At 72.7% G+C, this 113729-nt stretch carries 103 protein-coding genes, 2 tRNA genes and 3 pseudogenes (2 of these 108 only partly in view); 65 read left to right on the top strand and 43 right to left on the bottom strand.

The genetic code is table 11. The features are described 5' to 3' along the window. Nucleotides 1-254: the 5' portion of a Fur family transcriptional regulator gene (locus tag ACNAVT_RS02555; protein ID WP_416292394.1), read on the bottom strand. 175 nt of this gene lie to the left of the window's left edge; the window shows 254 of its 429 coding nt (coding positions 1-254); the start codon lies at nucleotides 252-254; the stop codon falls past the left edge of the window. Between the two features lie 172 nt (nucleotides 255-426). Between ACNAVT_RS02555 and ACNAVT_RS02550 the strand changes: the two genes are divergently transcribed. Beyond that, complete coding sequence (locus ACNAVT_RS02550; protein ID WP_416292392.1) at nucleotides 427-909, top strand: DUF2231 domain-containing protein; 483 nt, start codon at nucleotides 427-429, stop codon at nucleotides 907-909. 10 nt (nucleotides 910-919) lie between these two features. Here the strand turns inward: ACNAVT_RS02550 and ACNAVT_RS02545 are convergent, their stop codons facing one another. Then, complete coding sequence (locus ACNAVT_RS02545) at nucleotides 920-1489, bottom strand: hypothetical protein (protein ID WP_416292390.1); 570 nt, start codon at nucleotides 1487-1489, stop codon at nucleotides 920-922. Between the two features lie 107 nt (nucleotides 1490-1596). Between ACNAVT_RS02545 and ACNAVT_RS02540 the strand changes: the two genes are divergently transcribed. Further along, nucleotides 1597-1770, top strand: coding sequence for a hypothetical protein (locus ACNAVT_RS02540; protein WP_416292871.1), 174 nt, complete (start codon nucleotides 1597-1599; stop codon nucleotides 1768-1770). A gap of 85 nt (nucleotides 1771-1855) precedes the next feature. On the opposite strand, the gene ACNAVT_RS02535 is transcribed toward ACNAVT_RS02540, so the two are convergent. From ACNAVT_RS02535 to ACNAVT_RS02525, 3 genes are all read right to left on the bottom strand, one after another. Continuing rightward, nucleotides 1856-2353, bottom strand: a complete 498-nt coding sequence (locus tag ACNAVT_RS02535) for a flagellar biosynthesis protein FlgA (protein ID WP_416292388.1) — start codon at nucleotides 2351-2353, stop codon at nucleotides 1856-1858. Nucleotides 2354-2615: 262 nt separating this feature from the next. Then, the gene (locus tag ACNAVT_RS02530; protein WP_416292387.1) at nucleotides 2616-2972 is read right to left on the bottom strand and encodes an FmdB family zinc ribbon protein; all 357 of its coding nucleotides are present in this window, start codon (nucleotides 2970-2972) and stop codon (nucleotides 2616-2618) included. 76 nt (nucleotides 2973-3048) lie between these two features. Next, nucleotides 3049-3678 (bottom strand): 5-formyltetrahydrofolate cyclo-ligase, encoded by a 630-nt coding sequence (locus ACNAVT_RS02525; RefSeq protein ID WP_416292386.1) that lies wholly within the window; start codon nucleotides 3676-3678, stop codon nucleotides 3049-3051. Between the two features lie 82 nt (nucleotides 3679-3760). Between ACNAVT_RS02525 and ACNAVT_RS02520 the strand changes: the two genes are divergently transcribed. From ACNAVT_RS02520 to ACNAVT_RS02480, 9 genes are all read left to right on the top strand, one after another. After that, on the top strand, nucleotides 3761-6013 hold the full coding sequence (locus ACNAVT_RS02520; RefSeq protein ID WP_416292385.1) for a diguanylate cyclase: 2253 nt from the start codon (nucleotides 3761-3763) through the stop codon (nucleotides 6011-6013). A 9-nt stretch (nucleotides 6014-6022) separates the two neighbouring features. After that, nucleotides 6023-7018: a UTP--glucose-1-phosphate uridylyltransferase gene (locus tag ACNAVT_RS02515; RefSeq protein WP_416292383.1), complete on the top strand. Its 996-nt coding sequence runs from the start codon at nucleotides 6023-6025 to the stop codon at nucleotides 7016-7018. Continuing rightward, nucleotides 7015-8328, top strand: coding sequence for a gephyrin-like molybdotransferase Glp (gene glp / locus ACNAVT_RS02510; protein WP_416292381.1), 1314 nt, complete (start codon nucleotides 7015-7017; stop codon nucleotides 8326-8328). The genes ACNAVT_RS02515 and glp overlap by 4 nt, the downstream gene beginning before the upstream one ends. An 88-nt stretch (nucleotides 8329-8416) precedes the next feature. Beyond that, complete coding sequence (locus ACNAVT_RS02505) at nucleotides 8417-9025, top strand: GNAT family N-acetyltransferase (RefSeq protein ID WP_416292844.1); 609 nt, start codon at nucleotides 8417-8419, stop codon at nucleotides 9023-9025. Nucleotides 9026-9201: 176 nt separating this feature from the next. After that, the gene (locus ACNAVT_RS02500) at nucleotides 9202-9996 is read left to right on the top strand and encodes a hypothetical protein (protein WP_416292379.1); all 795 of its coding nucleotides are present in this window, start codon (nucleotides 9202-9204) and stop codon (nucleotides 9994-9996) included. 112 nt (nucleotides 9997-10108) lie between these two features. Then, the gene (locus ACNAVT_RS02495) at nucleotides 10109-10675 is read left to right on the top strand and encodes a dihydrofolate reductase family protein (RefSeq protein ID WP_416292377.1); all 567 of its coding nucleotides are present in this window, start codon (nucleotides 10109-10111) and stop codon (nucleotides 10673-10675) included. Between the two features lie 166 nt (nucleotides 10676-10841). Then, nucleotides 10842-10915, top strand: a tRNA-Ala gene (locus tag ACNAVT_RS02490). A gap of 225 nt (nucleotides 10916-11140) precedes the next feature. Beyond that, nucleotides 11141-11638, top strand: coding sequence for a SigE family RNA polymerase sigma factor (locus ACNAVT_RS02485; RefSeq protein ID WP_416292375.1), 498 nt, complete (start codon nucleotides 11141-11143; stop codon nucleotides 11636-11638). Continuing rightward, nucleotides 11635-12681, top strand: coding sequence for a hypothetical protein (locus ACNAVT_RS02480; protein WP_416292373.1), 1047 nt, complete (start codon nucleotides 11635-11637; stop codon nucleotides 12679-12681). Before ACNAVT_RS02485 ends, ACNAVT_RS02480 begins: the two co-directional genes overlap by 4 nt. A 92-nt stretch (nucleotides 12682-12773) precedes the next feature. On the opposite strand, the gene ACNAVT_RS02475 is transcribed toward ACNAVT_RS02480, so the two are convergent. Then, the gene (locus ACNAVT_RS02475; protein ID WP_416292372.1) at nucleotides 12774-12968 is read right to left on the bottom strand and encodes a general stress protein CsbD; all 195 of its coding nucleotides are present in this window, start codon (nucleotides 12966-12968) and stop codon (nucleotides 12774-12776) included. A gap of 159 nt (nucleotides 12969-13127) precedes the next feature. Then, on the bottom strand, nucleotides 13128-14039 hold the full coding sequence (locus ACNAVT_RS02470; protein ID WP_416292371.1) for a LysR family transcriptional regulator: 912 nt from the start codon (nucleotides 14037-14039) through the stop codon (nucleotides 13128-13130). A gap of 71 nt (nucleotides 14040-14110) precedes the next feature. On the opposite strand from ACNAVT_RS02470, the gene ACNAVT_RS02465 reads away from it, so the two are divergent. Beyond that, nucleotides 14111-15280, top strand: a complete 1170-nt coding sequence (locus ACNAVT_RS02465; protein WP_416292370.1) for a TDT family transporter — start codon at nucleotides 14111-14113, stop codon at nucleotides 15278-15280. A gap of 26 nt (nucleotides 15281-15306) precedes the next feature. Here the strand turns inward: ACNAVT_RS02465 and ACNAVT_RS02460 are convergent, their stop codons facing one another. Beyond that, nucleotides 15307-16197: a hypothetical protein gene (locus ACNAVT_RS02460; RefSeq protein WP_416292368.1), complete on the bottom strand. Its 891-nt coding sequence runs from the start codon at nucleotides 16195-16197 to the stop codon at nucleotides 15307-15309. A gap of 277 nt (nucleotides 16198-16474) precedes the next feature. Between ACNAVT_RS02460 and ACNAVT_RS02455 the strand changes: the two genes are divergently transcribed. Beyond that, the gene (locus tag ACNAVT_RS02455; protein WP_416292367.1) at nucleotides 16475-16744 is read left to right on the top strand and encodes a hypothetical protein; all 270 of its coding nucleotides are present in this window, start codon (nucleotides 16475-16477) and stop codon (nucleotides 16742-16744) included. Nucleotides 16745-16796: 52 nt separating this feature from the next. Here ACNAVT_RS02455 and ACNAVT_RS02450 read toward each other — a convergent pair whose 3' ends face one another. The 3 genes from ACNAVT_RS02450 to ACNAVT_RS02440 form a co-directional block, all read right to left on the bottom strand. Further along, nucleotides 16797-17582, bottom strand: coding sequence for a peptidase (locus ACNAVT_RS02450; RefSeq protein WP_416292365.1), 786 nt, complete (start codon nucleotides 17580-17582; stop codon nucleotides 16797-16799). A gap of 2 nt (nucleotides 17583-17584) precedes the next feature. Then, nucleotides 17585-18856, bottom strand: coding sequence for a VWA domain-containing protein (locus tag ACNAVT_RS02445; protein WP_416292363.1), 1272 nt, complete (start codon nucleotides 18854-18856; stop codon nucleotides 17585-17587). A gap of 436 nt (nucleotides 18857-19292) precedes the next feature. Further along, entirely contained in the window at nucleotides 19293-21002 is a 1710-nt protein-coding gene (locus ACNAVT_RS02440; protein ID WP_416292362.1) for a dolichyl-phosphate-mannose--protein mannosyltransferase, read from the bottom strand. A gap of 92 nt (nucleotides 21003-21094) precedes the next feature. Between ACNAVT_RS02440 and rsmI the strand changes: the two genes are divergently transcribed. After that, nucleotides 21095-21934 carry a 16S rRNA (cytidine(1402)-2'-O)-methyltransferase gene (gene rsmI / locus ACNAVT_RS02435; RefSeq protein WP_416292842.1) on the top strand — a complete coding sequence of 280 codons (840 nt, stop codon included), beginning with the start codon at nucleotides 21095-21097 and terminating at the stop codon, nucleotides 21932-21934. A gap of 74 nt (nucleotides 21935-22008) precedes the next feature. Further along, nucleotides 22009-23811 (top strand): methionine--tRNA ligase, encoded by a 1803-nt coding sequence (gene metG / locus ACNAVT_RS02430; RefSeq protein ID WP_416292360.1) that lies wholly within the window; start codon nucleotides 22009-22011, stop codon nucleotides 23809-23811. A gap of 49 nt (nucleotides 23812-23860) precedes the next feature. Here the strand turns inward: metG and ACNAVT_RS02425 are convergent, their stop codons facing one another. Both ACNAVT_RS02425 and ACNAVT_RS02420 read right to left on the bottom strand, forming a co-directional pair. Next, complete coding sequence (locus ACNAVT_RS02425) at nucleotides 23861-24718, bottom strand: alpha/beta fold hydrolase (RefSeq protein WP_416292358.1); 858 nt, start codon at nucleotides 24716-24718, stop codon at nucleotides 23861-23863. Between the two features lie 61 nt (nucleotides 24719-24779). Further along, entirely contained in the window at nucleotides 24780-26003 is a 1224-nt protein-coding gene (locus ACNAVT_RS02420; protein ID WP_416292357.1) for a hypothetical protein, read from the bottom strand. 82 nt (nucleotides 26004-26085) lie between these two features. On the opposite strand from ACNAVT_RS02420, the gene ACNAVT_RS02415 reads away from it, so the two are divergent. From ACNAVT_RS02415 to ACNAVT_RS02390, 6 genes are all read left to right on the top strand, one after another. Continuing rightward, a complete protein-coding gene (locus tag ACNAVT_RS02415) occupies nucleotides 26086-26985 on the top strand; it encodes a TatD family hydrolase (RefSeq protein WP_416292840.1) in 900 nt (299 codons plus the stop codon). 82 nt (nucleotides 26986-27067) lie between these two features. Further along, nucleotides 27068-27937 (top strand): 16S rRNA (adenine(1518)-N(6)/adenine(1519)-N(6))-dimethyltransferase RsmA, encoded by an 870-nt coding sequence (rsmA, locus tag ACNAVT_RS02410; protein WP_416292356.1) that lies wholly within the window; start codon nucleotides 27068-27070, stop codon nucleotides 27935-27937. A gap of 85 nt (nucleotides 27938-28022) precedes the next feature. Then, the gene (locus ACNAVT_RS02405; RefSeq protein ID WP_416292354.1) at nucleotides 28023-28976 is read left to right on the top strand and encodes a 4-(cytidine 5'-diphospho)-2-C-methyl-D-erythritol kinase; all 954 of its coding nucleotides are present in this window, start codon (nucleotides 28023-28025) and stop codon (nucleotides 28974-28976) included. 184 nt (nucleotides 28977-29160) lie between these two features. After that, complete coding sequence (locus tag ACNAVT_RS02400; RefSeq protein WP_416292352.1) at nucleotides 29161-30960, top strand: ABC-F family ATP-binding cassette domain-containing protein; 1800 nt, start codon at nucleotides 29161-29163, stop codon at nucleotides 30958-30960. A gap of 94 nt (nucleotides 30961-31054) precedes the next feature. Then, the gene (locus ACNAVT_RS02395) at nucleotides 31055-31510 is read left to right on the top strand and encodes a DUF4383 domain-containing protein (protein WP_416292350.1); all 456 of its coding nucleotides are present in this window, start codon (nucleotides 31055-31057) and stop codon (nucleotides 31508-31510) included. A gap of 113 nt (nucleotides 31511-31623) precedes the next feature. Beyond that, nucleotides 31624-32097, top strand: a complete 474-nt coding sequence (locus ACNAVT_RS02390; protein ID WP_416292838.1) for a DUF4383 domain-containing protein — start codon at nucleotides 31624-31626, stop codon at nucleotides 32095-32097. 18 nt (nucleotides 32098-32115) lie between these two features. Here the strand turns inward: ACNAVT_RS02390 and ACNAVT_RS02385 are convergent, their stop codons facing one another. Both ACNAVT_RS02385 and ACNAVT_RS02380 read right to left on the bottom strand, forming a co-directional pair. After that, a complete protein-coding gene (locus ACNAVT_RS02385) occupies nucleotides 32116-32802 on the bottom strand; it encodes a TetR family transcriptional regulator (RefSeq protein ID WP_416292348.1) in 687 nt (228 codons plus the stop codon). Between the two features lie 159 nt (nucleotides 32803-32961). After that, entirely contained in the window at nucleotides 32962-33936 is a 975-nt protein-coding gene (locus tag ACNAVT_RS02380; RefSeq protein WP_416292346.1) for an acyl-CoA desaturase, read from the bottom strand. Between the two features lie 124 nt (nucleotides 33937-34060). Between ACNAVT_RS02380 and ACNAVT_RS02375 the strand changes: the two genes are divergently transcribed. The 9 genes and pseudogenes from ACNAVT_RS02375 to ACNAVT_RS02335 all read left to right on the top strand — a co-directional run bounded on the left by ACNAVT_RS02375 (nucleotide 34061) and on the right by ACNAVT_RS02335 (nucleotide 42496). Next, entirely contained in the window at nucleotides 34061-34801 is a 741-nt protein-coding gene (locus ACNAVT_RS02375; RefSeq protein ID WP_416292345.1) for a resolvase, read from the top strand. 47 nt (nucleotides 34802-34848) lie between these two features. Beyond that, nucleotides 34849-34919 (top strand) — tRNA-Gln (locus tag ACNAVT_RS02370). A gap of 73 nt (nucleotides 34920-34992) precedes the next feature. Further along, nucleotides 34993-36519 (top strand): annotated as a pseudogene (gene glmU, locus ACNAVT_RS02365) (bifunctional UDP-N-acetylglucosamine diphosphorylase/glucosamine-1-phosphate N-acetyltransferase GlmU). Between the two features lie 52 nt (nucleotides 36520-36571). Then, nucleotides 36572-37552, top strand: coding sequence for a ribose-phosphate diphosphokinase (locus tag ACNAVT_RS02360; protein WP_416292343.1), 981 nt, complete (start codon nucleotides 36572-36574; stop codon nucleotides 37550-37552). Between the two features lie 296 nt (nucleotides 37553-37848). Next, on the top strand, nucleotides 37849-38553 hold the full coding sequence (locus tag ACNAVT_RS02355) for a 50S ribosomal protein L25/general stress protein Ctc (RefSeq protein ID WP_416292342.1): 705 nt from the start codon (nucleotides 37849-37851) through the stop codon (nucleotides 38551-38553). A 104-nt stretch (nucleotides 38554-38657) separates the two neighbouring features. Beyond that, nucleotides 38658-39248, top strand: coding sequence for an aminoacyl-tRNA hydrolase (gene pth / locus ACNAVT_RS02350; protein ID WP_416292340.1), 591 nt, complete (start codon nucleotides 38658-38660; stop codon nucleotides 39246-39248). Between the two features lie 99 nt (nucleotides 39249-39347). Further along, nucleotides 39348-40181, top strand: a complete 834-nt coding sequence (locus ACNAVT_RS02345) for a 3'(2'),5'-bisphosphate nucleotidase CysQ (protein ID WP_416292339.1) — start codon at nucleotides 39348-39350, stop codon at nucleotides 40179-40181. An 81-nt stretch (nucleotides 40182-40262) separates the two neighbouring features. Next, nucleotides 40263-41174, top strand: a complete 912-nt coding sequence (cysD, locus tag ACNAVT_RS02340) for a sulfate adenylyltransferase subunit CysD (protein ID WP_416292338.1) — start codon at nucleotides 40263-40265, stop codon at nucleotides 41172-41174. Further along, nucleotides 41174-42496: a sulfate adenylyltransferase subunit 1 gene (locus ACNAVT_RS02335; protein WP_416292336.1), complete on the top strand. Its 1323-nt coding sequence runs from the start codon at nucleotides 41174-41176 to the stop codon at nucleotides 42494-42496. Before cysD ends, ACNAVT_RS02335 begins: the two co-directional genes overlap by 1 nt. A gap of 86 nt (nucleotides 42497-42582) precedes the next feature. On the opposite strand, the gene galK is transcribed toward ACNAVT_RS02335, so the two are convergent. Together galK and galE are read right to left on the bottom strand one after the other, a co-directional pair. Further along, nucleotides 42583-43776, bottom strand: coding sequence for a galactokinase (gene galK / locus ACNAVT_RS02330; protein WP_416292334.1), 1194 nt, complete (start codon nucleotides 43774-43776; stop codon nucleotides 42583-42585). Next, on the bottom strand, nucleotides 43773-44756 hold the full coding sequence (gene galE, locus ACNAVT_RS02325; RefSeq protein ID WP_416292332.1) for a UDP-glucose 4-epimerase GalE: 984 nt from the start codon (nucleotides 44754-44756) through the stop codon (nucleotides 43773-43775). Before galE ends, galK begins: the two co-directional genes overlap by 4 nt. 175 nt (nucleotides 44757-44931) lie before the next feature. Between galE and ACNAVT_RS02320 the strand changes: the two genes are divergently transcribed. The 6 genes from ACNAVT_RS02320 to ACNAVT_RS02295 all read left to right on the top strand — a co-directional run bounded on the left by ACNAVT_RS02320 (nucleotide 44932) and on the right by ACNAVT_RS02295 (nucleotide 49530). Further along, nucleotides 44932-45957, top strand: coding sequence for a hemolysin family protein (locus tag ACNAVT_RS02320; protein ID WP_416292330.1), 1026 nt, complete (start codon nucleotides 44932-44934; stop codon nucleotides 45955-45957). A 33-nt stretch (nucleotides 45958-45990) separates the two neighbouring features. Continuing rightward, nucleotides 45991-47016, top strand: coding sequence for a tryptophan--tRNA ligase (gene trpS / locus ACNAVT_RS02315; protein WP_416292328.1), 1026 nt, complete (start codon nucleotides 45991-45993; stop codon nucleotides 47014-47016). Nucleotides 47017-47078: 62 nt separating this feature from the next. Next, nucleotides 47079-47624 carry a 2'-5' RNA ligase family protein gene (locus ACNAVT_RS02310; protein WP_416292326.1) on the top strand — a complete coding sequence of 182 codons (546 nt, stop codon included), beginning with the start codon at nucleotides 47079-47081 and terminating at the stop codon, nucleotides 47622-47624. 61 nt (nucleotides 47625-47685) lie between these two features. Further along, nucleotides 47686-48621, top strand: coding sequence for a YihY/virulence factor BrkB family protein (locus tag ACNAVT_RS02305; protein ID WP_416292324.1), 936 nt, complete (start codon nucleotides 47686-47688; stop codon nucleotides 48619-48621). Beyond that, nucleotides 48618-48992 (top strand): GntR family transcriptional regulator, encoded by a 375-nt coding sequence (locus ACNAVT_RS02300; protein WP_416292323.1) that lies wholly within the window; start codon nucleotides 48618-48620, stop codon nucleotides 48990-48992. The genes ACNAVT_RS02305 and ACNAVT_RS02300 overlap by 4 nt, the downstream gene beginning before the upstream one ends. Nucleotides 48993-49086: 94 nt before the next feature. Next, nucleotides 49087-49530 (top strand): hypothetical protein, encoded by a 444-nt coding sequence (locus ACNAVT_RS02295; RefSeq protein ID WP_416292322.1) that lies wholly within the window; start codon nucleotides 49087-49089, stop codon nucleotides 49528-49530. Between the two features lie 158 nt (nucleotides 49531-49688). Here ACNAVT_RS02295 and ACNAVT_RS02290 read toward each other — a convergent pair whose 3' ends face one another. Further along, on the bottom strand, nucleotides 49689-51320 hold the full coding sequence (locus ACNAVT_RS02290) for a glycoside hydrolase family 13 protein (protein ID WP_416292320.1): 1632 nt from the start codon (nucleotides 51318-51320) through the stop codon (nucleotides 49689-49691). A 221-nt stretch (nucleotides 51321-51541) separates the two neighbouring features. Then, the gene (locus tag ACNAVT_RS02285) at nucleotides 51542-52621 is read right to left on the bottom strand and encodes a LacI family DNA-binding transcriptional regulator (protein ID WP_416292318.1); all 1080 of its coding nucleotides are present in this window, start codon (nucleotides 52619-52621) and stop codon (nucleotides 51542-51544) included. 197 nt (nucleotides 52622-52818) lie between these two features. Between ACNAVT_RS02285 and ACNAVT_RS02280 the strand changes: the two genes are divergently transcribed. The 12 genes from ACNAVT_RS02280 to ACNAVT_RS02225 all read left to right on the top strand — a co-directional run bounded on the left by ACNAVT_RS02280 (nucleotide 52819) and on the right by ACNAVT_RS02225 (nucleotide 67636). Further along, complete coding sequence (locus ACNAVT_RS02280) at nucleotides 52819-54075, top strand: sugar ABC transporter substrate-binding protein (protein WP_416292317.1); 1257 nt, start codon at nucleotides 52819-52821, stop codon at nucleotides 54073-54075. Next, nucleotides 54075-55715: an ABC transporter permease subunit gene (locus tag ACNAVT_RS02275; RefSeq protein ID WP_416292315.1), complete on the top strand. Its 1641-nt coding sequence runs from the start codon at nucleotides 54075-54077 to the stop codon at nucleotides 55713-55715. Before ACNAVT_RS02280 ends, ACNAVT_RS02275 begins: the two co-directional genes overlap by 1 nt. Continuing rightward, complete coding sequence (locus ACNAVT_RS02270; protein WP_416292313.1) at nucleotides 55712-56611, top strand: sugar ABC transporter permease; 900 nt, start codon at nucleotides 55712-55714, stop codon at nucleotides 56609-56611. The genes ACNAVT_RS02275 and ACNAVT_RS02270 overlap by 4 nt, the downstream gene beginning before the upstream one ends. After that, nucleotides 56608-58437: a glycoside hydrolase family 13 protein gene (locus ACNAVT_RS02265; RefSeq protein ID WP_416292311.1), complete on the top strand. Its 1830-nt coding sequence runs from the start codon at nucleotides 56608-56610 to the stop codon at nucleotides 58435-58437. The genes ACNAVT_RS02270 and ACNAVT_RS02265 overlap by 4 nt, the downstream gene beginning before the upstream one ends. Before the next feature lie 154 nt (nucleotides 58438-58591). Further along, nucleotides 58592-58933 carry a hypothetical protein gene (locus ACNAVT_RS02260; RefSeq protein WP_416292309.1) on the top strand — a complete coding sequence of 114 codons (342 nt, stop codon included), beginning with the start codon at nucleotides 58592-58594 and terminating at the stop codon, nucleotides 58931-58933. A gap of 277 nt (nucleotides 58934-59210) precedes the next feature. Next, the gene (locus ACNAVT_RS02255) at nucleotides 59211-60284 is read left to right on the top strand and encodes a BMP family lipoprotein (RefSeq protein WP_416292836.1); all 1074 of its coding nucleotides are present in this window, start codon (nucleotides 59211-59213) and stop codon (nucleotides 60282-60284) included. Nucleotides 60285-60490: 206 nt separating this feature from the next. Then, entirely contained in the window at nucleotides 60491-62044 is a 1554-nt protein-coding gene (locus ACNAVT_RS02250; RefSeq protein WP_416292834.1) for an ABC transporter ATP-binding protein, read from the top strand. Next, nucleotides 62041-63390 carry an ABC transporter permease gene (locus ACNAVT_RS02245; RefSeq protein ID WP_416292307.1) on the top strand — a complete coding sequence of 450 codons (1350 nt, stop codon included), beginning with the start codon at nucleotides 62041-62043 and terminating at the stop codon, nucleotides 63388-63390. The genes ACNAVT_RS02250 and ACNAVT_RS02245 overlap by 4 nt, the downstream gene beginning before the upstream one ends. 3 nt (nucleotides 63391-63393) lie before the next feature. Then, the gene (locus tag ACNAVT_RS02240) at nucleotides 63394-64674 is read left to right on the top strand and encodes an ABC transporter permease (protein ID WP_416292305.1); all 1281 of its coding nucleotides are present in this window, start codon (nucleotides 63394-63396) and stop codon (nucleotides 64672-64674) included. 133 nt (nucleotides 64675-64807) lie between these two features. Beyond that, on the top strand, nucleotides 64808-65509 hold the full coding sequence (locus tag ACNAVT_RS02235) for a cytidine deaminase (RefSeq protein WP_416292303.1): 702 nt from the start codon (nucleotides 64808-64810) through the stop codon (nucleotides 65507-65509). A gap of 58 nt (nucleotides 65510-65567) precedes the next feature. Continuing rightward, entirely contained in the window at nucleotides 65568-66848 is a 1281-nt protein-coding gene (locus tag ACNAVT_RS02230; RefSeq protein ID WP_416292302.1) for a thymidine phosphorylase, read from the top strand. Nucleotides 66849-66955: 107 nt separating this feature from the next. Next, nucleotides 66956-67636, top strand: a complete 681-nt coding sequence (locus ACNAVT_RS02225; RefSeq protein ID WP_416292300.1) for a DUF4272 domain-containing protein — start codon at nucleotides 66956-66958, stop codon at nucleotides 67634-67636. Between the two features lie 2 nt (nucleotides 67637-67638). On the opposite strand, the gene ACNAVT_RS02220 is transcribed toward ACNAVT_RS02225, so the two are convergent. Continuing rightward, nucleotides 67639-68508 (bottom strand): putative RNA methyltransferase, encoded by an 870-nt coding sequence (locus ACNAVT_RS02220; protein ID WP_416292299.1) that lies wholly within the window; start codon nucleotides 68506-68508, stop codon nucleotides 67639-67641. A 1-nt stretch (nucleotide 68509) separates the two neighbouring features. Then, nucleotides 68510-68992, bottom strand: a complete 483-nt coding sequence (locus ACNAVT_RS02215; RefSeq protein ID WP_416292297.1) for a MarR family winged helix-turn-helix transcriptional regulator — start codon at nucleotides 68990-68992, stop codon at nucleotides 68510-68512. Between the two features lie 119 nt (nucleotides 68993-69111). Here ACNAVT_RS02215 and ACNAVT_RS02210 point away from each other — a divergent pair, with 119 nt between their 5' ends. Continuing rightward, on the top strand, nucleotides 69112-69525 hold the full coding sequence (locus tag ACNAVT_RS02210; protein WP_416292295.1) for a PPOX class F420-dependent oxidoreductase: 414 nt from the start codon (nucleotides 69112-69114) through the stop codon (nucleotides 69523-69525). A gap of 51 nt (nucleotides 69526-69576) precedes the next feature. Further along, nucleotides 69577-70653, top strand: coding sequence for an adenosine deaminase (locus ACNAVT_RS02205; protein ID WP_416292293.1), 1077 nt, complete (start codon nucleotides 69577-69579; stop codon nucleotides 70651-70653). On the opposite strand, the gene ACNAVT_RS02200 is transcribed toward ACNAVT_RS02205, so the two are convergent. Beyond that, on the bottom strand, nucleotides 70654-71262 hold the full coding sequence (locus ACNAVT_RS02200; protein WP_416292291.1) for a uridine kinase family protein: 609 nt from the start codon (nucleotides 71260-71262) through the stop codon (nucleotides 70654-70656). 193 nt (nucleotides 71263-71455) lie between these two features. Here ACNAVT_RS02200 and ACNAVT_RS02195 point away from each other — a divergent pair, with 193 nt between their 5' ends. The 4 genes from ACNAVT_RS02195 to ACNAVT_RS02180 all read left to right on the top strand — a co-directional run bounded on the left by ACNAVT_RS02195 (nucleotide 71456) and on the right by ACNAVT_RS02180 (nucleotide 76427). Next, nucleotides 71456-74953 (top strand): nitrate- and nitrite sensing domain-containing protein, encoded by a 3498-nt coding sequence (locus tag ACNAVT_RS02195; protein WP_416292290.1) that lies wholly within the window; start codon nucleotides 71456-71458, stop codon nucleotides 74951-74953. Continuing rightward, on the top strand, nucleotides 74950-75354 hold the full coding sequence (locus tag ACNAVT_RS02190) for a roadblock/LC7 domain-containing protein (RefSeq protein WP_132186590.1): 405 nt from the start codon (nucleotides 74950-74952) through the stop codon (nucleotides 75352-75354). The genes ACNAVT_RS02195 and ACNAVT_RS02190 overlap by 4 nt, the downstream gene beginning before the upstream one ends. Nucleotides 75355-75454: 100 nt before the next feature. Next, nucleotides 75455-75832, top strand: coding sequence for a DUF742 domain-containing protein (locus ACNAVT_RS02185; RefSeq protein ID WP_046567086.1), 378 nt, complete (start codon nucleotides 75455-75457; stop codon nucleotides 75830-75832). 1 nt (nucleotide 75833) lies between these two features. Next, nucleotides 75834-76427, top strand: coding sequence for a GTP-binding protein (locus ACNAVT_RS02180; RefSeq protein WP_416292288.1), 594 nt, complete (start codon nucleotides 75834-75836; stop codon nucleotides 76425-76427). Between the two features lie 118 nt (nucleotides 76428-76545). Here the strand turns inward: ACNAVT_RS02180 and ACNAVT_RS02175 are convergent, their stop codons facing one another. The 4 genes and pseudogenes from ACNAVT_RS02175 to ACNAVT_RS02160 all read right to left on the bottom strand — a co-directional run bounded on the left by ACNAVT_RS02175 (nucleotide 76546) and on the right by ACNAVT_RS02160 (nucleotide 81255). Next, the gene (locus tag ACNAVT_RS02175; protein WP_416292286.1) at nucleotides 76546-77772 is read right to left on the bottom strand and encodes an ABC transporter substrate-binding protein; all 1227 of its coding nucleotides are present in this window, start codon (nucleotides 77770-77772) and stop codon (nucleotides 76546-76548) included. Between the two features lie 133 nt (nucleotides 77773-77905). Continuing rightward, nucleotides 77906-79201 (bottom strand): annotated as a pseudogene (locus ACNAVT_RS02170) (transposase); the annotation flags it as partial. 47 nt (nucleotides 79202-79248) lie between these two features. After that, nucleotides 79249-80239 (bottom strand): annotated as a pseudogene (locus tag ACNAVT_RS02165) (transposase); the annotation flags it as partial. 23 nt (nucleotides 80240-80262) lie between these two features. Further along, nucleotides 80263-81255 carry a DNA primase gene (locus ACNAVT_RS02160; protein ID WP_416292285.1) on the bottom strand — a complete coding sequence of 331 codons (993 nt, stop codon included), beginning with the start codon at nucleotides 81253-81255 and terminating at the stop codon, nucleotides 80263-80265. Nucleotides 81256-81372: 117 nt separating this feature from the next. On the opposite strand from ACNAVT_RS02160, the gene ACNAVT_RS02155 reads away from it, so the two are divergent. Next, on the top strand, nucleotides 81373-81714 hold the full coding sequence (locus tag ACNAVT_RS02155; protein ID WP_416292283.1) for a PadR family transcriptional regulator: 342 nt from the start codon (nucleotides 81373-81375) through the stop codon (nucleotides 81712-81714). Nucleotides 81715-81773: 59 nt separating this feature from the next. Here the strand turns inward: ACNAVT_RS02155 and ACNAVT_RS02150 are convergent, their stop codons facing one another. From ACNAVT_RS02150 to deoC, 10 genes are all read right to left on the bottom strand, one after another. Then, complete coding sequence (locus ACNAVT_RS02150; protein ID WP_416292281.1) at nucleotides 81774-82445, bottom strand: permease prefix domain 1-containing protein; 672 nt, start codon at nucleotides 82443-82445, stop codon at nucleotides 81774-81776. A gap of 61 nt (nucleotides 82446-82506) precedes the next feature. Beyond that, nucleotides 82507-84438 carry a thiol reductant ABC exporter subunit CydC gene (cydC, locus tag ACNAVT_RS02145; RefSeq protein ID WP_416292279.1) on the bottom strand — a complete coding sequence of 644 codons (1932 nt, stop codon included), beginning with the start codon at nucleotides 84436-84438 and terminating at the stop codon, nucleotides 82507-82509. Beyond that, a complete protein-coding gene (gene cydD, locus ACNAVT_RS02140; protein WP_416292277.1) occupies nucleotides 84435-86129 on the bottom strand; it encodes a thiol reductant ABC exporter subunit CydD in 1695 nt (564 codons plus the stop codon). The genes cydC and cydD overlap by 4 nt, the downstream gene beginning before the upstream one ends. Further along, nucleotides 86126-87133: a cytochrome d ubiquinol oxidase subunit II gene (locus ACNAVT_RS02135; protein WP_416292275.1), complete on the bottom strand. Its 1008-nt coding sequence runs from the start codon at nucleotides 87131-87133 to the stop codon at nucleotides 86126-86128. The genes cydD and ACNAVT_RS02135 overlap by 4 nt, the downstream gene beginning before the upstream one ends. Before the next feature lie 10 nt (nucleotides 87134-87143). Continuing rightward, nucleotides 87144-88391 (bottom strand): cytochrome ubiquinol oxidase subunit I, encoded by a 1248-nt coding sequence (locus ACNAVT_RS02130; RefSeq protein WP_416292273.1) that lies wholly within the window; start codon nucleotides 88389-88391, stop codon nucleotides 87144-87146. A 95-nt stretch (nucleotides 88392-88486) separates the two neighbouring features. Next, nucleotides 88487-89392 (bottom strand): M56 family metallopeptidase, encoded by a 906-nt coding sequence (locus ACNAVT_RS02125; protein ID WP_416292271.1) that lies wholly within the window; start codon nucleotides 89390-89392, stop codon nucleotides 88487-88489. Between the two features lie 10 nt (nucleotides 89393-89402). Next, entirely contained in the window at nucleotides 89403-89834 is a 432-nt protein-coding gene (locus tag ACNAVT_RS02120) for a BlaI/MecI/CopY family transcriptional regulator (protein WP_416292269.1), read from the bottom strand. A gap of 297 nt (nucleotides 89835-90131) precedes the next feature. Beyond that, on the bottom strand, nucleotides 90132-90956 hold the full coding sequence (locus ACNAVT_RS02115) for an aldehyde dehydrogenase family protein (protein ID WP_416292267.1): 825 nt from the start codon (nucleotides 90954-90956) through the stop codon (nucleotides 90132-90134). Then, nucleotides 90949-92379 (bottom strand): aldehyde dehydrogenase family protein, encoded by a 1431-nt coding sequence (locus ACNAVT_RS02110; protein ID WP_416292832.1) that lies wholly within the window; start codon nucleotides 92377-92379, stop codon nucleotides 90949-90951. The genes ACNAVT_RS02115 and ACNAVT_RS02110 overlap by 8 nt, the downstream gene beginning before the upstream one ends. A 6-nt stretch (nucleotides 92380-92385) precedes the next feature. Beyond that, nucleotides 92386-93345 carry a deoxyribose-phosphate aldolase gene (gene deoC, locus ACNAVT_RS02105; RefSeq protein ID WP_416292265.1) on the bottom strand — a complete coding sequence of 320 codons (960 nt, stop codon included), beginning with the start codon at nucleotides 93343-93345 and terminating at the stop codon, nucleotides 92386-92388. 135 nt (nucleotides 93346-93480) lie between these two features. Between deoC and upp the strand changes: the two genes are divergently transcribed. Further along, complete coding sequence (gene upp / locus ACNAVT_RS02100) at nucleotides 93481-94113, top strand: uracil phosphoribosyltransferase (protein ID WP_416292263.1); 633 nt, start codon at nucleotides 93481-93483, stop codon at nucleotides 94111-94113. Nucleotides 94114-94284: 171 nt separating this feature from the next. After that, complete coding sequence (locus ACNAVT_RS02095; protein ID WP_416292261.1) at nucleotides 94285-94965, top strand: GOLPH3/VPS74 family protein; 681 nt, start codon at nucleotides 94285-94287, stop codon at nucleotides 94963-94965. A gap of 77 nt (nucleotides 94966-95042) precedes the next feature. On the opposite strand, the gene ACNAVT_RS02090 is transcribed toward ACNAVT_RS02095, so the two are convergent. After that, entirely contained in the window at nucleotides 95043-96710 is a 1668-nt protein-coding gene (locus ACNAVT_RS02090) for a phospho-sugar mutase (protein WP_416292259.1), read from the bottom strand. 49 nt (nucleotides 96711-96759) lie between these two features. Next, nucleotides 96760-98865, bottom strand: a complete 2106-nt coding sequence (locus ACNAVT_RS02085) for a serine/threonine-protein kinase (RefSeq protein ID WP_416292257.1) — start codon at nucleotides 98863-98865, stop codon at nucleotides 96760-96762. A 207-nt stretch (nucleotides 98866-99072) separates the two neighbouring features. On the opposite strand from ACNAVT_RS02085, the gene ACNAVT_RS02080 reads away from it, so the two are divergent. After that, nucleotides 99073-100656, top strand: coding sequence for an acyl-CoA mutase large subunit family protein (locus tag ACNAVT_RS02080; RefSeq protein WP_416292256.1), 1584 nt, complete (start codon nucleotides 99073-99075; stop codon nucleotides 100654-100656). Between the two features lie 651 nt (nucleotides 100657-101307). Beyond that, nucleotides 101308-102567 carry an amidohydrolase gene (locus ACNAVT_RS02075; RefSeq protein ID WP_416292254.1) on the top strand — a complete coding sequence of 420 codons (1260 nt, stop codon included), beginning with the start codon at nucleotides 101308-101310 and terminating at the stop codon, nucleotides 102565-102567. On the opposite strand, the gene ACNAVT_RS02070 is transcribed toward ACNAVT_RS02075, so the two are convergent. Then, complete coding sequence (locus ACNAVT_RS02070) at nucleotides 102524-103528, bottom strand: DUF4349 domain-containing protein (protein WP_416292252.1); 1005 nt, start codon at nucleotides 103526-103528, stop codon at nucleotides 102524-102526. The genes ACNAVT_RS02075 and ACNAVT_RS02070 overlap by 44 nt on opposite strands. Before the next feature lie 121 nt (nucleotides 103529-103649). On the opposite strand from ACNAVT_RS02070, the gene ACNAVT_RS02065 reads away from it, so the two are divergent. The 4 genes from ACNAVT_RS02065 to ACNAVT_RS02050 are packed head-to-tail and all read left to right on the top strand — an operon-like array spanning nucleotide 103650 to nucleotide 107015. Then, the gene (locus tag ACNAVT_RS02065) at nucleotides 103650-104282 is read left to right on the top strand and encodes an MBL fold metallo-hydrolase (RefSeq protein ID WP_416292250.1); all 633 of its coding nucleotides are present in this window, start codon (nucleotides 103650-103652) and stop codon (nucleotides 104280-104282) included. A 5-nt stretch (nucleotides 104283-104287) separates the two neighbouring features. Continuing rightward, complete coding sequence (locus ACNAVT_RS02060; RefSeq protein ID WP_416292248.1) at nucleotides 104288-105226, top strand: hypothetical protein; 939 nt, start codon at nucleotides 104288-104290, stop codon at nucleotides 105224-105226. A gap of 43 nt (nucleotides 105227-105269) precedes the next feature. Continuing rightward, nucleotides 105270-106010 carry an SCO6745 family protein gene (locus ACNAVT_RS02055; RefSeq protein ID WP_416292247.1) on the top strand — a complete coding sequence of 247 codons (741 nt, stop codon included), beginning with the start codon at nucleotides 105270-105272 and terminating at the stop codon, nucleotides 106008-106010. Nucleotides 106011-106052: 42 nt separating this feature from the next. Beyond that, nucleotides 106053-107015, top strand: a complete 963-nt coding sequence (locus ACNAVT_RS02050; protein WP_416292245.1) for a GNAT family N-acetyltransferase — start codon at nucleotides 106053-106055, stop codon at nucleotides 107013-107015. A 72-nt stretch (nucleotides 107016-107087) separates the two neighbouring features. On the opposite strand, the gene ACNAVT_RS02045 is transcribed toward ACNAVT_RS02050, so the two are convergent. Next, nucleotides 107088-107543, bottom strand: a complete 456-nt coding sequence (locus tag ACNAVT_RS02045; RefSeq protein WP_416292243.1) for a gamma-glutamylcyclotransferase — start codon at nucleotides 107541-107543, stop codon at nucleotides 107088-107090. A gap of 106 nt (nucleotides 107544-107649) precedes the next feature. Between ACNAVT_RS02045 and ACNAVT_RS02040 the strand changes: the two genes are divergently transcribed. Beyond that, complete coding sequence (locus ACNAVT_RS02040; RefSeq protein WP_416292242.1) at nucleotides 107650-109053, top strand: NAD(P)H-quinone dehydrogenase; 1404 nt, start codon at nucleotides 107650-107652, stop codon at nucleotides 109051-109053. Here the strand turns inward: ACNAVT_RS02040 and ACNAVT_RS02035 are convergent. Then, nucleotides 109031-109729: a DUF998 domain-containing protein gene (locus tag ACNAVT_RS02035; protein WP_416292241.1), complete on the bottom strand. Its 699-nt coding sequence runs from the start codon at nucleotides 109727-109729 to the stop codon at nucleotides 109031-109033. The genes ACNAVT_RS02040 and ACNAVT_RS02035 overlap by 23 nt on opposite strands. Before the next feature lie 113 nt (nucleotides 109730-109842). Beyond that, on the bottom strand, nucleotides 109843-110469 hold the full coding sequence (locus tag ACNAVT_RS02030; RefSeq protein ID WP_416292239.1) for a DedA family protein: 627 nt from the start codon (nucleotides 110467-110469) through the stop codon (nucleotides 109843-109845). 506 nt (nucleotides 110470-110975) lie between these two features. Here ACNAVT_RS02030 and thrS point away from each other — a divergent pair. Beyond that, nucleotides 110976-112193, top strand: a complete 1218-nt coding sequence (gene thrS, locus ACNAVT_RS02025; RefSeq protein WP_416292238.1) for a threonine--tRNA ligase — start codon at nucleotides 110976-110978, stop codon at nucleotides 112191-112193. A gap of 115 nt (nucleotides 112194-112308) precedes the next feature. Here thrS and ACNAVT_RS02020 read toward each other — a convergent pair whose 3' ends face one another. After that, on the bottom strand, nucleotides 112309-113729 hold the 3' portion of the coding sequence (locus ACNAVT_RS02020) for an ABC transporter ATP-binding protein (protein WP_416292830.1). 547 nt of this gene lie beyond the right edge of the window; only the last 1421 of its 1968 coding nucleotides appear in the window; the start codon falls outside the window, past its right edge; the stop codon is at nucleotides 112309-112311.

Raw genomic sequence — 113729 nt, 5'->3', positions numbered from 1 at the left:
TTGTCCCCGGCGCGTGCCTCGTACCGGGCGGGACTGCCGGCGGGCTCGATGCGGCGGGACAGCCCGGCCCGGGAGAGCGCGCCGAGCACGTCGTACACGGCCTGGGTGGAGACCGAGTCGAGCCGCTCCCGGACCCGACGGGTGATCTCGTCGACCTCCAGGTGGCCGCCGGCGGCGAGCACGTCCAGCACGGCGAGCCGCGGTCGGGTGACCCGCAGGCCCCTCGACCGGAGCAGTTCCTCGCCACTGGACATGACCTAATGACAGCACGGGCCTGCGGAGGCGACAAGCGCGCGGGAACCGGGGTGGCCGGGGCCACAGGGTGAACCGCGTCCCTGGCGTGGACGTGTATCGGTGTGACGACGGGCGATGACAAGTCCCGTCGTAGGCTGACGGCGCGGTTCCGTCCACTCGTTGGAGGTGTCGGTGTTCCTGGAAGTCAACGGCCTGCCGCTGCACGCCCTGGTCGTGCACGCCGTCGTGGTGCTGGTGCCGCTCCTGGCGCTGATCTCCGTCGCGTACGGGGTGTTCCCCCGGTGGCGGTCGCGGCTCGACTGGGCGGTCGCGGGCCTCGCCGTGGTGACTCCGATCGCCACCTTCGTGGCAAAGGAGTCCGGCGAGGCGTTCGAGGAGCTCCAGCGGACGCGGGGGATCGGTGGCGAGTTTCTCAGGAAGATCGAGGAGCACGCCGAGTACGCCGACACCCTGTTCTGGTTCACCATCGGGTTGGCGGTGGCGGCGCTCCTGCTCCTCCTGCTGACCAGTGGCCTTGCCCGGGTACGCAGCCTGCCTCGCTGGCTGACGCCGGTGCTGGCCGGGATGGTGGTCGTCCTCGCGGTCTTCGCGCTGGTGTACGTCTACCTGACCGGCGACAGCGGTGCGCAGCTGGTGTGGAGCGGCCAGGTCTGACACCGTCGCGTCAGAAGATCACTCGTGAGCAGAGCAGGCACATCAGGATCACCAGCACCACTCCCGCGACCGCCCCGATCCCGTAGGTGAGCCGCTGGGCCTGTTGCTCCGCCTGGTCCATGGCGGCCATGTCCTGCCCGGGCAGCGGTCGGGGTGGCGCGGGCTGCACGTGCACCGGCGGGCGCCAGCCGGGAGGGGGAGGGGTGGTCGGCGGCGGACCGGAATAGCCGCTGGTCGGGACGGTGCTCCCGGGCCAGCCACCGGCACCGGGCCGAGGCTGGCCGTCCCCGGCCGGGTTCCTCTCCGCGCCCGGGCCCGGGCGGGCCCACGGGCTCTCCGCCTGGCCCGCCTCCGACCAGGGCCGGTGCGACTGCCCGGCACCCGACCAGGGGTCGTCCTCGGGTTGGCCCCCACCGGATGCCGAGCTCTCGTGTTGGCCGGCGGCCGCCGTCAAGTTGCTGCCCTGACCAGGACCTGCCGCCGAGCCGCCGGGCTGGTCGTCGTCGCCCCCCGCCGGTTGGCCCGGCGTCGGGCGCCGCCAGAACTCGTCCTCGGGGCTGCCATCGCTCGGCGTCGTCACGCCGTCCGACGCTACCAACGACCCGGCCGGTCGGCCCGCCGGACGCGGTGGGCGAGCCGGTGTCGGGCGATCGTGTCGTTTCCCCGGCGCCGGTATCCTTGCTGCTCGTGAACGATCCCGGCATGGGTGGCGTGAGCGGCGACGACCGCGTGGTCGACCTCAGCGACGACTTCGTGGTGCTGCCCGAGCAGACCACCGACGACACCGACCATGGCTGGGGCGAGCGGCCCGGCGGCAACGACGACTGGCTGCTGGCCGAGCGCCCGCCGCACTGGGACTGACCGACCACGCGGCGACGCGGGGCCGCTCGGCCGGTTGGCGGCGCAGGGGCCGTCGCCTCGGCCACTCGTAGGCCGGAACGGCGGGTCAGCCGCGTACCACCACCGCGAATCGACTGCCCTCGGGCGCGCCCACGGCCCGTTGCGCCTGCTCGGGCCGGAGCGCCAGGTAGAGCGCGGAGGAACCGTCGGCCGCTCCGGCGCCCACCACGTCGAGCACCAGCGCCCGCGGGGCGAGCAGTGTCGCCTCCCCGGCCGCCCCACCCGCCGGGATGACCAGCAGGTCCACCCGGGCGCCCGGGCGGAGCACCGCGAGGGCGGCCGGCTCAGCCAGCCGGACCGGTACGCCGACCGACCCGCTGGGCAGCGGCAGCGCACCGCTCGGGTCGCCGTCGCCCTGGGGCGGGGGACTCGCCGTCGGGGCGGGGCCGGCAGGGGCCGAACCGGGCGGGCATCCCGTGGGAGCCTGCAGGACGGCGGCGGCCAAACCGAGCAGCATCGCGACCAGCACCACCCGGAGCAGCGTCCCGCCCCGGGGCACGCCGCGCCAGCGCGCCGGCCGCAGTGATCCTTCGCCCGCCACCACCCACGCCCTCCTGCCCGCACGACCCGATGGACGCCGGCAGCCTAGAAACGTGGAGCCCCCCGGCGCCGACCGCGAAGGGCGCCCTGTGGATAACCCACCCGCCTGTGGACAACCCCCACACCCCGCCCCCTTCTGCTAGCCGCGCCCACCCCCCAACCGGGCCGGCGGCCTGATACACGGAAAGAGTGGCCATCCATGCCGGATTGGCCACTCTTCCGGGGAATCTGCGCGGATCTTGCGCGGTGCGTGGTGCGGGAGGTTGTCAGGAGGTGGTGGAGGTGCTGGCGGCCGGGGTCTTGGTCGGCGAGGTGGACGAGCCGTTGGTCGACCCGGTCGACCCGGACGACGAGCTCGACGAGCCGGAGGACGACTCGGACTTCGCCGGCTTGCTCGTGGTGCTCGCTGCCGCCTCGGACCCGGACGAGCGCGAGTCGGTGCGGTAGAAGCCGGAGCCCTTGAACACGATGCCGACCGAGTTGAAGAGCTTGCGCAGCCGTCCCTCACACGCGGGGCACTCGGTCAGCGGCTCGTCGGCGAACGACTGGACCGCCTCGAGCTGGTGGCCGCACGCGGTGCAGGCGTACTGGTACGTGGGCACGTTCTCCTCCGGATCTGGCACGGCCGGTTGGCACTCGACGGATTCGAGTGCCAATGGTGCGTCATGGAACCCGGGTTCGTCCAGCGGAAGTGTGCCGTCAGACAACCGGTTCCCGAGCCAGCGTACGCAGGCCGCCGGCGGGGGTGATCACGGCGCGCACCGGCCGGTCGTGCGGCTGAGCGGGCACCACCTCGACCAGCTCCCCGTCGTGCAGCAGGGCCACCGTCAGCGCCGCCGAGGGCACCCTGGCCAGCGCCCGGTCGTACGAGCCGCCGCCCCGGCCCAGCCGCCGCCCCCGGTGGTCCACGGCCAGGGCCGGGACGATCACCACCTCGGCCGTGGCCACGGCGAAACGCCCCAGCCGGGGTCCGGTCGGCTCCCGCAGCCCCCGCCCGGCCGCTCGCAGCGACGCCGCGTCGGTGTAGGCGGCCCAGTCCAGGTCCAGGTCGTCGGCGAGCACCGGCAGCAGCAGCTCCGCCTCGGGCGCGAGCGCCGCGCGCAGCACCGCCGGCAGGTCGCTCCCGCCCGGTTCCGAGCCGACCGGCACGTACCCGGTCATCCGGGCCGGGCGGAGCCGGCGTACCAGGGAGACCAGCTCGGCCTGGACCCGCGCCGCCGCCTCCGCCCGCGCGCCAGCGGGCAGCGACCGACGGCGGGCGAGCAGCGTGACCCGCAGGTCGTGCTTCGCCTCATGTGCGACATCCGCTCCATCAGAAAATTCCGGCACGCAACACTCCTGACGCAACGCTTGCCTCTCCGTCGCTCTGTGTCAGCATCGCAACAACGGCGCGGAACTTCCGGGGGGAAGCTTGACGCTACGCGGGCGGTTGACGGTGGCCTTCCTCGCGGTGGTGCTCGGTCCCGTCCTGCTCGGTGCCTACTTCGTCGGTTCCATGATGACGGCCGCCGACCGTGGCCGGTCCACCGAGCGGCTGGGCCTGGCCGCGGCCGGGGTGCGTACCTCGGTGGACGCCCTGTGCCAGCAGCTGCGCGCGGCGGCCGACGCGGTCGCGCTGGTCACCGACCCCGCCGCCCGGCCCCGCGCGGCCGACCAGGTGGTGGGTCGCGGCCTGGCCGCCGCCGTGCTGATCACCGACGCCGCCGGCCGGACCAGCTACGTCACCCCGCGCGGCCCGGACGGACCCTGGCAGGACTGCGCCGGCGATACGCCGGTCGCTGGCCCGGTCCGCGCGCTCGCCGCCCGGGTCCAGCTCCGCGACGCCGCCGGCACCGACCTGGGCACGGTCGTCGCCGCGCAGCCCGTCGACCCGGCCTTCGTCGCGCGGCTTGCCGCGGTGACCGGCGTCGCGGTCACCCTCCTGAGCGACGCCGCCGGCACCGGCCCGGTCACGCACACCACCGAGACCCGGGAGGTACGCGAAGCGGTGCTGGGCGCCGCCCGCACGGTCGACGGGGACCGGGTCACCGAGACCGCCGACGGTCGGTACGTCCGCCGGCTCGGCCCGTCCCCGGGGCAGCCGCTGCCGCTGGTCCTCTCGGTCCCGGGCGAGCGCCCACCGGGCCTGTACGCCACCCTGGTGGGCGCGGTGCTGCTCGCCGCGGCGCTGGCGGTGCTGGCCGCCTGGCGGCTGGCCCGGGTGACCACCCGGCCCCTGGTGGAGCTGGCCGGCGCGGTGGACCGGGTGGCGCACGGCGACCTGTCCGTCCGGGTGCCGATCCGCAGCCAGGACGAGATCGGCCGGCTGGCCAGCGCGTTCAACCGGATGACCGCGGAGACCGGCAGCTACGTGGCCGCCCTGACCAGCAGCCGTGACCAGTTGCGCGGCCACCTGGCGGTGCTCGGCGACACCCTGGCCAGCACCCACGACCTGCAACGGATCCTGCGGGTGATCCTGCACAGCGCGCTCGCCGCGACCGGCGCGCGGGCCGGCGCGGTGCTGTTGCTCGACGGCGACGGCGTGCTCGTCGGCCGGTGCGTCGAAGGGCTGGACGGGCGCTGGCCCACCGAGGACCGGTCCGACCCGGCGACGCTGCGGGTGCCGGCCGGCACCGGGGTGGTCGGCACGGTGGTCGCCACCGGGGAGCCGCTGCGCGGCCGATGGGAGCCGGCGGACACCCCGACCGGGGAACCGACCTGCGAGACGTACGTCGCGGTGCCGTTCGCCGCGCCCGGGGCGGCGGAGCTGGGCGGGCGCCTCGGCCCGGACCGGCCGGGCCACCCGCCGGCCGACCTCGACAACTCCAGCTCGGCGCGTCTAGCGCCGCGCCGCGACCTGGAGCCGTCGCCCGACAACTCCGCGCTCGGTGTGCTGGCCCTCTACGACCGGCTCGGCGCGGACGAGTTCGACGACGACGACCTGGCCACTCTGCGAACCTTCGCCGGGCACGCGGCGGTGGCGGTGGAGAACGTCCGGGTGCACGAGGAGGCGCAGCGGCTGTCCCTGACCGATCCGCTGACCGGGCTGTGGAACTACCGCTACCTGCGCGAGTCGATCCGGCGGGAGGTGGAGCGGGCGAACCGGTTCGGTCGGATGCTCAGCGTCCTCGCTCTCGACCTGGACCGGTTCAAGGACGTCAACGACACCTGGGGGCACGCCGCCGGGGACGCCGTGCTCGTCGAGTTCGCCCGCCGGGTGCGCGGCGAGATCCGTGAGGTGGACCTGGCGTTCCGGCAGGGCGGCGAGGAGTTCATGGTGCTGTTGCCGGAGACCGACGCCCGGGGCGCGGCCATCGTCGCGGAGCGGCTCGGCGCGGTGGTCCGGGACCACCCGGTGCCGGTGGAGGGGCACACGGGCGGACCGGTCCGGCTGAAGGTCACCGTATCCATCGGCGTCGCCGTCTATCCCGACCACGCCGCCACCGGCCAGCAGGTGCTCGACGCCGCCGACGACGCCCTCTACGCCGCCAAGGCCGCCGGCCGGGACGGCTACCGCCTGGCCCGGGCGCCCGACTCGGCACCGGCCCAGGAGGTCCCGGTGGCGGCCGCCGCGGTCAGCCCGCCCGACGGACTGCCCCGGGCCGGCGTCGCGGACCCCGCGGGACCGGGTCAGGGCGGCGCGTCTTCCGGTCCTCAGCCGCCGCGACAGAGCCGTGGCCGATAGTCTCGCGACATGTCGGAGCACTCAGCGAACCCCTCAGCGACCGCCGCGACCGGTCGTTCCCGCGCGGTCAAGGCTGTCATCCCGGCCGCCGGCCTGGCCACCCGGTTCCTGCCGGCCACCAAGGCGGTCCCGAAGGAGCTGCTGCCGGTCGTCGACCGGCCGGTGCTGCAGTACATCGTCGAGGAGGCCGCCCAGGCCGGCCTCACCGACGTGCTGCTGATCACCGGGCGCGGCAAGACCTCGATGGTGGACCACTTCGACCGCCGACCCGACCTGGAGGCCCGGCTCGAGAACAAGCCCGAGATGCTGGAGGCGGTGCGCCGCCCGAGCGAGCTGGCCGAGATTTACACCTGCCGGCAGCCCGAGCAGCTCGGCCTCGGTCACGCCATCGGGTACGCCGAGTCGCACGTCGGCGACCAGCCCTTCGCGGTGCTGCTCGGCGACGAGTTCGTCAAGATGGACGAACCGCTGCTGCCGGCCATGCTGGAACTGCAGGCCCGCACCGGCGGCGTCGTGCTGGCGTTCTTCGAGGTCGACCCGGCCGACACGAAGCGGTACGGCATCGCCTCCGTCGAGCCGGCGGAGCCGGAGTTCAACGACATCGCCGACATCGTCAAGGTCACCGGCATGGTGGAGAAGCCGAAGCCGGAGGACGCCCCGAGCAACCTCGCTGTCCTCGGCCGGTACGTGCTCCCGGGGCGGATCTTCGACGCGATCCGGCGGACCGAGCCTGGCAGCGGCGGGGAGATCCAGCTGACCGACGCGATGGAGCTGCTGCGTACCGAGGGGGTGCCGGTGCACGCCATCGTCTACCGGGGCACCCGCTATGACACCGGGATGCCGCTCGGCTATCTCCAGACGGTCGTCCAGATCGCCGCCGAGCGGGAGGACCTGGGCGCCGAGTTCCGCAAGTGGCTGGCCGAGTTCGTCAACCGGGGCGACGAGACGGTCACCTCGGCGATCCTGGACGGGGTGCGCAACGCGTCGGGCGGTTCCAATACATGACCGCGACGGCCGACGCCGAGGCGGCCGCGAACGAGTTGACGCCGCTCGCTGACTACCTGGGCAGCGTGCTGCGCAGGTTACGCGCGCTGCCTCCGCTCGACCTCGACCTCACCCAGGCCTACGGCAACGTTCTCGCCGAGGACGTCGTCGCGCCGCACTCGTACCCCGCCTTCGACCAGGCGGCGGTGGACGGGTACGCCGCACGCTGGGAGGACATCTCGGGAGGGAGCCGGGGGCCGGGATACGTGCCGGCCCCCTCCGGCACGCCCGGCGGCCGCAGCATCCGACTGAACGTGGTCGGCGACCTGGGCGCGGCGAGCTGGCGGCCGGTGCGGCTCACCCCCGGCTCCTGCTTCTCCGTGGCGGCCGGGGCGCCGCTGCCCATCGCCGCCGACGTGGTGGTCCCGGTGGAGTGGACCGACCAGGGCATGGCCGCGGTGGAGATCTTTCAGGCCCCCAAGCGGGGGTACGGTGTCCGGCGCGCCGGTGAGGAGCTGCCCGCCGGCACCCTGCTCGCCCGCGCCGGCGCGTACGTCTCGCCCGCCCTGGTCGCCGTCTTCGCCGCCACCGGCATCGGGCACGTGGTGGTTCGGCCCAGTCCGCGGGTGGTCATCGTGGCCACCGGCGACGAGCTGGTCGACGTCGGCCGGGGCAGCCAGCCCGGCCAGGTGGTGGACACCAACTCGCACGCGCTGACCGCCGCGGCGGCCGAGGCGGGGGCGCTCGCGTACCGGGTGGGGATCTGCGACGACGACCCGGAGGCGCTGCGCGGGCTGCTGGAGGACCAGACGCTGCGCGCCGACCTGATCATCACCACCGGCGGCACCGGCACCGGACCCGGTGACATGGTCCGGCGGATCCTGTCCCGCCGGGAGGGCGGCCGGGCCGGGCCGGTGACCTTCACCGAGGTCGCCCTCTATCCCGGAACGGCGCTCGGATTCGGTACCGTCGGCGCCGAGGAGGTGCCGGTGGTGTGTCTACCCGGTGAGCCCGGCGCGGCGCTGATCGGCTTCGAGGTGCTGGCCCGCCCGGCGATCGCACTGCTGGCCGGTGCCGAGCCGGTGTTCCGGCCGAGCGTCCGGGCGCACCTGCTGGAGACGGTGTCGTCCCCGGGCGGGCTGCGCGAGTTCCGCCCCGCGCACGTGGCCGAGCGGCGCGGCGGCGGATACACCGTCCAGCCGCTGGCCGGCGGGCCGTTCACCCTCTCCGGTCTGGCCGAGGCGAACGGACTGCTGGTCCTCGGCGAGCGGGTCACCACCGCCGCCGCCGGCTCCACGGTGGACGTCCTGCTGCTGGACCGGCGTCGGTGAACGCGGGGAGCGAGCCGGCGAGCCCCACCACCGCGTGCGGAAGGCAGGCTCGGTGAGTTGGTTCCGACGGCCACCCGGCTGGCCGGCGGTGCTGGTGGACGGTCCGGTGGTGCTGCGGCCGTACCGGCGCTCCGACGCGGCCGCCTGGTCGGAGATCCGGCGCGCCAACCGCGCCTGGCTGTCCCCTTGGGAGTCCCACCTGCCGGGGACCTGGGACGAGATGAACTCGCCGACCGCGTTCCGCTTCGTCCACGCCGACCAGCGCCGCTCGGCGCGGACCGGGGACGGAATGCCGTTCGCCGTCTGCCTGCGGGAGGGCGGGCAGGAACGGCTGGTCGGGCATCTCAACGTCGGCAGCATCGTCCGCCGGGCGTTCTGCTCCGGGTACGTCGGCTACTGGGTGGACTCCCGGGTGGCGGGTCACGGCGTGATCCCCACCGCGGTCGCGTTGGCCGTGGACCACGCGTTCGGCCCGGGTGGGCTGCACCGGATCGAGGTCAACATCCGGCCGGAGAATCAGCCGTCGCGGCGGGTGGTGGAGAAGCTGGGCTTCCGCGAGGAGGCGTACCACGTCCGCTACATGCACATCGACGGTACCTGGCGGGACCACATCGGATACGCGATGACCAGCGAGGAAGTGGCCGCCGAGGGCGGGCTGCTGGCCCGCTGGCACCGCGTACGTGACGGCCGCGGGTGAAGCGTCCCACCCGCCGCGCCCGGCGCGGCGTGCGGTCAACCCGGTCGGCGGCCCGTAACCTCAAGTAACTGCAAGCTGTGGCAAGCGCTGTGGCCCGCATGATCTGCGCCGTAACCGACGGATGACGGAACAAGTTGCGGCGGGGCGGCGCTGGCCCGAATTCGGTGACGGGAGGGGTGAGGGTGCCGACCTCGGTGCTCCTCGCCGTCCTCGCCGCCGCCGGCCTGCTCGCCCTCGCGCCGGCGTTGGTTCGTCGGTACGACGCCACCGAGCGGCTGGTGGCGGAGCGGGCGCAGTCGACGGCGCGGGTGCTCCAGCGCCGCCGTCGGCGGCGTACCGTGCCCGGGCGGCGGCCAATCCACCCACCCCGCTCCCTTGTCGTCACGTTCAGTGAAGATGCCGATACGAAGGGCCTGGCTCGGCCGACCTCCGCGCCGCCCGCCGCCCGCCGGTCCGGTCGGCTCCGGTCCGTGCCGCCCGCCCCGGCCAGGTCCCGCCGGCGGCACCCGCCGCAGCGCCGCCACCACACCCCGGCGATCTACCGCCGGCGCCGGGTGCTGGCCGCGCTGCTGCTGCTCAACTTCGTCGAGCTGATCGGCGTGGTGCTGGTCGGCCCCGGGTTCTGGATCAGCGTCTCGGTGACCGGCACCCTGCTCGTGGCGTACGTCATACACCTGCGGCAACGGGCCCTGGCCGAGCGCCGGCGGCGCCGCGCGGAGGCCCGCGAGGCGGCCTGGCTGGCCGCCCGCCAGGCCGAGGTGCGCCGCGAGCAGGCCCGGCGCGCCGCGGCCCGGCGGGAGGCGCAGCGGCGGCTGGCCGCCCAGCGCGAGGCGGTCCGCCGTACGGCGATGGGGCTGGACCGGCCGGCGAACCTGCCGGCCGCGGCCAGCGGCGGTTCGGTGTCCTACCGTCGGGCGGGCGGCCTGCGCGGTCGCGCCTACGAGGCTGGCCGCGGTTCGCACAGCGCCTGAATGCCGCTGAAAAAATCTTGGACCCACGTTGTCGAATCCGGTGAGTGTCGTTCGACGGGTTGGTGAGGGCCGGCGCAGGGCCGGCCGCGACTGACGCACCGGGGAGCCCATCATGGCCAAGATCGTGTCGAACTTCTTCATCTCGCTGGACGGTGTCGTGGAGCGGCCCGACCAGTGGCACTTCCCCTACTTCGACGAGGACATGGGTGCCGCCGTCGGGCGCGGGGTGGAGGCGGCGACGGCCTTCCTGATGGGCCGTAACCAGTACCAGGAGTGGGCGGAGTACTGGCCGAACCACAGCGGGGGCGAGGACGGCGACTTCGCGTCGTTCATCAACTCGGTGCCGAAGTACGTGCTGTCCAACACGCTCACCGAGGCGACCTGGCAGAACACGACGCTGCTCTCCGGCGGGTCGGAGCAGGTCGCGGCGCGGCTGCGGGAGATCAAGGAGCAGGCCGACGGGGAGATTGCCATGTCGGGCAGCGCCACCACGGTCCGGTGGCTGCTGGCCAACGGGCTGCTGGACGAGCTGCGGCTGCTGGTCCACCCGATCGCCGTCGGGCGCGGTCAGCGGCTGTTCGAGGACACCGCCACCTACCCGTTGCACCTGACGAGCCACGAGACTTTCAAGAGCGGCGTCCTGAACCTCACCTACGCCCCCGAGCGCGGGCGCCCCTAACGGCCCTTTGGTGATCTTGGTAGGTTTGCGCCCCTCTGGGGGCGTTTTCCTATCAAGATCTCCTCATCCGGTGGGGTGGTTCGCGCCGAGGTCCCGTGACCTGTTAGCCTTGTCGCCGGCCCGCCCGGTGCAAGCCGGGTGGGACCGACGCTGGTACGCCAGCGGAGGGGCTGTGGCGCAGACCGGTAGCGCACCTCGTTCGCATCGAGGGGGTCAGGGGTTCAAATCCCCTCAGCTCCACCCAGTTCAAAGGCCGTCTCCGCCAGTCGGAGACGGCCTTGTTCGTCCTTACCCTTCGTCGGGCAGGGCCGGCGTCACGTCGAGTTCGACCAGTTGCCCGATGAAGCCCAGCCGCGCCACCCCAGTGCGGACCACCGGGCACGAGGAGTCGTTCGCGGTCGGTCATGCAACCTTTCTCGCTCACAGCCGGTACTACCTCGTGACCGACTGGAGAAGGGCGGGCACGTGATCACACCGGAGGGCTTCGACGACTTCGTCGTGAGTCGCTCACCGCGGCTGCTGCGCACCGCGTACCTGCTGACCCGCGACTGGGCGTCGGCCGAGGACCTGCTGCAGACCGCGCTGGCGCGGGCCTGGGAGGCGTGGCGGCGCATCGACGGCGACCCGGAGCCGTACGTGCGGCGGATCATCGTCAACGCGTACGCCTCGTCGTGGCGGCGCCGGTGGCGGGGCGAGCTACCCACGGCCGACCTTCCCGAGGTGGCCGTCGAGGCTGACCCGCACATCGGCCTCGACGACCGGGACCGGCTGTGGCGGGCGTTGGGTCGGCTGCCCCGCCGGCAGCGCGCCGTGCTCGTGCTGCGCTATTTCGAGGATCTCTCTGAGGCCGAGATCGCCGACGTCCTCGGCTGTTCGATCGGCACTGTCAAGAGCCAGGCCAGCCGGGCCGTGGCCAAGCTCCGCCTCGACGAGACGCTGGCGCCGGAAGGGATGCTGCGATGAATCTGACCGATCTCAAGCAGGTGCTCGACGAGCGTTCCGACGGCTCGGCGGAGCACGTCATGCACCACGCGCGGTTGCAGGGCGTACGCACCAGGGTGGTCGCGCGGCGGCGCCGCCGGATCGCGACCTGGGCCACCTGCGCGGTGGTGGCCCTGGCCGGCATCGCCGCGGCCGCCGTCGTGCCCGGGCTCCGCGCGGACGTCACGCCCACCCCGGCCGACACCCCGTCGCCGGTACGCACCATCGAAGGGTTCCCGGAGTACGCCAACGGCGCGCGTGTCGTGGCCGCGAAGTCCGCCGCGCTGCCGGAGCGCCGCATCGAGCTGACCATCGTGCCGAGCACTCTCGATCTCGTCTTCTTCTCCCGCTGCGACGGCAGCGGAGCGACGATCCAACTTCAGAAGAAGCTGAGCGTCAACGGCCATGATCTCCTGTCGGGTAGCTGCCATGGCACCAGCCGACCGGCGGGCTGGGACGGGCTGGACGTCGCGGTCGGCCGGCCCGCCACCTTCGTCATGACGATCACCGGTGCCCAGCGGTTCGACGAGACGGGCGACGCCCAGGTGTCGATCCCGGACACCGGCAGCTTCGGGCTCGCGATCGGTGAGCGGATCCCGTTCGAGCAGTACCCGCTGCCACCCCGGCCGTCCGGAACCCTCGGCCCGCTGGACCAGGGCCTCCCGGCCGGCTGCACCGAGGCGCTGTGCCCGGGCACCCTGATCATCCGATCGGATCCGGCCGACCCGGCGCGCCCCGTGCGACGGACCCTGCCGTGGAAGACGCTCGACTCGATCGACATGGTCGCCCAGACGCCCGGACTGCTCCACTTCCGGGTCAACGGGGTGGAGGTCACGACCGGCGAGTGGTGGGACTACGCGATGGGCGGCTACGGCATGTACGGCGACAAGGACGGCGGCTGGAAGCGCGAGTTCGGCCTCGACCTGCGCCCGGGCGACCCAGCGACCATCGAGATCGTGCCCGAGCACCTCACCGGGGCCTGGCAGGTCGTCTTGTCCTCAGACGGAGCGCGCGAGGGCAAGTGACCCTCAGCTCCACTCCGGTCGAAAGGCCGTTCTCGGTGACGGGGACGGCCTTTCGACGTCGAACCGTAGCGACCCGGACGCACGGGCCGGGTTCAGCTGGTGAAGTCGTCCCTCGCGTCCCGAGCGTCCTCCTGGACGTGCTCGCCGGGCTGCTTGCCCCGGATCTCATCCCGTCGCGCCACCCGTTCCGCTTCCGACCGCTCGTCCCGGGTCATGTCGCCCATTCGCGCCCGGGCCGCGCCAGCCACCCGCTCGACCCTGTCCTTCGCCCGCTCGGTGTAGCTCATGTCGGCTCCCTGTTGTTGTGGCGAACCGGGGGGCCGTCGACCCCCTCCTGCCCTGCGTCCCCGCTCGCGCGTGGGCGGAAACCCCGATCAGCTCCCGATCTGGGCACCGCGTACAGCGGCCCCGAGACGTCGGGATGGTGGTCCACGCCGCCCAGACGGCTACCGGGGGCGGCGGGCGATCGCGTAAAGGTCGCGGGCGGGGCCGGTGAGCTGCCGGCCGACCGGCCAGGCGACGCGTAGCTGGCGGTGCAGCGCTAGACCAGTGACGGGTACGGCGGTCAGGGTGCCGGCCGCGAGTTCGGTGCTGACCGCCAGTGAGCTGAGGACAGCGGGGCCACTACCTGCCGCGACAGCGTGCTTGATGGCCGTGGTCGAGGACAGTTGGAGCAGCGGGGCGGCGAGTGCGTCGATGTCGTGCGCACGCAGGGCGCTCTCCAGGGCGCGGCGGGTGCCCGAGCCCGCCTCGCGGGACACCAGTGGCGTGGCGGCGAGCTCAGCGGGGGCGATGCCGCGTCGGCGGCGCGCCCACGGGTGGGCGGGGGCGACGACGACGGTGAGCCGGTCTGCGGCGACGGCGTCCGCGTCCAGGCCGGGCGGCAGGTCGGGGCCCTCTACGAAGCCGAGGTCAGCGTTGCCGGCGAGGAGCCGGGCGGCGACCTCCGCGGAGTTGGCGGCCTGCAGGGTGACGATCAGGTCGGGCTGCCGGGCGCGCAGCGCCACGAGCCAGGCCGGCAGCAGATATTCAGCGATGGTCTGGCTGGCGGCGACGGCGAGCCGGCTCTCGTGCGAGATGCGCAGCGCCTGGACGGCGGCGGCAAGAGAGTCGGCGGCGTCCACCACGCCCCGGGCCCAGTCGGCGATCAACGCCCCGGTGGGGGTGAGCACGGAGCCGCGCGGGGTGCGCTGCAGCAGGGTGAGGCCGAGTCGGCGTTCCAGGTGCCGGAGCCGGGCGCTGGCCGCCGGCTGGGAGATGCGGTGTTCGGCCGCGGCCTGCCCGATGCTGCCGAGGCGGGCGACGGACAGCAGCAGGTCGAAGCTGGTCAGGTCGGTCACCTGCGGCGGCAGAGGCATAAGGGCAGGTTATGGCTCCGTACGGAATCGCTGCCTACCGGGCCGGCCCGGGCGGCTCGACAGTTGGTCGCATGAACACCCTGCCCCATCCGCCCACCCGCCCTCCCCGCCAGCCCGACGTCGTCGGGCGGCCCGCGCCGCTGTCGGCGCTGGCGCATCCGCGCGACGTGTTCGCGCACCTGGGGCCGAACTGGTTCGCCTCGGTGATGGGCACCGGCATCGTGGCCACCGCAGCCGCCGGCCTGCCGCTGCACCTGCCGGGCCTGCGGTTCGCGGCCACCGTCGTCTGGGTCGCGGCGGCGCTGCTGCTGCTGGCGCTCGTCGCCGCGTGGGCGGTGCATCTGCGCCGGCACCGGACCACCGCGTTCGGACACGCGGCCGATCCGGTCATGGCGCAGTTCTGGGGCGCGCCGCCGATGGCGCTCATGACCGTGGGCGGCGGTGCGCTGCTGCTGGGCGGTGCTCTGATCGGCGAACCGGCTGCCGTCGCGGTCGACCTCGTGCTGTGGAGCGCCGGGACGGGGCTCGGCCTGCTGACCGCGGTGGCGATCCCGTACCTGATGATGACCCGGCACCGGATCGGGTCGGATGCCGCGTTCGGCGGCTGGTTGATGCCGGTGGTGCCGCCGATGGTCTCGGCCGCCAACGGGGCGCTGCTCGTGCCGCACCTGCCGGCCGGGCAGGCCCGCCTCGACATGGTCATCGCCTGCTACGCGATGTTCGGCGTCAGCCTGCTCGCCACCCTGATCATCCTGCCGCAGCTCTGGTCCCGGCTGGTCGTGCACCGGGTCGGCGCCGCGCGGATGGTCCCCACGCTGTGGATCGTGCTGGGACCGCTGGGCCAGTCGATCACCGCCGGGCACCTGCTCGGCCGGGCTGCCGATGGTGTCCTGCCCGATCCGTACGCGGCCGGTGCGCAGCTGCTCGCCGTGCTCTACGGCGTACCGGCAATGGGTTTCGCCCTGTTCTGGCTGGCCCTGGCGGCTGCGATCACCATCAGCACCGCGCGCGCCGGGCTGCCGTTCTCGCTCACCTGGTGGAGCTTCACCTTCCCCGTCGGCACCCTGGTCACCGGCGTCACCGGCCTGGCCGCCCGGACCGGCTCGGCCATGCTGACCACCCTCGCAGTGCTGCTGTACGTGTTGCTGCTCGCCGCCTGGGCGGCGGTTGCGGCCCGCACCGTCCGCGGCGCCTGGCACGGACAGCTCTTCCTCCCACCCGCCGTGGCGACTGCCAGGTGAGGTCGGTTGCGATTTCCCCGCCGCGCTCAGCGCCACTTCAGTCTGGCTAGTTCCCGCTTGAACTCTCTCAGCGTGAAGGCGCCGCCCTCCGCCGGCATCAGCAGCAGGGAGTAGGTCACCTCGCCGGCCTCCCACCACACCGACCAGGAACCGCGTGCGCTGGTGGTGACGGTGCCCTGCCGCGAGCCGATCGGGATGGTGGCGACAGTGGGCGGAAGGTCGGCCCCGGCGGTGGGTTGCGCGGTGAGGCGCATCGAGGAACCGGCGGGGCCGTTGTAGCCCTGATACCAGTGCTGGTCAGTCGCCGCCCAGTGGGACGGGTGCGGGCTCCACCGGCCGCCCGCGAGCAGGTCAGGCAGGTCACGTTCGAAGTAGGTCGGAGGCGGCTGCGAGGCGGCGGCGTCGCGCAGCACCCGGTCGCCGAGCGGGTTCCGCAGCGGCACGACGAGCGGCACGGCGCTACCGCTGGTGGTGCAGTCGGACGCATCCACGATGCGGGCCTGCACCGCGATGACCACGTGAGCACCGTCCTGTTCGGTGACTGTGGCCTGCGGCTGCGAGAGCTCCTTGCACGGTTCGTCGCCTGTCCCGGCGTACACCGTGACGGCGGTGCCGTCACGGGCGACCATTGTGGACAGCCACGGCAGCGGGGCGGCCAGGTCCGGTGGTGCCGGTGCCGCGGCGGGGCCTCGGGGCACTGCGGCGGCGCCTCGGGGCACTGCGGCGGCGCCTCGGGCCGCCTCGTCGGTGGTGCGTCGCGCGAGGACGAAGCCGCCGACGAGCGCCAGGGCGACGACGGCCGCGACGGTGATCCGTCGATGACGGGATGCGCGGTGCGGCGGGGCCGGAGGCTGCCCGGGCGGTGCCTCGTCGGCGTCCTCGACCATCCGGTGGCGGAGCCCGTCGTCGACCGTCATCGCTGCCTTTGCCTTCGTCTGCGGGGACGCGTAGGGGTGGATGGTACGGGAGTCCGGCCGTGACGGGGGTGTCCCTTGGCGGGGACGGCTCGCGGGCGAGGGACCGCGGCGGGCTCATGGTGAGCTGGGATTTTCCCGCCGGCGGAGAACGCCACGGCGGCCATGGACGGTGAACGTACCGCAACGACGTAACGCCGGAGCGTTCCGGGGCGCTGTTGGGACGTTCTGGGGAGGAAGCGTCCAGAAGTGGAAACGTCCATATCGAGAGGATCAGCCGATGACGCCTGGTGGGAAGGCGCGGGGATCACAGCCGGACGAACACGCGCCGGTGACCCCCGACTGGACCTGCGGCTCCTGCGGCGACGACTGGCCATGTGCCGTCAAGCGCACCAGGTTGTTGGCCGAGTTTCAGGTGGACCGCGCCTCGTTGACCGTCTACCTGGGCTCGTGCCTGGCCGCCGCCACCCAGGACCTGCGCGCCGCGCCAGTGGCGTCGCTGCAGGACCGGTTCATCGGTTGGGTGCCGCGGGCCCCGCGGATCATCTGACCGTCGCATCCGGTGACCGCCGCTCGGATTCGCGGCGGTCACCGGATGCGGCTCAGGGGCGGCGGGGCCGCCGGGTGAGGGCGAACCCGACCACACCCGCGACGGCGGCGAGCACGCCGCCGGCGGTGGTCCAGACCCAGCGCGAGCCGGGCTCCGGGAGCCAGCCGGTGAGGCTGCTCTCCTCCTCGGCGACCGGTTCGGGCGTCGGCTCGGCGGTGAGCACCGTCCCGGCCCGGGTGTTCGGCACCAGCGACGCCTCCAGCTTCCCGTCGTCGCCGGAAGCGCCGCCCTCGCCGTCCACGCTGACGAGCAGATCAACGTCGACAGGCAGGCCCAGGTCCGGTTCGGGCAGGTCGGTCACCGAGAGCCGCACGTAGTAGGTGCCGGGCAGCGGGTCACCGGACCACGGCTCGGCCCACGGCCGGACCCGGCGCAGCGTGCAGCCCAGCGTGACGCTGGTCGCCGCCGCGTCGGCGGTCGGCGTCTGCGCCCCGGCCGTGCAGGCCTGCCGGCGGCGCAGCCCGTCGAAGACGTCGACGGTCCAGGTGGACGCGCCGGTGCGGCCCTTCGGGAAGGAAACCGTCGCGGTGACCTCGTGGGTCTGCCCGGACTCCGCCGGGAACGACCAGTAGAGGTGGTCGCCGGTCGACGCGCCCACCCGGACGGGCTGGCCTGCGGTGATGGCGGTAGCGGTCAGGAACGAGGTGCCGGCCTTGGTGACGGTGGTCGCGCCCGGGGAGGGCGTCGGCGTGGCGGAGGCGACGGCCGGGGTAGCGGCCGGGGCGAGGGCCAGGCCGACGGCGGACAGCGCCGCCGCGGACCGGATCAGCGTACGCATCGTCAGTTCTCCCTCCAGGTGGCGACCCACCAGCGGGTGAGCAGTCCGGCGACCAGCCCGGTGACCAGCCCGGCCAGGGTGAGCAGGAGCAGCAGGGCCCAGCCGCGGCCGAGGTCCGGCCCGTCCGGGGCGGGGGACGCGGCGACCACGTCGACGGCCAGCTCCACCGGCATGCCGGGGGTGGCCTCGGTGCCGGGGCGGGGTGCGAACGAGTTGCTGACCACCAGGCACACCGTCTGCGCGGTCTGCGCGCCGGTCGGGGACGGGGTGGGGGTGTCCTCGGCTGCCGACCAGCGCAGGCCGGCGGAGACCACGTCGGTACGCCCGCTGCCGGCGTCGACGCCGCGGACCAGTTCCCGCCCGTCCGGGGCGGTGGCCCTCAGCAGTACGCCGTAGTCGGGGTTGACCGGCCGGTCCAGCGCCATGCTGACCGAGGCGCGCAGCTCCTGCCCGGGGCGCACCGGCACCCGGTACCAGCGGTGCTCGGAGAACGCCTCCCGGTCGGTGTAGACGCCGGGGCCGAGCAGCGGCGCGTTGCCGCACTCGGCCGACCCGCCGACCACGGTCGGGTTGGCGGTGTACGTGTCCCGGGCCCGGTCCACGAGCTGCTTGATCCGGCCGGTCAGTTCGTCGGCGCTCTGCGCCGCCGTGTACGTGCCGCCGGTCGCGCTGGCGATACACAGCAGCTGCCGGCGTACCTTCTCGTCGGGAGCGAGACCGAGGGTGTCGACGACCAGCCTGGTGCCCTGAGCGGCCAGCTCCCGGGCCACCTCGCAGGGGTCGGGCGGGGCACAGGTGTCCTCGCCGTCGGTGATCAGCACGATCCGGCGGGCGGTGCTGCCGGTGCCGAGGTCCTGCGCGGCGGAGCGGAGCGCCAGCCCGACCGGGGTGAAGCCGGTCGGGCGGAGCGTGGCCACGGCCGCCTTGGCCTGCGTACGGTCCACCGGGCCGACCGGCACGATCTGCTGGGTGTCCAGGCAGCCCTGCTTCTTGTCCTTGCCCCGATAGGTGGCCCCGAGCACCCGGATGCCGAGCTGAGTCTCGTCCGGCAGCGCGTCGACGACCTCGTTGAACGCCTGCTGCGCGACGGAGATTCGGCTGCGTCCGTCGATGTCACGGGCTCGCATCGAGCCACTCACATCGAGGACCAGCTCGACCTTGGGCGGCTCGGCGGGAGTTTCGGGGTCGTCGGCCCTGGCGGGCGCCGGACCGATCAGCACGGTCGTCGTCAGCAGTCCGAGAAGGACGGCCGCCGATCTTCTCTTGTTGATCACCGCGCGAAGTGTAGTGAGGTCCACTTCGGATGATCATCCGGGTGGCGCCACGTCGTATCAGCTGCCCGCTGACGCGCTTCCACGTTGTCACGATGCGAATATTTCATCATTCGAATATCGCACTATGTGTGCGATAACTCCTCGAACGCTGCGAAATCTAGTGCTGATCATCGCGGTCGGAGGTCGGACGGAAGCCCCGCCGCGGGCGCGGAACGAAGCCGTACGACCCTCATGACGTCCGCGGGGCATGACGGTGCGCCAGCTGTCACGGGTGAATCATCCTCGGCGGGGCGCACTGATCGGGAATCTGACCGGAGGCGACCAGTTGTGCGGGTGGTCCGGGGTGGTTAAGCTTCTTCTGCGCGCCCCAATCGCCCGCTTCCCCCGTGGCAGGCGATCGGGGCGCGTCTTTTTGCGCGCCCAGGGGCGTCCTCGGTCAGATCCAGCGACCGTCCAACCACATTCGGGCGGACCAGTCCGCGTAGGTCATCAGCCGGCCCACGAAGATCGGGTAGAAGTAGGCGAAGCAGAGGGCGACCAGCAGCACGTACGCGCCCGCGATGATCCCGCCCACCAGCCGGCGGTCGGCGACGTCCTGCTCGCCTGGTGGCGCTGCCGTGGCCGGGGCGGAGGCCGGGGCCGGCGACGCTATCGCGCCGAGCACGTAGGTCACCGCCAGCACCAGGAACGGCAGCGCCGGGGCCGTGTAGAAGGAGAACATCGTCCGCTTGTCGAGGGCGAACCAGAACCAGGGCAGCAGGCCGGCGGCCACGGTGAGCAGGATCGCCCCGGCCCGCCAGTCCCGCCGGGCCAGCCCGAGCCAGGCCAGTGCCGCCAGCGCCGGCAGGAACGACCACCACAGCAGCGGGGTGCCCAGCAGGAGGATCTCCGAGGCGCAGCTCGGCGCGCCGCAGCCGCCGTCACCGGACCAGTAGAAGGCGACCGGCCGGCCGAGCAGCAGCCACTGCCACGGCCAGGACTGGTACTTGTGCGGGTCGTCGAGCTGGGTGTGGAAGCCGTACGCCGCCTTGTGGTATTCCCACAGATTGATCAGCGGCCCGATGACCGAGCTGTCGCTCAGCCCCGCGTTCGGGTAGCGGCTGCTGGGCAGGCGGTAGTAGCCGTCGTCGCTGAGCAGCCAGCCCGACCAGGTGGCGAGGTAGGTCCCGACCATCAGCACCCCGGCCAGCAGCAGCCAGGGCAGCTCGTCGAGCAGGGCGTCCCGCCAGGGGTGGCGGACGCCGGCCGACCGGCGGACGCCGACCTCCCAGAGAATCACCAGCAGCGCGAAGGCCGGTATGAAGTACAGGCCGCTCCACTTCACCGCGCAGGCGCAGCCGAGCAGCACCCCGGCGAGCAGCCGCCACCACGGCCAGTCCCGCCAGGTCGACGGCGGCCGGCCGGCCCGCCCCGGCAGCGACGGATCGAGCCCTGCCTCCAGCGCCCGGGCCCAGCGGCACCGTCGGGCGTCCCGGTCGAGCACCAGTGCGCCGAACGCGGCCAGCACGAACAGCAGCAGGAAGATGTCGAGCAGCGCGGTGCGGGAGAGCACCAGGTGGAAGCCGTCCAGGGCGAGCAGCAGCCCGGCCGCGCAGCCCAGGGTGGTGGAGCGGAACATCCGCCGACCGATCCGGACCAGCAGCAGCACCGACAGGGTGCCGGCCACGGCCGCCGCGAACCGCCAGCCGAACTCCGGGGCGGTGGTCATCAGGTGCCCCGGTACGGAGATGTTCGTCTCCGCGTCCTGGTAGCCGAAGGCCCACTCGCCGAGCCCGATCAGCCACTTGCCCAGCGGCGGGTGCACCACGTACGACGGGCCGTTGTCCTTGAAGTTCCACTCGACGCCCCGGTCGATCAGCCCGTACGCGTCCTTGGCGTAGTAGGTCTCATCGAAGATCTTGCCGGCGGGGCTGCTCAGCCCGACGAACCGTAGGATCGCCGCGATCACCACGACCACCGCGGTGGCCAGCCAGGCGTGCCCGTCGAGGCGGGCGTCGACGGTGGCGAGCCGCCGCCGGACGACGGCCGGAATTACGCCGCTCGTCGCGGCCCCGGCGGCCTGCTCGGTGGTGGGCCCGTCGGCGGAGGTCGGGTCCGCCCCGGCCTGGTCCGCGCTCGCGCTCTGTGCAGTCGACGCACTCGTCACCCGGCGATCGTAGGCTGCGAAGGTGCCCGGTGGCGCCCGTCGTCTCCGAGATTGGTATGGCCGTCGATGAAGGAGCGCACTCCGTGGGTGAAATGTCCGAGGTGGGACGGCTCGTGTTGCTCGGCGCGCCGCTGGGCAACCCGGCCGACGCCTCGACCCGGTTCCGCGAGGTGCTCGCCACCGCCGACGTGGTCGCCGCCGAGGACACCCGGCGGCTCACCCGGCTGGCCCGCGACCTCGACGTGACCGTGCCCGGCCGGATCGTCTCCTACTTCGAGGGGAACGAGGAGCGGCGTACCCCCGAACTGGTCGAGGTGCTCGCCGCCGGCTACACGATCGCACTGGTCACCGACGGTGGCATGCCCAGCGTCTCCGACCCCGGTTACCGGCTGGTCCGGGCCGCCATCGACGCCGGCTTCCCGGTCACCGCGGCCCCCGGGCCGAGCGCGGTGACCACCGCGCTGGCGCTCTCCGGGCTGCCCTGCGACCGGTTCTGCTTCGAGGGCTTCCTGCCCCGCACGCCCGCCGGCCGCCGGTCCCGGCTGCGGGCCCTCGCCGCCGAGGAGCGCACGCTGGTCCTCTTCGAGGCGCCGCACCGGATCGCCGGCGCGCTGGCCGACCTGGCCGACGCCTTCGGCCCGGATCGGCCCGCCGCGCTCTGCCGGGAGCTGACCAAGACGTACGAGGAGGTGGTCCGCCGGCCGCTGGGCGAGCTGGCCGAGTGGGCCGCGGCGGGCGATCCCCGCGGCGAGATCACCCTGGTCGTGGCGGGCGCGCCGCCGGCCGCGGCGGCCCGGCCGGACGACGACACGCTGCGCGCCGCGGTCGCCGAGCGGGAGGCGGCCGGGCTGTCCCGGCGCGACGCGATCACCGAGGTCGCCACCGGGTACGGGCTCCGCCGCCGAGAGGTCTACACGATCGTGCACAGCTGAAAGACGGGGTCGGGTGGTGGGACGCGCCCTATTGGTTCGCGGGCGCCCGGCGGCAATCATTAGGCTTGCTGCTCATGAGTCACGTTCTCGCCGCGGTCGCCTGGCCCTACGCCAACGGCCCGCGCCACATCGGCCACGTATCCGGATTCGGCGTTCCCTCCGACGTCTTCGCCCGGTACATGCGTATGGCCGGTCACGACGTGCTCATGGTCTCCGGCACCGACGAGCACGGCACCCCGATCCAGGTGCAGGCCGACGCGGAGGGCGTCACCCCGCGCGAGCTGGCCGACCGGTACAACCGCGTGATCGCCGAGGACCTGCAGGCGTTGGGGCTGTCGTACGACCTCTTCACCCGGACCACCACCCGTAACCACTACGCGGTGGTGCAGGAGCTGTTCATCGGGCTGCACCGCAACGGCTACATCGTCCCGAAGGTCACCACCGGGGCGATCTCCCCGTCCACCGGCCGTACCCTGCCCGACCGCTACATCGAGGGCACCTGCCCGATCTGCGGCTACGACAGCGCCCGCGGCGACCAGTGCGACAACTGCGGCAACCAGCTCGACCCGATCGACCTGATCAACCCCAAGTCGAAGATCAACGGGGAGACCCCGGAGTTCGTCGAGACCGAGCACTTCTTCCTGGACCTGCCGGCCGTGGCCGACGCGCTGCGGCAGTGGCTGGACACCCGGGAGGGCTGGCGTCCCAACGTGCTCCGGTTCTCGAAGAACCTGCTGGACGACCTTCAGCCCCGGGCCATCACCCGGGACCTGGAGTGGGGCGTGCCGATCCCGCTGGACGGCTGGCGCGACCGGACCGACAAGCGGATCTACGTCTGGTTCGACGCGGTGATCGGCTACCTGTCCGCCTCCATCGAGTGGGCCCGCCGTACCGGTGACCCGGAGGCCTGGCGGAAGTGGTGGTCCGCGGACGCCGAGGGCAAGGACGCCCGCGGCTACTACTTCATGGGCAAGGACAACATCGTCTTCCACTCGGTGATCTGGCCGGCGCTGCTCGACGGCTACTCCGGGGAGGGCTCCCGCGACGGCGAGCCGGGCGAGCTGGGCCGGCTCAACCTGCCCACCGAGGTGGTCTCCAGCGAATACCTGACCATGGAGGGGCGCAAGTTCTCCTCGTCCCGCAAGGTGGTCATCTACGTCCGGGACTTCCTGGCGCGCTACGACGCCGACGCGCTGCGCTACTTCATCGCCGTGGCCGGGCCGGAGAGCAACGACACGGACTTCACCTGGGCCGAGTTCCTCCGCCGCAACAACGACGAGCTGGTCGCCGGCTGGGGCAACCTGGTCAACCGGTCCATCTCGATGGCGGCGAAGAACTTCGGCGCGATCCCGCCGGTGGACCCGGCCGGGCTCACCGAGGCCGACCATGCGCTGCTCGCCACCGCGAAGGCCGGCTTCGCCACGGTCGGCGACCTGATCGCCAGGCACCGGCAGAAGCAGGCCATCGGCGAGGCGATGCGGGTGGTCGCCGAGGCCAACAAGTACCTGTCGGAGCAGGCGCCCTGGAAGCTCAAGGGCGAGGACGACAAGCCGCGGATGGGCACCATCCTGCACGTCGCCCTGCAGGTGGTCAGCGACGCCAACACGCTGCTCACCCCGTTCCTGCCGCACTCCGCGCAGAAGATCCACGAGCTGCTCGGCGGCACCGGCGTGCACGCGCCGATGCCGGTGATCGAGGAGGTCGAGGATCTCGACGGCGGGCCCGCGTACCCGGTGCTCACCGGCGACTACACGGTCGGCGCGCGCTGGGAGTCCGTACCCCTGGCGGTGGGCCGGCCGCTCGCGGCGCCGAAGCCGGTGTTCCGCAAGCTCGACCCGTCGATCGTCGACGAGGAGCTGGCCCGGCTGGCCGGCTGACCGGACGCGGGCGCCACGGCCCCGGGCACTCCCCGGGGCCGCGCCGCCGTCACCGTGTCGCGCGCGCCATCTGCGGCGCGCCGATGAACTCCATGATCGCCTGGTTGATCTCGTCGGCGTGGGTCCACGGGATGCCGTGCGGTGCGCCCTTCAAGGTGATCAGCTTCGCGTTGGGCAGCATCGGCGCCAACCGCTGCCCGGTCACCGGGTAGGGCAGCACCGCGTCCTTGTCACCCTGCACGATCAGCACGGGTACGTCGATCCGGCTCAGGTCGCCCCGGAAGTCGGTCAGCCAGGCGTCGACGCAGTCGTGGGTGCCCTTGGCCGACGCCCGGGTGCCGATCTCCCAGTGCGCCCGGAACGCCTCCTCGCTGACCAGCCTGCCCTTGTTCTCGTCCCAGTTGAAGAAGCTCTGGCAGAACTGGGTCAGGTAGGCGAAGCGGTCGTTGCGGATCGCCTGCTGGAAGCCCTGGAAGAGGCCCATCTCGACGCCCTCCGGGTTGTCCGGCGTCTTCAGCAGGAACGGCGCCAGCGGGGAGAGCAGGATCGCCCGGTCCACCCGGTTCGACCCGTACGAGCCCAGGTAGCGGGTCACCTCGCCGGTGCCCATGGAGTGCCCGATCAGGATCGCGTTGCGCAGGTCCAGCTCGGTCATCAGCACGTCCAGGTCGGCCGCGAAGGTGTCGTAGTCGTACCCCATGGCCGGTTGGGCGGAGGAGCCGAAGCCGCGTCGGTCGTACGTGATCGTCCGATATCCGGCGTTCAGCAGCGCGATGGTCTCCTTCTCCCACGTCGCGCCGTTGAACGGGAAGCCGTGGATGAGCACCACCGGCTGCCCGGAGCCGTGGTCCTCGTAGTACAGGTCGATGGGCGCGGAATTCTCCGTGCCGACGGTGACGAAGGGCATGTCGGGTCTCCTGAGCTGGGGTGCCATGTCGGACCCCGGCGGATTCCCGTGCCGTCTCCGGTTATGCCCTCGGATACGGCAGGTCCACCACCTGGTCGTCGGTCACCTCGGTGCCCGGCGCCCAGGCCTCGTAGACGCCCCGCTCGTGGCACTGCGCCCCGGTCGTCGCCACCGCGTCCGGGCCCGGCCGCCGCAACCGCAGCCGCAGCCAGCCCGACTCCTCCCGCAGCACCAGGCAGGGCACCCCGCGCCAGGTGGCGTGGCGCAGCCGTCGGGCCGCCGCCTCCACCGGGTACCGGGCCGCCCGGGTCATCGCCAGCACCCGGAACCCGCCGGGCAGGTCGGCCACCGCCTCGTACTCGCTGTCGCCGTAGGTGCCGACGAGGTGGGTGGAGCGGGGCGCGTCGCCGGTCGGCATGTATTCCTGGTCGGGGGAGAGCCCGGGGACCGCCGCCAGCAGGTGCCGCCACTGCGGGCCGACCATCCGCAGCCAGCCCCGCTGCTCGGCCTGGTAGGTGTAGAGCACCACCTCCGCCCCGTCCGCCGGGTAGGCGACCAGCGCGGCGTTCGCCGGCATCGGCAGGTCGGCGAAGTCCCGGGTGATGAACTCCGGGATGAGCTGGGCGTTGCTCGGCACGAACCCGGTACCCAGCACCGGAGGCCCGAGCCGGTCCCGGGGCGGCAGCGCGACGAGCCCCTGGTGCGCCGGACCGACCGGCACCTCGTAGTCGGCCGGGTCGATGGCCCGCCAGCGCAGCGCGAACGCCACGTCCCCGCCCTCGCCGTCGCCGCGCAGCACCGCCATCCCAGGGGGCGTACGCAGGTGCGCCACGTCGTGTTCCCGGTAGCAGAAACCGTGCGGCAACCAACCCCGCACGTAGCCGGCGAGCTGGCGGGCCGACAGCACCTTCACCATCCGGGTGCCCGAGCGGATCACCGCCGAGGCGCGCACCGCGGCGAGCGTCGGGTCCCCGGCCGCGGCCGGCTGCTGACTGAGCTGGTGCAGGTACGACCAGCCGCGTTCCCGGTGCACCGGCATCAGCAGCGGCGCGTCCGCCTCATCGGTCGGCGGCGCCCCGCCGTGCACCGCGCTCACCTCGGTGACGTGCACGAACTTCCGCCACGGGTGCGCCAAGCCCGGCCGGGGCGTCCACTCGAAGCCGGGCACCTCGTCGGCGCTGAACAACTCGTAGGCCGCGCCCCGGGCGATCTCTTCCGCCGGGTGGACCCGGCCGTCGTACGTCACGTGCAGCCCGGTCCCGCTGGCCTGAGGGGTGACGGTCACGATCCGCACGGTAACCGCCACAGATGTTGAGGGCGTGAACAATCGGTGGCGGTCCGGAAACGCCGGCCGCCGGCGGTGTGTGATGCTGGCCGCGATGACCGAGCAGACCGAAACCCGCAAGCAGCGGGCCGCCCGCCGGGCCGGGGAGTTCCCGCCCGCCCCCGAGGCGCTGCCCGTCCCCGTGCTGGACAGCCACACCCACCTCGACATCACCGTCAGCGAGGCCGGGGTACCCGGCGGCGGACCCGCCGACGACCCGGTCGCCGCGGCGATCGCGGTGGCCGCCGGCGTCGGCGTCGACCGGCTGGTCCAGGTCGGCGTGGACGTCGAGTCGTCCCGCTGGGGCGCCGACGTGGCCGAGCGCTACGGCGCGGTGCTGGCCACCGTGGCGCTGCACCCGAACGAGGCGCCCCGCCTGGCCGACCTGGACGAAGCGCTGCGCGAGATCGAGGCGCTCGCCGCCAGGGACCGGGTCCGCGGGGTCGGCGAGACCGGGATGGACTTCTTCCGCACCGGCGACGAGGGGCGGGCCGCGCAGGAGCAGAGCTTCCGGGCGCACATCGCCATCGCCAAGCGGTACGGCAAGGCGCTGGTCATCCACGACCGGGACGCCCACGCCGACGTGCTGCGCATCCTCGACGACGAGGGCTCGCCCGACACCGTCGTCATGCACTGCTTCTCCGGCGACGCCGACTTCGCCCGCGAGTGTGTACGCCGGGGCTACCTGCTCAGCTTCGCCGGCACGGTCACCTTCGGCAGCGCCGGGGCGCTGCGCGAGGCCGCCACCGTCACCCCGGTCGACCAGCTGCTGGTGGAGACCGACGCCCCGTACCTGACCCCGATGCCGCACCGGGGACGGCCGAACGCGTCGTACCTGATTCCGCTGACGGTCCGGTCCCTGGCCGAGACCACCGGCACCGACCTCGACACCCTCTGCGCCGCGATCTCCGCCACCGGCGACCGTGCCTTCGGCCCGTGGTGAGAGCAGGGATCCCTGCTGGGCGTCTCCGGCGGGGGAAGGGGCCCCTCCTGCCGGGCAGGGCGAGGCGAATACGCTACGGGGCGTGACCGGTCTCCTCGGCCCGGCGGAGATCCGGGAGCTTGCCGCGCGCCTCGGCGTAACGCCGACCAAGAAGCTCGGCCAGAACTTCGTGCACGACCCGAACACCGTCCGCCGGATCGTCACCACCGCCGGGCTCGCCCCGGACGACGTGGCGTTGGAGGTCGGCCCCGGGCTCGGCTCGCTCACCCTGGCGCTGCTCCCGGTCGCCGCGCACGTGCATGTCGTGGAGATCGACCCGGCGCTGGCCGCCGCGCTGCCGGAGACCGCAGCCCGGTTCGCCGGCCCGGACGCCGCCCGGCTCACCGTGCACCCCGCCGACGCGCTGCGGGTCACCGCCGCCGACCTGGGTGAACCCGCCCCCACCGCGCTCGTGGCGAACTTGCCCTACAACGTCGCCGTGCCGGTGGTGCTGCACCTCCTCGCCGAGCTGCCCACCCTGCGGCACGGTCTGGTGATGGTGCAGAAGGAGGTCGCCGACCGGCTCGTCGCCGGTCCCGGCTCGAAGGTGTACGGCATCCCCTCGGTCAAGCTCGCCTGGTACGCCCGGGCCCGGGCCGCCGGCAAGGTGCCACCCAACGTGTTCTGGCCGGTGCCCAACGTCGACTCCGGGCTGGTCGCGTTCACCCGGCGTGAGCCGCCCCGCGCCGGCGTCCGGCGGGAGGCGGTCTTCGCCGTGGTCGACGCGGCGTTCGCGCAGCGCCGCAAGACCCTGCGCGCGGCCCTGGCCGGCTGGGCCGGCGGCGCCGACCGGGCCGCCGAGGCGCTCACCGCCGCCGGCGTCGATCCGGGTGCCCGCGGCGAGTCGCTGACCGTGGAGCAGTTCGCCGCCATCGCCGCGTCGGCCCCGGCCGTCTCCACCGCGGACCAGTAGGCTGGGCGCCGTTGCCCGACCCCGCCGAGGAGCTGATCGTGGAGAAGCCGTTCGACATCCGCCTGCGCCCGGGGGGAATCGCCCCGTGACCGAGGCTTGGCGACCGGACGACGAGGACCAGCAGCGGCGCGGGGCCAGCGGGCCGGTCAAGGTCCGGGTGCCCGCCAAGGTCAACCTGCACCTCGGGGTGGGACCGCTGCGCCGGGACGGATTCCACGAGCTGAACACCGTCTACCACGCGATCTCCATCTACGACGAGCTGACCGCCCGCCGCGGCGACACGCTCACCCTCACGATGGAGGGCGAGGGCGCCGGTGAGCTGGCGCTCGACGACTCCAACCTGGTGATCCGGGCCGCCCACGCCCTCGCCGGGTACGCCGGCGTCCTGCCGCACGCCCGGCTGCACCTGCGTAAGCAGATCCCGCTCGCCGGCGGGCTGGCCGGCGGCAGCGCCGACGCGGCCGCCGCGCTGGTGGCCTGCGACGCGCTCTGGGGCACCGGACTGTCCCGGGAACAGCTGGCCGGCATCGCCGCCGACCTCGGCTCCGACGTGCCGTTCCTGATCCATGGCGGCACGGCCCTCGGCACCGGCCGCGGCGAGGCGGTCAGCCCGGTGCTGGCCCGCCCCACCTCCTGGCACTGGGTGGTGGCGGTCGCCGACGGCGGCCTGTCCACCCCGGCGGCCTACCGGGAGCTGGACCGGCTCCGCGACGCCGGCAGCGCGGGGGCACCGCTGGGCAGCACCGACGCGCTGCTCACCGCGCTGCGCCAGCGCGACCCGCGGGTGCTCGCCGCCGTCCTCGGCAACGACCTCCAGGCCGCCGCGTTGGCCATGCGCCCGGCGCTGGCCGACACGCTCAAGGCGGGGGAGGCGGCCGGCGCGCTCGCCGGCATCGTCTCCGGCTCCGGCCCGACCTGCGCCTTCCTCGCCACCGACGAGGCGCACGCCGGGCGGATCGCCGCCGAACTGGAGGCCGTCGGGGTGTGCCGGGAGGCCCGCGTCGCCCACGGCCCGGTCGCCGGCGCCCGCATCGTCTGACCGGGCCGGCCGGCCTCCCGCCCGCCTGCGGGACGCCGGATGGAACAACCCGGCGGCGCAAGCCGTTGACCGTCACCGGGGGCGGACGCCTGCCGGCGTGCCGGAGACTCCGCGTACCCTGAGGGGCCAGGCGTCCCGAGTTGCCCGCCGGCACCGGGACGCCTTGATCATGAAAGGTGGGTAAGTGGCCAACATCGTCAACCTGGACCGGGTGTCCAAGGGGTACGGCGCTGCCGGGCCGCTGCTCACCGACGTCTCGCTCGGCCTCGACGACGCCGACCGGGTCGGTGTGGTCGGCCTCAACGGCGCCGGCAAGTCCACCCTGCTGCGGCTGCTCACCCGCACCGAGGACCCCGACGACGGCCGGGTCACCCACCGCCGCGACCTGCGCGTGTCCTGGCTGCCGCAGAGTCTGAACCTCGCCCCCGAGGCCACCGTCCGCGACGTCGTGCTCGGCACCGCCTGGCTCGGCGAGAGCATGGGCGCCGAGCACGAGTGGGCCGGTGACGCCGGCGTACGGGCCATCCTCGACGGCCTCGGCATGCCACACCTCGGCCTCGACGCGCCCGTCGGCCCGATGTCCGGCGGTGAGCGCCGCCGCGTCGCGCTCGCCGCGCTGCTGGTCCGCGACGCCGACCTGCTCATCCTCGACGAGCCCACCAACCACCTCGACGTCGGCGGCGTCGACTGGCTGGCCCGGCACCTGGTCACCCGCAAGGGCGCGCTCGTCGTGGTCACCCACGACCGCTGGTTCCTCGACGCCGTCTGCACCACCACCTGGGAGGTCGCCGACCAGGCCGTCCGGGCGTACGAGGGCGGCTTCGCCGCCTGGATCCTCGCCCGGGCGGAGCGGCAGCGGGTCGCCGCCGCCACCGAGGCCCGCCGGCAGAACCTGCTCCGCAAGGAGATCGCCTGGCTGCGCCGCGGCGCGCCCGCGCGTACCTCCAAGCCGAAGTTCCGTATCGAGGCGGCCAACGCGCTCATCGCCGACGTCCCGCCGCCGCGCGACACGATGTCGCTGCAGCGGCTCGCCACCGCCCGGCTCGGCAAGCAGGTGTACGACCTGGAGCAGGTCACCCTGCACGCCGGCCCGAAGGAGATCCTGCAGGGGGTCACCTGGCAGGTCGGTCCCGGGGACCGGGTCGCCATCCTCGGGCGCAACGGCGCCGGCAAGACCACCCTGCTGCGCATGCTCGCCGGGATCACCCGCCCCGATGGTGGGCGGTTCACCACCGGACAGACCGTGCGGCCCGCGTTCCTGTCCCAGGAACTCGCCGAGCTCCCCGGCCACCTGCGCGTCCTGGAGGCCGTCGAGGAGGTGGCCCGGCGCGTCCAGTTCGGCGACCGGGAGATCAGCGCGGCCCAGCTCGCCGAGATCTTCGGCTTCGACGACCGGCGGCTCTGGACCCCGGTCAGCGACCTCTCCGGCGGGGAGCGCCGCCGGCTCCAGATGCTCCGGCTGCTCGCCGGCGAGCCCAACGTGCTCCTCTTCGACGAGCCCACCAACGACCTGGACACCGACACCCTCGCCGCGCTGGAGGACCTGCTCGACTCCTGGCCCGGCACGATCGTGGTGGCCAGTCACGACCGGTACCTGATCGAGCGGGTCGCCGACGTGGCGTACGGGATGTTCGGCGACGGGCGGCTGGTGCACCTGCCCGGCGGGGTCGACGAGTATCTGGCCCGGGCCGCCGCAGGCGGGGGCCCGGCCCCGGCCGACCTCACCCCGGCCGCGACCGCCCCGGGCCGCGAGGGCATGTCGGCCGCCGAGGTACGCACCGCGAAGAAGGAACTCGGCAAGCTGGAACGGCAGGTCGCCAAGCTGGAGCAGAAGGAGGCCGACCTGCTCGACCAGCTCGCCGCGCACGCCACCGACTACGCCAAGGTCGCCGAGCTGGACGCCCAGCTGAAGGAGCTGCGGGCCGAACGGGAACGCACCGAGGAGGCCTGGCTGACCCTCGCCGCGGAGCTGCCGGAGAGCTGACCTCGGCACAGGGAGGGGGGTGTGCGGCGCCACAAACCGGCGTACGGGACAATCGCAGGCGACCCCCCATCCGAACGGTCTTGGAGACGCAGAGATGTCCCACACCCCCGTCAACCACCCCGCGCGGCCGATCTACCGGGCGATCGGCGGGCTCGTTGGTCTGTACTTCGTCCTCTTCGGCGTGTTCGGAGTCATCGCGAGCATCGGCAACGACGTCCTCGCCCAGGACGACACCAAGGTCCTCGGCCAGGGCACCAACCTCGGCTTCTCGCTGCTCTCGATCGTGTTCGGGGCCGTGATCCTGCTCGGCTTCGCGATCGGCCGCAACGTCGACGTCGCCATCAACCAGTGGCTCGCCTACGTGCTGATGGTCCTCGGCCTGGCCGGCCTGGCGTTCCTTCGGACCGACGCCAACATCTTCAACTTCTCGATGATGACCGTCATCGTGGTCCTGGTCCTGGGCCTGGTGCTCCTGATGACCGGCATGTACGGCAAGGTCGGCACCACCGAGGAGCAGGAGAGCTGGCAGAAGGCGCGGCTGGTGCTCTGACCGCAGCCCTACCCGAAGGCCCGGCGCGAGCCGGGCCTTCGGCGTTTCCGGGACGGATTCGGGCAGCATGGGGGACAATCTCCACGAAAGGGCCATTTGTCTGGAGGGGGCCCATCGTGCATCTCCCGGTGAACCATCCCGCACGACCGTTCTACCGGGTCCTCGCCGGGCTCATCGGGGTCTACATCCTGGCGTTCGGGGTCTACGGGGTCGTCCTCACCTGGGACACCGGGCTATTCGGCCGGGGCAATGACTGGTCGCTCGGACTCCGGACCAACCTGGCCTTCTCCATCGTCTCGGTCATCTTCGGCGCGTTCCTGCTGATCGGAGCGTCCCGCCGCAGCAACCTCGGCCACTACATGAACCTGACCGCCGGGGTGGTCTTCCTGTTCACCGCCCTGCTCATGATGTCCCTGCTCCAGACGACGGCGAACTTCCTCAACTTCTCGATGTCCACCGTCATCGTCTCGCTGATCTTCGGGCTGGTCCTGCTCGGTACCGGCCTCTACGACAAGGTCGGTCCGCCGGAACACGCCGAGGTGGAGCATGAACGCCGCCGCCACCCGGTCGCCGAGCGCCATCGTTGACCGCCGGCTGCCGGCCGCTCAACCCGGCTTGCGGGACGTGATCAGGCCCGGCTTCGGCTCCAGGTGCGACAGGCCGTTCCAGGCCAGGTTCACCAGGTGGGCCGCGACCGTCTCCTTCCGCGGCCGGCGCACCTCCAGCCACCAGCGCCCGGTCAACGCCACCATCCCCACCAGCGCCTGCGAGTAGAGCTCCGCCAGCTTCGGGTCGTACCCCCGGCTGGAGAACTCCGCGCCCAGGATGTGCTCCACCTGGTGCGCCACGTCGTTCATCACGCTGCTGAAGTTGCCCGTCGCCGACATCAGCGGCGACTCCCGGACCAGCACCCGGAAGCCGCTGGTCTCCTCCTCGATGTACGTCAGCAGCGTCAACGCCGCCTGCTCCAGCAACTCCCGCGGATGCCCCGCGGTCAGCGCGGTGGTGATCCGGTCCAACAGCGAGCGGACCTCGCGGTCCACCACCACCGCGTACAGCCCCTCCTTGCCGCCGAAGTGCTCGTACACCACCGGCTTGGAGACCTTGGCCCGGGCGGCCACCTCCTCGATCGAGGTGGCGTCGAAACCCCGCTCGGCGAAGATCTGCCGGGCGATCGAGATCAGCTGCTCGCGGCGCTGCGCGGCGGACATCCGTACCCGGGAAGACGGCTTCGACGCCGGGACGGCCCGCCGCCTGGCGGTGCTGGTGTCGCTGCCGGAAACCTCGGTCATCTCGTCACCTCGCCGGCGCTCGGTAACGCCCTGCCGTGGGATCTGCCTGCTCATCGGTCGGCCCTGCCCTCCCGCGGCCCGGCCGGGTCGCCGGGCCGACGGCGCTGAAGCTCGGTCACCCGGCCATCCTGCCAGGCAACCGCACCGGCGATCGACCGGTTACCGCCGCGTCGCGCGCCCCCGGGCCCGCCCCGGTCCCACCAGCCTCGCGGTGATCCGCTCCGGTTTCGGCCACCGGACCGCCCACACCGCCCCGGTCTTCTCCAGCAGCCAGATCACCCGCGCCGACGGATCGAGCTGCCCCCGCAGCACCCCGTGCCGCGCGCTGGTCGGGTCGGCGTGGTGCAGGTTGTGCCAGCTCTCCCCGAACGACAGCAGCGCCAGTGGCCAGAAGTTCGCGGCCCGGTCACCCTGGCGTACCGCGAACGGACGCTCGCCGTAGACGTGGCAGACCGAGTTGATCGCCCAGGTGACGTGGTGCAACAGCGCGATCCGGACCAGTCCGCCCCAGAAGAGCGCGGTCAGCGCGCCCTGCCACGACCAGGTCAGCAGCCCGCCCATCGCCGTCGGTCCGAGCAGCGAGACCACCACCAGCTGCGGGAACAGCCGGTCGACCCGGCGGGTGGCGGGATCGGCGAGCAGGTCCGGGGCGAACCGCTCGCGGTTGGTCAGCTCCCGGTTGAACAGCCAGCCGATGTGTGCGTGGAACAGGCCGCGGGTCAGCCCCGGGACGCTCTCCCCGAACCGCCACGGCGAGTGCGGGTCGCCCTCCAGGTCCGAGAAGGCGTGGTGCCGGCGGTGGTCGGCCACCCACTGGATGACCTCGCCCTGCACCGCGAACGAGCCGGCCACCGCGAGCGCCGCCCGCAGCCACGGCTTCGCCTTGAACGAGCCGTGGGTGAAGTACCGGTGGTAGCCGACGGTGACGCCGAGCCCGGAGAGCAGATACCAGAAGGTGGCCACGAGGACGTCGCTCCAACCCAGCCAGCCGCCCCAGGCCAAGGGGATGGCGGCGACCAGAGCGAGAAACGGGACGACCACGAAGGCCCAGAGGGCGATCAGGATGCCCCGGGACTGGTGGCCTTCGGTCAGCGGCTTGGGCCCGGTGTCCGGGCCGGTCAGGGCGGTCGACATGGCACCTCCCAGGAAAAGGGGTTACGCCTACGTCACCGTAACCAGCAGGGGGCCGGGCCGTATCGGACAGTTGGGATCGTGAATGACCCGAGGGGTTGTCGTACGCCCGTTCTAACCTGCCGGGGTGGCCGATCACGAGGCTGAGCCGCCCGAGGTGCGTCCGTACCGGGGATGGAAGCCGGAGTTGTACGAGAAGGCACTCGCCCTCCGGCGGGAGGGCCACCCGGTGGGTGAGATCGCTGGGCAGCTGCGGGTGTCGAAGTCGACTGCGTATCTCTGGACCCGGCATATCCCGCTTGACCCCGAGGTGGTGCGCCAGCGGCGCCGAGCGAGCTCGCAAGCCAGGACCGACGCCCAGTGGAGCGCCCATCGAGAGGCGCGCGACGCGGCCCGGGCAGACACGGTGGCGGCCGCCGCCAAGTGGGTGCGTGCGTTGGGCTACCGGGAACTGGTGTTGGTCGGCGCAGCCCTGTACTGGTGTGAGGGAGCTAAGGCGAAGCCCTGGCGTCCGCACGATTGCCGGATCAAGTTCATCAACAGTGATCCGCTGCTGGTGACGATCTTTCTGCGGTTCCTCGACGCGCTCGGGGTGCCCGCGGCCGACCGGCGGTTCCGGGTGAGCATCCACGAAACGGCTGATGCGTCGGCGGCGGTGCGGTGGTGGGCCGACCTGGTGGGCGTGCCGCCTGACGAGTTTCAGCGCACGACCCTGAAGAAGCATCGGCCGACGACCGTGCGGAAGAACGTCGGCACCGACTACCGCGGCTGCCTGATCGTCTGTGTCGTCGGGTCGAGTCGGGTCTACTGGAGGATCGAGGGGATCATGAAGGGAATGGCCGATGAGGATCAAACCGGCGACCGGTAAGGTGTAGGCAGCCGCCGAACGGGTTCGGTTTTGCCCGTTTTCGACCGTCCCGGGTCGTCTAATGGCAGGACGTCAGGTTTTGGTCCTGATTATAGGGGTTCGAATCCTCTCCCGGGAGCTTCTGCTGTTTGGCCGCGCCCGCGTGGTTAGCATGGCCGCGAGACTGTCGCCGTCCCGACGGGAGCCACGTCGTGTCCCAGCCCCGCCTCCGCACCGTTGTCGTGCTCGCCGCCGGTGAGGGCAAGCGGATGAAGTCGTCCCTGCCCAAGGTGCTGCATCCGCTGCTCGGTCGTACGCTTCTCGGGCACGTCCTCGCCGCGGCCGACCCGCTCGGCGTGGACCGCACGGTAGTGGTGGTCGGGCACGGCGCCGACCAGGTCGGGGCGCACCTGGCCGAGATCGCCCCGGCGGCAACCCCGGTGCTGCAGGAGCGGCAGCTCGGCACCGGGCACGCGGTCCGGATCGCGCTGGACGCGGTGCCGGAGGTCACCGGCACGGTGGTGGTGATCAACGGAGACGTGCCGCTGCTGCGGCCGGAGACCCTGCGGGCCCTGGTCGAGGCGCACGAGGAGGCGGGTGCGGCGGCGACCGTGCTCGGCGCCGAGGTGCCCGACCCGACCGGCCTGGGCCGGATCGTGCGGGACGCCGAGGGCCGGCTTGAGCAGATCGTCGAGGAGCGCGACGCCACCTCGGAGCAGCGCGCGCTGCGGGAGATCAACGCCGGCATCTACGCGTTCGACGTGGCGCGGCTGCGGGAGGCGCTGAGCAAGCTCTCCACCGACAACGACCAGGGCGAGGAGTACCTGACCGACGTCTTCGGCCTGCTGCGGGACGCGGGGGAGCCGGTGGCGGTGCACTGCGCCGCCGATCACGTGGAGACGCTGGGCTGCAACGACCGGGTCGAGCTGGCCGGGCTGCGTCGACTGCTGCGGGACCGGGTGAACGAGGGCTGGATGCGGACCGGGGTGAGCATCCTCGACCCGCACACCGCCTGGATCGACGTGACGGCGACCGTCGGACGGGACGCGGTGATCGACCAGAACACCCAGCTCCAGGGCACCACGGTGGTCGGCGCTGGTGCGGTGGTCGGCCCGGACACGACGCTGATCGACACCACGGTCGGCGAGGGCGCCAGCGTGGTGCGCAGTCACGCGGTGGGCGCGGAGGTCGGTCCGCAGGCCAGCGTGGGGCCGTACGCGTACCTGCGGCCGGAGTCGCGGTTGGCCCGCAAGGCGAAGGTCGGCACGTTCGTGGAGACCAAGAAGGTCACGATCGGCGAGGGCTCGAAGGTGCCGCACCTGTCGTACGTCGGGGACGCGACGATCGGCGAGCACAGCAACATCGGCGCGGCGTCGGTCTTCGTCAACTACGACGGCGTGCGAAAGCACCACACGACGATCGGCAGCCACGCGCGTACCGGGGCGGACAACATGTTCGTGGCGCCGGTGCGGGTGGGCGACGGCGCGTACACGGCGGCGGGGTCGGTGATCATCGCGGACGTGCCGCCGGGCGCGATGGCGGTGGCTCGGGGCCAGCAGCGCAACGTGGACGGCTGGGTGCTGCGTAAGCGGGCTGGTACGGCGGCCGCCGAGGCGGCGCAGCGGGCCCGTGAGGATGCGTCGCACGGGGCCGACGCCGCAAGTGAAGGTGACTGAATCCACGAGGGTGCCGAGACCGTGGGCGGGCCGGTGAACGCGGGGGATACTGCAACCGAATAGTCCCCGGCTCCACCGCCGCCGGGAACCTCCGACAAACGGGAGCAGACGGGCCATGGGCAGCATCGTCGCCGAAAACCGCAAGAGCCTGATGCTCTTCTCCGGACGTGGCTTTCCGGAGCTGGCCAAGGAGATCGGTGAGGTGCTCGGCGTCGCGCCGACGCCCTCCGACTCGTACGAGTTCGCCAACGGTGAGCTCTTCGTACGGTTCAAGGACTCGGTCCGCGGTTCGGACGCCTTCGTGGTGCAGTCCGTGACGCACGGGGTCAACACCTGGGTCATGGAGACCCTGATCATGGTCGACGCGTTGAAGCGCGGTTCGGCCAAGCGGATCACCGTGGTACTGCCGTACTACCCGTACTCCCGGCAGGACAAGAAGCACCGGGGGCGGGAGCCGATCTCGGCGCGGCTGGTGGCCGACATGCTGAAGACGGCGGGCGCGAACCGGATCCTCACGGTCGACCTGCACACCGCGCAGATCCAGGGCTTCTTCGACGGGCCGGTGGACCACCTGTTCGCGATGGACGTGCTCGCCGAGTACGTGGAGCACAAGTACGCGGGCCGCCCGATGACGGTGGTGGCGCCGGACTCGGGCCGGGTGCGGGTGGCGGAGCGCTGGACGGACCGGCTGGGTGGCTGCCCGCTGGCCTTCATCCACAAAACCCGGGACCCGCTGAAGCCGAATCAGGTGGTGGCGAACCGGGTGGTCGGTGAGGTGGAGGGCCGGGTCTGCCTGATCGTCGACGACATGATCGACACCGGTGGCACGATCACCAAGGCCGCCGACATCCTGAAGGAGTCCGGCGCGGCGGAGATCGTGGTCGCGTCCACCCACGCGTTGCTGTCGGACCCGGCGACCGAGCGGCTGAAGAACAGCCCGATCAGCGAGGTCGTGGTGACCAACACGCTGCCGCTGCCGCCGGAGAAGCAGCTCGACAAGATCACCGTGCTGTCGATCGCGCCGCTGCTGGCCCGGGCGATCCGGGAGGTCTTCGACGACGGTTCGGTGACCACCCTCTTCGGCGGCCTGAGCTGAGGCACCGCTCCCACCGCCGGCGGTCGTCCCAGGCGGCCGCCGGCGGTGGGAGATTGGCCTGCGGGCCGGCTGCGACCGGATCCGGGGACTGCCGGAAGTCGCGGAATTCGCTCGGGTAGACTGGTGCGGTTGCCACGGCGAGGGTGCCCGGCGGGCCGCTGAAATAGCACCGCACGGAGGCGCCGTCATCGACGCGGTGCTCCGGGCAGTCGAGCATGACACATGAGCCCCAGCGAGCCCCTCGCCCAGCACCGCAAGACGACAAGCCGCCGCAGCGAAGCATCAGGAGTTTCCCCGTGTCCGAGGTAAAGATCAGCGCCGAGCCCCGTACCGAGTTCGGCAAGGGTGGTGCCCGTCGTACCCGCCGGGCCGGCAAGGTGCCCGCCGTGCTGTACGGCCACGGCGAGAAGCCCAAGCACATCGCGCTTCCGGCGCGGGAGTTCGCCGCCGCGATCCGTAAGGGCGGTGCGAACCAGCTCTTCGCGATCGAGGTCAGCGACGGCACCCAGGTGCTGGCGCTGCCGAAGGCGATCCAGCGTGACCCGATCAAGGACACCTTCGAGCACGTCGACCTGCTGCTGGTCCGCCGTGGCGAGAAGGTCACCGTCGAGGTCCCGGTCGAGCTGACCGGTGAGGCCGCGAAGGACACCCTGATCGTGCACGACCACGACACCCTCTCGGTGACCGCCGACGCCACCAAGGTGCCGGACCACCTGGAGGCCTCGATCGAGGGTGCCGAGCCGGGCGTCCAGGTCACCGCCGCCGACGTCGAGCTGCCGGCCGGTGTCGAGCTGGCCGCGGACCCGGAGCTGCCGGTCGCCACGGTGACCGCCGCCCCGACCGCCGAGCAGCTCGAGGCCACCCTCCCCGAGGTCGAGGTGGCCGAGGAGGAGATCGAGGCCGGGGTGGGCGAGGAGACCGAGTCCTCCGAGGGCGCCGAGGCCGGCGTTCCGGCCGCCGCTGGCGGCGAGGAGAGCGCCGAGGCGAAGACCGAGGCCTGATCGGTCCGCAGGCTGTGCGACAGGCGTCCCCGGGTTTCCGGGGGCGCCTGTCGGCGTGTTGGGGGCGATCGCTTGGTGGCCGGAGTTGACGGAAGGGGCGTGGCGTGACGGACGAGGCGGGGCCGTGGCTGGTGGTCGGCCTGGGCAACCCCGGCCGGGAGTACGCGGGTAACCGGCACAACGTCGGCTTCCTGGTGGCCGACCTGCTGGCCGGTCGCGTCGGGGCCCGGTTCGGGCGGCACCGGCGCGCGGTGGCGGAGGTCGCCGAGGGGCGGCTCGGGTTCGGCGGTCCGAAGCTGGTGCTGGTGAAGCCGTTGACGTACATGAACCTCTCCGGCGGACCGGTGGCCGGGCTGGCCCAGTTCCACAAGATTCCGCCGGATCGGGTGATCGCGGTGCACGACGAGCTGGACATCCCGTACGGGCAGCTGCGGGTGAAGTGCGGCGGCGGCGAGGGCGGCCACAACGGCCTGCGCTCGATGTCCAAGTCGCTGGGCACGAAGGACTACGTGCGGGTGCGGTTCGGCATCGGCCGGCCGCCGGGCCGGCAGGATCCGGCGGACTACGTGTTGTCCGACTTCTCCTCGGTGGAGCGCAAGGAGTTGGAGTTCCTGGTGGACCGGGCGGCGGACGTGGCGGAGTCGGTGGTCACCCGTGGGGTGGAGCCGACGCAGAACCTCTACCACGGCGGGTGAGTTTCGGGTGGGGCATGCCGGTTCCGCCTGGTCCGGCCGGTAGTCTGCGCCTTTCTGACGTGGCGGGTGCCGGTGACGGCGGGCGACGGGAGCGGAACCATGGGCAGTCCTCCGATGATCGATGGCGCGTTCGCCCGGTGGTTGGCGGCGCGGGCGGGTCAGGCGCTGATGAACCTGCGTGCGGAGATGGGCTTCGCGGATCCGGGGGCGTTGAAGTCGGCCGGGGACAAGGTCTCGCACGACCTGATCCGTACCGAGCTGGCGAAGTGGCGGCCGGCCGATGCGGTGCTGTCGGAGGAGGACGAGGGCTCCCGGTTGGCCTGGACGGCCGAGGTGAGTTCCGATGCGGTGTCCCGGCTGACCGCCGACCGGGTGTGGATCATCGACCCGCTGGACGGCACCCGGGAGTTCTCCGAGGACGGCCGGTCGGACTGGGCGGTGCACGTGGCGCTCTGGGCGCGGAACGCGCCGACGCCGCACGGCCTGGTCGCGGGTGCGGTGGGGCTGCCGGCGCAGCACCGGGTGCTGGGCACCGACTACCCGCCGGCGTATCCCCCGATGACGTTGGAGGCGGCGACGTCGGGCGGCACGCGGATCATCCGGTTGGCGGCGAGTCGTAGTCGTCCGCCCGTTTTCCTGACCGATCTGGCGGAGGACGTCGGCGCTCATCTGGTGCCGATGGGCTCCGCGGGCGCGAAGATCGCCGCTGTGGTCACCGGTGAGGTTGACGCGTACATCCACGCCGGCGGTCAGTACGAGTGGGACTCGGCCGCTCCGATCGCTGTGGCGACGGCCACCGGGCTGCACGCTTCCCGGATCGACGGTTCTGCGCTGAAATACAACGAGGCTGACCCCCGCCTGCCTGACCTGCTGGTGTGCCGCAAGGATCTCGCCAGCCGGTTGCTTGCAGCGTTGCAGCGGCATTCCGGGTAGCCTGAGCGTTCTTCTTCAGAAGTCCGACCGGAAAGGTCTGGAATCCCCGATGAGCGGATCCGAGCGAATCGAGTTCGTGTCATGACGTCCCCCGCCGCGTACCAGGTCTCCCACCTCGACGCGCTGGAGGCGGAGAGCATCTTCGTGATGCGCGAGGTCGTCGCCGAGATGGAGCGTCCCGTGCTGCTCTTCTCCGGCGGCAAGGACTCGATCGTGATGCTCCGGTTGGCCCAGAAGGCCTTCGCTCCGGCCAACATCCCCTTCCCGGTGATGCACGTCGACACCGGGCACAACTTCCCCGAGGTGCTGGAATACCGGGACCAGCGGGTCGCCGAGCTGAACCTGCAGCTCATCGTGGCCAGCGTGCCGGAGGCCCTGGCCAAGGGGCTGGTCCGCGAGTCGGCGGACGGGATGCGCAACCGGATCCAGACGCCGGTGCTGCTCGACGCGGTGGAGAAGCACCGCTTCGACGCGCTCTTCGGCGGTGCCCGGCGGGACGAGGAGAAGGCCCGGGCCAAGGAGCGGGTGTTCAGCTTCCGCGACGAGTTCGGCCAGTGGGACCCGAAGAACCAGCGCCCGGAGCTGTGGGCGCTCTACAACGGCCGGCACCACCCGGGCGAGTCGATCCGGGTCTTCCCGCTGTCCAACTGGACCGAGCTGGACGTCTGGCACTACATCGCCCGGGAGCGGATCCCGCTGCCGTCGATCTACTACGCGCACGAGCGCGAGGTGATCGAGCGGGACGGCATGCTGTACGCGGTCAACGAGTTCTTCCGGGCGCGCGCCGGTGAGCAGCCGGTCAAGGCTCAGGTGCGGTACCGGACCGTGGGCGACGCCTCCTGCACCGCGGCGGTCCGCTCGGAGGCCGACACCGTGGAGAAGGTGATCGAGGAGGTGGCCGCCACCCGGATCACCGAGCGCGGCGCGACCCGCGGCGACGACCGGGTCAGCGAGGCCGCGATGGAGGACCGTAAGCGGGAGGGCTACTTCTGATGAGCGCTGAGACGTTGGCACCGGACGCGACCGATGCCCGGGCCGCCGCCGGGCCGGAGGCCCGGCCGATGGACCTGCTGCGGTTCGCCACCGCCGGCAGCGTCGACGACGGCAAGTCGACCCTGATCGGCCGGCTGCTGTACGACACGAAGTCGCTCTTCACCGACCAGCTCGCCGCCGTCGAGGCGGTCAGCGCGGCCCGGGGTGACGAGTACACCAACCTGGCGCTGCTCACCGACGGCCTGCGGGCCGAGCGGGAGCAGGGCATCACCATCGACGTGGCCTACCGCTACTTCGCCACGCCGCGGCGGAAGTTCATCATCGCCGACACCCCGGGGCACATCCAGTACACCCGGAACATGGTCACCGGCGCCTCCACCGCCGACCTGGCGCTGATCCTGGTGGACGCCCGCAAGGGCCTGGTGGAGCAGTCCCGCCGGCACGCGTTCCTCTGCTCGCTGCTGCGGGTGCCGCACCTGGTCCTCTGTGTGAACAAGATGGACCTGGTCGACTGGTCGCAGGAGGTGTTCGAGCGGATCGCCGACGAGTTCACCGCGTTCGCCGCGAAGCTCGACGTGCCGGACCTGACCGTGGTGCCGATCTCCGCGCTCAAGGGCGACAACATCGTCGTCCGCTCGGAGCACATGCCCTGGTACGAGGGCCCGTCGCTGCTGCACCACCTGGAGCGGGTGCACATCGCCTCCGACCGCAACCTGGTCGACGTACGCTTCCCGGTGCAGTACGTGATCCGGCCGCAGTCCACCACCGTCACCGACTACCGCGGCTACGCGGGTCAGGTGGCCTCCGGGGTGCTCAAGCCCGGCGACGAGGTGATGGTGCTGCCGTCGGGCTTCACCAGCCGGGTCGCCTCGGTGGAGACGGCCGACGGCCCGGTGGACGAGGCGTTCCCGCCGATGTCGGTGACGGTCCGGCTGACCGACGAGATCGACATCTCGCGCGGCGACATGATCTGCCGGCCGAACAACGCCCCGGCGGTCGCCCAGGACATCGAGGCGATGGTCTGCTGGATGGACGAGACCCGCCCGCTGCAGGTCGGCGGCAAGTACGCCATCAAGCACACCACCCGTTCGGCACGGGCGATCGTGCGTGGGTTGCACTACCGGCTGGACATCAACTCGCTGCACCGGGACGAGGCGCCCGGCGAGCTGAAGCTCAACGAGATCGGTCGGGTCCGGCTGCGGACCACGATCCCGCTGCTCGCCGACGAGTACCGCCGCAACCGCACCACCGGCGGCTTCGTCATCATCGACGAGGCCACCAACCGTACGGTGGGCGCCGGCATGATCGTCGAGGCCGGCTGACGGTTTCTCAGAGCGCAGATTCACGGAAAGGGTGGCCATCCGAGCGCGGGTGGCCACCCTTTCCGTGAACGAGGGCGGGTGGCGGGTCAGTCCACGCGGTGTGCGCCGCCGGCCGGGAGGACGGTGCGGGTGCCGGGGGCGGTGAAGCGGCGCTCGGCGTACGCGGCGGCCACGGCGGCCGCCACGGTGTCGGCGGCGGACGCCTCGACCAGGGCGAGCACGCAGCCGCCGAAGCCGCCGCCGGTCATCCGCGCGCCGTACGCCCCGGCGGCCAGAGCCGCCTCGACCGCGGTGTCGATCTCCGCCACGGTGATCTCGAAGTCGTCGCGCATCGAGGCGTGCGAGGCGGTCAGCAGCGGGCCGACGTCGCGTACCCGGCCGGCACGGAGCAGCGCGACGCTGTCGAGCACCCGCTGGTTCTCGGTGACCACGTGCCGGACCCGCCGCCGGGTCTCGTCGTCGTCGAGGCGGGCGAGCGCGGCGTCGAGGCCGTCGGCCGGGACGTCCCGCAGCGCCGGTATGCCGAGCTGCGACGCGGCCCGCTCGCAGGACCTGCGGCGGGAGGCGTACTCGCCGTCGATGTGCCGGTGCGGGGCCCGGCTGTCGATCACCAGCATGGCCAGCCCGGCGGCGGACAGGTCGAACGGGATGTGCTCGACCTGCTCGGTGCGGCAGTCGAGGAAGAGGGCGTGCCCCGGGCGGGCGCGGATCACCGCGGACTGGTCCATGATCCCGGTGGGCGCGCCGACGTAGCCGTTCTCGGCGCGTTGGGCGAGCCGGGGCCACCGGTCGGCGGGCAGGTCCAGCCCGCTCAGGTCGACCAGGGCGGTGAGCACCGCCGCCTCGATGGCCGCCGACGAGGAGAGCCCGGAGCCGACCGGCACGTCGGAGGCGACGGAGAGTCGGGCTCCGGCGACGGCGTGCCCGGCGGCGCGCAGCGCCCAGACCACCCCGGCCACGTAGGCGGCCCAGCCGGTGACCCGACCGGGCTCGTCGGCGTCGGCCGGACCGAACTCGACCGGGTCGTCGGAGAGCTCCGAGCAGACCGTCCAGCGTTCGTCGTCCCGCGGCGCGGCGGCGACCACCGTACGCAGTGGCAGCGCGAAGGGGAGCACGAAGCCGTCGTTGTAGTCGGTGTGCTCGCCGATCAGGTTGACCCGACCGGGAGCCGCCCAGCGGCCCGCCGGCTCTGCGGCGTACCGCTGGCGGAAGCGGGCGCCGGCGCGGGCGGCGACGTCGCCCGGCGGCGCGGTGGAGGTCGTGGCGGCGGCGGTGGTCACCGCGGCCCCAGCAGGTGCGCCCGGTAGAAGGCCCAGGCGTCGCCGACCATGTGGTGCAGGGTGGGCTTCGCCGGCACCCAGCCCAGCTCCTCGCGGGCCAGCCCGGAGGAGGCGACCAGTTCGGCCGGGTCGCCTTCGCGGCGCGGGGCCACCTCGACCGGGATGGCGTGGCCGGTGACCTCGCGGACCACCTCGATCACCTGTCGGTTGGTGAAGCCGTTGCCGTTGCCCAGGTTGTAGATCCGGTGCCGGCCGGGGACCGCGGCGGTGAGCGCCAGCAGGTGGGCGCGGGCCAGGTCCTCGACGTGGATGTAGTCGCGGACGCAGGTGCCGTCGACGGTGGGGTAGTCGTCGCCGAAGAGCTGGAGCTTGTCGCGTCGGCCGGCGGCCACGTCGAGGGCGAGCGGGATGAGGTGGGTCTCCGGGTCGTGCCGTTCACCGATGGCCCGCCCCTCGTGCAGGTACGCCCCGGCGACGTTGAAGTAGCGCAGCGAGACGGCGGCCAGGTCGTGCGCGATCGCCTCGGAGGTGAGCGCCATGTCGACGGCCAGCTTGGTCGCCCCGTACGTGTTGGTGGGTGCCTTGGCGGCGGTCTCCGGGATGGGCACCTCGGTGGGGTTGCCGTAGACGGCGGCGGTGGAGGAGAAGATCAGCCGGGGCACCCGGGCGGCGCGGACCGCGTCGATCAGGGCGAGCGAGCCGACGGTGTTGTTCTGCCAGTAGAGCTCCGGCTTGACCATCGACTCGCCGGCGGCGATCAGCGCGGCGAAGTGCAGCACGCCGTCGAAGCCGGCGTCCGGGGTGAGCACCCGGGCGGCCGCGTGCACCGGCAGGTCGACGTGGGTCGCCTCGGGGGTGAGTGCCTCCCGGTGGCCGGTGCGCAGGTCGTCCAGGACGGTCACGTCGTGGCCGTGGTCCAGCAGCATCCGGGTCACCACGCTGCCGATGTAGCCGGCGCCGCCGGTGACGAGCAGTTTCACGTCGGTTTTCCTCCTGCCTGGCCGCGTCCTGAGGCGGCCGTCCGCGATCACCCTACGGCCGCCGGCTGTGTCAGCGCTGCCCATGACCGTTCGCCATCCCATCATGATCCGTCACGATTGAACAGATCCGAACATCGGCCCGGATGCCCGGTGACTGCTGTCTACGATCCTTTGCATGCGGGAGGCAGGCGGCCGCGGGCGCCGGCGACGACGGCCGGGGCGACCGCGGCGCGAGCCGGGCCCCCTCGCGCGGACCGTGGCCCGGCTCGTGGTCCGCGCCGCCGACGGCGCCACCCGCCTGGTCACCGATCTGCTCGGGGCCAGCCCGGCGGCCGGCCGGGAGCGGATCAGCGAAGCCGAGCTGCGCGACCTCGTTGCCGCCAACACGGTGCTCGACCCGGACGAGCGGCGGATCATCGACGAGGTGCTGATGGCCGGGGCGCGCCTGGTCCGCGAGGTGATGGTGCCGCGTACCGAGGTGGTCTTCCTCTCCGCCGCGCTCACGGTCGCCGAGGCGGAGCGGCTCGTCCGGGCCGAGACGCACACCCGCTACCCGGTGGTCGACGGCACCCACGACGACGTGGCCGGCTTCGTCCACCTGCGGGACGTGCTGGTCCGCCCCGAACCCGACCGCTGCGCCACGGTCGGTGAGCTGACCCGCGAGGTGAAGCGGCTGCCCGGCAGCAAGCGCGTGCTGGCCGCGCTCACCGAGATGCGCCGGGAGGGGCACCACCTTGCCGTGGTGGTCGACGAGTACGGCGGCACCGCCGGCATCGTCACCTGCGAGGACCTGGTCGAGGAGCTGGTCGGTGAGATCCACGACGAGTACGACGCCCCGCCCGACCCGACCCACGCCGGCCTGCCCGCCGTCGTCGACGGTCGGCTCAACCTGGCCGACTTCGCCGAACGCACCGGGGTGCCGCTGCCCACCGGGCCGTACGAGACGGTCGGCGGCTTCGTGATGGCCGCCCTGGGCCGGCTGCCGGTCACCGGTGACGAGGTGCCCGTCGCTCCCGCTGAGGGCGGCCCGGGCGGATCCGACCCGGACGACCCGCCGGACGGCTGGCTGCTCCGGGTGCTCGCGCTCGACGGGCGGCGGGTGTCCCGGTTGGCGGTCGCCACCGCGCGCCTGCCCGAGCAACGGCGCGAGGTCACGGCCCGGGTCACGCCCGCGGAAAGTCGACCCGCCGGCCCGTCATGACGTGCCCCGGGCGTTGCTGACAGAATTGCCGGCATGTCCGACGTACCCGCCCGCCCCCGCGTCTTCTCCGGCATCCAGCCGACGGCTGACTCGTTCCACCTCGGCAACTACCTGGGTGCGGTGCGGCACTGGGTGGCCCTGCAGGAGAGCCACGACGCCTTCTACTGCGTGGTCGACCTGCACGCGATCACCGCCGGCCACGACCCGAAGGTGCTCAAGCAGCGCTCCCGCGTCGCCGCCGCGCAGCTGCTCGCCGTCGGCATCGACCCGGAGCACAGCACCCTCTTCGTCCAGTCCCAGGTGGCCGAGCACTCCCAGCTGGCCTGGGTGCTCGGCTGCATCACCGGCTTCGGCGAGGCCAGCCGGATGACCCAGTTCAAGGACAAGGCGCAGAAGCAGGGCAGCGAGCGGGCCAGCGTCGGCCTCTTCACCTACCCGGTCCTCATGGCCGCCGACATCCTGCTCTACCAGGCCAACGCGGTGCCGGTCGGCGAGGACCAGCGCCAGCACCTGGAGCTCTCCCGCGATCTGGCTCAGCGGTTCAACACGCTGTTCGGGCCGACCTTCACGGTGCCCGCGCCGCACATCGTCAAGGACACCGCGAAGATCACCGACCTGCAGGACCCGACGGCCAAGATGTCGAAGTCGTCCTCCTCGCCGGCCGGCATCATCGACCTGCTGGACGACCCGGCCCGCTCGGCCAAGAAGATCCGTTCCGCGGTCACCGACACCGGCCGCGAGATCGTCTTCGACGCGGTGGGCAAGCCTGGCATCGCCAACCTGCTGAGCATCTACTCCGCGCTGTCCGGCCGCGGCATCGACGACCTGGTCGCCGCCTACGACGGCAAGGGCTACGGCGACCTCAAGAAGGACCTCGCCGAGGTGGTCCGGGAGGCCCTCACCCCGATCCAGGAGCGCACCCGCGGCTACCTGGACGACCCGGCCCAGCTCGACAAGCTGCTCGCGCAGGGCGCGGAGAAGGCCCGGGTGGTCGCCGCGGCGACGCTGCGCACCACGTACGACCGGATCGGCTTCTTCCCGCCGGTCCGGTTCGAGTAGCCGCCCCCGGGCGCGACGGGAACGGGTGGACGCAGTCGGTGGCCGGAGGGGTGGCGCGGAGCGTGGATCGCAGGGACGGGGTGCCGGACGCCGGCGACACCATCGAGATCGGGATCGCGGTGGACATCCCCGAGCCGTGGGGCGGGATGCTCACCCGCCGCCGGATCGAGGCCGGTGACCCGCAGGCCGTCCCGGCTCACGTCACCCTGCTCGGGCCCACCGAGATCCCGGTGCGCGCGCTGCCCGCCGTCGAGGAGCACCTGGCCCGGGTGGCCACCGCGCACCTGCCGTTCACCCTGCACCTGCGGGGCACCGGCACCTTCCGTCCGGTCACCCAGGTGGTCTTCGTGGCGGTGGCGGCCGGGATCAGCGAGTGCGAGGTGCTCGCCGCCGCGATCAACTCAGCTCCCGAGCTGCACCGGGAGGCCCGCTTCCCGTACCACCCGCACGTCACGGTGGCCCAGGACGTCCCGTCCGAGGTGCTGGACAAGGCGTACGAGGATCTGGCCGACTTCTCGGCGTTGTTCGAGGTGGAGTCGTTCACGCTCTTCTCGCACTCGGGGCAGACCCGGTGGCAGCCACGCCGCGACTTCCGGCTGGGCGGTTGAGCAGAGCGCCCGGCCGGCCTGCCTGCCTGCGTCCCGACGGGGGATCGGCGAGGATGACGTGGTGAACGTGTTCGGCCGGATCGAGGCCACCCTCGGCCGCCGGATCGACGCGGCGCGGGACCGGTCGCCGGTCTTCGACCACCTGTGGCGGGCCGGGACGCTCTACACCAACGTGCTCGCCGGCCGGCTCGCCGCCGCGATCGCCTACTACGGCTTCTTCGCGGTCTTCGCGCTCGCCCTGGTCGCATACTGGATCTTCGGCGCGGTCCTCGAGGAGAACGACGAGGTCGGCAGGGCGGCGGCCAGGTTCCTCCGGGAGAACCTGCCCTTCATCGATCCGAAGCAGATCGCCCAGAGCAGCAACACCGTCGGGGCGATCGGCCTGGTCATCCTGGTCTTCACCGGGATCGGCTGGGTGGAGGCGATCCGCTCCTCGCAGCGGCTGTTGTACGGCCTCAACCAGCAACCCGGCAACCTGGTGGTGCGCCGGCTGGTCGACCTCGGGGTGCTGGTCGCGGTCTTCGTGCTGCTCGGCATCTCGGTGGCCGCCGTCGACGCGCTGGAGTCGGGGCTGCGCTTCCTGCTGCGCAGCACCGGGTCGGTCGGCCTGACCACGGTCAGCGCGGTCCTCAGCGTCGTGGTCAACGCGGTGCTGGCCGCGGCGTTGCTGGTGGCGGTGCCCCGCCTGCGGATGAGCCGCCGCCGGCTGCGCCCGGTGGTGCTCGTGGTCGCGATCGGCATCACCCTGCTCAACACGGTCGGGCGCTACTACGTGGTCCGCACCGAGCGAAACCCGGCTTACACCGTGGTCGCCACCGCGGTGGGGCTGCTGCTCTATCTCTATCTGCTCAACCAGCTGGTGCTGTTCGGGGCCGCGCTGGCCGCCACCAGCCGGTACGGCCGGGTGGTGGATCTGGCCGAGGGCCGCGCGGCCCGGGAGGTGGACGTGGAGGCCGACGAGGTGCCCGAGCCGGGTACGCCGGGAGGGGCGGGATGACGACGCGGATCCAGATCGACCAGAGCTCGGCGGTGCCCCCGTACGAGCAGGTGCGCGGGCAGCTCGCCCGGATGATCGGCGACGGGCGGCTGCCGGTCGGCACCCGACTGCCCGCGGTCCGGCAGCTCGCCACCGACCTGGGTCTGGCGGCGAACACCGTGGCCAGGGCGTACCGGGAGCTGGAGGGGGACGGCCTGGTGGAGACCCGCGGCCGGCACGGCACCGTGGTGGCGCCGGGGCGCGACGACGCCACCGACCGGCTGCACCGCGCCGCGACCGAGTACGCCGCCGAGGCGGCCCGCCTGGGCGTTCCGCCCGACCGCGCCCTCGCCCTCGTCCGCGCCGCCCTCTCCACCACCCACCCCCGCTGACCGCGCTGCAGCCTGGCGCGGGGGATGAGCGGAAGGGCAGGCATTTGGGGTGAATAGCGCGCACGTCCACGGTGGGAACGACCATGATGAGCGCGTGGGCGCACTCGTGACACTGGACCTGCCGGACGACTCGCCGATGCTCGGCCTGCCGTGGATCATCACCTTCGGCCCGCTCGGCGACGCCGAGGAGTGGGAGCCGGTGGTCTGCGGCCCGTACGAGCGGCCGCACGCGCTCGCCCTGGCCGAGGCGGTGGTCGCCGAGGAGCAGTTGATGGCGGTGGTCGAACCGCTGCTGCCGGCGCTGACACCCGAGGAGATCCGCGGCGAGATCGCCGCCGCGCAGATCGCCGCCGAGGACGAGGCGGCCCAGATCGACCAGGCGGACCTCTACGGCGACTTCGAGGACGTCATCGACGAGGAGCTGGAGCTCGCCGCCGAGCAGGAGCCGACGGCCGAGCCGCCGACCGCGCCGAGCCGGGAGGAGGTGCGGGCCGGCTTCGCCCGGATCGCCGAACTGCTCACGGGCAAGGGCGCCTGACCGTGCTGGATGGCGTCCCAGATGGACGCCGGCACCCCGGAGAGCGGGCTCCCCGAGGCGCCGGCGCCACCTCACCCCCCACCACAAGGGGTCGGTAGCCCAGCCGCCCGCCGGCGCGGAGCACAACGGACGACCAGGTCAATGGCGGGTTACCCGGCTCAGCGCCGTTCGAACCACGCAGCCGCGTCCACCGGCAGGGCGTGCCCGTCGCCCTGCTCGGTGAGGTCGGCGCTGGCGACGATCGGCCGGCCGTGGCCGGCGACCGTGACCTCGGCGCCGCTGAGATTGACCACACAGGTCAGCTCGGCGTCCCCGGCGGTGCGGCGGAAGGCCAGCACTCCGGGCTCGGTCTCCAGCCAGGTGATGCCGTCGGTGCCGGCCAGCGCCGGATGCTCGCGCCGGAGCCGCAGGGTGGAACGGTAGAGCTCCAGCGTCGAGCCGGGCACGCCGGCCTGGGCGGCCACCGACAGCGCGCGCCAGGTCGCCGGGGCCGGCAGCCAGCTCAGTTCGCTGCCCTCCGGGCCGAAGCCGTACGGGGCCAGCTCGCCGCTCCACGGGATCGGCACCCGGCAGCCGTCCCGGCTCTCGCCGGTACGCAGGAACGCCGGGTCCTGGCGCAGCTCGTCGGGAAGGTCCAGCACCTCGGGCAGGCCCAGTTCCTCGCCCTGGTAGACGTATGCGCAGCCGGGCAGGGAGAACATCAGCAGGGCGGCGGCCCGGGCTCGCCGCAGGCCGACCTCACCGTCGCCGTAGCGGGTGACGTGGCGCTGCCGGTCGTGGTTGGAGAGGACCCAGGTGGTCGGGGCACCGACGATGGTCGACTCGGCGAGCGCGGTGTCGATCACCTTGCGGAAGGAGTCGGCCGACCAGGTGGCGTCGAGGAAGTCGAAGCTGAACGCCTGGTGCAGCTCGTCCGGGCCGATGTAGCGGGCCAGCCGCTGCGGGGTCTCCGCCCAGGCCTCGGCCACCGCCATCCGGCCGCCGGTGTAGCTGTCCAGGATCGGCCGCCAGGCGCGGTAGATGTCGTGCACCTCGTCCTGGTCGAAGTACGGCAGGCTGCCCTTGCCCAACAGCTCGGACTGGCGTTGGCCGGTGGTCATCGAGTTGAAGCCGACGTCCGGCAGCCCTTCGGCCTTGATCATCCCGTGCGCCACGTCGATTCGGAAGCCGTCCACGCCCCGGTCGAGCCAGAACCGCAGGATGTCCTCGAACTCGCTGCGCACCTCGGGGTGGCGCCAGTTCAGGTCGGGCTGGGCCGGGTCGAACAGGTGCAGGTACCACTGGCCGTCGACGACCCGGGTCCAGGCGGGGCCGCCGAAGATGCTCTCCCAGTCGTTCGGCGGCAGCTCGCCCTGCTCGCCCTTGCCGTCGGCGAACAGGTAACGCTCGCGCTCGGGCGAGCCGGGGCCGGCGGCGAGCGCCGCCTGGAACCAGGCGTGCCGGCTGGACGTGTGGTTCGGGACCAGGTCCACGATGATGCGCAGGCCCAGGGCGTGCGCGTCGGTGATCATCGCGTCGAAGTCGGCGAGGTTTCCGAAGAGCGGGTCCACGTCCCGGTGGTCGGACACGTCGTAGCCGGCGTCGATCTGCGGCGAGGTGTAGAACGGCGTCAGCCAGAGCGCGCCCACGCCGAGGTCGCGCAGGTATGGCAGGCGCTCCCGGATGCCCCGGAGGTCACCGACCCCGTCCCCGTTCGCGTCGGCGAAGCTGCGGACGTAGACCTGGTAGACGACCGCGGATCGCCACCAGTCGTCGGAGGCGAGCGGTGTGGGGTTGGTGGCGGCGGTCATCGGTGACGATCCCCGTTCTCTGGCGCGGGACGGCGGCGCGCCGCGCGGTGATGGGTTCTGAGCAGAATGCCGCTGGACGCTGCAAGAGTCAAGCAATCCTTGCGCAAGAAATGATGGCGATCACGCGGATCGGAGTCGCACCACGCCGGGATTGTCCCACTGGTCGGGACGCGCCTGTCCATCTTGCTCACCCGCCGGATCGCGCGGGCCCGCGCCCGCACTCAGGCCGGAACGGCGAGCGACGAGGGGCGCTGCCGCTTCGGTCCGCTCCCCGGGGTGGGGCCGGCCCGACGGGCGACCGCGGTGGAGCCGCGGACCACCAGCTCCGGTCGGAACAGGTACTCGGAGTGCGGCGCCGGGTGCCCGTTGATCTCGTCGACCAGTGCCCGGACCGCGGCCACCGCCATGGCGGCGACCGGCTGGCGCATGGTGGTCAGCGGCGGGTCGGTGAAGGCCATCAGCGGGGAGTCGTCGTATCCGACCACGGAGACGTCGTCGGGGACGGCGAGGTCGCGCTGGCGGGCGGCCCGGATCGCGCCGAGCGCCATCAGGTCGGAACCGCAGACGATGCCGGTGACGCCGCGCTCGATCAGCCGGCCGGCGGCGGCCTCACCGCCCTCGACGCCGAACAGGGAGAGCTCGGCCAACTCGCCGACCTCCGCCTCGGTGGCGCCGACCAGCCGGGTCATGGCGGTCCGGAAGCCGGCCACCCGGCGCTGCACCGGCACGAAGCGGTCCGGGCCGGTGATCAGGCCGATCCGTTGGTGGCCGAGGGCCACCAGGTGGGCGATGGCCAGCTCGGTGGCCTCACCGTCGTCGCAGGAGACGAAGGGCGCGGCGATGCCGGGCGCGTACCCGTTGATCATCACGATCGGCAGCGGGCGGCTGATCAGCGCGCGGTACCGGTCGTGGTTGGCCGCGGTGTCGGCGTGCAGGCCGGAGACGAAGACGATCCCGGAGACCTGCCGGTCCAGCAGCATCTCGACGTACTCGTCCTCGGTGACCCCACCGGGGGTCTGGGTGCAGAGCACGGGGGTGAAGCCGCTCTGCGCCAGCGTCGACTCGATGACCTGGGCGAAGGCCGGGAAGATCGGGTTGTCCAGCTCCGGCACGACCAGGCCGACGAGCCCGGCGCTGCGCTTGCGCAGCCGAGCGGGGCGCTCGTATCCGAGCACATCGAGGGCGGTCAGGACGGCCTGGCGGGTCTCGGGGGCCACTCCGGGGCGGTCGTTGAGCACCCGCGACACCGTGGCCTCGCTGACTTCGGCCTGTTGGGCGATGTCGGACAGTCGAGCGCGCATGGCGGCACTTTAGCTCACCGGCAAGTTCTTGCGTACACTGCTGCAAGCCCTTCCATTCTCTGCAACGTCTTGCTAACGTCCCGGCAACACGCGAGAGCAGCGGCGCAACATCCGCGCCGGTCAGCAAGAACTTACAGAGGTTTCCACTGGCGGGCCGCCCTTCCCCCGGCGGGCCCGTCATGACGACAGGAGTACCGATGCGCATCCGTACCGCGGGTGTGGTCGCTGTCCTCGGCCTGGCGCTCGCCGCCTCCGGCTGCGGTGGCAGTGGCAGCGACAAGCCGGCCGCCAAGGAGTCCGCCACCAAGGCGGCGACCGGCGGCAAGCTGGTCATCTGGGCCGACGACAAGCGGGCCGCGGCCCTCAAGCCCTTCGGCGAGGCGTTCGGCAAGGAGAACGGCGTCACCGTCGAGGTCAACGCCGTCTCCAAGGACCTGCAGACCAACTTCGTCACCGCCTCGCAGCAGGGCAGCGGCCCGGACGTCGTGGTCGGCGCGCACGACTGGATCGGCAACATGGTCCAGAACGGAGCGATCGACCCGGTGCAGTTGACCGCCGAGCAGAAGAGCGGGTTCAACGAGACCGCGATCAAGGCGGTCACCTTCAACGGCCAGCTCTACGGCGTCCCCTACGCCACGGAGAACATCGCGCTGATCCGCAACACCGAGCTGGCCCCCGAGGCGCCGAAGACGATCGAGGACCTGGTCGCCACCGGCAAGAAGCTCAAGGCCGAGAAGAAGGCCAGCGAGATCCTCTGCCTGCAGTCCGGCCAGAACGGCGACGCGTACCACATCTACCCGCTGTACACCTCCGGCGGCGGCTACCTGTTCGGCACCGCGGCCAACGGCGACTACGACCCGAAGGACCTGGGCGTGGGCAAGCCCGAGTCGATCGCGGCCTTCCAGAAGATCGCGAAGCTCGGCGAGAAGGGCGACGGCGCGCTGAAGCGCTCCATCACCGCCGAGAACTCCATCGCCACCTTCACCGGCAAGAAGTGCGCCTTCCTCGTCTCCGGCCCGTGGGCCATCGCCGACGCCAAGAAGGCCAACATCAAGTACGACATCTCCCCGGTCCCCGGCTTCGCCGGTGGCCAGGAGGCCCAGCCGTTCGTGGGCGTCCAGGCGTTCTACGTCGCCGCCAAGGGCAAGAACAAGGCCCTGGCCCAGGAGTTCGTCACCAACTACGTGACCAAGCCCGAGCTGGCCACCGCGCTGTACCAGGCCGAGCCGCGCCCGCCGGCGCTGACCGCCGCCTTCGACCAGGTCAAGGGCACCGACCCGGACCTGGCCAAGTTCCAGGAGGCCGGTAAGAACGGCCAGGTGCTCCCGGCGATCCCGGCCATGGCCGCGATCTGGGACCCGTTCGGCAAGGCCGAGGCCGCCATCATCGGTGGCGCCGACCCGGCCACGACGATCACCGCCGCCGGCAAGACCATCGCCGGTCAGATCAAGTAATGAGCACGTCGCCGTCCGGCCCGGGATCTGCCACGCAGGCCCCGGGCCGGGGGCCCGTTCCCAGCGGGCTCCCGCGCACCTCCCGTACGGCGCGGAACCACGCGCCGATCACCGCGACCGGCCTGCTCGTCAAGGTGGTCCTGCTCGGCCTGGTGGCCGGGATCGCGATCTGGGCGGCGTTCCCGCTCGTCGAGGCCGAGCACTGGATCGGGTTGGCCATCCTGGTCGCCACCACCGCCGGCCTGTTCTACCTCTACCTCACCCGCCGGCACATCCCGGCCAAGTACCTGGTCCCCGGCACGCTCTTCCTGATCGCCTTCCAGGTCTTCCCGGTGCTCTACACCGCGAGCACCGCGTTCACGAACTTCGGCGACGGCCACCGTGGCAGCAAGGACGACGCGATCGTCGCCATCCAGAGCTCCTCGGTGAAGCAGGTCCCCGGCTCCACCGAGTACTCCCTCTCCATCGCCACCAAGGGCGACCCGGCCACCGACCCGCTGGTCTTCCTGCTCGGTGACCCGAAGACCCGCGAGGTCTCCGTCGGTGACGCGGGCGGGTTGCGCAGGCTCGACGCCAGCCAGGTCACCGTCAGTCCGACCGGCAAGGTCACCGCCGCCGACGGCTACACCGTGCTCAACTTCGGGCAGGCCAGCGTCCGGAGCGAGGAGATCACCGACCTCGTGGTGCCGACCTCCGGTGGCGCGATCCGCTCCAACGGCCTGTCCCGCGCCTACGAGGGCCAGGCTGTCCGGGCGTACGACGCGGGTTGCGACTGCGTCAAGGACAGCGAGACCGGCAAGACCTGGACCGCCGACACGGCGACCGGCTCCTTCGTCGCCGCCGACGGCGAGCGGCTCGCCCAGGGCTGGAAGGTCAACGTCGGGCTGAAGAACTTCAGCCGGGTGCTGACCGACCCGAACATGTCCGGCCCGTTCTTCGGCACGCTGCTCTGGAACTTCGCCTTCGCGATCGGCTCGACCGGTCTCACCTTCCTGCTCGGCATGGGCATCGCGCTCGCCCTGCACTCGCCCCGGATGCGCGGCACCAACCTCTACCGGGTGCTGCTGATCCTGCCGTACGCCATGCCGTCGTTCGCGATGCTGCTGGTCTGGCGGGACATGTTCAACACCGACTTCGGCCTGGTCAACAACCTGTTCGGCCTCGGCGTCGACTGGCTCGGCGGGCCCTGGAGCGCCCGCGCCGCGGTGCTGCTGGTGCAGCTCTGGCTGGGCTACCCGTACATGTTCCTGGTGACCACCGGCGCGCTCCAGGCGATCCCGCGGGAGCTGACCGAGGCCACCTCGGTCGACGGCGCGTCGCCGTGGCAGTCGTTCAAGTCGGTCACCCTGCCGCTGCTGCTGGTCGCGCTCTCCCCGCTGCTGATCGCGTCGTTCGCGTACAACTTCAACAACATCAACGCGATCTGGTTCACCACGGAGGGCGGGCCGTTCCCGGCGGACAACCCGACCAACGGCGCCACCGACCTGCTCATCACCTACACCTACCGGCTGGCCTTCGGCGCCCAGGGCGCCGAGTACGGCACAGCCGCCGCTGTTTCGATCTTCATCTTCGCGATCGTGGCCACGGTGTCGGCGATCAGCTTCCGGCGCACCCGCAAGCAGGAGGAGGTGTACTCGTGACGACGCTCGCGGACGCCCCGGTGGCCGACCGCACGGCCACCGGCCGGCGGCGCAACCGCTGGTTCGTCCAGGTGGGCTGGCGGCACCTGGTCGGGGTGCTGGCGGTGGCGTTCAGCCTGTTCCCGATCCTGTTCGTGCTCTCGGCGGCGCTCAACCCGCTCGGCACGCTCTCCTCGACCGAGCTGTTGCCGACCGGGGTGTCGTTCGAGAACTTCACCAACCTGTTCGACAGGTTCGCGTTCGCCCACTGGTTCCTCAACTCGCTGCTGATCGCCGGCACGGCCGCCTTCGTGTCGCTCTTCCTGTCGGCGCTCGCGGCGTACGCGTTCTCCCGGATGCGGTTCGCCGGCCGGCGGTTCGGGCTGCTCGCCCTGCTGCTGATCCAGATGTTCCCGCAGTTCCTGGCCATCGTGGCGATCTTCCTGATCTTCACCACGGTCACCGACCTGTGGCCGGCGATCGGCTTCAACACCCCGTGGGGCCTGTTCCTGCTCTACATGGGTGGCGCGTTGGGCGTGAACACCTGGCTGATGAAGGGTTTCTTCGACACCCTGCCCAAGGAACTGGACGAGTCGGCCACCATGGACGGTGCCTCGCACGCCCAGGTCTTCTTCCGGATCATCCTGCCGCTGGCGGCGCCGATCCTGGCGGTGACCGCGCTGCTCGCCTTCATCGGCACGATCAACGAGTTCATGATCGCCAACGTGTTCCTCACCAACACCGAGTCGAAGACCCTCGCGGTCGGCATGTTCGGCATGGTGGCGGGCGAGCGGAACAACAACTTCGGGATGTTCGCGGCGGCCACCCTGCTCACCGCGATCCCCACGGTGCTGGTGTTCCAACTGCTCCAGCGCTACATCGTCTCCGGGCTCACCGCCGGAGCGGTCAAGGGATGAGCATGCTGCAGCCGCACCACGACGGATCCGCCACCTACGTACCCGAGCAGGAGCCCGCGCTCGGGCAGACCGTCCCGGTCTTCGTCCGGGTGCCGGCCGGCGCGGACGTACGCCAGGTGCACGTCCGCACCACCGGCGACGGCGAGCCGCGCTTCGCCGAGGCCGTGGTCGACCGCACCGAGGGTGGCGACGTCTGGTGGCGGGCCGACGTCGAGGTCCGTAACCCGGTCAGCAACTACCGCTTCATGCTCGACGGGCGCGCGGGCTACCGCTGGCTCAACGCCGCCGGCCTGGTCGACCACGACGTGCCCGACAACGGCGACTTCAAGCTGGTCGGCTACGCCCCGCCGCCGGCCTGGGCCCGGGACGCGGTGATCTACCAGATCTTCCCGGACCGGTTCGCCCGCTCCGCCGCCGCCGACGGCCGGGCCGCGCCGGACTGGGCGGTCCCGTGCGACTGGGACACCCCGGTGATCGGGCGCGGTCCGCAGACGCCGTACCAGTTCTACGGTGGCGATCTGGACGGCGTCACCGAGCACCTGGACCACCTGGAGCGGCTCGGCGTCAACACCGTCTACCTCACCCCGATCTTCCCGGCCCGCTCCAACCACCGGTACGACGCGTCCAGCTTCGACACCGTCGACCCGCTGCTCGGCGGGGACGCCGCGCTCGCCCGGCTGGCCGACGCGGTGCACGCCCGGGGCTGGCGGCTGCTCGGCGACATCACCAGCAACCACACCGGCGACGCCCACCACTGGTTCACCGCCGCCGCCTCCGACGCCACCGCTCCGGAGCGGGAGCTCTACTACTTCGACGAGACGCCGCGCTGCGACCTGGAGCCGTCGTACGAGTCCTGGAACGGGGTCAAGTCGCTGCCGAAGCTGAACTGGGGCAGCACCGAACTGCGCCGCCGCTTCGCCACCGCCGAGGACTCCCTGCTGCGCCGCTGGCTGCGCCCGCCGTACGCGCTCGACGGCTGGCGGGTGGACGTGGCGAACATGACCGGCCGGCGGGGCGCGGACGCGTACACCCACGAGGTGGCCCGCCTGCTGCGCCGGGTGGTGGCCGAAACCCGGGCGGACGGCCTGGTGCTGGCCGAGCACGGCCACGACCACACCGGCGACCTGGACCGGGACGGCTGGCACGGCACCATGAACTACGTCGGCTTCACCGATCCGGTCTGGTCCTGGCTGCGCCAGGGCGACGAGCCGGTGCCGAACTTCCTCGGCACCCCGGGCGGGGCCCGCCGGCGGGATGCGGGTGCGGTGCTAGCCACCATGAACACCTACCGGTCGCTGATCTCCTGGCGGTCGTACGTGCACTCGTGGCAGCTGCTCGGGTCGCACGACTCGGCCCGGATCCGGACCGTGGTCGGCGACGCCGCCCGGCAGGAGGTGGCCGCCGGCCTGCTCGCCACCATGCCGGGCGCCCCGGTGGTCTTCGCCGGCGACGAGCTGGGGCTGACCGGCACGAACGGCGAGGGCTCGCGTACCCCGATGCCGTGGCACCGGCCGGAGAGCTGGGACCGGCGCACGTTCGCGGCGTACCGGTCGCTGTTGGCACTGCGCCGCGACGAGCCGGCGCTGCGGCACGGCGGCCTGCGCTGGGTGCACGCGGACGCGGACACCCTGGTCTTCCTGCGTGAGGCACCGACCGGCACGGTGCTGGTGCTGGCCCGCCGCGCGGCCGGCACCCCGGTCCGGCTGGCCGGCCTGCCGGCCGGGGAGAACGCGTACGGCGGCGCGCCCGCCCTGCGCCCCGATGCCGACGGCGCGGTGACGCTGCCCGCCGACGGCCCCACCTTCCAGGTCTGGCGCCTCGCCTGACAGGTGAGCAGGGCCCCGGTCAACGGACCCGGTGGCCCTGCTGACCCACGGCGCACCGGCGGCGGAGGCGGGCCGGCCCGCCGAGATCACGGTATGACGGCAGCTCGGCGGCCCGGCTACTACAAGCCGTCGTTGATGGGAGAGGATGGGCGGCGTGGAAGCTCTACGGCTGGTACTTCTCTACGTCCATCTGATCGGGTTCGCGATGCTGCTCGGCGGATCGATCGCCCAGTACGTCAGCGGCCGGCTGCGGATCAACGCGGCCATGCTCTGGGGCTCGGTGATCGGGCTGCTGACCGGGATCGGCCTGGCCGCGCCGCTGCGCGACGGGAATGAGCCGGCACCGGCAAAACTTGTTACCAAGTTGGTGTTCGCGTTGCTGATCTTTGTCATGGTCTTCTTCTCCCGCAAGCGGGAGTCTGTCAACCGTGGCCACTTCCTCGCCATCATCGCGTTGACCCTGGTCAACGCGGCAGTGGCGGTCTTCTGGCGGTAGCCCCGCCGGTAGCGGGAACGCCACGGGAAACGGACGTTCGCGACACCTGTCCAGAAGCCTCCGGGCACGAAAAGTGATCTGCCCCACCCAACGGTTACGTAGGGGTAACGGACGCTCAACAGTCGTGCACGATTGTCGGCCGGTGGGTGGGCGCGGGCGTACGCTCCCGTCCGTAACGTGGGACGCCGGCGGGCACACCGCAAGCCGGCGAAAGGGCTGCCACCGCGCGCAACGCGGTGTGCAATGGGAAGGAGTCGTCTTGCGCTCTGTGCGTGGGATGCGGGTCGTCGCCTCCGCCTTCGTGGCGGGTGGCCTCGTGCTGGGCGCCGCCGCGTGTGGTGAGGCCCCCAAGGACAACAACGCCGCTGGCAGCGGCGGCAAGCAGTACAACGCCTGCATGGTGACCGACACCGGCGGCATCGACGACAAGTCGTTCAACGCCGGCGCCTGGGCCGGCCTTCAGGCGGCCGAGAAGGCCAACAGCAACATCAAGGCTAAGTACGTCGCGTCACACCAGGTCGCGGACTACGAGGTCAACCTCAACGGTTACGTCAACCAGAAGTGCGACTTCATCCTGGCCGTCGGCGGCCTGATGGGCGACGCCACCGTTAAGGCCGCCAAGGCCAACCCGAACCAGCAGTTTGGCATCGTGGACGCCAACCCGGGCTTGGACAACATCTACCCGATGCAGTTCGACACCACCCAGGCCGCGTTCCAGGCCGGTTACCTGGCCGCCAGCATGAGCAAGACCGGCAAGGTCGGCACCTACGGCGGTATGCCGATCCCGCCGGTGACCATCTTCATGGACGGCTTCGCCGACGGCGTGGCCTACTACAACCAGGCCAAGGGCAAGAACGTCCAGGTCCTCGGTTGGGACAAGGCGACCCAGAAGGGCTCCTTCACCAACGACTTCGGCAAGCAGGACGAGGGCAAGAAGGTCTCCGACACGCTGGTCGCCCAGGGCGCGGACATCGTCATGCCGGTCGCCGGTGGCGCCGGTCTCGGCACCACCGCCGCCGCCCAGGCCTCCGGTGGCAAGTACTCGGCGATCTGGGTCGACACCGACGGCTGCGAGAGCACCCCGAACTGCCCGGCGCTGCTGACCACGGTCGTCAAGAACATCCCGGACGCCGTCAAGGACGCCGTGCTCAAGGCCGCCAGTGGCGAGAAGCTCCAGGCCAAGCCGGGCTACGTCGGCACCCTGGCCGACAACGGCGTGTCGCTCGCCCCGTTCCACGAGTTCGACAGCAAGGTCCCGGCGGACCTGAAGGCCGAGCTCGACAAGATCAAGGCCGACATCGGCAACGGCACCATCAAGATCACCTCCAAGGCCCAGCCGGTCACGGAGTGACGATCCGCCGACCGCCGCGCTGAGATCACCGGCCGCGGCGGTCGGCGGGCACCAGGCACGACGCACCGGCCGCCTCGGCGTACGCGGGAAAAGCCCCGCGGTGCCGGGGCGGTCGGTCCCCCCTTACCCGCAATGAACCGATCCGGCTCGATGGCCGGCGCGGCAGCGGATACGCTGCCCCATCGCTCGCACTCCCGGAGGTTGCGCTGAGACTCGAACTGCGCGGCATCACCAAGCGGTTCGGTGATCTGGTCGCGAACGACCACATCGACCTGACGGTGGAGCCTGGAGAGATCCACGCCCTGCTCGGCGAGAACGGCGCCGGCAAGTCCACCCTGATGAACGTGCTCTACGGGCTCTACCAGCCAGACGAGGGCGAGATCCTGGTCGACGGCAAGCCGCTGAAGCTGAAGGGCCCATCGGACGCCATCGCGGCCGGGATCGGCATGGTGCACCAGCACTTCATGCTGGTGCCGGTGTTCACCGTCGCGGAGAACGTCATGCTCGGCGCCGAGCAGATCAAGGGAGGCGTCACCGGCTTCCTTGACCGCCGGCGCGCCCGCCGTGAGGTTGCCGAGGTCTCCGAGCGGTACAACCTCCGAGTCGACCCGGACGCGGTGGTCGAGGACCTGCCGGTCGGCATCCAACAGCGGGTGGAGATCGTCAAGGCGCTCACCCGCGACGTCGACCTGCTGATCCTCGACGAGCCCACCGCGGTGCTCACCCCGCAGGAGACCGAGGAACTGCTCACGGTCATGCGGTCGCTCAAGGCCGCCGGCAAGTCGATCGTCTTCATCACCCACAAGCTGGGCGAGGTGAAGGCGATCGCGGACCGGATCACGGTGATCCGGCGCGGCAAGACGGTCGGCACCGCCTCGCCGAGTGCCAGCCGAGACGAGCTGGCCGCGCTGATGGTGGGCCGCAGCGTCCGGCTGACCGTCGATAAGCAGCCGGCCAAGCCGGGCAGGCCGATCCTCGAGGTGGCCGGCCTGGTCGTCGACGACGACCGGCGGGTCCGCGCGGTCGACGGGGTCGACCTGACCGTGCACGCCGGTGAGGTGCTCGGCATCGCAGGCGTGCAGGGCAACGGCCAGACCGAGCTGATCGAGGCGATCATGGGCCTGCGACCCATGCTCGCCGGCACCGTCACCCTCGACGGCGAGGCCGCGCACGGCTGGCCGACCAAGAAGGTGCTTCGCGCCGGCGTCGGCTACGTGCCGGAGGACCGCAGCGTCGACGGCCTGGTCAAGGAGTTCTCCGTCGCGGAGAACCTGGTGCTGGACATCTACGACCAGCCGCCCTTCGGCAAGGGCCTGTCGCTCAAGCCGGACGCCATCGCGAAGTCGGCGAGGGAGCGGATCGAGCAGTTCGACGTCCGCACCTCCTCGGCGGACTCACCGGTGGGCACCCTGTCCGGTGGCAACCAGCAGAAGGTGATCGTGGCCCGGGAGCTGTCCCGGCCGCTGAAGCTCTTCATCGCCGCGCAGCCCACCCGGGGCGTCGACGTCGGTTCGATCGAGTTCATCCACAGCCGGGTGATCCGCGAGCGGGACGTCGGCACCGCCGTCATGGTGGTCTCCAGCGAGCTGGATGAGGTGATCGGCCTGGCCGACCGGATCGCGGTGATGTACCGCGGCCGGATCATCGGCGTGGTCGACCCGGACACCCCGCGCGAGGAGATCGGCCTGCTGATGGCCGGCATCACCCCGGACACCGCCACGGCGACCCCCGATGGCCCTGGCAACGAGGACAAGGCATGACCAACCCGAATTCGGTGTCGGGCTCTCCGGACAAGGAGCTGGCGACCGAGACACAAGAGGCACGGAGCGATGCGCGGGCTATCCCGACCGCGCGCGCCGGCGAGCGTGCGGTGACCGCCACCGCGACCAAGGAGCCCGCCGCCGAGCCCCGCCCGTCGCTGGGCCGGCTGTTCCTGGACAACCTCTGGGCGGCGAACACGGTCACCGTGACCGTGCTCGCCGTGCTGCTGGCGATGCTGGTCGGCGCAGTGCTGATCATCGCCTCCGCTCCGGACGTGCTGTCCACCTACAGTTACATCACCGCCCGGCCGTCGGACGCGCTCAACTCGAGCTGGGCCGTGGTCAGCGACGCGTACGCGAACCTGTTCAAGGGCGCCATCTTCGATCCGGACGCGTCCGGCTTCACCGCCGCGCTGGGCCCGATCTCGGAGACGCTCACCTACGCCGCGCCGCTGGTCTTCACCGGCCTGTCGGTGGCGCTCGCCTTCCGCGGCGGCCTGTTCAACATCGGTGCTCAGGGCCAGGCGACGATCGGCGTCGTCCTCGCCGCCGCGGCCGGCTTCGCGCTGCCGCTGCCGCCGGTGGTGCACCTGCTCGTCGCGCTGCTCGCCGGCGCGGTCGGCGGTGCCATCTGGGGCTTCATCCCGGGCATTCTCAAGGCGCGTACCGGCGCCCATGAGGTGATCAACACGATCATGCTGAACTACGTCGCGGTCTACTTCCTGGCCTGGATCATCCTCCAGGACGGGGTGCAGAGCCCGGGCCGTGCCGACGCGATCAGCAAGCCGGTCGACGCCTCCGCCCAGCTGCCCCGGCTGCTCGGCGACAACCTGCGGGTGCACGCCGGCATCCTGCTCGCGGTGCTGGCCACCGGGTTTGTCGCCTGGCTGCTGAACCGCTCGACGCTCGGCTTCGAGCTGCGCGCGGTCGGTGCCAACCCGGACGCCGCCCGGACCGCGGGCATCAGCGTCACGAAGACGTACGTGCTGGTCATGGTGATCGCCGGTCTGCTGGCCGGCCTCGGCGGCTCGAACATGGTGCTCGGCTCGACCTCGGACGCGCTCACCCCGCAGGTGGTCGCGCAGATCGGCTTCGACGGCATTCTGGTCGCGCTGCTCGGCCGGGTGAAGCCGTGGGGGGTGCTGATGGCTGCGCTGCTGTTCGGTGCGCTCCAGGCCGGCGGCAACCGGATGCAGTCGTACTCCGGGATCTCCCTGGAGTTGGTCACCGTGCTCCAGGCGCTCATCGTCATCTTCATCGCCGCGCCGGCGCTGGTGAAGGCGATCTTCCAGCTCCGGGCGGCCCGCGCGGCCCGGCTGCAGACGAGCCTCGCGAAGGGCTGGTGAGGCATGACCACCATGACTGTCCCCGAGGTCGCCGTCACCACGGTCGACGAGGGTTTCTGGACCCGTACCCGCAAGATCGGGTTGGTCCTGCTGGCGCTGGGCGTGCTCGCGGCGGGGCTCTTCGGGGCGCTCGCGACCGACCAGGAGGCCCGGTTCACGCTCAGCGAGACCGAGGGCGGTGCCGCCCTGACGATCCACGGCACGACCGGCGCGATCCTGTTCGGGATCTTCGCCGCCGCGGCCGGCGCCGCGCTGCTCGCCGGGGTGCCGAGGCGTTGGTTCACCCTGGTGCTCGGCGTCGGGCTGGTCGCCTTCGTGGTGAGCTTCCTCTGCTGGCAGGTCTCCGCGGCCCCCGAGGGCCGCAACTTCATGCCGTTGGTCAACATCGTCCGCGGCACCTTCCTGCTGGCCCTACCGCTGATCTTCGGCTCGCTGGCCGGCGTGCTCTGCGAGCGGTCCGGCGTGGTCAACGTGGCGATCGAGGGCCAGCTGCTGATGGGCGCGTTCTCCGGCGCGCTGTTCGGCAGCCTCTCCGGCAACGTCTGGGTCGGGCTGGTGGCCGCCGCGATCGGCGGTGCGTTCATCTCGCTGCTGCTGGCCGTCTTCGCCATCCGCTACCTGGTCGACCAGGTGGTCATGGGCATCGTGCTCAATCTGCTGGCGGTCGGCGTCACCGGCTTCCTCTACGAGCGGCTGATGCAGCGAGACGCGATGAAATACAACAGCGCCCCCAGGTTCAGCAACTGGGAGATTCCGCTGCTCAAGGACATCCCGGTGCTCGGTCCGGCGCTGTTCCGCGGCAACATCTTCCTCTACGTCGGCCTGCTGCTGGTGCTGGTGATCCACATCGGGCTGTTCCGTACCCGGTGGGGGCTCCGAACCCGGTCGGTCGGTGAGCACCCGACCGCCGCGGACACCCTCGGCGTGAAGGTGCTGCGGCTGCGCTACCGCAACGTGATCATGGCGGGGCTGGTGGCCGGCATCGGTGGCGCCTCGTACACCCTGGCGTTGTACTCGTTCACCAAGAACATGATCGGCGGTAAGGGCTTCATCGCCCTCGCCGCGCTGATCTTCGGCCGGTGGAGCCCGACCGGGGCGCTGCTCGCGGCCCTCTTCTTCGGGTTCGCCGACCAGCTTGCCACCTACCTGGGCGCGGTCGGCAGCAGCATCCCCAGCCAATTCCTGGCGATGCTGCCGTATCTGGCGACGATCCTGGCGGTGGCCGGGCTGGTCGGCAAGGTGCGGGCGCCGGCGGCCGACGGCAAGCCGTACATCAAGGGCTGACCGCCCTCGACGCAGCGTGCCCGGCGGGGGAGCCCGCCGGGCACGGTCGTCTCCGGGCGTCGTCGGTGGCCGCGACAGCCATCGGCGCCTGTGCGGGCCCGACCAGCGTGAATTGGGCAGAATGGGAGATGTGATGGAGATCGACTGGGAGCGGCTGCGCGCCGCCGCCACCGAGGTCATGCGGCACGCGTACGTGCCGTACTCGAAGTTCCCGGTCGGGGCGGCAGCCCTGGTCGACGACGGTCGGGTGGTGGTCGGCTGCAACGTGGAGAACGCCGCGTACGGGGTGGTCCTCTGCGCCGAGTGCGGGGTGGTCTCCTCGCTGCACGCCACCGGCGGCGGTCGGATCGTCGCCCTCTCCTGCGTCGACGCCACCGGCGAGCCACTGATGCCCTGCGGGCGGTGCCGCCAGCTGCTGTGGGAGCAGGGCGGCCCGGACTGCCTGATCGAGGCCAAGGGCGGGCCGTTGCGGATGGCCGAACTGCTGCCGCACGCCTTCGACGTGGCCGACCTCGACGCGGTGACCGGCGAGCACCCGGTGCCCGTGGTGCCGGACCGGCTGGCCGCCTGGCGGGGGCGGGGGACCGTCTTCGTGCACCCTGACCTCTCCGCCGGGCAGCAGGTCTGGACGGCGTACTGGGAGCGGTCGGCCGGGGACACCGAGGGCGCCGAGACCGGCGTGCTGGAGGAGGGCCCGGCCTGGGACGACCCGGCGGAGGCGATCAGCTGGGGGCTGGCCCGCACGCCCCGGGTGGTGGTGGTGGACGCGTCGGGCACCATCTTCTGGGCTGGTGAGGGCGAGCCGCCGATGGAGATCCCGGTTCGGTGGGGTTGAGCTCGGGGATGGGCGCGGTACGCGGACCGGTTTCGCAACGACGAGGAAAGATCATCTGATGAGTGCTTTTACGGCGGTTGACGTCATCCGGACCAAGCGGGACGGGGGCGTGCTGAGCGACGGGCAGATCGACTGGGTCGTCGACGCGTACACCAGGGGCCTGGTGGCCGACGAGCAGATGTCGGCGCTGGCCATGGCGATCCTGCTGCGGGGAATGACCGGGCCGGAGATCGCCCGGTGGACGGCCGCGATGATCGCCAGCGGGGAACGGTTGGACCTCTCGCCGGTGACCCGGCCGACCGTGGACAAGCACTCCACCGGCGGCGTCGGCGACAAGATCACGCTGCCGCTCACCCCGCTCGTCGCCGCCTGCGGCGCGGCGGTGCCGCAGCTGTCCGGCCGGGGCCTCGGCCACACCGGCGGCACGCTGGACAAGCTGGAGTCGATCCCGGGCTGGCGGGCCGCGCTGAGCAACGCGGAGTTCATCGCCCAGCTCCGTGACGTCGGCGCGGTGGTCTGCGCGGCCGGTGACGGGCTGGCCCCGGCCGACCGCAAGCTGTACGCGCTGCGCGACGTCACCGCCACGGTGGAGGCGATCCCGCTGATCGCCAGCTCGATCATGAGCAAGAAGATCGCCGAGGGGACCGGCGCGCTGGTGCTCGACGTGAAGGTGGGCTCCGGCGCGTTCATGAAGAACGTCGACGACGCCCGCGCGCTGGCCCGCACGATGGTCGAGCTGGGCGGGGCGCACGGGGTGCAGACGGTCGCCCTGCTCACCGACATGTCCACCCCGCTCGGCCGGGCCATCGGCAACGCGATCGAGGTGACCGAGTCGGTCGAGGTGCTCGCCGGCGGCGGCCCGGCCGACGTGGTGGAGCTGACCCTGGCGCTGGCCCGGGAGATGCTCGACGCCGCCGGCCTGCCGGATGCCGACCCGGCGGCGGCGCTGCGTGACGGCCGGGCGATGGACGCCTGGCGGGCGATGATCCGGGCGCAGGGCGGCGACCCGGACGCCCCGCTGCCGACGGCCAACGAGGTCGAGGTGGTCCACGCCGCCGAGGACGGCTACGTCGCCGAGATCGACGCGTACGCGATGGGAGTGGCGGCCTGGCGGCTCGGTGCCGGTCGGGCCCGCAAGGAGGACCCGGTGAGCATTCCGGCCGGCGTGGTGCTGCACAAGCGCCCCGGCGACCCGGTACGCGCCGGCGAGCCCCTGTACGAGCTGCGCGCCGAGCACGCCGAGCGGATCCCGGCGGCGCTCGCCGAGGCGCAGCAGGCGATCCGGATCGCCCCGGACGTCCCGGTCACGGCGCCGCTGGTGATCGAGCGGATCGGTTGATCGTTTCGGTCGGCGGGGCCGTGGTGCCGGCCCCGCCGAACCGCTATCCTCCCTGCCCAGCGGGCTCACCTGCGATGAGCCGACGCAAGCAGACAGGGACCTGAGCCGTGCGCGTACCCGCCCCCAACCCCAGGGACGTCCGTGAGGCGAGCCTCGACGAACTGGCCCGGCTGGGTCTCCCGCTGCCGCCGCCGCAGTTCCCACTGGTGTGGGAACCGGCGGACGAGATCGAGCTGCGCCCCACCGCCGAGATCGAAGCCCGGATCGCGGTGCTGCACCTGATCCTGGCCCGCTGTTTCGGGATGCCCGCGCAGGCAGCGATGAGCTGGCTGCTGGATTCGCACCTGGTCGACACGGTGACCCCGCCCGAGTGGCAGTTCGTGGTGGGCGGCAAGGGCGACCACCGCTCCTTCGTGCTGCACCACGACGCACTGTTCTCGCTGGCCTGGGTGCTCGGGCTGGCCAAGGAGCTGGACCCGACGGTGCCGGTGGACCCGCGGTTGGTCGAGCGGATGCCGAACCTCGTCGGCGGGGAGACCTTCCCGCAGTGGCGGGCCCGGATCCTGGCCGCCCCGCAGCATCCGGCCGACGCCGCCGCCCTGCTCGACCTGCACTACTGCCTGGACTGGGCGTACCTCGAGTCGGAGCAGGCCGGCCGGGCGCTGCCCGGGCTGGTGGACGCGAACGCGATCGGGCAGCGCCGGTGGGCGCTGGAGTGGGCGGTGGTGCTGCGCGGGCCGTACCACGACGAGCCGCCGGGCTGGGAAGAGGTCGACCTCTCCACCTGACCTCAGCGCGGCCGGTGCACGCCCAGCCGGACCGCGAGGGTCACCGGCACCGGCTCGGACAGCGTGGCGATCCGCTCGGCGAGTCGGGCGGGGTCGGTGTGCCAGGCGCTGGGGCCCATCCCGACCAGGGTGGCCACCTCCGTGCGGGTCAGCGCCAGTCGGGCCCGGTGCTCGGTGCCGGACTCCTGGGTGAAGTGCGCGGCCAGGCTGCCGGCGACCCGGTCGGCCTTGGCCGGGTCCACCCGCAACAGGTCGAGCGCGTCGACCAGCTCGGCGAGGTGGTCGACGGCAGGGGTGACCACCAGCAGCGCGCCGGCCGGGTCGAGCACCCGGTGGAACTCCGGCCCGTTGCGCGGCGCGAAGACGTTCAGCAGCACGGTGGCGGAATGGTCGGCCAGCGGCAGCCGCTGCCAGGTGTCGGCGAGCGCCGCCGCCGCGCGCGGGTGTGCCCGTGCCGCGCGGCGCAGGGCCGGCTTGGCGACGTCCAGGGCCAGGCCGACGGCGTCCGGCAGCGCCGCCAGCACCGCGGCGAGGTACCAGCCGGTCCCCGCCCCGGCGTCCACCACCAGGGGGTACGCCCCGCCCGGGGCCGGCGAGGCGCCGTACACGATCTCCCGGGTCGCGGCGGCGAGTGCGGCGGCGACGGCGTCGTAGTGGCCGGCGGCGAGGAAGTCGGCGCGGGCGGCGACCATCTCGGCGCTGTCCCCGGTGTGCGGGGCGCGACCGGCCAGCAGGTTGACATACCCCTGGCGGGCGACGTCGAAGCTGTGCCGGCGCGGGCAGCGCAGCGCGCGGGCGGTGCCGGCGGTGGTCTCGGCGAGCGGCTCGGCGCAGACCGGGCAGCGCAGCCGGGCCAGGATCCGCGGGTCCACGTCAGACCTCCGACGGGCTGGGGCGCTGCCCGCCGGTGAGGCGGTCGACCACCCGGTGGGTCAACGCGCCGAGCGCCTCGACCTCCTCCCGGCTGAGCAGGTCGATCAGGTGCCGCCGGACGGCGGCCACGTGGCCGGGGGCGGCCGCCTCGATGGCCTGCCGCCCGGCCGGGGTGAGGGCGACGACCGAACCCCGTCCGTCGGACGGGCACTCCTCGCGGGTGACCAGGCCGCGTTGCTGCATCCGGGTGAGGTGGTGGGACAGCCGGCTGCGCGACCAGAGCATCCGGTCGGCCAGCTCGCTGAGCCGTAGCCGCTGGTCGGGTGTCTCGGAGAGGTCGGAGAGGACGTCGTAGTCCGGCTCGGAGAGGCCGGCCTCCTGCATCAGCTCCCGGGCCAGCTCCAGGTCGAGCAGGCGGCGCATCCGGCGGTAGCCGCGCCAGGCATGGTCCTCCCGCTCGTCCAGCCAGCGTGGTGCGTCCATGCGCCGATCCTAGTCGAGTGGTTGACATGTCACTCAAGGCGTCCTACGGTCGATGACATGTCAACCAGATTGCCCGCGCGGCTGGCCCGCCTCCTGCTCGGCCCAGGCCCGGTGGCGGCGTGACCGTGGGGCTGTGGGAGCTGTTCGGCGAACGGGGGCGCGGGGTGCTGGTGACCCTGCGCCGAGACGGCCGGCCGCAGCTGTCCAACCTCGACTACCTGGCGGAGCCGGGGCTGATCCGGTGCTCCACGACCGGTGACCGGGCCAAGGTGCGCAACCTGCGGCGCGACCCGCGGGCCAGCTTCCACGTCACGACCCCCGACGGCGGGGCGTACGCGGTGGCCGAGGGAACGGTCACCCTCAGCCCGCCGGCCGCAGCGCCGGACGACGCGACGGTCGACGAGTTGATCGAGGTCTATCGGCGGATCCGGGGCGAGCATCCCGACTGGGCGGACTACCGGGCGGCGATGGTGGCCGACGGCCGCCTGGTGCTCCGCCTCGCCGTCGAGCGGGTGTACGGCTGGCGGCCGTGAGCCTGCCTGGTCCCCTGTCCGGGCCGGACCGGCGGTGACTAGTGTCTGACCATGGTCGCAATCCGGTACGAGGACGTCGTCAAGGTCCCGAAGGCGCTGCTGCACGACCACCTCGACGGCGGTCTGCGGCCCGCGACGATCGTGGAGCTGGCCGCCGAGGTCGGCCACGAGCTGCCCACCACCGACCCGGAGGCGCTGGGGCGCTGGTTCGTCGACGCGGCGAACTCGGGCTCGCTGGAGCGCTACCTGGAGACGTTCGCGCACACCGTGGCGGTCATGCAGACCGCGCCCGCGCTGCGTCGGGTCGCCCGCGAGTGCGCCCTCGACCTGGCCGCCGACGGCGTGGTCTACGCCGAGGTCCGGTTCGCCCCCGAGCAGCACCTGGAGCAGCACCTGACCCTCGACGAGGTGGTCGAGGCCGTGGTGTCCGGCTTCGGGGAGGGCAGTGCGCTGGCCGCCGAGGCGGGCAACCCGATCCGGGTCGGCACCCTGCTCACCGCGATGCGGCACGCCGCCCGCTCGCAGGAGATCGCCGAGTTGGCCGTCCGGCACCGGGACACCGGGGTGGTCGGCTTCGACATCGCCGGCGCGGAGGCGGGCTTCCCGCCCACCCGGCACCTGGACGCCTTCGAGTACCTCCAGCGGGAGAACTTCCACTTCACCATCCACGCGGGCGAGGCGTTCGGGTTGCCGTCGATCTGGCAGGCGATCCAGTGGTGCGGTGCCGACCGGCTCGGCCACGGCGTGCGGATCGTCGACGACATCACCCCGGGTCCGCCGCCGGCGCTGGGTCGACTGGCCGCGTACGTCCGGGACAAGCGGATCCCGCTGGAGCTGTGCCCGTCGTCGAACGTGCAGACCGGGGCGGCGCCGTCGATCGCCGAACACCCGATCGGGCTGCTGCGCGACCTGCGTTTCCGGGTGACCGTCAACACCGACAACCGGCTGATGAGCGGCACCTCGATGTCCCGGGAGATGGCGCTGCTGGTGGAGGCCTTCGGCTATGGCTGGAAGGAACTCCAGTGGTTCACCATCAACGCGATGAAGAGCGCGTTCATCCCGTTCGACGAGCGGCTGAAGATCATCGACGAGGTGATCAAGCCGGCGTACGCCAAGCTGATCGGCTGATCACGGGTGCGCGTGCGGGTGGCCGGCGAGCAGGGCGGCCACCCGGCGCAGCACCTGCCGGGCCCGGGCCGCCTCCGCACCCAGCCCGGTCTGCCGGCGCAGCACGGCGGGCTCGGCGCGCAACAGCCCGAACCCGCGCCGGATCAGCACCCGGGGCGCCTTGCGTTGCTCGGCGAGGTCGCGGGCGAGCCGGCGGACGAAGGTCGCCCCGCGCGGCCGGCGCAACGCGTACGCCCCGGCGAGCAGGCCGCGGCGGCGGCACTCCGCGACGATCTCGGCGGCGAAGATCCCTTCGGCGACGAAAAGTGGCGATTCGGCGACGTCGAATGGCCGGGTGGCCACCCTCCGGTCCGCGCCGATCGCATAAACCGGCACATCGGCCTTGCCGTCCCGCGCCAGCCGGGCAATTGTTTCCACCGCCGTGTCCGCGTCCCAGGACAGCGGGGATTCCCAGTCCGCCTGTCCGTTCCGGCGCGGCAACGTAGGGTCATCGCCGTCCTTGTAGAAGTCGTCCAGACAGAGCACCGGAAGTCCGGTTCGCTGTGCGATGTACGACTTTCCCGAGCCGGAGGGGCCGGCGAGGAGGACGACGCGGTGACGGTATTCCATTACTTTGAGTGACTCCGGCCAGACGGATTGCTATCAAATTGCATCAACATCTCATCACACCTCCGTCAGGGAACAACGTGGGCTTTCTCTTTGCGGAGCGGCGTGATGGAATCTCGGAGGTCCGACCCGCCGGGTCGGTCGCTCGGCTTTGCCCAACGGCAACGCCCGGGCGCGGTTATGCGAGGGCGGTGACGTGAGCAAACGGCCGAAGACGGCGGGCTCCTTCCTGTCGCGTCTGCGCCGGCCGGCCAGCCGGCTCCGCGACATGCCGATCTGGTCCAAGCTCGGTCTGATCATGATCGTGCCGACCATCGCCACGGTCGTGGTGGGCACCAGCGGTCTGGTCGACCACCTGGGGACACTCAACAATGCCAACCGGACCGGTGACCTGGCCAACCTGATCGGCTACTCAGGTGACCTGATCGACACTCTGCAGGACGAGCGGGCCACCGCGGTGCTGTGGCTCGGCGCCACTCGCGAGGGCCTGAGCAGGGCCGAGAAGGTCCAGACCGTGGCGCAGTACCAGGAGGCCTTCAACCGAACCAACTCCCGCGTCGACCAGGCGAGGTCGCCCTACTCCCGGGAGCGGTCCGGGATCGACAACCTGCCGAAGAACTTCGAGAAGATCCTCGACGACATCGACGAGAGCCTCGCCAACCTCCCGGCCACCCGGAGCCAGATCAACAACGGCAAGCTGAAGATCGATGAGGCGCGGCAGTCGTACGCGGGTCTGATCGACAACCTGCTCAAGATCCGTGAGTCGGCGATCCAGCTGGCCGGTGACAACGACCTGAGTGACCTGATGCGTGCGGGCGCCGCGGTCGCCCGGCAGAAGGAATACATGGCCCAGCGCCGAGTGGTCGTCCACTGGGCCCTGGTGCAGGGAGAGCTCAACCCGAACCTGCGGCAGCAGTACATCGCCACCGAGACCGGCGCCACGCAGGCGTTCCAGAGCTTCAAGGCGGTCGCCACCCAGACCGACTACGAGTTCTACAACTCGACGGTGGAAGGCTCGGACCTGCGGGAAGCGCAGAGTTACTGGTCCATCATCAACAGCACCATCGACGGCAAGAACATTCCCAAACTGCTCAAGCCGGACCAGTGGGACGGCGCGATGGTGAACTACACCAAGCTGGTCCGTACGGTGGAGAAGCGGCTCGACCGCAATGTGGTCCAGCAGGCCCAGAACCTCCGCTCGGACACGCAGCGCCAGGTGTTCCTGGAGACCGGCCTGCTGCTCGTCATGCTGGTGCTGGCCATCATCTTCGCGTACGTGGTCGCTCGCTCGATGGCCCGATCGCTGCGCGAGCTGCGGCAGGGCGCCCTCTCGGTGGCCCAGTTCGGCCTGCCGCAGGCGGTGGCCCGACTGCGGGACCCGCAGGTCACCGGTCAGCTCACCCCGGTACAGCTGGCAAACCAGATCGCCGAGCCGCTGCCGGTGCGCAGCAGGGACGAGTTCGGCCAGGTGACCGAGGCGTTCAACGCCGTCCACCTGGAGGCCGTCCGGACCGCCGCCGAGCAGGCCGCCCTCCGGGCGTCCGTCGCGACGATGTTCGTCAACCTGGCCCGCCGGTCGCAGATCCTGGTCGACCGGTTGATCGGCCACCTCGACCGGCTGGAGCGCGGCGAGGAGGACCCGGACCGGCTGGCCGAGCTGTTCCAGCTCGACCACCTGGCCACCCGGATGCGCCGCAACGACGAGAACCTGCTGGTCCTCGCCGGCGCGGACTCCACCCGCGTGCAGCGTGAGCCGGCCGCCCTCATCGACGTGCTCCGCGCCGCCCAGTCCGAGGTCGAGCACTACACCCGGATCGAGTTTGGTGTGATCGACCGGGACATCGAGGTCGCCGCGCACGCGGTCAACGACCTGGTGCACCTGGTCGCCGAGCTGTTCGACAACGCCACCGCGTTCTCTCCGCCGGACTCCCACGTCATGGTGGAGGCCCGGCGGATGGGCGACCGTGCCTCGCTCTTCGTCGAGGACCGGGGCATCGGCATCAGCCCCGACCAGCTGCGCGAGCTGAACGAGCGGCTCGCCACTCCGCCGCAGGTGGACGTCGCGGTCTCCCGGATGATGGGTCTGGTCGTGGTCGCGCGGCTGGCGTCCCGGCACGGAGTCAAGGTCGAGCTGCGGCCCGGTATCGACCGGGGCATGGTCGCCGACGTGAGCCTGCCCACCTCGGTCCTGATGCCGCGTGCCCTCTCCGGCCGGGGTCAGCAGGCACCTGCTCTCCCGGCCGCTGCGGCCGGTCCCCAGCAGGGTGGTCCGGCGCCCGCGTTCGGCGCCCTGGCCGCCCTCGGCAACGGTCCGAGCACCCCGACGGCCCCGCGCCCCGGCGCATCCGGCAACCAGGTGACGCTCGGCGGCCGTCCCTTCGACCCGGCGCCCAGCAACGGCTTCGGTAACCCGGCCACGGCCGGTGGGACGCGGTCGATGCCGGCCTGGTCCGACCTCACCGGCGCCACCGGGCCCACCGGCACCGGCGGCGACGCCTTCGCTCCGCGCACGGCGAACGGCCAGCCGATCGACCCGCTGCCGCAGCGCCGCAGCCCGGCCGAGGGTGACCCGAGCACCGGCCAGCAGCCGGCCGTCCCGCGGCAGCTGCCGAGCAACCCCGAGGCCCGGCCGTACAGCGCTCCACCGGCGCCGCCGGTCTCCGCACCGCCGCTGCCGCCGATCTCCGGTGTGCCCGTGTCGGCCTCGCCGGTCTCGGGTCTGCCCGTCTCCGGTCAGCCGGTGTCGGCCGCGCCCGCCCCGGCCTACCCGGTCTCCGGGCCGCCGGTGAGCCAGGTGCCGCCGCGTCCGGCCCCGCCGGCCGTCACGCCGAGCGTCGGCGCGCCGCCGGCCTGGCCGCCGGTCGCCACGCCCGACCCGGCCGCCGCCCCGCCGGTACCGGAGCGCCTCGCCGCCGGCCTCGACATGACCACCGAGCTGCCCCGGGTCACCCGTCCGGAGGCGCCCCCGGCCGCCAGCCGGCCGGCGCCCGCGCAGGTGCCGGCCCCACGGCCGGCGCCCCCGCAGCAGGCGGCCAACCGCTTCGCGGACGAGACGATGGAGCTGCCGATCTTCCGGGAGCTGGAGTCGGCCTGGTTCCGCACCCGACGGCCGGGTCCGGAGGAAGCGGCCGGAGCGCAGGCCACGGCGGCGAGCGCCGCCGCGACCCAGCAGTTCGCCAAGGTCGATGGCACCGGTCGGCCCGTCCAGCAGACAACACCCGGGACGACAGGTAACACGCCGATGGCACACACTCCGACGGCCGGCGGAGCACCGCAGGACAGCACAAGAGCGAACGGGGGCGGGCGTCCCGGTTACGCCGAGGCCCTGCCGAACCGGCGAGCGCCGCAGCAGTCCACCGGCTGGCAGACCGCAGCCGACGACGGTTGGCGGGCCGCCTCGGCGGCGACCGAGGTCCCGGTCGCCGAGACCACGCAGAAGGGCCTGCCCAAGCGGGTGCCGATGGCGCAACTCGTCCCGGGTGGCGTAGAGAAGCCGACCGCATCGAAGGAGCGCCGGACGCCGGAAGGCGTACGGGGTCTGCTCTCGGCCTACCATCGGGGCGTACAGCGGGGGCGTAACCACCCGACCGACAGCAACTCGGCCGGCCCGGAGGCGACTCTGGGCGGGCAGCAGTCCTCGCAGTCTGGCTCAGGCCCAGTGGCCGGGAGCGGGCAGAAGGAGCAACAAGGATGACTACTACGCAGGATCTCGGATGGCTGCTCGCCAACTTCGCCGATCGGGTGCCCGGTGTGGCGCACGCGGTCGCGGTCTCCGCTGACGGCCTCCTCCTCGCTTCGTCCCGTGACCTTCCGCGGGACCGCGCGGACCAGCTCGCGGCGATCGCGTCCGGCCTGGTCAGCCTGACCCAGGGCGCGGCCCGTTGCTTCGAGGGCGGGGCGGTGCTGCAGACCGTCGTCGAGATGGACAACGGCTTCCTGTTCCTGATGTCCATCTCGGACGGCTCGTCGTTCGCGGTCCTCGCCGCACGCAGCAGCGACGTCGGGCAGGTCGGTTACGAGATGGCCCTGCTCGTCGACCGGGTGGGCGACGCGCTGACCCCGCAGCCGCGTACGGCTGTCGGGATGATGGGCTGAACGACGCGCTGACCGGTGGGTCAGGAGCGGCAACAACTACGACAACGACGGGTGTCACCGGGGCGAGCCGGTGCCGGGTACGAAGGAGGTGAGCGGCGACATGGTTGATCGTGATGAACCGACCGGAGCGTTGGTCCGTCCGTACGCCGTGACCCGCGGTCGTACCCGTCCCCGGCTCGAGATCGCCTTGGAGGCGCTCGTCGAGACGACGGTGCGCGGCCGGGCCGTTGCCACAGGCAATGGCGGCCAGGGCCGTGAGCACCAGTACATCGCTGCGCTGTGTGACGGACGTGTGCAGTCGCTCGCCGAGATCGCGGCGCGCATGCAGCTTCCGCTCGGCGTGGCCCGGGTGCTCATCGCCGATATGGCGACGGACGGCCTGGTCGCGGTCCATGAGCCGACCATCCTGGACGACTCCGATGACGCGGTGGGCACTGAACTGCTGGAGAGGGTGCTGAGTGGACTTCGCAGGCTCTGACATGTCGCACCGGCCGCCGGTCCCGAGCGGACGCGTGACGTCGGCGAAGATCGTTATCGCCGGTGGATTCGGCGTCGGCAAGACGACGCTGGTCGGCTCGGTCTCGGAGATCACGCCGCTGACCACCGAGGCGATCATGACTTCCGCCGGCGTGGGCGTCGACGACAACCGGCAGGTGCCGGGGAAGACGACGACCACGGTGGCGATGGACTTCGGTCGTATCTCGATCGATCGCGATCTGATCCTGTACCTGTTCGGTACGCCGGGTCAGACCCGGTTCTGGTTCATGTGGGACGAACTGGTCCGCGGTGCCATCGGCGCCGTGGTGCTGGTCGACACCCGTCGGCTGGCCGACTGCTTCGCCGCGATCGACTTCTTCGAGCACCGGCGGCTGCCGTACCTGGTGGCCATCAACTGCTTCGACGGCATGCAGTACCACGACCCGCAGGACGTCCGGGACGCGCTGGCGATCTCCAGCCACGTGCCCGTGGTGGCGTGCGACGCCCGGAACCGGGAGTCGACCAAGCACGTGCTGATCTCGCTCGTCGAGTACGTGCTCACCATGCGGCGTTCGCGGGCGGTCGCGCCCGCCTGACCGGCATGGCGAAGCGCCCGGTGATTCGGTCACCGGGCGCTTCGCGCTGTCCGCAGGACGTCCCCCGGCCTGCCCGGGCCCGGTGAGTTCCCGGGCTCGGGCAGGCCGCAGTGGACGATCAGGAGTACGGGGTCCAGGCGCCCTGGCTGACCGTGTAGACGCCGAGCGAGTCCCGCTCCATGCCGCCGTGCCGGATCGGGGCGAAGGCGTATGCGCCGGCGATGCCCTCGGTCACCTGCGTCTGGAGGTATGCCCGCAACCGGCCGCGGTCGACGCTGCTCGCCGTCCCGGCCGCCGAGGCGAGCAGTTGGATCGCGTCCGAGCCGTACGGGGCGAAGCCGCTGAAGCTGCCGTGCAGCGCGGCGTAGCGGTAGATGAAGTCTCGCCGGGCCAGTTGAGCGGTGGTGGTCGCGATCAGCGTGTTGATGGCGAGGCAGGCCGGGTGCACGGCGTACGCCCCCTCGACGGCGGGCGCGTTCGCGTCCGAGAGCGTGTCGTCGGCGACCGCGCCCGGATCGAAGAAGAGCGGGCCTCGGTGGCCGGCCCGTCGCAGCGCCCGGGCTGCTTCGCCGGAGTCGGGGGCGGTGGCCCACACGATGACGCCGTCCGGCTCGCCGGCCACGGCCCGCCCGGCCGCGGAGCTGAAGCTGCGCCCGGAGGCGGGCAGCCGTACGATCCGCGCCAGGTCCACATCGACGGCCCGCAGCGCGCCCTCCACCGCTTGTACGCCGGAGTCGCCGTGCAGGCCGTCGGCGGCCAGCAGGGCGACCCGCCGGATCCGCTGTGACTCGATCAGGCGGGCCATCTGGCGGGCCACGTCACCGGCGTCCGGGGTGAGCTTGTAGATGAAGGTGCGCTCGGCCAGCGGCAGCGCGATGCCGTCCGCGGCGGCCAGCGACAGGAACGGCACCTGGAGCTCCTGGGCCACCTCGACGATGGCCATGGAGGTCTCGGCGGAGGCACCGCCGACCAGCGCGTGCACCTGGTGGCGCCGGGCCAGCTCGGTGGCCTGCCGGGCCGCCTCCCGGGGGTCGCTGCGATTGTCCCGGACCTCCAGCCGCACCGTACGCCGCAGGTTGCCGACCGGGATGCCGGCGATGTTCAGCGACTCGACGGTGATTTCCATGGCCCGGTGCTGGAGCACCCCGAGGGCGGCCCCCCTGCCGGTCAGCTCCAGGTTGACGCCGATCACCAGCTCGTGGTCGCCCGGGGCGGTCGTGCCGGCGGTCCGGCCGTCCGGTTGCTGGTCCTGCTGCCCGCACGCGGTGAGCAGCAGGGTGCCGGCCGCCGCGGCGAGGATGCCCCGCCGGGTCAGCACGGAGGAGCCGAATACCGGTGTCGCCATTGGAGTCGCCTTCCCACCCCGGCGAACGCCCGTCGCCGGCTGTTCCGCGGGTATGCTCCCGGCCGGCCGGACCCGGCGTCAAATTATCCGGGTGTGGGTAGGAACACGCAGATGGGAAGCGGGACGACTCCGGTCAGGACCGGTAGCCGACCGAGCGGTACTCGTACTCCCGGTCGTCGTCGCGGTCCCCGGTGTCCCGGGTGAAGTCCCAGCCGCCGGCCGCCTCCCGCCCGGGACGGCCACCGACGGCGAAGCCGCCGATCTCCTGGCCGCGCCGCCAGCCCCGGAAGTAGCCCGTGGTGTTCTCGGCGAGGCTGGCCGCGTTCCGCACGATCCGTAGTGGACGTTCGTCACGCAGGGGCGAGCCCGGCACCAGGTTGGCCTGCGGGACGCGCTTCGGCAGGCCGGCGCTGGTCTCCGCGCCGACCGCCGGGCGGGCCGCCTGCTCGGCGGCCTGCCAACCACTGTCGGCGGTGCTCGACCAGCTCAGGTCGGCTTCGTCGCCGTGCCCGACGAACCAGGCGGACTTCGCCTGCGCGAAGATCAGCAGGTCGCCGTCGCCGTCGTCGGAGACCGGCGGTGGCCGGTGTTCCTGCGGCGCCGGACGCCGCTCCGGCGGGCTGGGCTGGTCGGCACGGGACGCCGGCCGACCGGACCTGTCGGCCTCCTGCCGATCGACCAGCCGCAGCGACCGGGCGTCCAGGCCAGGGTCGGTCGGCGGGTCCAGCTCGTCACGCAGCGCCCGGTCGGCCAGCGGTGGCGGCTCCACGAGCCGCAGCATCGGCGGCTCCTGGGGCAGGTCGTCGGCGAGCCACGGCGGGGTGACCCGACTGCCGCCAGGGTCGCTCGGCGCGTCCACGCCCCGGCCGCCGTACGAGTAGGGGACCGGGGCCTCCGCAGCGCGCTCGTCCTGCTCGTCGCTGTTGTTGACCAGCGGCCAGTTGGCCCGGGAGCCCGGGGGAGCGGCTTCCTGGCCGGGGCGCGGCGTCGGCACCGGGACACTCAGGTCGGTGGCGCTGAAGCCACCGGTCGGCGGCTCCTGGTTGGTCTTCGGTCGGGGCGGGATGACGGTCCGCTGCCGCTCGGCGCGGGCGCTGTTGATCGCCGCCGTGGTCAGCGTGGGGCGGAACGGCTCGCCCGCCTCGGCCGGCGGCACCTTGCCCCGCTGGGCCGGGGCGATCGGGGTGATCCCCGGAGGCGGCGGCGGTGCGGAGACCGGCCGGTTGGTGGGCCCGTCCACCCGCTGCGGCATCGGCGCGGCGGCCGGCTCGGGACGCGACGGCGGTGCCGAGGCCGGCCGGCCGGTGGCGGCCGGGGCGGGGGCGACGGGCGGCGGCGCGACCGGTGGTGGGGCGACCGGCGGCGGGCCGAGCGGCTGGGGCGACGCCGGCGCGGCCGGTCCGGAAACCGGCTCGGGGCGGCTGCGCCGACCCACCGGCTCGGGTTCGGCCGGGCGGACCGACCGCAGGCCGGTGCCGACGGGCTCGTCGACCGGTTCGCCGCGCCGGGCGGCAGCCCGGCGGCCGGGCGCCGGAACGGGCGTGGTCGCCCGGGCGCCGAGCGCGTTGACCAGCGCCGCGCAGCCGGCATCGCAGGATCGGACGGCGGCGACCGCCTGTCGTACGGTCTCGGCGACGGCAGCGGTGAGGGCCCGGTTGACGCTCGCCCGGCGGGGCGTCTCGGCGATCGCGACGCGCAGTGCGGTCACCGCGTCGTTGATGGTGTCGGCGTCGGCGACGCCCTCGTTCGCCAGGTGCGCGGCGACGGCGTCCGCGGCGACCGCGACGTCGCGACCGCGGGCCACCGTGCCGCTGAGCATCCCGGGCTCCGGCAGCGCGTCGAGGACGGCCAGGGAGATCGGCTCGGCCGGGTCCGGGTAGGCCCGGAGGGCGGCCGGGTAGAGCTCGCGGAGCACCTCGCGAAGCGCCACGGCAGCGGAGTGCCGCCCGCTGGCCAGCGCGGCGTGCGCGGCGAGGACCTGCTTGTAGCCCGCCAGGTCGCGGGGTGCCGGCAGGGTGACCGCGGAGAGGGCGCCGGCCTGCAGCGCCCGAGCCAGCCCGACCGCCCGGCGCTCGGCCGGCGGGGACTGCATCTCCTCCAGCGAGTCGTCGTCGGCGAACCGCTCGGCGAAGTCGTCGACCAGGTCGTCGTCCGCCACCGCCAGCGGCCGGCCGGCCGCGCTGAGCAGCGAGGTGACCGTGTGGTCGTCACTGTCGGCAGCGATCGCCGCGCCGCTCGGCCCGCCCGACCGCTCCACGAGCAGCGCGACCAGCTGGGCGTAGCCAGCGGGGTCGTCGCCGATCTCGTAGACATGCAGCAGACGGCCTGCGTCGTCGACCACAGCGGACGTCAGCGTCGATCCGGCCGAAGCCGGCCCGTCGGCCGGATCCGCCGAGGCCAGACCGCAGTACACGCGCACGAGCGCCACGGCGTCGTCCTCCTCCCGGGAGACAGGGCTTTCTGCCAGAGACTGATGCTCCCCGCTCCGGGTCAGTCGCGCCAGTCCACAACAGCAGAGATCTTGCCGACAATGGTGCGCCAACCCAAACTTGCGGTTTGTGCCCCGATTTTCCTCAGCCGGCGCCGACCCAGGAAACCACCGATTCCGCCGTTGACGGTCGCCCGCAGCGCCTCGTCCAGGTCGTCCAGGCTCGAGCCTGCGGAGAGCATGTCGAGCACGCCCGGTAGCCGCAGCGCGTACGCCAGGTCACGGGCGATCTCGCCGGCCTCGATCAGGAGCGTGGGATCCCACGCGTCGTGGCCGCCGCGGAGGTTCTCCACCACGAGGTCGAGCTCGTAGGCGTCCTCGTCCAGCGGGGCGATGTCGCCCGGTTCAACCCGTTCGGACAGTTCACTCCAGCTGTCCAGTTGAGACAGGTCGTTCGGCGCGCCGGACCGGACGAAACTGACCAGCGACTCGGGGGTCTTGAACAGCAGCAGCTTGCCACGGTGGGTGAGGAAGGCCGGGACCTCCTCGTCGCCCGCGTCCTCGTCCGCCTCGTCCTCGTCCTCGTCCTCGCTCGCGTCCTCGTCCTCGTCTTCATCCTGCTCGAGGTCCTCGTCCGCCGCCTCGGCGCCGCGGCGCTTGCGGCCCTTCGGCCGCTCGTCCTCGTCCTCCTCCTCGGCGGAGAGGGCGGCGAACTCCTCGTCGAGGATCACCACCTCCTCGTCGTCCTCGCTCTCGACGACCTGGCGACGGGCCAGGAAGGGGTCTTCCTGGTCGCGCTCGGCGACGTCGGTCGGGGTGAGCTCCCGGGCCGGCCGGTACGCCCGCAGGGTGAAGCCGGTGCCGGCGGGCAGGGCGATCTCCACCGGGTCGATCCGAAGCTCCTCCCAGAGCGAGCGGTCCGCCGTCGAGCGGTCGACCTCGACCTCGTCTTCAGCGGCCGACGCGGTGGTGTCGTCGAGCTCGGGCTCGTCGGCGTCGGGCCGTTGGGGCGACTGGCGGACCACGCTGACCTCCGTGTGCTTCGGGTTGCCCACCCGGCGACGCCTCCGGTCGCCGAGTGACTCTGCGCACATACCCTAGTGGGCGTCCGGGTGCGGCCGGGAATGCACCCCGGTGGCGTCCCGGCCGGCCGACAAGTAGGCTTTCTACGCATGAAGGCCCAGGCGCTGCACGGACACCTGGACGCGCTGCTGCTGGCGGTGCTGGAACAGGGCGCCCAGCACGGCTACGCGATCATCGAGGCGCTCCGGGCGCGCAGCGGCGGCACTCTGGACCTGCCCACCGGCACCGTCTACCCGGCGCTGCGCCGCCTGGAGCGCGCGGGCTACGTGGCAAGTTCGTGGAGCACGGTCAACGGCCGGGAACGGCGCACCTACCAGCTCACCGAGGCCGGTGGCCGCGCGCTCGCCGGTGAGCGGGCCGGCTGGCGCGAGTTCAGCGCGACAGTGGGCCGCTTCCTCGGCGCCGACGAGCCGCCCTCCGCGCCCGCCTGACGGCATCCGCCCCACGGGCCCGCGGTTGGGCCGGGCGCGCTCACCGGCCGGGTCGGGCGTCAGCAAGTGGCCAGCAGCCAGCATCGGCTCGCTCGGGCGAGCGCGAACCACGCGGCGCTGACCAGCACCCCGCCGATGATCATGGGCGGCCAGGCCAGAGCCGCGTCCCACAGGCCGACCGACCAGCCGAACAGGGCGCTGCCGGCGAGCGCACCGGCCGCCAGCCCACCGATCAGCCCGAAGCCCGCCGCGCTCGCCAGTCGGGTGAGCCGGGACGACCCGTACCGCGCGGCCAGGACGCCGAGCAGCAGCCCGGCCAGCGCCAGCCCGGCGACCAGGGCCCAGATCCCGTTCAGCGAGGCGGAGAGGAGCAGGTAGCCCTCCGGCGGCCGGGGGCCGTTGCTCCAGCTCGACCCGCGCCAGGTCAGGTCGCCGCCGGCCATCAGCACCACCGCCACCGCCAGCGCCCGCAGCGCCAGCCCGCGCAGCGCCCCCGCCGCCAGCTCGGCCTGGTAGCCGGGGACCAGCTGGGCCGGGCTGCCGAACTCGGCCACCGCCCGCCGCTCGGCCTCCGCCGGCGCCAGGCCCGCCTCCCGGTACGCCTCGACGGCGTCCAGCAACCCGTGCCGCGCCTCGGTCAGTAGGTCGGCCTTGAGGCGGGCCGGTCCGCGCAGCTGGCCGGCCAGCTCACCCAGCCGCTCCTCCATGAGCACGTCCTGGTACCCCCGCATGCGACCCACCCTGCCATCCGGTGGCATCGGCCGCGTCCGGGGATTTCCCGGACGTCGCCGGTCAGGGGGCCAGGGCCAGATAGCCGCGCTCGGCCGCCGCCTGGAGCAGCCACTGCTCGCGGTACCAGCCCGGCTGCGCCACCAGCTCGTCGTGCCGGCCGCGTTGCACCACCCGGCCGGCGTCGAGCACCACGATCTCGTCGAGCCCGGCCAGGCCGCTGAGCCGGTGGCTGATCAGCAGGACGGAGTGGTCGATCGGGGTGGCGGCCAGCACCGAGGCGAGCACGGCGTCCGCCGCGGCCGGGTCGAGCCCCTCGGTCGGTTCGTCCAGCACGAGCACCGCCGGGGCGGCCAGCAGCGCCCGGGCCAGCGCGAGGCGCTGCCGCTGGCCGCCGGAGAGCTGCCCACCCTGCTCGCCGACCACGGTGTCCCAGCCGTCGGGCTGGGCGCGTACCCAGTCCAGCAGGCCGGCCGCCCGGACTGCGACGGTCAGCTCCTCCTCGCCGGCGCGCGGCCGGCCCAGCAGCAGGTTCTCCCGTACCGAGGCGTGGAAGACGTACGCCTCGGCGAGCAGGCCGCCGACCAGCCGGGGCAGCTCCTCGGCCGGGTACGCGGACACGTCCACGCCGTCCAGGGTCGCCCGACCGGTGTCGGGGCGTACCGCGCCGGTGAGCACGGCGGCCAGGGTGCTCTTGCCGGCGCCGCTCGGCCCGACCACGGCCACCCGGCGACCGGCGGGCAGGTCCAGGTCGACACCGTCCAGCGCGGGTGCCGCCCCCTCCCGGTAGCGCACGGTCACCCCGGCGAACCGCACGTCGTGCCCGGTCACGGCCTCCCCGCCGAGCGGACCCCGACCGGCGGCCGGTGCCGGCTCTCCGGCGGTGAGCAGGGCGGCCACCCGGGTCAGGCCGGCCCGGAGCTGGGTCCGCTGCCGGGCGGCCCCGACCAGGGCGAGGGCGATCTCGACGGCGGCCAGGGCGCCGACGGCCAGGACGCCGACCAAAACCCCACCGACGCCCGCGCGCAACGCCACCACGACCACGGCGGCGGCGGTGAGCCCGCCGACCAGCACCCCGGTCGCGTCGACCGCGAAGCCGGTCGCGGCGAGCCGGCGCTCCAGCCGGGCGAGCCGCCGGGCCCGCTGCTCGGCAGCAGCCAGCGCGGTGGCGGTGGCGCCGAACGCGGCCAGGTCGGCGGCGCCGTGGGTCAGGTCGACCGCGTCCACGGCGAGCGCCCCGCGCAGCGGGGCCACCTGGTCGGCGGCGCGCCGGGTGAGCGCGGTGGCCAGCGCGGGCAGCCCCGCCCCCGCCACCAGCAGCCCGACGGCGAGCACCCCGGCCGCCGGTAGCGAGATCAGTGCGGCACCCCCGACGGCGATCAGGCTCACCAGCGCGGCCGCCGCTCCCGGTACGAGCACCCGGAGCAGCAGGTCCTGCACGGCCTCGACATCGGAGACGAGCCGGCTCAACGCGTCGCCGGTCCGCTGGGCGGCGGTGTCCCGCCGGGCGGCGAGGGTGCCGAAGACCCGGGCCCGTACGTCGGTGATCATGCGGAGCACCGCGTCGTGGCCGGCGAGCCGTTCGGTGTAGCGGAATACGCCCCGGCTGACGGCGAGGGCCCGGACCGCGACGATGGCCACGGTCAACCGGTCCAGCGTCGGCCGGCCGGCGGCGGTCATCAGCAGCCAGGTGGCGGTGGCCATCAGGGCCAGCCCGGCGAACTCGGTGGCCGCGGCGAGCAGCCCGGCTCCCACCAGCCGGCCCAGATACGGCCGCGCCAGCCGCAGCACGGCCCGCTCGGCGCGTGGCCCGCGCCGACGACCGGCGACAACGACGGCCGGCCCGCCCGACGCCAGCTCGACCGGGGCCGGCTCGGCGGCGGTCGGCACGCCAGGGTCGCGACCGGCGGGGGTCACCCCGTCCCGGGAGACGCCGCCCGGTACGGCACGCCCCGGCTGGTCGGGGCGCTCGGGCAGGGCCGGCCCGCCGTTCATCGCGCCACCTTTCCGGCCGGCACCGCGCTCAGCTCGGTCACCCGGCCGTCCTCGACCCGCAGGATCCGGTCGGCGTCCGCCAGCAACGCCGGCCGGTGGGCCACCAGCAGCGCGGTACGCCCGGCGACCAGCCGCCGGGTGGCGGCCAGCACGATCGCCTCGCTGGCGGTGTCCAGCCGGGCGGTCGGCTCGTCGAGGAGCACCAGCGGGGCGTCCCGGAGGAACGCCCGGGCCAGCGCCACGCGCTGGCGCTGCCCGCTGGACAGGCCGTGCCCGCGTTCGCCCAGCATGGTGGCCAGCCCGTCGGGCAGGGCGGCGACCACCTCGTCCAGCGCCGCGTCGGTGACCGCGCCGGTGAGCGCGGCGTCGGGGGCGTCGGGCGCGCCGAGGCGGATGTTGTCGGCCAGCGAGCCGGCGAAGAGGTGGGCCCGCTGCGGCACCCAGGCGACCTGGCGCCGCCAGTCGTCGAGGTCGACGTCGGCGAGATCCACTCCGTCGACGGTGACCCGGCCGGCGGTCGGGGTGACGAAGCCGAGCAGCAGGCCGAGCAGGGTGCTCTTGCCGGCGCCGCTGGGCCCGATGACGGCGACCCGCTCGCCGGGCCGGATGGCGAGGGTGACGTCCCGCAGCGCCGTGGTCCGCTCGTATTCGACGGTGACGCCCTCGAAGCGGATCTCGCCGCGGCCGTCCGGCGCCGGCAGCCGTCCACCTGTCGGTGCGGCGGCCTCCGGTGCGGCGGCTTCCGGTGCGGCGGAGACGGTGAGCGCCTCGTCCAGCGCGGTGAGCCCCTCCATGCTGGCGTGGAACCGGCTGCCCGCCGCCCGCAGCGGCAGGTACGCCTCGGGCGTGAGCAGCAGCACCAGCAGCGCGGTGGAGAGGGTGATCCCGCCGCCCAGCAGCCGGATGCCCACCGGCACCGCGACCAGCGCCACCGAGAGGGTGGCGACCAGCTCGAGGACCAGCGCGGAGAGGAACGCGATCCGCAACGTCTTCATGGTGGCCTGGCGGTGCCCGTCGGCCATCCGGCGTACCACGTCGACCTGGGCCCGGGCCCGGCCGAACGCGCGCAGCGTGGGCAGCCCGGCGACCATGTCGAGGAAGTGCCCACCGAGCAGCGACAGCCGGCGCCACTGCCGCTCGGTGGCGGCCTGCGCCTGCCAGCCGAGCAGCGCGCCGAAGACCGGGATGAGCGGAAGGGTCAGCGCGATGATCAGCGCCGAGCTCCAGTCGGCGAACACGATCCGGGCCAGCACGGCCAGCGGCACGGTCACGCTCAGCACGAGCTGCGGCAGGTAGCCGGTGAAGTAGGGGTCGAGCGCGTCCAGGCCACGCCCGGCGAGGGTGGCGAGCTGCCCGGCCCGCTGCCCGGCGACCCAGGTGGGGCCGTGCCGGCCGACCGCGCGGAGCAGGTCGGCGCGGAGCGTCGCCTTCACCGTCGCCGCCGCCCGGGCCGCCACCGTGCCCTGCGCCCAGCTCACCAGCGCCCGAGCGGCCACCGCCGCCACGAGACCCGCCAGTGCCGGCCGGTGCAACCGCCCGTCGACCGCCGTCGCCAGCAGTGTGGCCAGCGCGGTGGCCTGCGCGACAACGAGCAGCGCGGTCAGCCCGCCCAGCACCGCGAGCACGACGAGGTCGCGCCGGGCCGCGGGGACCCGGCGCAGCAGTCGCGGGTCGAACGGGCGGCGGTTCACCAGTACACCGGTGCCCTGCCGTCGGTCCGTCCCCGGAACACCCACCAGCACATCGCCTGAAAGCCTAATAGGGCAGGTAGGAGCGGCAGCGCGAGCCAGCCCAGCAGGGACAGCGTCGGCCCGCTCGCCGCCGCGTCGGCGACGGACAGCGAGGCGCCCGGGTCGACCGTGGAGACCAGCACCCGGGGCCAGAGGGCCGCCCCGACCAGCGCCACCGGCAGCGCCAGCGCCGCGCTGGTCGCCGCGAAGGCCACCCCGGGCCGACCCCGGCCGAGCGCGGCGCGGGCCGCCAGCAGCGCCGCGACCAGCACCACCGGCAGGAGTACGGCGAGCGCTGGCCGCGCCACGGCGGCGCGTACCCGGTCGGAGAGCAGGCCCAGCACGGTGGCCGCGGCGACCGCGGCGAGCGCCGTGGGCACCAGCCGCCGGGCCAGCCGGGCGACCGACGAGGCGTCGGCGGCCGGCAGCCGGAGGGTGAGGAACGTCGCACCCTGCACGGCGACCAGCGCCAGCATCGCCAGCGCGGTGGTGGCCACGAACGGGGTGAAGAGGTGGCCCACCCCGGCGACGTGCCCGTCGGCCCGCAGTGGCACGCCCTGCAGCAGCCCGCCGAGCAGGGCGCCCCAGCCGAGGGCGGCGAGCGCGCTGCCGGCCACCACCACCCGGTCCCAGGCGGCGCGGGCGGACTCCGCGCGCGGCCGGCTGCGCAGTTGCACCCCGGCGGTCACCAGCACCACCCCGGCGAGCGCGCCGAGGACGGCCGGGTAGTAGCCGGAGAGCAGTTCGCCCTCCAGCACGGGAAAGGCGCCGAAGAGGATGCCGACGGCGGCCACCAGCCAGACCTCGTTGCCGAGGAAGAACGGCCCGACGGCATTGAGCGCGGCCCGCCGGGCTTCACGGGTGCCGCCGCGGGCGAGCAGCAGCCCGACGCCGTAGTCGTAGCCGCCGAGCACCAGGTAGGTGGCGAAGAAGAGGCCGAGCAGGGCGTACCAGGCGAGTTCCACGGCAGGCTCCTCAGGCGAACACGGTGTGCGGGCGGGAATCGGTGTCGGGCGCGGGCGGGCGGCCGAGCGCGGGGTCGTGCGCGCCCCGGGCGGCGTGCCGGGCCAGCAGCACCCAGTTGGTCACGGCGAGGGTGCCGAGCAGCAGCGTGAAGCCGATCAGCGAGGTGAGCATCAGCCCGGTGCCGACCGGCGAGACGGCCTGACCGGTCGGCAGCAGCCCGTACGCGACCCAGGGCTGGCGACCCACCTCGCGGGCGATCCAGCCGAGGATCACCGCGACGAAGGGCAGCGGCAGGGCGAGCAGGATCAGCCAGAGCGGGAACCGCAGGCGGATGAGCCAGTCCCGCCAGAGCAGCGGCACCAGCAGGATGCCGAAGAAGAGCGTCATCCCGATGAGGATCATGAAGCCGAGGCCGACGTTGGACAGCGCCGGCGGGGTGTAGTCGCCAGGGCCGAACCGCGCCGTCCACTCGGCGATCAGTGCGTCCTGGTCCGGGCCGCCGCCGAACTTGGTGGGCTGGAGCGCCCCGACCGGGCCGAACTGGGCGAAGCCGAACCCGATGAGGAAGACCACCGCGACCGCGAAGGTGAGCAGCCCGAGTCGCAGGGACTTCCGGAAGAGGGCGAAGTCGGGGGTACGCCGGATCAGGTGCCAGGCGCTGACCGCCGCCATCAGCATCCCGCCGGTGACCAGGCTCGCCGACACCACGTGCCCGAGGGCGAAGCCGAGGGTGGGGTTGGTGAGCAGCGCGCCGAAGTCGGTGAGGTGGGCGACGCCGTCGCGCAGCTCGTAGCCGACCGGGTGCTGGAGCCACGCGTTCGCCACCATGACCCAGAACGCCGAGGCGTACGCGGTGACTGCGACGCCCCAGAGCAGCGCGAGGTGGACGCCGCGGCGCAGCCGGTGCCAGCCGAAGATCCACATGCCGAGGAACGTGGACTCCAGGAAGAAGGCGACCAGCGTCTCCATGGCCAGCGGCGCGCCGAAGACGTTGCCGACGTACCGCGACAGGCCGCTCCAGTTCAGCCCGAACTGGAACTCCATCACGATGCCGGTGGCGATGCCGAGCACATAGTTGATCACGTAGAGCTGGCCCCAGAAGCGGGTCAGCCGCTCGTACACCGGCTTGCCGGTGACGAAGCCGGCCGTCTGCAACCCGACCAGCAGGGTGACCAGGCCGAGGGTGACCACCACGAAGAGGAAGTGGATCGAGGTGGTGGTGGCGAACTGCAGGCGGGCGAGGAGCAGAGAATCCATGGCCGTTCTCCAACGGTTGGCTCGCTTTTCGTAGACAGCCTACCTGTAGTCTGTCTACCTGTCCGCCCCGCCCGGGCCGGTCGCCGGGAACGGAGTCAGTTCAGGAAGAGGGAGATCGGCAGGGCGACCAGGGTGGTCGCGACGGTCAGCGCGACCGCGCCGAGCAGCCGGGGCGTCCGGTCCGGGACCAGCAGCCGCTGCACGCGTACGTCGAGGTCGCGGTCGCCGATGCCGAGCGCGCCGGCCGGCGTGACCCGGTGTCCGGCGGCGGCGAATCGACGCAGCGCCCCGGCCAGCGGCTCCTCGGCGTGCAGCTCGCGGGCCTTGTCGTCGGCGCGCATCTCGACCAGCAACGCCACCCGCTCGTGCGCGGCCCGGACCCAACGGAACCAGGGCAGCGCCCGGCACAGCGCGGTGAACGGCAGCAGCACCAGGTCGTGCCGCTCCTCGGCGTGTGCCCGCTCGTGGGTGAGCACAGCCGCCAGCTCGGCCCGGTCCAGCAGGTTGAGCGTGCCGGCGCTGACCACCACCCGGGGCTTCACCCCCGGCAGGCAGTACGCCGCGGCGCTCGGATGGTCCAGCACCAGTGCGCCGGGAACGGTGGGGTCCCGGCGGGCGACCAGGCTGAGCAGCTCGCGGTGCCGGCGCTGGGCGCGGATCGTGGCGTGGACGCTGCGGACCGTCGTGGTGAGCAGCACCGCGCCGATGCCGAAGCCGACCCCGACCAGGCCGAGGTGGACCGCCTCGACCCCGGCCGGCAGGGTGCCGTGGGCCAGGTCGGTGGCGAGAGCCAGCAGCGCGCTCCCGGTCGGCCGGTCGTACGCGGCCAGGCCGAGCGCCATCGGCAGGCCCATCGCGGAGAGGCCGAGCGCCAGCCCGACCGCCTGCCAGCAGACGATCGCCACGCGCGGAGCACGCCAGGTCCACGTCGAGGCCGCGAAGACCTGCGCGGTCAGCCAGCAGGCCAGGATGGCCACGGCGAAGTGCACGGCGTAGGCCACGGCCGCCGCCCTACCGGTCCGTCGCCTCGTCGGCCAGCGTCGGCCGCCCGGCCCGCGGGTCGTCGACCCGGTCCGTCAGCCCGGCCTCGGCGCTCAGCGCCGCGCGCAGCACCTCCGCCTCGGTGCCGGTCACCGAACGGGCGAAGCGCACCAGTGCGGCGTCCCGGCTGCCGCCGAGGTCGAGGGCGTCGAGCATGAGCTGGGCGATGTGCGCCTCGCGGCTGGCCGCGGCCCGGTAGCGCCAGGCCCGTCCCTCCCGCCGACGCTGCACCATGCCCTTGCCGGCGAGCCGGTCCAGCACGGTCATCACCGTCGTGTACGCCAGATCCCGCCCGTCCAGGGCGTCGGCCACCTCGCGCACGGTCACCCCGTCGGACGCGCCCGGGTCCATGTCCCAGAGCACGTCCATCACCGCACGTTCGAGATCACCCAGCCGAGTCACGCCCTAATCCTACCCCCCGTAGTAGATCCCATCCGCCCCGCACCCAGGCACGTGAGGGCGCTCTTTCATGGAAAGAGTGGCCATCCGCCGCGCGGAGACCACTCTTTCCGTGAACTTTGCGGATCATGAGGGAGGCCAACCACCCCGCCGACCGAGGACCCGACGCTGGGCATCAGCATCGAGCCGGAACCGCTCGACGGACGGTGCCCACCGAGGGTTTCCGGGGGAGCCCGCCCGCGGAGGGATCAAGCCTGACCGCCCGGAGCGGGGTGGGGTCCCCCGGAAACCCCACAAGCGCTAGACGCCCTTCGGATGCCAGACGGTCTTGGTCTCCAGGAGGACGGTCATCCGGGTGATGCCGGGGTCGGCGAACCAGTCGTGGTCGGCCGGGGCCGGCCGGAGCACCCGCTTGAGGTTCTCCGCCGCCTTGACCTCGAGGTCCGCCGCCAGCTCGGCGTCGGTGACCCCGGTCAGGTCGATCGCGTTCACGTCCATGTGCGCGGCCAGCGTCGGCACCGTCTCGGTGATCCGGCCGGTCAGGATGTTGACCACCCCGCCCGGCAGGTCGGAGGTGGCCAGCACCTCGGCCAGGGTCACCGCGGCGAGCGGGGCGTCCGGGGAAGCCGCCACCACCACGGTGTTGCCGGTCACGATCGCCGGGGCGATCACGCTGACCAGACCGAGCAGCGCCGGCGCCTCGGGGGCCACCACGGCCACCACGCCGGTCGGCTCGGGCGCCGACAGGTTGAAGTACGGCCCGGCCACCGGGTTCGCGCCGCCGTACACCTGGGGGAGCTTGTCGGACCAGCCAGCGTACCAGACCCAGCGGTCGATCGCCGCGTCGACCTCGGCGGCCGGCACGCCGAGCGCGACGAACTGCTCGCGGCGGCCCTCCAGCATCTCGGCGACCCGGTAGAGGATCTGCCCCCGGTTGTACGCGGTCGCCCCGGCCCAGCCCTTCACGGCGCTCCTGGCGGCGAGGACGGCGTCGCGCGCGTCCTTGCGCGAGGCCAGTACGACGTTGGAGTCCTGCACGAGATACGACCGTCCCGACTCGCTGCGCGGGAACTTCCCGCCGATGAAGAGCTTGTACGTCTTGCGTACCGCGACCCGCTCAGACATTGAGGTACGCCTCCAGCCCGTGCCGACCGCCCTCGCGGCCGTAGCCCGACTCCTTGTAGCCGCCGAACGGCGAGGTGGGGTCGAACTTGTTGAACGTGTTGGCCCAGACCACGCCGGCGCGGAGCCGGTCGGCCATCCACAGGATCCGGGAACCCTTGTCGGTCCAGATCCCGGCCGACAGCCCGTACGGCGTGTTGTTCGCCTTCTCCACCGCCTCGGCCGGGGTGCGGAAGGTCAGCACAGACAGCACCGGGCCGAAGATCTCCTCGCGGGCGATCCGGTGCGCCTGGGTGACCCCGGTGAAGATGGTCGGCGCGAACCAGAAGCCGCGCTCGGGCAGCTCGCAGGCCGGCGACCAGCGCTCGGCGCCCTCGGCGGCCCCGGCCTCGGAGAGCTCGCGGATCCGGGCGAGCTGGGCGGCCGAGTTGATCGCGCCGATGTCGGTGTTCTTGTCCAGCGGGTCGCCGACCCGCAGCTGGGCCATCCGGCGCTTCAGCGACTCCAGCACGACGTCGGCGACCGACTCCTGGACCAGCAGTCGGGAGCCGGCGCAGCAGACGTGCCCCTGGTTGAAGAAGATGCCGTTGACGATCCCCTCGACCGCCTGGTCGACCGGGGCGTCGTCGAAGACGATGTTGGCGGCCTTGCCGCCCAGCTCGAGGGTGAGCTTCTTGCGGGTGCCGGCGATCGAGCGGGCGATGGCCCGGCCGACGTCGGTGGAGCCGGTGAAGGCCACCTTGTCCACGCCCGGGTGCTCGACCAGCGCCCGGCCGGTGTCGCCGGCGCCGGTGACGATGTTGACCACGCCGGCCGGCAGGTCGGCCTGCTGGCAGATCTCGGCGAAGGCCAGCGCGGTCAGCGGAGTGGTCTCGGCCGGCTTCAGCACCACGGTGTTGCCGGCCGCGAGGGCCGGGGCGATCTTCCACGCCAGCATCAGCAGCGGGAAGTTCCACGGGATGACCTGCGCGGCCACCCCCAGCGGCTGCGGGTCCGGCCCGAAGCCCGCGTGCGGCAGCTTGTCGGCCCAGCCGGCGTAGTAGAAGAAGTGCGCGGCGACCAGCGGCAGGTCGACGTCCCGGGACTCCTTGATCGGCTTGCCGTTGTCCAGCGACTCCAGCACGGCCAGCTCGCGCGAGCGCTCCTGGATGATCCGGGCGATCCGGAACAGGTACTTGGCCCGGTCGCGGCCCGGCATCGGGCCCCAGACCTTCTGGTACGCCTTGCGAGCCGCGCGGACCGCGCGGTCCACGTCCTGCGAGCCGGCTTCCGCGATCTCGGCGAGGACCTCCTCGGAGGCCGGGTTGATCGACTTGAAGCTGCCGCCGTCGGTCGGGTCGACGAACTTCCCGTCGACGAAGAGCCCGTATGAGGGCTTGATGTCCACCACCGAGCGGGACTCGGGGGCGGGGGCGTATTCGAACATCGGCACTCAGTCCAGGGTGAAGTAGTCGGGACCGGAGTAGACGCCGGTCTTCAGCTTGGTGCGCTGCATGAGCAGGTCGTTCAGCAGGCTGGACGCGCCGAACCGGAACCAGTCCGGGTCGAGCCAGTCGGCGCCCACGGTCTCGTTGACCATGACCAGGTACTTGATCGCGTCCTTGGTGGTCTTGATGCCGCCGGCCGGCTTCACGCCGACCTGTCGCCCGGTGGCGGCGCGGAAGTCCCGGACCGCCTCCAGCATCACCAGGGTCACCGGCATGGTGGCCGCGACCGGGACCTTGCCGGTGGAGGTCTTGATGAAGTCGCCGCCGGCCAGCATGGCCAGCCAGGAGGCCCGCCGCACGTTGTCGTACGTGACCAGCTCGCCGGTCTCCAGGATCACCTTGAGGTGGGCGTCACCGCAGGCCTCCTTGGTGGCCACGATCTCGTCGTAGACCTCCTTGTAGCGGCCGGCCAGGAACGCGCCCCGGTTGATCACCATGTCGATCTCGTCGGCGCCGGCCTCGACGGCCGCCCGGGTGTCGGCAAGCTTGATCTCCAGCGGCGCCTGGCCGGACGGGAAGGCGGTCGCCACGCTGGCCAGGTGCACGCCGGAACCGCGCAGCACCTCGGCCACGTACGGGACCATGGCGGGGTAGACACAGACCGCGCCGACGTGCGGGCAGGCCGGGTCGGCCGGGTCGGGCCGCAGCGCCTTGGTGGCGAGCGCCCGCACCTTGCCGGGGGTGTCGGCCCCCTCGAGGGTGGTCAGGTCGACCATTCGGATCGCCAGGTCGATCGCCTGGGCCTTGGCAGTGGTCTTGATGGAGCGGGTGCCGAGTTGTGCCGCCCGCTGCTCCGCGCCGACCTGATCCACGCCCGGCAGGCCGTGCAGGAAGGTCCGCAGAGCGGTATCAGATCGTCCCAGGTCGGAGAGGTCCGACCGGGCCGACGTTGCTGTCGACGTCATGGCGAGAATAGTACGCATCCCGATTAGGTGTGATTTCGATCACGCCACCCCCGCGCCGGGGCCGCACGTGAGCGGCGTCGCTGGTCACCCCGCACCTGTACTGCGATGGCAGCCGGACCGGTAGGTTGAGCGATCGTGGACGTACACGTCATTGACCACCCGCTCGCCCAGTCGCGGCTGACCGCCATGCGGGACGCCCGGACCGACTCCGCGTCGTTCCGGGCCGCGCTGCGCGAACTCACCACCATGCTGGTGTACGAGGCCGCGCGCTCCTTCCCCGTCGAGAAGTACCCGATCCAGACCCCGGTCACCGCGACCGAGGGCACCCGGCTGGCGAATCCGCCGCTGCTGGTGCCGGTGCTGCGGGCCGGTCTCGGCATGGCCGACGCCGCGCTCGGCCTGCTGCCCGAGTCGTCGATGGGCTTCGTCGGCCTGGCCCGGGACGAGGAGACGTACGAGCCGCGCGCGTACATGGAGTCGCTGCCCCGCGACCTGAGCGGCCTGCCGGTGCTGGTGCTCGACCCGATGCTGGCCACCGGCGGGTCGCTGGAGCACTGCTGCCGGCTGCTCGCCGACCGCGGCTGCACCGACATCACGGTGCTCTGCGTCCTCGCCGCGCCGGCCGGCATCGAGCGGCTGGAGCGCTCCGGCCTGCCGCTGCGCCTGGTCACCGCCTCGATCGACGAGGGCCTCAACGACCGGATGTTCATCGTCCCGGGCCTCGGCGACGCCGGCGACCGCCAGTTCGGCGGCATGCCCCGCTTCTGACCCGCCCCGTCGACCCCGACCCCCGTCCGCCCGTCGCCGGAGCGCAGATTCACGGGAAGCGGGGCCCGTTCCGCACCGAACGGGCCCTGATTCCGTGAATCCGTGGGGCGGCCGGGGATGCGTGGGCGAGTCCGCGCGCCGGGGTGCGGCGAGAGGCTACCGTCTCCGGCCATGACTGGTGTTGCGCTCGCCGAAGAGCTGCTGCTCCTCGCCTACGACGACGAAACCGGCAAGGCGGTCATGCCCCGGATCAGCCTGGACCTCGGGATGGCCGCAGCGGTGCTGGTCGAGCTGGCCCTGGCCGGCCGGATCGCGTACTCCGAGGGCTTCCTGGCGGTGGTCGACCCGGCCCCGACCGGCGAGCCGATCGCCGACGAGGTCCTCGCCCGGATCGCCGCCGACACCCCGCACACCCCGTCGTCCTGGGTGCAGCGGCTGCGGCACGGCCTGCGCGACCGGATCCTCGGCGACCTGTGCGGCCGGGGCGTGGTGCGGGACGTCGACGAGACCGAGCTGGGCTTCATCCACGTGCACCGGTACCCGGTGGCGGACGCTTCGGTGGAGGCGGACATCCGCCGCCGGCTGACCGCCGCGCTGGCCGCCGGCCAGCTTCCCGACGAGCGGACCGCGGCGCTGGCCACCCTGGTGGCGGTGCTGCGGATGGAACCGACGCTCGGCCTGGCCGGCGAGGAGACCCGGGACGCCCGCCGCCGGCTGGAGGCGATCGCCGGCGGTGCCGGCTTCTCCGGCAACGTGAGCCTGGACGACTCGGTGGTCCGCCCCTCCGTCAGCCTGGTGGTCGCCGCCCTCGCCCAGGCGGTCGACGCCGCCCTCGGCAGGCGCGAACCGTAAGGGCCTCCGCTCGGCGCCACCGCTGGCGCGCGGGCCCCCTGTCGACAACAGTCGCTGACAAGGGGCCCAGCTCGCCGCTACAGGCCGAGGGCGGTCGCGACCTCGGCGCGGAGGGCGGCCACGGCGGTCGCCGCGCGGGCGCGGGCCGCCGCCACGTCGCCGTCCGCGACCGGCTCCACCACCTCGAGGTACGCCTTGAGCTTCGGCTCGGTGCCGGACGGGCGGATCACCACCCGCGCCGCGTCAGTCCGCAGGATTACCACGTCCGCGCCGGGGAGCAGGTCGGACGCCTCGGTGACCGGGTGCCCGAGCAGGGTGTCCGGGGTGGCCGCCCGGATCCGGGCCATCGCGTCGGCGATCACTCGCAGGTCGTCCACCCGCACCGAGAGCTGGTCGGTGTGGTGTACGCCGAACTCGGCGGCCAGCTCGTCCAGCCGGTCGGTGAGCGTACGGCCCTGGGCCTTCAGGCCGGCGGCCAGCTCGGCGACGGTCAGCGCGGCGGTGATGCCGTCCTTGTCGCGGACGTGCTCCGGCGCGACGCAGTAGCCGAGCGCCTCCTCGTACCCGAACACCAGCGGCTGGGTCCCGCCACCGGCCCGGACGATCCACTTGAACCCGGTCAGCGTCTCGCCGTACGGCAGTTCCCGGGCCGTGCACATCGCCCGCAGCAGGGACGACGACACGATGGTGGTGCCGTACAGGCCGGTGACGCCGCGGCGCATCAGGTGGTCGGCGAGCAGTGCGCCCACCTCGTCCCCGCGCAGCATCCGCCACTCCCCGGCGCCGTCCGGGACGGCCACCGCGCAGCGGTCCGCGTCCGGGTCGTTGGCGATGGCCAGGTCCGCGCCGGTCGCGCCGGCCAGCGCGACCAGCTTGTCCACCGCGCCCGGCTCCTCGGGGTTGGGGAAGCTCACCGTCGGGAAGCTCGGGTCCGGTTCGGCCTGGTCGGGCACGACGCCGGGGGTCGCGAAGCCGGCCCGGGCGAAGGCGGCGGTCAGCACAGCGGCCCCCACCCCGTGCAACGGCGTGTACGCCACCTTCAGATCGCGCGGACCGGCCGGGTCGACCACCGCCGCGGCCCGGTCCACGTACGCGGCGACCAGGTCGTCGCCGAGCACCTCGCCGGCCGGGCCGAGCGGCACCCGCGTCAGCGGGCCGACCGACCGGATCGCGGCCTCGATGCCGGCGTCGGCCGGAGGCACGATCTGCGCCCCTGCACCGAGTTCCCCACCGAGCTGCGCACCGAGGTAGACCTTGTAGCCGTTGTCCTGCGGCGGGTTGTGGCTGGCGGTGACCATGACGCCGGCCACCGCGCCGAGGTGCCGCACCGCGTACGCCAGCACGGGCGTGGGCAGCGGGCGGGGCAGCAGCAGGGCCGGGCGACCCGCGCCCGTGGCGACCTGCGCGGTGCGCTCGGCGAAGGCCCGCGACCCGTATCGGGCGTCGTACCCGATCACCAGCGGGCCGGTGCCACCCTGGGCGGCGAGCCAGCCGACCAGCCCGGCGGCGGCCTGGGTGACCACCGCGAGGTTCATCCCGTTCGGGCCGGCGCGCAGCGGGCCGCGCAGCCCGGCGGTGCCGAACGTCAGCGGCCCGGCGAACCGGTCGGCCAACTCCGGCGCGCTGTCCGGCAGCGCGTCGAGGACCGTGCGCAGCTCGTCCCGGCTGGTGGGGTCGGGGTCGTCGTCGAGCCACCGCCGGGCCAGCTCGCGAAGTTCGTCAAGGTCAGTGGTATCCGCCGCCATTGCCCTTTGATAGCACGACGGCGGATCGCCACCGGCCGGCGGCCTCCACTCAGTTGCCCCCGCTGAGCTGGAACGACTCGGCCATCGTGTCGAAGATCGGCTTGCTCTCGGCAAATCTGGCGTCGGTCGAGGAGAGGTAGAACGAGTAGACCTTGCCGTCCTTCACCAGGCCGCGCCACACCCCGTGCCGCATGGTGTCGCCCTCACCGCAGGTGTACTCCAGCTCGGCCGCCGCCTCGCCGGCCAGCTTCGGCTCGGACACGGAGACCTCCTTGTAGGGCGCCGGACAGGTCTTGCTCTCGGCGGCCTTCTTCCTGAGATTCCGCGAGGCGAACTCCGCCCAGCTGACCGAGGTGCCGCCCCAGGGCTCGGCGATGACGCGGACCTTGCGGCCGGTGTCGTCCGGGTCGATGAAGTCGACGTACAGGCCGCCGGTCTGCCGCTGCCAGCCCTTGGGCACCTGGAGGCTGACGCCCTTGCCCGAGAAGGCCTGCATGTCCACCGGCGAGGCCTCGGCGGTGGCGGTGGGCAGCGAGCTCACGATCGGCGGGGCCGGCTTCTCGCCGCCGCTGTTGAGGGCGATCACGACGATCAGCAGCAGCACCGCGACGCCACCGGCGACCCCGAGCTGCACCTTGCGCGGCCAACCCTTGACGGTGCGGAGAACCTGGTTCCCGAGCCCCTTGGCCTTGCCGAGCGCGCCCCCGTCGGCCGGCGTGGCGGCCGGGGCCGCCCATGGCTGGCCGGTGCCGGGCACCGACCACTGGGCGCCGGGGTAGACCGCCTGCGTGGCGTCGGCGCCACGGCCGTACACCGGCTGGGTGGCGTCGGCACCACGGCCATACACCGGCTGAGTGGTGTCGGCGCTGCGGCCGTACACCGGCTGCGTGGCGTCCGGGTGGCCCGCGCCGACCCGCTGGGTGGCGTCCGGGTGCCCGCCGCCGAGTCGCTGGGTGGCGTCGGGCGAGATCCGCTGGGTGGCCTCCGGAGCGGCGGCCGCCGCGGGCATCGCCCCGGTCGGGGTGTGCAGCGGACCGGACAGCGCGTCCGCGCTGGTCTCGTCGAGCGCCGCGGCGGCCGGGATCGCCGCCGGCTCGGGGCGCTCGCCCCGGCGCAGGGCGGCCAGCCGGTCGGTCAGCGACTCGCCGGGCCCGATCATCGCCCGGCCGCCGATCTGGCCGGTCGGCTTCGGCTCGGCAGGCGGCGGCGGCAGGGCCGGCCGCTGCACCGGCACCACCGCGTACGGGTCGGTGACCGAGTTGACCGCGGTGGCGGTGCTGGTCAGCGGGCCGGCGAGCAGCTCGCGCAGCATGCCCCGGGCGGTGTGCACGTCCACCCGTCGGGCCGGGTCCTTCTCCAGCAGGCCCATCAGCACGCGGGTCAGCGGGCCGCTGCGCTGCGGGGTGGCCGGCTCGTCCTCGACCACCGCGTGCATGGTCTCGATCGGGTCGCCCTTGTCGAACGGGGGGCGCCCCTCGACCGCGGTGTAGAGCGTGACGCCGAGCGAGAACAGGTCGCTCGGCGGGCCGAAGTCCTGGCCCATCGCCCGCTCGGGTGAGATGAAGTGCGGCGATCCGAGCACCATGCCGGGCGTGGTGAGCTGCACGTCGGTGGGCATCCGGGCGACGCCGAAGTCGGTCAGCACACAGCGGCCGTCGGAGCAGATGAGCACGTTGGCCGGCTTGACGTCGCGGTGCAGCACGCCGATCGCGTGCGCCACCTCCAGGGCGCCGAGCAGCGCGATGCCGATCTTGGCGACCGCGCGGGGCGCGACCGGCCCGTCCTCGATCACCATGTCGGCCAGGCTGCGCGCGTCCAGCAGCTCCATCACGATCCACGGGCGGCCACCCTCGGTGACCACGTCGTACACCTGGACCACGGCGGGGTGCTGGATCGCGGCGGCGGCGCGCGCCTCGCGGAGGGTCCGCTCGTACATCGCGTCACGGTCGCTGGGGGCCAGCCCCGGGGGGAGGACGACCTCCTTGACCGCCACGTCACGCCGCAGCAGGGTGTCTGTCGCACGCCACACAGTGCCCATGCCGCCGTTGCCCACCGGAGAGCGCAGTGAGTAACGACCACCGATGGTGGTGCCGGGTGCCGCGCGTCCAGTGGGGGGACTGACTGGTCCACCGCTCCACGTCGGGATCTGAGTCACAGAAAAGCCACCGGGGGATATCGAGGGGGCTGGGACACAACCTCCCTATCTTGCGGGTTCCGGCGGCCGATGCGAAACCCGACGCGGCGGACGTTTACCTACTTGACGGTATGAGGTCAGCCGCTCACCTCCTGTCGGCGCTGTCGGGGCCCAGGGTGTGCGCCATCCCTCACCCATCGATGCCCTGCGGCGTCCTACCATCCGGGGATGAGCGAACGGCGGTCGAGCGAGTCCGGTTTCCCGATCAAGGGCGTCTACACGGCGTCCGACCTCCCCGGGGAGCTGGCGGAGCGGCTGGGCGGGCCGGGCGAGTACCCGTACACCCGCGGGGTCTACCCGACCATGTACACCTCCCGCCCGTGGACCATGCGCCAGTACGCCGGCTTCGGCACCGCCACCGAATCCAACGCGCGCTACCACCAGCTGCTGCGGGCCGGCACCATGGGCCTCTCGGTCGCGTTCGACCTGCCCACCCAGATGGGGTACGACTCCGACGACCCGATCGCGCACGGCGAGGTGGGCAAGGTCGGTGTCGCCATCGACTCCATCGAGGACATGCGGCTGCTCTTCGACAGCATCCCGCTGGACAAGGTCTCCACCTCGATGACCATCAACGCGCCCGGCTCGGTGCTGCTGCTGCTCTACCAGCTCGTCGCCGAGGAGTCCGGGGTGCCGGGCACGGCGCTCAACGGCACCATTCAGAACGACATCCTCAAGGAGTACATCGCCCGGGGGACGTACATCTTCCCGCCGAAGCCCTCGCTGCGGCTGGTGGCCGACACCTTCGCGTACTGCCGCGCGGAGGTGCCGAAGTGGAACACCATCTCCATCTCCGGCTACCACATGGCCGAGGCCGGTGCGACGCCCGCGCAGGAGATCGCGTTCACCCTGGCCAACGGCGTGGAGTACGTCCGGGCGGCGCTCGCCGCCGGGCTGGCCGTCGACGACTTCGCGCCCCGGCTGTCGTTCTTCTTCGTCGCCCGGACCACGCTGCTCGAGGAGGTCGCCAAGTTCCGCGCGGCCCGGCGGATCTGGGCCCGGCTGATGCGCGACGAGTTCGGGGCGAAGAACCCGAAGTCGATGATGCTGCGGTTCCACACCCAGACCGCGGGCGTGCAGCTCACCGCCCAGCAGCCGGAGGTGAACCTGGTCCGGGTGGCGGTCCAGGGCCTTGGCGCGGTGCTGGGCGGCACCCAGTCGCTGCACACCAACAGCTTCGACGAGGCGATCGCGCTGCCCACGGAGAAGGCCGCCCGGCTGGCGCTGCGTACCCAGCAGGTGCTGGCGTACGAGACGGACCTGACCGCCACCGTGGACCCGTTCGCCGGGTCGTACGTGGTGGAGGCGATGACCGCCGAGATCGAGGCGGCGGCCGACGAGTTGATGCACCGGGTCTTCGACCACGGTTCGGCGGTGGACGCGATCGAGGCCGGCTTCCAGAAGCGGGAGATCGAGCAGTCCGCGTACCGGATCGCCCAGGAGATCGACTCGGGCGAGCGGGTGGTGGTCGGGCTGAACCGGTTCCAGATCGACGAGGAGGAGCCGTACGAGCCGTTGCGGGTCGACCCGGCCATCGAGGTCGCCCAGGCGGAACGGCTGGCGAAGCTGCGCGCCGAGCGGGACTCCGGCACGGTCGAGCGCGCTCTGGCGGAGCTGCGTGTCGCCGCGGAGGGCTCCGCGAACGTGCTCTACCCGATGCGGGAGGCGCTGCGCGCCAGGGCCACGGTCGGCGAGGTCTGCGGGACATTGCGCGAGGTGTGGGGGACGTACCGGCCGAGCGACCGGTTCTGATCTGATCCGTGCCGCACGTGTGGTGGCTGAGCTGGGAAGACGGGTTCGTCGCGGAGGTCGTTGCGGGCGTACAGTCGATGGTCTCCCCGCAACTGTGCGGAAGCGGAGCCGGCTCTGCGAAGGTGCCGGCGGGCTCATGCCTGCCGGCCCGCCCAACGGCACCTTCGGTGCGGACCTCCCGGGCGATGTCGCCCGGCCCGTCCGTGAGCCCGCGGGCAGTGGGGCCCGACCGTGACGCGCGTGTGCGGATCGGGAATGCGGGTAACCCGGGTGACCGGGACGGACAGCCTGTGCGGTCGCACCTCGGGCCCGCATGTCACCGTCGGGGGTCGTTCAACAGCCGAGCGTCGTCGCGCAATTGTCCGAGCGGCAGTTAACTGCCCGGACTAATGCGACAATTCGGAACGACGGCCCGCGATTTGGTGACCGCCGAATCGGTTACGCGTTGTAGGAGGTGTGGGGCAGATGACGACGTTCGACCGCGATCTACCTGCTGTCCCGCAGATGCTTGAGCCCTCCCACCTGGGCATTCGTGACGCTGCGCGGTCCGACCGCTACGCGAATGATGTTGCCCAGCGTCACCGTCGGAGGTCTAGGCTGTCTGCTGTTCTGCCCGATGATCCATCCATCTCTAGTGATCGAGAATTCGACGTGACGAGTGCGTTGACGCTGCCCGCCGGCGGCCCGCTGGCGTCGTCCTGGCCGGAGGCGCCGTCCGGGTCCCAGCCTCTGCCTTTTGAGCTTGACCATCTGCTGGCCCTCCGGGTACCCGGCCTCATCGCCACCCGCCGTCACATCCACTCCCACCCGGAGTTGTCCGGCGAGGAGTTCGAGACGGCCGCCCTGATCCACCGGGAGCTCTCCCTCGCCGGGCTGAAGCCGCGCCTGCTCCCCAAGGGCAACGGCGTCATCTGCGACATCGAGGGGCGCCCGGGCGGGCCGGTGATCGCCCTGCGCGCCGACATCGACGCGCTCCCGTTGACCGATCCGAAGGATGTGCCGTACCGATCCACCGTGGACGGCGTCTGCCACGCCTGCGGGCACGACGTGCACACCACCGTGATGCTCGGCGTGGGCATGCTGCTCGCCCAGCTCGCCGACCTCGGCCAGCTCGACGGCCGGATCCGGCTCATCTTCCAGCCGGCCGAAGAGATCCTGCCCTGTGGCTCGCTGGAGGTCATCGAGGCCGGCGGCCTGGACGACGTGGTGCAGATCTTCGCCCTCCACTGCGACCCGAACCTGCCGGTCGGCAAGATCGGCCTTCGGGTCGGTCCGATCACCGCCGCCGCCGACAACGTCACCGTCCGGCTCACCGGCCCCGGCGGACACACCGCCCGCCCGCACCTGACGGTCGACCTGGTCGACGCGCTCGGCCGGCTGGTCACCGAGGTGCCGGCCCTGGTCAGTCGCCGGGTGCCGGCCAACAGCGGGCTGCTGCTGGTGTTCGGCCACGCCTCGGCCGGCACCCGCTACAACGTCATCCCCTCCGAGGCGTGCGCGGCCGGCACCCTGCGGGTGATGGACCGCGACACCTGGGATCAGGCCCCGAAGATCGTGGCCCAGGTGGTCCGGGACGTCATCGCCCCCACCGGCGCCACCGTCGACCTGGAATACCTACGCGGCCGACCGCCGGTCACCAACGACGCCCGGGCCATCGGCGTGCTCACCGCCGCAACCGCCGCGGCCCTCGGTTCCGAGGGCATCGCGGAGACCCCGCAGAGCATGGGCGGTGAGGACTTCTCCTGGTACCTGGAGCACGTGCCGGGCGCGCTCGCCCGCCTCGGTGTCGGCCGGAGCGGGCCCAACGTGGACCTGCACCGGGCCTCGTTCGACGTGGACGAGCGCGCCATCTCGGTCGGCGTACGCCTCATGGTCCAGACCGCGCTGCGGGCACTGGCGGCGGCCCGCTAGCCGTCGGACCGCCCACCGGCCCGGCCGGTCCCGGCCACGTGGGTGCCGGGCCGGCCGGCGGTGCCCGCCGCGCCCGCCGGCGCCGCGCCGCCCGAACCAGCAGCGCCACCGGCACGCCGATCACGACCGCGAACGGCAGCACCGCGCCGAGCACGGTCAGCAGCACGAACATCGTGGTGACGAAGACGTTCCAGCCGCCCTGGAGCCCGACCAGGAAGCCGAGCTCCGGCCCCTCCTCGGCGGTCGTCGCATCGGTGCCGACGAAGGTCACCGTGATGGTGGAGAGGGCGGTCAGGTCGGCCAGCCGGCGCTTCTTCGCCTCCAGCGACGCGAGGTCGGCCTCCCGCCGGCCCACCTCATTCTCCAACGTGACCAGGTCGTTGATCGAGCTGGCCTTGGCGAGCAGCCTTCGGGCGCTGTCCACCCGGGCCCGCTGGGTGGCGATCCGGGCGTCCAGGTCGACGGTCTCCTCGGTGACGTCCTCGGTGCGCACCTGGCGTTCCTCCGGCCGCCCGAGCCGGGCCAGCTCGTCGACGACCCCGGTGAACTTGTCCGCCGGCACGCGCAGGATCAGCTCGGCCCGGGCGTCCGCCGATTCACTGTGCCGCTGGTCGCCGCCGACGAACCCGCCGGCCCCGGTCGCCGCGGCTATCGCCGCCCGGGCCGCCCGGTCCACGTCGTCCACCCGGACCTGCAGCGTTCCGGTGTAGATGATCGAGCGCTGCTCGACCCGCACGTCGGCCCCGCCCGAGCCGGTCTGCCCGGGCACCGCCTTCCCCTGTTCCGGCCCGGCGCCTGCCGCCTGGTCCCGGTCCACGGCGCTGCCCGCGGCCGGTGCCTGCGCCGACGTGCCCGAATCGTTGGCTCCTCCGTCGGCGCTGCAGGCCCCCGCGACCAGCACCGCGACCAGTCCCACCGCCGTCAGCGCGATGACCCGACGGCATCTTCCTCGTATGCTCATCTCCCCGCTCCGATCCTCGACGACCCCGCCCCGGGTTCGATACGTCGGACGCGGCGCGCCATCGCGCCGGTTCCGGCAGACTGCGCTCAGGACGTCACGATTCGATAATCGAGGAGTCACGATGCAGGTCACCAAGTACGGCCACTCCTGTCTCCGGCTGCAGCACGACGGGGGAGTGCTCGTGGTGGACCCCGGGGTCTACAGCGAGGCCGAGGCGCTGGACGGGGCGGACGCGGTGCTGATCACCCATGAGCATCCTGATCACGTGAACGTCGAGGCGCTGACCCGGGCGTTGGAGCGGCGCCCGTTCACCGTCAACGGTCCGGCCTCGCTCACCGGGGTCCTCGGTGACGCCGCCGAGGCGCTGGTGGTGGTCGCGCCCGGCGAGTCGTTCACCGCCGCCGGCGTCGCGGTCCGCACGTACGGCGGCCAGCACGCCGTCATCCACCCCGACATCCCCGTGATCGAGAACCTGGGCTACCTGATCAACGACGTCGTCTACCACCCGGGCGACGCCCTGGTCGTCCCCGACGACGTCCAGGTGGTGGACACCCTCTTCGCCCCGATCCACGCCCCGTGGTCGAAGTTCTCCGAGGTGGTCGACTTCATCCGGGCCGTGGCCCCGCGCCGCGCCTTCGCGCTGCACGACGGGCTGCTCAACGCCAACGGTTTCGGCGTGCTCGATCGGCAGTACACCGCGCTGTCGAAGACCGAATATCGCCGCCTCGAACCGGGCACCCGGATCGACGTCTGAGCGGCATGGCGGGTCCGTCCCCCGAGCTGGTCCAGCGGCTCTACGCGACGCCACCGGACCGGTTCGTCGCGGCGCGTGACGCCGCGGTCGCCGAGGCGCGCCGGGCCGGCGACCCGAAGGCGGCCCGGGAGATCAGCCGGCTGCGCCGACCCACCGTCGCCGCCTGGCTGGTCAACCTGCTGGCCATCCGCCGGCCGGAACTGGTCGCCGACCTGGCGCAGCTCTCCGGTTCGCTGCGTTCCGCCCAACGCGAGCTCCGCGGCGGCCGGCTGCGCGAGCTTTCCGCGCAGCGCCGGGCCGTCGTCGGGGCGCTCGTCAGCGAGGTACGCAAGCTGGCCGCCGCCGAGCCGGACGCTCCGCCGGCCGGGAAGCTGCCGTTGGCCGAGGTGGAGGCGACGCTCAACGCCGCTCTGTCCGACACCGAGGTGGCGGAGCAGATCCAGGCGGGCCGGCTGCTGCGGGCCACCCACTACGCGGGCTTCGGCGAGGTGCCCCGCCCACAGCTGCGGCTGGTCACCGGGGGCGTCGAGGAGCTGCCACCGCAGGAGCGGGCGCCCGAGCGAGCCGAGGCCCGGCGCACGCGCGACGAGCGGGCCGCCGAGCGGGCGGCCCGGGCCGAACGGACGAAACGCCGTCGTGTCCTGGACCGCGAGCTGGCAAAGGCCCGCGGCGATCAGGACCGGGCCGAGCAGGAACTGGCCGACGCCGTCCGCGCCGAACGGGACGGCGCCGCGACGCTGGACCGGATCGAGACCGAGCTGGCCGAGCTGGAACGCCGCCGGGCCGGTGCCGAGCAGGAGCTGAGCCGCACCAAGCTGGCCCGACGGGGGGCCGAGCGGTCGGTCACCGCCGCCCGCCGACGGACCGGCGAGGTGGAAGCGGCGATGGAGGCGCTGGACGCCGAAGAAGGGGATGCCGACGCGGGCGGCGACCGGGCAGACTGACCGGGATGGATGACCACGGTGGATGGACGGCGGTGCCCCGTCGATGACCCCGGAGCAGGTCGCCGCCGCCAGCAAGCCCCTGGTGCTGGAGCTCGGGGAGGTCTTCTCCCGCCGTCCGGCGACGCTGCGCCGCGCCCGACTGCTCGGCATTTCCGGCTGGGCGTTCTACATCACCGGCCGGGCCGGGGCCCTCGGTGACGTCCGCGCCGAGACGGTCGCCGCCGCGCTCGGCTTCATCGCCCCGGAGGCGGTCGCCGACGGCTGGGACGCCGCAGCCCGTACCGTCCGGCCGCTGGAGGTGGCCGGCGCGAACCTGGCCGAGTGCTGCCGGTGGGGCGTCGAGCACCTGGGCGACACGCCCGCGGCACCCCGCCTGGCCGGCCTGCTGGAACGCGCGGTCGAGGCGGCGGACGCCAGCGGCATGCCGCTCTTCGCCGCCTGGCGGTCCATGCCGGTCCCGGACCGCTCGCCGGGTGCGCGGGCCGCCGTCGCGCTGCTGCTGCTGCGCGAGCATTTCGCCGGGGCGTACCTGTTGGCCGTCCGGGCGGCCGGGATGACCCCGCTGGAGGCGGTGCTGGCCGGGCCGGAGGGGGAGGCGGGGGCCGCCGCCTGCGGTTGGTCGCCCCCGTATCCGCCGGTCGGGCCGCTGGTGCGGCGGCGGCTCTGGGCCGAGGCGGTCACCGACCGGCTGGTCTCGGCCGCGTTCCGGGCGCTCGCCCCCGGCGAGGGGGCGGAACTGCTCAACCTGCTCACCGCCGCCAAGCTGCACGTCGGTGGCAGATAAATGGGAGGCGCGACCACCGGCCGGGCTGTCAGGATCGCCGGCGTGACGCTTCCCGCCGGCTGGGCCGCCCGCCGCCCGACCCTCGACGACGTGCCCGCGATCCTGAAGGTGGTGCACGCCGCCGACACCTTCGCGGTCGGCTACCCCGACTTCGACGCCGAGGACGTCACGGCCGCGCTGACCGCCCCCTTCGTCGACCCGGCCCGCGACTCGTGGCTGGTCACCGACCCGGACGGCACCGCGGTGGGCTGGACGATCCTGAGCAACCCGACCGGGGTCGGCCGGGAGTGGGTTGACGTCCTCGTCGACCCCGAGCGCGGGGCGGATCTACGCGCCCCGCTGCTGACGCGGCTGCTCGACCGGGTCGCCGAGCGGGCCGCCGAGCGCGGCCTGTCCGCCCTGACCGCCCGCACCGGGGTCTTCGCCCCGGAGACGCGCTGGGCAGCCGAGCTGGCCGAGGCCGGCTTCATCCTGGTCAAGCGGTACATCCGGATGACCCGCTCGCTGGCCGACCTGCCCGCCGAGCCGCCGCTCCCGGCCGGGGTGACCGTCCGGACACTGCGCGCCGACGACGAGGCCGACCTGCGGGAGTTCCACCGGATCTTCGACACCGCGTTCCGGGACACCCCCGACTACGAGCCGCTCGGCTTCGAGGCGTGGCGGGAGCAGATCCCGTCGTACGGCAAGGTCTGGGACGAGTGGTTCGTCGCCGAGGTCGACGGGGAGCCGGCCGGTGCCCTCCAGTCGTCGGATCAGGCGCTGGAGCACGACATGGGTTGGGTCCGCACGCTGTCGGTGCTGCCCGCGCAGCGGCGACGCGGGGTGGGGGCGGCGCTGCTGCAGCGGGCGTTCGCGGTCTACGCCGCCAAGGGCCGGGCCGAGGCCGGGCTCGGTGTCGACCTGGCGAACCCGACCGTGCCGGTGACCCTCTACCGTTCGGTGGGGCTGCGCGAGGTGCGCTGGACCGACATGTACGAGCGGACGGTCACCGCCACGGGTGTGTGATACACGACCCGGCCCGGGGTCGCCGGCCGGTCCGCGGACCGGCCGGAGGAGACTGACCGGGTGGGATACGCGCTACGCCGACGCGGTGCCGGTGGGGCGGGACCGCAGCTCGGTGACGTAGTCGTCCGGCGCGCCCGCCTTCTCCGCCGCGTGCGCGATCTCCGTCAGGTACCACGACGTCGGCAGGCCGCCCTCGTAGCCGTCGAAGACGTAGACCCACGCGGTCACGTCCCCGTCCAGGGTCGAGACGCGGACGGTGAGCCTCCGGTACGTCTCGGCGGTCACGCCCTCGATCTCGTCGAGCTGCGCGGCGTCGTACGCGTGGATGTCGTAGAGCGCCACGAAGACCCGGTCGCCCGGGGACTCGACCACGGTGCTGACCGAGCCCTCCCAGCCGATGACGCCCTCGCCCGCGAAGGTGAGCCGCCACCCCTCCAGCCAGCCGGTACCCACCATCGGCGAATGCGGGCAGTAGGCGCGCATGCGAGCGGGGTCCAGGTTTGAGCCATAAGCGGCGTACAGACGCACGGCGATGACGATAGCCCGGCCGGAGCGTGGGGGAGAATACGACGGTGCGTGTCGAGCGCGACGGGGAGAAGAAAGTCACTGTGAGCACTGACGAGAGGCGAGCGCTGTGAGCCAGATCGTGATCATCGGCGGGGGCCCGGCCGGGTACGAGGCGGCGCTGGTCGCCGCTCAGCTGGACGCTGATGTCACCGTGGTCGAGGCGGAGGGGGCCGGCGGCGCCTGCGTACTCTCCGACTGCGTTCCGTCGAAGACCTTCATCGCCAGCTCCGAGGTGGTCACCGGCTACCGGGACACCGAGGAGTTCGGGGTGCACTCGGACGGACTGGAGGCGGTCACCGTCGACGCCCGGGCCGTGCACGAGCGGGTCAAGCGGCTCGCGGTGGCCCAGTCCGCCGACATCCACACCAAGCTGGTCAAGGCCGGGGTGGAATTCGTGGCCGGCACCGCCCGGCTGGGCGAGGACACGCTGGGTCACACCCACCGGGTCGTCGTCACCCCGGCCGACGGCGGAGCGGAGTACTCGATCGCCGCGTCCACCGCCCTGATCGCCACCGGCGCCACCCCGCGCCAGCTCCCCACCGCCGTACCGGACGGCGAGCACATCCTCACCTGGCGCCAGGTGTACGACCTGCCGCAGCTGCCCGAGCACCTCATCGTGGTCGGGTCCGGCGTGACCGGCGCCGAGTTCGCCAGCGCGTACCTGGCGATGGGTGTCGAGGTCACCCTGGTCTCCAGCCGCGACCGGGTCATGCCGCACGAGGACGCCGACGCGGCGATGGCCATCGAGCGGGTGTTCCGCAACCGGGGCATGAGCATCCTCAACAACTCGCGGGCCGAGGCGGTCCGCCGGACCGGGGCCGGCGTCGAGGTCGAGCTCTCCGACGGCCGCAAGGTCCACGGCTCGCACGCGCTGATCGCGGTCGGCTCGATCCCCAACACCGCCAACCTGGGCCTCGCCGAGTACGGCGTCGAGCTGGCCCGGGGCGGCTATGTCAGCGTCGACCGGGTGTCCCGGACCAACGTCCCCGGCATCTACGCCGCCGGTGACTGCACCGGGGTGCTGCCGCTGGCCAGCGTCGCCGCCATGCAGGGCCGGATCGCGATGTGGCACGCGCTCGGCGAGGCCGTCCGGCCGCTGCGGCTGCGTACCGTCGCGGCGAACGTCTTCACCGACCCGGAGCTGGCCACGGTCGGCGTGTCGCAGAACGAGGTGGATGCCGGCAAGGTCCCGGCGCGTCAGGTGATGCTGCCGCTGTCGGGCAACGCCCGGGCGAAGATGGACGGTCTCGCCGACGGCTTCGTCAAGCTCTTCTGCCGCCCGGCCAGCGGCCAGGTGATCGGCGGCGTGGTGGTGGCGCCGAAGGCCAGCGAGCTGATCCTGCCGATCACCATGGCGGTGGAGAACAACCTCACCGTCAACGAGCTGGCCCAGACCATCACCATCTACCCGAGCCTCTCCGGCTCCATCACCGAGGCGGCCCGCCAGCTCATGCTGCACGAGCTGGAGTGACCGCGTGCCGGCCGGCCCGATCAGGACGGCCGGCGCGACGACGTTCAGCGGAAGGCGGCGGCCCGTTCGGCGTACGAACCCTGTCCGGCGAGTGCCGGACCGGTCGGCGGACCAGGGTCGCCGCGACCACGGCGAGCAGCGTGACCTCCGCGAGGATGAGCAGCCGTTCGACGAGGCCGAGCAATGCCCGGTCACCGGGGTACGCGGACCAGACCATCGCCCCGGCCAGCAGGAGGCTGGTCAGGGCGAGGGCGCGCAGCCAGCCGGCGGCACGTCCGCCCAGGCGTTCGGCGAGCAGCCAGCCGGCGATCGGCAGGGCGACGAAGGCGACCACCGAGGCGTACCGGTGCAGGTAGGCGGCGGTGTCCATGGGCAGGCCGGGCTCGTTGGTGGGGACCACGGCGGCGGTCAGCAGGCCGGCGGACCAGGCCGCGAGCAGGACCCGCGCCAGCTGGCCGGCTCGGCGCAGCGCCGACAGGAGTACGACGGTGGCCGTGGCGAGCACTGCCATGGCCACGTCGATGACGCCGCCCCGGTCGGAGACGGCGAAGTCGCTGACGGTCAGCGACCAGGGGTTCAGGTCCTCGTTCACCGTGAGGTGACCGAGGACGGCGAGCACCGCCGCCAGGGCGATCCCGCCGAGGGCCAACAGGGCACTTCTCCGGCTTCCAGGCATGCCTCAGCCTGTCGCCGAGGCCACCCGAAACGGATCCGGGATGGACACCCACTTCGATCCCCGGGAACTCCCCTACCGGCTGCGGCTTACGAGGGGAAGCCGGATCGGGTCGGTCAGTCGACCCCGACCCGAACTTTGGCCTCGGCCTCGGTACGGGGGTTGCGTGCGCTGATCGCGGTCATCGCCCAGCCGGCCGCCGCGAAGCCGGCCGCCGCCACCCCACCGATCAGCGCGAGCCGCCACGCCGACTGGGTCAGCGCCGTGCCGCCCAGGTGGCCGACCAGGGTCCCGTACGCCGCCCAGCCGGTGGCCGCCGTGGCCTCGTAGAGCAGGAAGAGGCGGTACGGGTAGCGGCTGCGCCCGGCCGAGAAGCAGGCCGCCATCCGGCCGCCGGGTACGAAGCGGCAGAGCAGGATCACCAGCGGTCCCGGCTCGCGGAGTCCCCGGGTGACCCGGGCGGCGGCCCGGCGGGCCCGGCCGGGCATCGTGTGCCGCGCCACCCGGCGGTGCGGGGCGCGCCGGCCGATCAGATAGCAGGCGAGATCGCCGGTGAAGACCCCGAGTGCGCCGACGGCGATGGTGAGCGGCAGGCTCAGCCCGCCGTAGACGGTGAGCGCGCCACTGGTGATCATGACGACCTGGGTCGGTACCACCGGCACGAAGGCGTCGGCGATCAGCAGCCCCAGCAGCACGAGGTACGCCCACGTCGGCGACGCGACATGAGAGATCAGTTCGGGCATGATCGCCACCTCGCCGGATTCCCCCGTTCGACCGTACCGAGCCTGACGGCGTGTCCCGCGTCACCACGGGGAGCCCCGTCCGATGGTGGCCGCTGACGCGACCGGGCCACCCGTGGACAACGAAGCGGCGGCGCCGAATGTGACGACCCTCCGGCATCGTGCCGGTCAGCGGGGCGGGCGGCAGATCGCCGGTCCCCGGCGTACCGTTGTCGGGGCGCGGCCCCGCGGACGTCGGATCCCCCGTTCCCGATGTCCGGGCCGCCGCGGGTCGCCGGCAGGTCCCGTGCCGGCGACCCGCCCCCGCTCCCCGAAAATGTGCGTGCGCGACCCGAGCCGTCGCGCGTACCGTCGCCGCATGCGTAGCGCGGTGGTGACCACGACGCCGGGAATCCCCGGCGTGCCGCACTGACGTATCCGTCGACGAGGCCCCGGGGCGAACCGCCCCGGGGCCTCGCGGCGTTCCGGGTCGGGTCGCCTCCGGGTCGTACCCGATCAAGGAGAGCGACATGATCGACCACCGCAGGCTCGGCCGGGAGCTGGACCTGTTCGTCTCCGACCCGCTCGCGGGCGCCGGCCTGCCCATCTGGCTGCCGGCCGGCGCCGCCGCCCGGCACGCCGTCGAGGAGTACGTGCGAGACCTGGAGCGCCGGGCCGGCTACCGGCACGTCTACTCGCCGCCGCTGGGTAAACGGGAGCTGTTCGAGCTCTCCGGGCACCTCGGCTACTTCGCCGACGACATGTTCCCGCCGATGCGGCTCTCCGCCGACGACGAGTTCGTGCTCCGGCCGGCGCTCTGCCCGCACCACGCGCTGGTCTTCCGGGCCCGGGGCCGCTCCTACCGGGAGCTGCCGCTGCGCGTCGCCGAGCTGGGCGGGATGTACCGGGCGGAGCGCTCGGGGGTGCTCGGCGGGCTGTCCCGGGTCCGCGCCATCTCCCTCAACGACGCGCACAACTTCTGCGCGCTGGAGCAGGTCGGCGACGAGGTACGCGAGATCCTGCGGCTGATCCGCGAGGCGCACGCCGCGCTCGGCGTGCGGCCGGCCGGGTTCCGGCTGTCGCTGCGCGGCCCGGGAGAGAAGTACGTGGGCGACGACGCCCGGTGGGCGCGGGCCGAGGAGTTGCTCCGCGAGGCGCTCGACGGGGTCGACTTCGCCGAGGGCCCGGGCGAGGCCGCGTTCTACGGCCCGAAGATCGACATCCAGGTCGTCGACGCGGCCGGCCGGGAGTCGACCATCTCCACCATCCAGCTCGACTTCGACAAGCCGGAGAAGTTCGACCTGTCGTACACCGCCGCGGACGGGAGCCGGCGGCGGCCGGTGATGGTGCACCGGAGCCTGGTCGGCAGCATGGAGCGGCTGTTCGCGTACCTGATCGAGGTGCACGCCGGTGCCTTCCCGGCCTGGTACGCCCCGGTGCAGCTGGTGCTGCTCCCGGTCGACGACGAGCAGGCGGACACCGCCCTCGACCTGTGCCGCCGGGCCGAGTCGGCGGGACTGCGGGCCGAGGTCGACGGGGCGGGCTCGCTGGGCGCCCGGATCCGGGACGCGGCCCGACGGAAGGTCCCGTACGTCGGGGTGATCGGCCCTCGGGAGGCGACCGACGGGTCCGTCTCCCTGCGCCTGCGGGGCGGCCGCGGGCTCGACCCGATGCCGGTGGGCGACGCATTGGGGTTGATCGGTCGGGTGGTCGCCGCCCGCTCGGCCGCCCTGCTTCCGGCAGCCTGACGGTCCCCGGCCCGGCCCCCCGCCAGCCTCCTGGTCGGCGTTCCGGGCGACGGCCGGCGCCGGCTTCCCGCCATCGGGGCGGGGAGCCGGCGCCAGGCCGGTCGCACGGTCCACGTCAGTTCTTGGCCGGCGCGGCCGCCGGCAGTGTCCCGGCCGGCGCACCCCCGGGCGGCGGCGCGGGGATCTCGTCCGTGATCACCGCACCGGCGAACTGTGACCGGTACAGCCGGGCGTACGCCCCGTCGGCGGCCAGGAGCTGTTCGTGGGTGCCCTGCTCGACGATCCGGCCCTGCTCCATCATCAGGATCAGGTCGGCGTCGCGGATGGTGGAGAGCCGGTGCGCGATGACGAAGCTGGTCCGGTCGGAACGCAACGCCGCCATCGCCCGCTGGAGCAGCACCTCGGTCCGGGTGTCCACCGAGCTGGTCGCCTCGTCGAGGATCAGCAGCGACGGCTCGGCGAGGAACGCCCGGGCGATGGTGATCAGCTGCTTCTCGCCGGCGCTGACGTTGCTGCCCTCCTCGTCGATGACGGTCTCGTACCCGTCGGGGAGGCTGCGGACGAAGCGGTCCACGAAGGTGGCCCGGGCGGCCGCCAGGATCTCCTCCTCGGTGGCGTCCGGCCGCCCGTAGGCGATGTTGTCCCGGATGGTGCCGCCGAAGAGCCAGGTGTCCTGGAGCACCATGCCGATCCGGCCGCGCAGCTCGTCCCGGCGCATCGTCGTGATGTCCACCCCGTCCAGGGTGATCCGGCCGGCGTCCAGCTCGTAGAACCGCATGACCAGGTTGACCAGGGTGGTCTTGCCGGCGCCGGTCGGGCCGACGATCGCCACCGTGTGCCCGGGCTCGGCGACCATGGACAGGTCGTCGATCAGCGGCTTGTCCGGGTCGTACCGGAAGGAGACGTGCTCGAACTCGACGCGGCCGTGCGGGTCCGCGATCCGGGCCGGCTGCGCGGGCTCCGGGCTCTGCTCCTCGGCGTCGAGGACCGCGAAGACCCGTTCGGCCGAGGCCACCCCGGACTGGAGCAGGTTGGCCATCGAGGCGACCTGGGTGAGCGGCTGGGTGAACTGCCGCGAGTACTGGATGAACGCCTGCACGTCGCCGAGGCTCATCGTGCCCGAGGCCACCCGCAGGCCGCCGACCACGGCGATCGCCACGTAGCTGAGGTTCCCGATGAAGAACATCGCCGGCATGATGATCCCGGAGATGAACTGCGCGCCGAAGCTCGCCTGGAACAGCTGCTCGTTCTTGGCGTGGAAGGCGGCCTCCACCTCCTTCTGCCGGCCGAAGACCTTGACCAGCTCGTGGCCGGTGTACGCCTCCTCGATCTGCCCGTTCAGCTCGCCGGTGTGCGTCCACTGGGCGATGAACTTGCCCTGCGAGCGCTTGGCGATCTGGGCGGTGACCAGCACGGACAGCGGCACCGCGACCAGGGCCACCACGGCCAGCAGCGGCGAGATCCAGACCATCATCGCCAGTACGCCGACCACGGTGAGCAGCGAGGTGACCAGCTGGCTCAGGGTCTGCTGGAGGG

The sequence above is a fragment of the Micromonospora sp. SL4-19 genome, from assembly GCF_047921475.1.
Taxonomy (GTDB): domain Bacteria; phylum Actinomycetota; class Actinomycetes; order Mycobacteriales; family Micromonosporaceae; genus Micromonospora.
Note: the sequence above shows the minus strand (reverse complement) of the source record. Positions and strands in the feature narration are given on the sequence as shown.

What these genes read in the sequence shown, in the direction of transcription:
- ACNAVT_RS02300 (WP_416292323.1), top strand. Translation starts at nt 48,618, where the DNA reads ATGACGACGCGGATCCAGATCGACCAGAGCTCGGCGGTGCCCCCGTAC.
- metG (WP_416292360.1), top strand. Translation starts at nt 22,009, where the DNA reads ATGAGTCACGTTCTCGCCGCGGTCGCCTGGCCCTACGCCAACGGCCCG.
- ACNAVT_RS02455 (WP_416292367.1), top strand. Translation starts at nt 16,475, where the DNA reads ATGACGCCTGGTGGGAAGGCGCGGGGATCACAGCCGGACGAACACGCG.
- ACNAVT_RS02475 (WP_416292372.1), bottom strand. Translation starts at nt 12,968, where the DNA reads ATGAGCTACACCGAGCGGGCGAAGGACAGGGTCGAGCGGGTGGCTGGC.
- ACNAVT_RS02245 (WP_416292307.1), top strand. Translation starts at nt 62,041, where the DNA reads ATGACCAACCCGAATTCGGTGTCGGGCTCTCCGGACAAGGAGCTGGCG.
- ACNAVT_RS02335 (WP_416292336.1), top strand. Translation starts at nt 41,174, where the DNA reads ATGAGCGCTGAGACGTTGGCACCGGACGCGACCGATGCCCGGGCCGCC.
- thrS (WP_416292238.1), top strand. Translation starts at nt 110,976, where the DNA reads ATGATCGACCACCGCAGGCTCGGCCGGGAGCTGGACCTGTTCGTCTCC.
- glp (WP_416292381.1), top strand. Translation starts at nt 7,015, where the DNA reads ATGACCGCGACGGCCGACGCCGAGGCGGCCGCGAACGAGTTGACGCCG.
- ACNAVT_RS02415 (WP_416292840.1), top strand. Translation starts at nt 26,086, where the DNA reads ATGCTGGCCGCGATGACCGAGCAGACCGAAACCCGCAAGCAGCGGGCC.
- ACNAVT_RS02230 (WP_416292302.1), top strand. Translation starts at nt 65,568, where the DNA reads ATGAGTGCTTTTACGGCGGTTGACGTCATCCGGACCAAGCGGGACGGG.
- ACNAVT_RS02265 (WP_416292311.1), top strand. Translation starts at nt 56,608, where the DNA reads ATGAGCATGCTGCAGCCGCACCACGACGGATCCGCCACCTACGTACCC.
- ACNAVT_RS02515 (WP_416292383.1), top strand. Translation starts at nt 6,023, where the DNA reads ATGTCGGAGCACTCAGCGAACCCCTCAGCGACCGCCGCGACCGGTCGT.
- ACNAVT_RS02180 (WP_416292288.1), top strand. Translation starts at nt 75,834, where the DNA reads ATGTCGCACCGGCCGCCGGTCCCGAGCGGACGCGTGACGTCGGCGAAG.
- ACNAVT_RS02080 (WP_416292256.1), top strand. Translation starts at nt 99,073, where the DNA reads ATGAGCGAACGGCGGTCGAGCGAGTCCGGTTTCCCGATCAAGGGCGTC.
- cysD (WP_416292338.1), top strand. Translation starts at nt 40,263, where the DNA reads ATGACGTCCCCCGCCGCGTACCAGGTCTCCCACCTCGACGCGCTGGAG.
- ACNAVT_RS02290 (WP_416292320.1), bottom strand. Translation starts at nt 51,320, where the DNA reads ATGACCGCCGCCACCAACCCCACACCGCTCGCCTCCGACGACTGGTGG.
- ACNAVT_RS02185 (WP_046567086.1), top strand. Translation starts at nt 75,455, where the DNA reads ATGGTTGATCGTGATGAACCGACCGGAGCGTTGGTCCGTCCGTACGCC.
- cydC (WP_416292279.1), bottom strand. Translation starts at nt 84,438, where the DNA reads ATGAACGGCGGGCCGGCCCTGCCCGAGCGCCCCGACCAGCCGGGGCGT.
- ACNAVT_RS02450 (WP_416292365.1), bottom strand. Translation starts at nt 17,582, where the DNA reads ATGCGTACGCTGATCCGGTCCGCGGCGGCGCTGTCCGCCGTCGGCCTG.
- ACNAVT_RS02205 (WP_416292293.1), top strand. Translation starts at nt 69,577, where the DNA reads ATGGTCGCAATCCGGTACGAGGACGTCGTCAAGGTCCCGAAGGCGCTG.
- ACNAVT_RS02110 (WP_416292832.1), bottom strand. Translation starts at nt 92,379, where the DNA reads ATGTTCGAATACGCCCCCGCCCCCGAGTCCCGCTCGGTGGTGGACATC.
- ACNAVT_RS02465 (WP_416292370.1), top strand. Translation starts at nt 14,111, where the DNA reads ATGAACACCCTGCCCCATCCGCCCACCCGCCCTCCCCGCCAGCCCGAC.
- ACNAVT_RS02275 (WP_416292315.1), top strand. Translation starts at nt 54,075, where the DNA reads ATGAGCACGTCGCCGTCCGGCCCGGGATCTGCCACGCAGGCCCCGGGC.
- ACNAVT_RS02115 (WP_416292267.1), bottom strand. Translation starts at nt 90,956, where the DNA reads ATGTCTGAGCGGGTCGCGGTACGCAAGACGTACAAGCTCTTCATCGGC.
- ACNAVT_RS02200 (WP_416292291.1), bottom strand. Translation starts at nt 71,262, where the DNA reads ATGGAATACCGTCACCGCGTCGTCCTCCTCGCCGGCCCCTCCGGCTCG.
- ACNAVT_RS02150 (WP_416292281.1), bottom strand. Translation starts at nt 82,445, where the DNA reads ATGCGGGGGTACCAGGACGTGCTCATGGAGGAGCGGCTGGGTGAGCTG.
- ACNAVT_RS02380 (WP_416292346.1), bottom strand. Translation starts at nt 33,936, where the DNA reads ATGTCGACCGCCCTGACCGGCCCGGACACCGGGCCCAAGCCGCTGACC.
- ACNAVT_RS02130 (WP_416292273.1), bottom strand. Translation starts at nt 88,391, where the DNA reads ATGGATTCTCTGCTCCTCGCCCGCCTGCAGTTCGCCACCACCACCTCG.
- trpS (WP_416292328.1), top strand. Translation starts at nt 45,991, where the DNA reads ATGTCCGACGTACCCGCCCGCCCCCGCGTCTTCTCCGGCATCCAGCCG.
- ACNAVT_RS02215 (WP_416292297.1), bottom strand. Translation starts at nt 68,992, where the DNA reads ATGGACGCACCACGCTGGCTGGACGAGCGGGAGGACCATGCCTGGCGC.
- deoC (WP_416292265.1), bottom strand. Translation starts at nt 93,345, where the DNA reads ATGACGTCGACAGCAACGTCGGCCCGGTCGGACCTCTCCGACCTGGGA.
- ACNAVT_RS02070 (WP_416292252.1), bottom strand. Translation starts at nt 103,528, where the DNA reads ATGAGCATACGAGGAAGATGCCGTCGGGTCATCGCGCTGACGGCGGTG.
- ACNAVT_RS02035 (WP_416292241.1), bottom strand. Translation starts at nt 109,729, where the DNA reads ATGCCTGGAAGCCGGAGAAGTGCCCTGTTGGCCCTCGGCGGGATCGCC.
- ACNAVT_RS02095 (WP_416292261.1), top strand. Translation starts at nt 94,285, where the DNA reads ATGACTGGTGTTGCGCTCGCCGAAGAGCTGCTGCTCCTCGCCTACGAC.
- ACNAVT_RS02345 (WP_416292339.1), top strand. Translation starts at nt 39,348, where the DNA reads ATGGGCAGTCCTCCGATGATCGATGGCGCGTTCGCCCGGTGGTTGGCG.
- ACNAVT_RS02480 (WP_416292373.1), top strand. Translation starts at nt 11,635, where the DNA reads ATGAATCTGACCGATCTCAAGCAGGTGCTCGACGAGCGTTCCGACGGC.
- ACNAVT_RS02495 (WP_416292377.1), top strand. Translation starts at nt 10,109, where the DNA reads ATGGCCAAGATCGTGTCGAACTTCTTCATCTCGCTGGACGGTGTCGTG.
- ACNAVT_RS02030 (WP_416292239.1), bottom strand. Translation starts at nt 110,469, where the DNA reads ATGCCCGAACTGATCTCTCATGTCGCGTCGCCGACGTGGGCGTACCTC.
- ACNAVT_RS02460 (WP_416292368.1), bottom strand. Translation starts at nt 16,197, where the DNA reads ATGACGGTCGACGACGGGCTCCGCCACCGGATGGTCGAGGACGCCGAC.
- ACNAVT_RS02360 (WP_416292343.1), top strand. Translation starts at nt 36,572, where the DNA reads ATGGGCAGCATCGTCGCCGAAAACCGCAAGAGCCTGATGCTCTTCTCC.
- rsmI (WP_416292842.1), top strand. Translation starts at nt 21,095, where the DNA reads ATGTCCGAGGTGGGACGGCTCGTGTTGCTCGGCGCGCCGCTGGGCAAC.
- ACNAVT_RS02190 (WP_132186590.1), top strand. Translation starts at nt 74,950, where the DNA reads ATGACTACTACGCAGGATCTCGGATGGCTGCTCGCCAACTTCGCCGAT.
- ACNAVT_RS02240 (WP_416292305.1), top strand. Translation starts at nt 63,394, where the DNA reads ATGACCACCATGACTGTCCCCGAGGTCGCCGTCACCACGGTCGACGAG.
- ACNAVT_RS02055 (WP_416292247.1), top strand. Translation starts at nt 105,270, where the DNA reads ATGACCCCGGAGCAGGTCGCCGCCGCCAGCAAGCCCCTGGTGCTGGAG.
- ACNAVT_RS02255 (WP_416292836.1), top strand. Translation starts at nt 59,211, where the DNA reads ATGCGGGTCGTCGCCTCCGCCTTCGTGGCGGGTGGCCTCGTGCTGGGC.
- ACNAVT_RS02395 (WP_416292350.1), top strand. Translation starts at nt 31,055, where the DNA reads ATGTCCCACACCCCCGTCAACCACCCCGCGCGGCCGATCTACCGGGCG.
- ACNAVT_RS02320 (WP_416292330.1), top strand. Translation starts at nt 44,932, where the DNA reads ATGCGGGAGGCAGGCGGCCGCGGGCGCCGGCGACGACGGCCGGGGCGA.
- ACNAVT_RS02385 (WP_416292348.1), bottom strand. Translation starts at nt 32,802, where the DNA reads ATGACCGAGGTTTCCGGCAGCGACACCAGCACCGCCAGGCGGCGGGCC.
- ACNAVT_RS02155 (WP_416292283.1), top strand. Translation starts at nt 81,373, where the DNA reads ATGAAGGCCCAGGCGCTGCACGGACACCTGGACGCGCTGCTGCTGGCG.
- ACNAVT_RS02235 (WP_416292303.1), top strand. Translation starts at nt 64,808, where the DNA reads ATGGAGATCGACTGGGAGCGGCTGCGCGCCGCCGCCACCGAGGTCATG.
- ACNAVT_RS02060 (WP_416292248.1), top strand. Translation starts at nt 104,288, where the DNA reads ATGGCGGGTCCGTCCCCCGAGCTGGTCCAGCGGCTCTACGCGACGCCA.
- ACNAVT_RS02280 (WP_416292317.1), top strand. Translation starts at nt 52,819, where the DNA reads ATGCGCATCCGTACCGCGGGTGTGGTCGCTGTCCTCGGCCTGGCGCTC.
- ACNAVT_RS02425 (WP_416292358.1), bottom strand. Translation starts at nt 24,718, where the DNA reads ATGCCCTTCGTCACCGTCGGCACGGAGAATTCCGCGCCCATCGACCTG.
- ACNAVT_RS02065 (WP_416292250.1), top strand. Translation starts at nt 103,650, where the DNA reads ATGCAGGTCACCAAGTACGGCCACTCCTGTCTCCGGCTGCAGCACGAC.
- ACNAVT_RS02470 (WP_416292371.1), bottom strand. Translation starts at nt 14,039, where the DNA reads ATGCCTCTGCCGCCGCAGGTGACCGACCTGACCAGCTTCGACCTGCTG.
- ACNAVT_RS02285 (WP_416292318.1), bottom strand. Translation starts at nt 52,621, where the DNA reads ATGCGCGCTCGACTGTCCGACATCGCCCAACAGGCCGAAGTCAGCGAG.
- ACNAVT_RS02090 (WP_416292259.1), bottom strand. Translation starts at nt 96,710, where the DNA reads ATGGCGGCGGATACCACTGACCTTGACGAACTTCGCGAGCTGGCCCGG.
- ACNAVT_RS02175 (WP_416292286.1), bottom strand. Translation starts at nt 77,772, where the DNA reads ATGGCGACACCGGTATTCGGCTCCTCCGTGCTGACCCGGCGGGGCATC.